Annotated in this window: 122 protein-coding genes, 1 other RNA gene and 2 pseudogenes (2 of these 125 running past the window's edge); 61 read left to right on the top strand and 64 right to left on the bottom strand. The window is 48.0% G+C overall.

All coding sequences use genetic code 11. The annotated features are described in order from the left end of the window. An RNA gene (gene ffs / locus AB9H23_RS00770) (signal recognition particle sRNA) lies at positions 1-101 on the bottom strand; it reaches 215 nt to the left of the window's first position. Positions 102-265: 164 nt separating this feature from the next. Between ffs and AB9H23_RS00765 the strand changes: the two genes are divergently transcribed. Further along, positions 266-1,222 (top strand): anion permease, encoded by a 957-nt coding sequence (locus AB9H23_RS00765; RefSeq protein ID WP_370004975.1) that lies wholly within the window; start codon positions 266-268, stop codon positions 1,220-1,222. 3 nt (positions 1,223-1,225) lie between these two features. Here AB9H23_RS00765 and AB9H23_RS00760 read toward each other — a convergent pair whose 3' ends face one another. From AB9H23_RS00760 to hdrC, 7 genes are read right to left on the bottom strand one after another with little or no spacing between them, the layout of a single operon-like run. Further along, the gene (locus AB9H23_RS00760; RefSeq protein WP_321212126.1) at positions 1,226-1,594 is read right to left on the bottom strand and encodes a CBS domain-containing protein; all 369 of its coding nucleotides are present in this window, start codon (positions 1,592-1,594) and stop codon (positions 1,226-1,228) included. Positions 1,595-1,613: 19 nt separating this feature from the next. Beyond that, positions 1,614-2,534: a 2-phosphoglycerate kinase gene (locus tag AB9H23_RS00755; protein ID WP_048176423.1), complete on the bottom strand. Its 921-nt coding sequence runs from the start codon at positions 2,532-2,534 to the stop codon at positions 1,614-1,616. Positions 2,535-2,586: 52 nt separating this feature from the next. Continuing rightward, the gene (locus tag AB9H23_RS00750; RefSeq protein ID WP_370004973.1) at positions 2,587-3,258 is read right to left on the bottom strand and encodes a metallophosphoesterase; all 672 of its coding nucleotides are present in this window, start codon (positions 3,256-3,258) and stop codon (positions 2,587-2,589) included. An 18-nt stretch (positions 3,259-3,276) separates the two neighbouring features. After that, a complete protein-coding gene (locus tag AB9H23_RS00745) occupies positions 3,277-3,801 on the bottom strand; it encodes a DUF2096 domain-containing protein (protein WP_048176420.1) in 525 nt (174 codons plus the stop codon). Further along, the gene (locus AB9H23_RS00740; protein ID WP_013295278.1) at positions 3,798-4,064 is read right to left on the bottom strand and encodes a DUF749 domain-containing protein; all 267 of its coding nucleotides are present in this window, start codon (positions 4,062-4,064) and stop codon (positions 3,798-3,800) included. The genes AB9H23_RS00745 and AB9H23_RS00740 overlap by 4 nt, the downstream gene beginning before the upstream one ends. 58 nt (positions 4,065-4,122) lie before the next feature. Then, entirely contained in the window at positions 4,123-5,031 is a 909-nt protein-coding gene (gene hdrB, locus AB9H23_RS00735) for a CoB--CoM heterodisulfide reductase subunit B (protein WP_048176418.1), read from the bottom strand. A gap of 12 nt (positions 5,032-5,043) precedes the next feature. Then, positions 5,044-5,997, bottom strand: coding sequence for a CoB--CoM heterodisulfide reductase subunit C (hdrC, locus tag AB9H23_RS00730; protein WP_370004970.1), 954 nt, complete (start codon positions 5,995-5,997; stop codon positions 5,044-5,046). A 227-nt stretch (positions 5,998-6,224) separates the two neighbouring features. Between hdrC and AB9H23_RS00725 the strand changes: the two genes are divergently transcribed. Continuing rightward, positions 6,225-6,962 carry an archaeosine tRNA-ribosyltransferase gene (locus AB9H23_RS00725; protein WP_321211647.1) on the top strand — a complete coding sequence of 246 codons (738 nt, stop codon included), beginning with the start codon at positions 6,225-6,227 and terminating at the stop codon, positions 6,960-6,962. Here the strand turns inward: AB9H23_RS00725 and AB9H23_RS00720 are convergent. Beyond that, a complete protein-coding gene (locus tag AB9H23_RS00720; protein WP_369798279.1) occupies positions 6,956-7,030 on the bottom strand; it encodes a hypothetical protein in 75 nt (24 codons plus the stop codon). The genes AB9H23_RS00725 and AB9H23_RS00720 overlap by 7 nt on opposite strands. 62 nt (positions 7,031-7,092) lie before the next feature. Then, positions 7,093-7,470, bottom strand: a pseudogene (locus AB9H23_RS00715) (class I SAM-dependent methyltransferase); the annotation flags it as partial. A gap of 298 nt (positions 7,471-7,768) precedes the next feature. On the opposite strand from AB9H23_RS00715, the gene AB9H23_RS00710 reads away from it, so the two are divergent. Beyond that, positions 7,769-7,966 (top strand): hypothetical protein, encoded by a 198-nt coding sequence (locus AB9H23_RS00710; RefSeq protein WP_013295273.1) that lies wholly within the window; start codon positions 7,769-7,771, stop codon positions 7,964-7,966. Here the strand turns inward: AB9H23_RS00710 and dph5 are convergent, their stop codons facing one another. Next, positions 7,967-8,761 carry a diphthine synthase gene (gene dph5, locus AB9H23_RS00705; protein WP_370004967.1) on the bottom strand — a complete coding sequence of 265 codons (795 nt, stop codon included), beginning with the start codon at positions 8,759-8,761 and terminating at the stop codon, positions 7,967-7,969. It abuts the gene before it with no gap. A gap of 87 nt (positions 8,762-8,848) precedes the next feature. Here dph5 and AB9H23_RS00700 point away from each other — a divergent pair, with 87 nt between their 5' ends. After that, a complete protein-coding gene (locus AB9H23_RS00700) occupies positions 8,849-9,865 on the top strand; it encodes a class I SAM-dependent methyltransferase family protein (protein WP_321211645.1) in 1,017 nt (338 codons plus the stop codon). 44 nt (positions 9,866-9,909) lie between these two features. On the opposite strand, the gene mtnA is transcribed toward AB9H23_RS00700, so the two are convergent. From mtnA to AB9H23_RS00645, 11 genes are read right to left on the bottom strand one after another with little or no spacing between them, the layout of a single operon-like run. Continuing rightward, positions 9,910-10,839, bottom strand: coding sequence for an S-methyl-5-thioribose-1-phosphate isomerase (gene mtnA / locus AB9H23_RS00695; protein WP_321211644.1), 930 nt, complete (start codon positions 10,837-10,839; stop codon positions 9,910-9,912). 16 nt (positions 10,840-10,855) lie between these two features. After that, positions 10,856-11,722: a FeMo cofactor biosynthesis protein NifB gene (gene nifB, locus AB9H23_RS00690; protein ID WP_048176406.1), complete on the bottom strand. Its 867-nt coding sequence runs from the start codon at positions 11,720-11,722 to the stop codon at positions 10,856-10,858. Positions 11,723-11,726: 4 nt separating this feature from the next. Continuing rightward, positions 11,727-12,284 carry a methanogenesis marker 17 protein gene (locus tag AB9H23_RS00685; protein WP_052457437.1) on the bottom strand — a complete coding sequence of 186 codons (558 nt, stop codon included), beginning with the start codon at positions 12,282-12,284 and terminating at the stop codon, positions 11,727-11,729. A 1-nt stretch (position 12,285) separates the two neighbouring features. Further along, positions 12,286-13,524, bottom strand: coding sequence for a methanogenesis marker 15 protein (locus AB9H23_RS00680; RefSeq protein WP_048176404.1), 1,239 nt, complete (start codon positions 13,522-13,524; stop codon positions 12,286-12,288). Further along, a complete protein-coding gene (locus AB9H23_RS00675) occupies positions 13,517-13,963 on the bottom strand; it encodes a methanogenesis marker 5 protein (protein WP_048176402.1) in 447 nt (148 codons plus the stop codon). The genes AB9H23_RS00680 and AB9H23_RS00675 overlap by 8 nt, the downstream gene beginning before the upstream one ends. Further along, a complete protein-coding gene (locus tag AB9H23_RS00670; RefSeq protein ID WP_048176400.1) occupies positions 13,960-14,331 on the bottom strand; it encodes a DUF2111 domain-containing protein in 372 nt (123 codons plus the stop codon). Before AB9H23_RS00670 ends, AB9H23_RS00675 begins: the two co-directional genes overlap by 4 nt. 11 nt (positions 14,332-14,342) lie before the next feature. Then, positions 14,343-14,789, bottom strand: coding sequence for a methanogenesis marker 6 protein (locus AB9H23_RS00665; protein ID WP_147671080.1), 447 nt, complete (start codon positions 14,787-14,789; stop codon positions 14,343-14,345). Next, positions 14,764-16,305, bottom strand: coding sequence for a methanogenesis marker 3 protein (locus AB9H23_RS00660; RefSeq protein WP_370004962.1), 1,542 nt, complete (start codon positions 16,303-16,305; stop codon positions 14,764-14,766). Before AB9H23_RS00660 ends, AB9H23_RS00665 begins: the two co-directional genes overlap by 26 nt. A gap of 10 nt (positions 16,306-16,315) precedes the next feature. Beyond that, positions 16,316-17,302, bottom strand: a complete 987-nt coding sequence (locus AB9H23_RS00655) for a methanogenesis marker 2 protein (protein ID WP_048176395.1) — start codon at positions 17,300-17,302, stop codon at positions 16,316-16,318. 22 nt (positions 17,303-17,324) lie between these two features. Continuing rightward, positions 17,325-18,446 carry a DUF2117 family protein gene (locus tag AB9H23_RS00650; protein ID WP_321211641.1) on the bottom strand — a complete coding sequence of 374 codons (1,122 nt, stop codon included), beginning with the start codon at positions 18,444-18,446 and terminating at the stop codon, positions 17,325-17,327. A gap of 31 nt (positions 18,447-18,477) precedes the next feature. Then, entirely contained in the window at positions 18,478-18,975 is a 498-nt protein-coding gene (locus AB9H23_RS00645; RefSeq protein WP_048176392.1) for a type II toxin-antitoxin system VapC family toxin, read from the bottom strand. 572 nt (positions 18,976-19,547) lie between these two features. Between AB9H23_RS00645 and AB9H23_RS00640 the strand changes: the two genes are divergently transcribed. Then, a complete protein-coding gene (locus tag AB9H23_RS00640; RefSeq protein ID WP_321211640.1) occupies positions 19,548-20,078 on the top strand; it encodes a MogA/MoaB family molybdenum cofactor biosynthesis protein in 531 nt (176 codons plus the stop codon). A 273-nt stretch (positions 20,079-20,351) separates the two neighbouring features. On the opposite strand, the gene pyrE is transcribed toward AB9H23_RS00640, so the two are convergent. Genes pyrE through AB9H23_RS00625 form a run of 3 tightly spaced genes read right to left on the bottom strand, consistent with a single transcriptional unit; the run spans position 20,352 to position 21,264 of the window. Beyond that, positions 20,352-20,897, bottom strand: coding sequence for an orotate phosphoribosyltransferase (gene pyrE / locus AB9H23_RS00635; RefSeq protein WP_321211639.1), 546 nt, complete (start codon positions 20,895-20,897; stop codon positions 20,352-20,354). Then, positions 20,858-21,016, bottom strand: coding sequence for an orotate phosphoribosyltransferase (locus tag AB9H23_RS00630; protein WP_370004958.1), 159 nt, complete (start codon positions 21,014-21,016; stop codon positions 20,858-20,860). Before AB9H23_RS00630 ends, pyrE begins: the two co-directional genes overlap by 40 nt. A 14-nt stretch (positions 21,017-21,030) precedes the next feature. Next, positions 21,031-21,264: a PRC-barrel domain-containing protein gene (locus AB9H23_RS00625; protein WP_013295256.1), complete on the bottom strand. Its 234-nt coding sequence runs from the start codon at positions 21,262-21,264 to the stop codon at positions 21,031-21,033. 148 nt (positions 21,265-21,412) lie between these two features. On the opposite strand from AB9H23_RS00625, the gene AB9H23_RS00620 reads away from it, so the two are divergent. Beyond that, the gene (locus AB9H23_RS00620; RefSeq protein ID WP_370004956.1) at positions 21,413-23,308 is read left to right on the top strand and encodes a YhgE/Pip domain-containing protein; all 1,896 of its coding nucleotides are present in this window, start codon (positions 21,413-21,415) and stop codon (positions 23,306-23,308) included. 259 nt (positions 23,309-23,567) lie between these two features. Here AB9H23_RS00620 and AB9H23_RS00615 read toward each other — a convergent pair whose 3' ends face one another. The 4 genes from AB9H23_RS00615 to AB9H23_RS00600 all read right to left on the bottom strand — a co-directional run bounded on the left by AB9H23_RS00615 (position 23,568) and on the right by AB9H23_RS00600 (position 27,543). Beyond that, positions 23,568-23,759 carry a symporter small accessory protein gene (locus AB9H23_RS00615; RefSeq protein ID WP_370004954.1) on the bottom strand — a complete coding sequence of 64 codons (192 nt, stop codon included), beginning with the start codon at positions 23,757-23,759 and terminating at the stop codon, positions 23,568-23,570. A 15-nt stretch (positions 23,760-23,774) separates the two neighbouring features. After that, positions 23,775-25,355 carry a sodium:solute symporter gene (locus tag AB9H23_RS00610; RefSeq protein ID WP_370004952.1) on the bottom strand — a complete coding sequence of 527 codons (1,581 nt, stop codon included), beginning with the start codon at positions 25,353-25,355 and terminating at the stop codon, positions 23,775-23,777. 300 nt (positions 25,356-25,655) lie between these two features. Next, the gene (locus AB9H23_RS00605) at positions 25,656-25,847 is read right to left on the bottom strand and encodes a symporter small accessory protein (RefSeq protein WP_013295254.1); all 192 of its coding nucleotides are present in this window, start codon (positions 25,845-25,847) and stop codon (positions 25,656-25,658) included. A 115-nt stretch (positions 25,848-25,962) separates the two neighbouring features. After that, positions 25,963-27,543, bottom strand: a complete 1,581-nt coding sequence (locus tag AB9H23_RS00600; RefSeq protein WP_321211634.1) for a sodium:solute symporter family protein — start codon at positions 27,541-27,543, stop codon at positions 25,963-25,965. A gap of 113 nt (positions 27,544-27,656) precedes the next feature. Between AB9H23_RS00600 and AB9H23_RS00595 the strand changes: the two genes are divergently transcribed. Continuing rightward, a complete protein-coding gene (locus AB9H23_RS00595; protein ID WP_321211633.1) occupies positions 27,657-28,958 on the top strand; it encodes a phenylacetate--CoA ligase in 1,302 nt (433 codons plus the stop codon). 14 nt (positions 28,959-28,972) lie between these two features. Next, entirely contained in the window at positions 28,973-29,404 is a 432-nt protein-coding gene (locus AB9H23_RS00590; RefSeq protein WP_013295251.1) for an ACT domain-containing protein, read from the top strand. A 70-nt stretch (positions 29,405-29,474) separates the two neighbouring features. Here AB9H23_RS00590 and AB9H23_RS00585 read toward each other — a convergent pair whose 3' ends face one another. Continuing rightward, a complete protein-coding gene (locus AB9H23_RS00585) occupies positions 29,475-30,065 on the bottom strand; it encodes an indolepyruvate oxidoreductase subunit beta (RefSeq protein WP_321211632.1) in 591 nt (196 codons plus the stop codon). After that, positions 30,062-31,918, bottom strand: coding sequence for an indolepyruvate ferredoxin oxidoreductase subunit alpha (iorA, locus tag AB9H23_RS00580; protein ID WP_321211631.1), 1,857 nt, complete (start codon positions 31,916-31,918; stop codon positions 30,062-30,064). Before iorA ends, AB9H23_RS00585 begins: the two co-directional genes overlap by 4 nt. 218 nt (positions 31,919-32,136) lie before the next feature. Between iorA and tfrB the strand changes: the two genes are divergently transcribed. The 5 genes from tfrB to glyS all read left to right on the top strand — a co-directional run bounded on the left by tfrB (position 32,137) and on the right by glyS (position 37,826). Further along, positions 32,137-33,606: a fumarate reductase (CoM/CoB) subunit TfrB gene (tfrB, locus tag AB9H23_RS00575; protein ID WP_321211630.1), complete on the top strand. Its 1,470-nt coding sequence runs from the start codon at positions 32,137-32,139 to the stop codon at positions 33,604-33,606. An 11-nt stretch (positions 33,607-33,617) separates the two neighbouring features. Then, positions 33,618-34,340 (top strand): TrmJ/YjtD family RNA methyltransferase, encoded by a 723-nt coding sequence (locus AB9H23_RS00570; protein WP_321211629.1) that lies wholly within the window; start codon positions 33,618-33,620, stop codon positions 34,338-34,340. 63 nt (positions 34,341-34,403) lie between these two features. Next, complete coding sequence (locus AB9H23_RS00565) at positions 34,404-35,444, top strand: DUF1512 family protein (protein ID WP_370004947.1); 1,041 nt, start codon at positions 34,404-34,406, stop codon at positions 35,442-35,444. 78 nt (positions 35,445-35,522) lie between these two features. Further along, complete coding sequence (gene dcd, locus AB9H23_RS00560; protein WP_321211627.1) at positions 35,523-36,116, top strand: dCTP deaminase; 594 nt, start codon at positions 35,523-35,525, stop codon at positions 36,114-36,116. A gap of 18 nt (positions 36,117-36,134) precedes the next feature. Continuing rightward, entirely contained in the window at positions 36,135-37,826 is a 1,692-nt protein-coding gene (gene glyS, locus AB9H23_RS00555; RefSeq protein WP_321212125.1) for a glycine--tRNA ligase, read from the top strand. A gap of 2 nt (positions 37,827-37,828) precedes the next feature. Here the strand turns inward: glyS and AB9H23_RS00550 are convergent, their stop codons facing one another. Further along, positions 37,829-38,716, bottom strand: coding sequence for a helix-turn-helix transcriptional regulator (locus tag AB9H23_RS00550; protein ID WP_370004945.1), 888 nt, complete (start codon positions 38,714-38,716; stop codon positions 37,829-37,831). A 10-nt stretch (positions 38,717-38,726) separates the two neighbouring features. Then, on the bottom strand, positions 38,727-39,575 hold the full coding sequence (locus tag AB9H23_RS00545; protein WP_321212124.1) for a winged helix-turn-helix domain-containing protein: 849 nt from the start codon (positions 39,573-39,575) through the stop codon (positions 38,727-38,729). Between the two features lie 144 nt (positions 39,576-39,719). On the opposite strand from AB9H23_RS00545, the gene AB9H23_RS00540 reads away from it, so the two are divergent. After that, positions 39,720-40,430 carry a TatD family hydrolase gene (locus AB9H23_RS00540; RefSeq protein ID WP_370004944.1) on the top strand — a complete coding sequence of 237 codons (711 nt, stop codon included), beginning with the start codon at positions 39,720-39,722 and terminating at the stop codon, positions 40,428-40,430. On the opposite strand, the gene AB9H23_RS00535 is transcribed toward AB9H23_RS00540, so the two are convergent. From AB9H23_RS00535 to AB9H23_RS00515, 5 genes are all read right to left on the bottom strand, one after another. Beyond that, the gene (locus tag AB9H23_RS00535) at positions 40,427-41,260 is read right to left on the bottom strand and encodes a carbohydrate kinase family protein (RefSeq protein WP_370005877.1); all 834 of its coding nucleotides are present in this window, start codon (positions 41,258-41,260) and stop codon (positions 40,427-40,429) included. The two genes, AB9H23_RS00540 and AB9H23_RS00535, sit on opposite strands and share 4 nt — an antisense overlap. A 21-nt stretch (positions 41,261-41,281) precedes the next feature. After that, positions 41,282-42,061, bottom strand: a complete 780-nt coding sequence (locus AB9H23_RS00530; protein WP_048176372.1) for a septum site-determining protein MinD — start codon at positions 42,059-42,061, stop codon at positions 41,282-41,284. Between the two features lie 71 nt (positions 42,062-42,132). Next, positions 42,133-43,230: a DUF2226 domain-containing protein gene (locus tag AB9H23_RS00525; RefSeq protein ID WP_321211624.1), complete on the bottom strand. Its 1,098-nt coding sequence runs from the start codon at positions 43,228-43,230 to the stop codon at positions 42,133-42,135. 7 nt (positions 43,231-43,237) lie between these two features. Further along, a complete protein-coding gene (locus tag AB9H23_RS00520; RefSeq protein ID WP_013295235.1) occupies positions 43,238-43,597 on the bottom strand; it encodes a cell division protein SepF in 360 nt (119 codons plus the stop codon). Then, positions 43,598-44,650, bottom strand: a complete 1,053-nt coding sequence (locus AB9H23_RS00515) for a DUF1611 domain-containing protein (RefSeq protein WP_321211623.1) — start codon at positions 44,648-44,650, stop codon at positions 43,598-43,600. A gap of 128 nt (positions 44,651-44,778) precedes the next feature. Between AB9H23_RS00515 and AB9H23_RS00510 the strand changes: the two genes are divergently transcribed. The 3 genes from AB9H23_RS00510 (at position 44,779) to AB9H23_RS00500 (ending at position 46,810) form a co-directional block, all read left to right on the top strand. Next, on the top strand, positions 44,779-45,126 hold the full coding sequence (locus AB9H23_RS00510) for a roadblock/LC7 domain-containing protein (RefSeq protein WP_010877438.1): 348 nt from the start codon (positions 44,779-44,781) through the stop codon (positions 45,124-45,126). Positions 45,127-45,154: 28 nt separating this feature from the next. Beyond that, positions 45,155-46,114, top strand: coding sequence for a 3H domain-containing protein (locus AB9H23_RS00505; RefSeq protein ID WP_370004943.1), 960 nt, complete (start codon positions 45,155-45,157; stop codon positions 46,112-46,114). Positions 46,115-46,219: 105 nt separating this feature from the next. After that, the gene (locus tag AB9H23_RS00500) at positions 46,220-46,810 is read left to right on the top strand and encodes a ZPR1 zinc finger domain-containing protein (protein WP_370004942.1); all 591 of its coding nucleotides are present in this window, start codon (positions 46,220-46,222) and stop codon (positions 46,808-46,810) included. On the opposite strand, the gene AB9H23_RS00495 is transcribed toward AB9H23_RS00500, so the two are convergent. Then, complete coding sequence (locus AB9H23_RS00495) at positions 46,807-47,196, bottom strand: hypothetical protein (RefSeq protein ID WP_013295231.1); 390 nt, start codon at positions 47,194-47,196, stop codon at positions 46,807-46,809. The genes AB9H23_RS00500 and AB9H23_RS00495 overlap by 4 nt on opposite strands. Positions 47,197-47,336: 140 nt before the next feature. Further along, positions 47,337-48,176 (bottom strand): carboxylating nicotinate-nucleotide diphosphorylase, encoded by an 840-nt coding sequence (nadC, locus tag AB9H23_RS00490; protein ID WP_370004941.1) that lies wholly within the window; start codon positions 48,174-48,176, stop codon positions 47,337-47,339. Positions 48,177-48,277: 101 nt separating this feature from the next. Between nadC and rnz the strand changes: the two genes are divergently transcribed. From rnz to nadA, 6 genes are all read left to right on the top strand, one after another. After that, positions 48,278-49,198, top strand: coding sequence for a ribonuclease Z (gene rnz, locus AB9H23_RS00485; protein WP_370004940.1), 921 nt, complete (start codon positions 48,278-48,280; stop codon positions 49,196-49,198). Continuing rightward, complete coding sequence (locus AB9H23_RS00480) at positions 49,176-49,940, top strand: mechanosensitive ion channel family protein (protein WP_321211618.1); 765 nt, start codon at positions 49,176-49,178, stop codon at positions 49,938-49,940. The genes rnz and AB9H23_RS00480 overlap by 23 nt, the downstream gene beginning before the upstream one ends. Then, on the top strand, positions 49,937-50,341 hold the full coding sequence (locus AB9H23_RS00475) for a sortase domain-bontaining protein (RefSeq protein ID WP_370004939.1): 405 nt from the start codon (positions 49,937-49,939) through the stop codon (positions 50,339-50,341). The genes AB9H23_RS00480 and AB9H23_RS00475 overlap by 4 nt, the downstream gene beginning before the upstream one ends. Before the next feature lie 20 nt (positions 50,342-50,361). Then, a complete protein-coding gene (locus AB9H23_RS00470) occupies positions 50,362-50,544 on the top strand; it encodes a hypothetical protein (protein WP_370004938.1) in 183 nt (60 codons plus the stop codon). Further along, the gene (locus AB9H23_RS00465) at positions 50,541-51,740 is read left to right on the top strand and encodes a roadblock/LC7 domain-containing protein (protein WP_370004937.1); all 1,200 of its coding nucleotides are present in this window, start codon (positions 50,541-50,543) and stop codon (positions 51,738-51,740) included. Before AB9H23_RS00470 ends, AB9H23_RS00465 begins: the two co-directional genes overlap by 4 nt. Before the next feature lie 136 nt (positions 51,741-51,876). Then, a complete protein-coding gene (gene nadA, locus AB9H23_RS00460) occupies positions 51,877-52,794 on the top strand; it encodes a quinolinate synthase (protein ID WP_321211615.1) in 918 nt (305 codons plus the stop codon). A gap of 44 nt (positions 52,795-52,838) precedes the next feature. Here nadA and AB9H23_RS00455 read toward each other — a convergent pair whose 3' ends face one another. Then, positions 52,839-53,939 carry a DUF362 domain-containing protein gene (locus AB9H23_RS00455; RefSeq protein ID WP_370004936.1) on the bottom strand — a complete coding sequence of 367 codons (1,101 nt, stop codon included), beginning with the start codon at positions 53,937-53,939 and terminating at the stop codon, positions 52,839-52,841. Positions 53,940-54,045: 106 nt separating this feature from the next. Here AB9H23_RS00455 and AB9H23_RS00450 point away from each other — a divergent pair, with 106 nt between their 5' ends. Further along, a complete protein-coding gene (locus AB9H23_RS00450; RefSeq protein WP_321211613.1) occupies positions 54,046-54,453 on the top strand; it encodes a ferritin-like domain-containing protein in 408 nt (135 codons plus the stop codon). A gap of 131 nt (positions 54,454-54,584) precedes the next feature. Here AB9H23_RS00450 and AB9H23_RS00445 read toward each other — a convergent pair whose 3' ends face one another. The 5 genes from AB9H23_RS00445 to AB9H23_RS00425 all read right to left on the bottom strand — a co-directional run bounded on the left by AB9H23_RS00445 (position 54,585) and on the right by AB9H23_RS00425 (position 56,866). After that, positions 54,585-55,025 carry an HIT family protein gene (locus tag AB9H23_RS00445; RefSeq protein WP_321211612.1) on the bottom strand — a complete coding sequence of 147 codons (441 nt, stop codon included), beginning with the start codon at positions 55,023-55,025 and terminating at the stop codon, positions 54,585-54,587. 79 nt (positions 55,026-55,104) lie between these two features. Beyond that, positions 55,105-55,287 carry a hypothetical protein gene (locus AB9H23_RS00440; protein WP_321211611.1) on the bottom strand — a complete coding sequence of 61 codons (183 nt, stop codon included), beginning with the start codon at positions 55,285-55,287 and terminating at the stop codon, positions 55,105-55,107. Positions 55,288-55,352: 65 nt separating this feature from the next. Beyond that, positions 55,353-55,625 (bottom strand): DUF5750 family protein, encoded by a 273-nt coding sequence (locus AB9H23_RS00435; RefSeq protein WP_321212122.1) that lies wholly within the window; start codon positions 55,623-55,625, stop codon positions 55,353-55,355. A 22-nt stretch (positions 55,626-55,647) separates the two neighbouring features. Beyond that, positions 55,648-56,610 (bottom strand): alpha/beta fold hydrolase, encoded by a 963-nt coding sequence (locus AB9H23_RS00430; RefSeq protein WP_321211610.1) that lies wholly within the window; start codon positions 56,608-56,610, stop codon positions 55,648-55,650. Positions 56,611-56,635: 25 nt separating this feature from the next. After that, a complete protein-coding gene (locus AB9H23_RS00425) occupies positions 56,636-56,866 on the bottom strand; it encodes a ferredoxin (RefSeq protein ID WP_321211609.1) in 231 nt (76 codons plus the stop codon). A gap of 108 nt (positions 56,867-56,974) precedes the next feature. Between AB9H23_RS00425 and AB9H23_RS00420 the strand changes: the two genes are divergently transcribed. After that, on the top strand, positions 56,975-57,301 hold the full coding sequence (locus AB9H23_RS00420) for a hypothetical protein (protein WP_321211608.1): 327 nt from the start codon (positions 56,975-56,977) through the stop codon (positions 57,299-57,301). 39 nt (positions 57,302-57,340) lie between these two features. Here AB9H23_RS00420 and AB9H23_RS00415 read toward each other — a convergent pair whose 3' ends face one another. Beyond that, positions 57,341-58,735, bottom strand: coding sequence for a M48 family metalloprotease (locus AB9H23_RS00415; RefSeq protein ID WP_321211607.1), 1,395 nt, complete (start codon positions 58,733-58,735; stop codon positions 57,341-57,343). A gap of 145 nt (positions 58,736-58,880) precedes the next feature. Between AB9H23_RS00415 and nucS the strand changes: the two genes are divergently transcribed. Then, positions 58,881-59,633, top strand: a complete 753-nt coding sequence (nucS, locus tag AB9H23_RS00410) for an endonuclease NucS (protein WP_321211606.1) — start codon at positions 58,881-58,883, stop codon at positions 59,631-59,633. A 608-nt stretch (positions 59,634-60,241) separates the two neighbouring features. Here the strand turns inward: nucS and AB9H23_RS00405 are convergent. Genes AB9H23_RS00405 through AB9H23_RS00395 form a run of 3 tightly spaced genes read right to left on the bottom strand, consistent with a single transcriptional unit; the run spans position 60,242 to position 63,208 of the window. Continuing rightward, positions 60,242-61,351 (bottom strand): VWA domain-containing protein, encoded by a 1,110-nt coding sequence (locus AB9H23_RS00405; RefSeq protein WP_321211604.1) that lies wholly within the window; start codon positions 61,349-61,351, stop codon positions 60,242-60,244. A gap of 28 nt (positions 61,352-61,379) precedes the next feature. After that, positions 61,380-62,237: a MoxR family ATPase gene (locus AB9H23_RS00400; RefSeq protein WP_321211603.1), complete on the bottom strand. Its 858-nt coding sequence runs from the start codon at positions 62,235-62,237 to the stop codon at positions 61,380-61,382. A gap of 53 nt (positions 62,238-62,290) precedes the next feature. Beyond that, positions 62,291-63,208, bottom strand: a complete 918-nt coding sequence (locus tag AB9H23_RS00395) for a S1C family serine protease (RefSeq protein WP_370004935.1) — start codon at positions 63,206-63,208, stop codon at positions 62,291-62,293. A 247-nt stretch (positions 63,209-63,455) separates the two neighbouring features. Here AB9H23_RS00395 and AB9H23_RS00390 point away from each other — a divergent pair, with 247 nt between their 5' ends. Genes AB9H23_RS00390 through cruF form a run of 3 tightly spaced genes read left to right on the top strand, consistent with a single transcriptional unit; the run spans position 63,456 to position 65,600 of the window. Further along, positions 63,456-64,007, top strand: coding sequence for a manganese efflux pump MntP family protein (locus AB9H23_RS00390; RefSeq protein WP_321211602.1), 552 nt, complete (start codon positions 63,456-63,458; stop codon positions 64,005-64,007). Positions 64,008-64,066: 59 nt separating this feature from the next. Next, positions 64,067-64,873, top strand: a complete 807-nt coding sequence (locus AB9H23_RS00385) for a carbon-nitrogen hydrolase family protein (protein WP_370004934.1) — start codon at positions 64,067-64,069, stop codon at positions 64,871-64,873. Then, positions 64,866-65,600 (top strand): bisanhydrobacterioruberin hydratase CruF, encoded by a 735-nt coding sequence (gene cruF, locus AB9H23_RS00380; RefSeq protein WP_048176697.1) that lies wholly within the window; start codon positions 64,866-64,868, stop codon positions 65,598-65,600. Before AB9H23_RS00385 ends, cruF begins: the two co-directional genes overlap by 8 nt. 48 nt (positions 65,601-65,648) lie before the next feature. Here the strand turns inward: cruF and AB9H23_RS00375 are convergent, their stop codons facing one another. From AB9H23_RS00375 to AB9H23_RS00360, 4 genes and pseudogenes are all read right to left on the bottom strand, one after another. After that, positions 65,649-66,533 (bottom strand): prenyltransferase, encoded by an 885-nt coding sequence (locus tag AB9H23_RS00375; protein ID WP_048176696.1) that lies wholly within the window; start codon positions 66,531-66,533, stop codon positions 65,649-65,651. Positions 66,534-66,553: 20 nt separating this feature from the next. After that, positions 66,554-67,333, bottom strand: a pseudogene (locus AB9H23_RS00370) (phytoene/squalene synthase family protein). Between the two features lie 134 nt (positions 67,334-67,467). Beyond that, a complete protein-coding gene (locus tag AB9H23_RS00365; protein WP_370004933.1) occupies positions 67,468-68,943 on the bottom strand; it encodes a phytoene desaturase family protein in 1,476 nt (491 codons plus the stop codon). A gap of 202 nt (positions 68,944-69,145) precedes the next feature. After that, on the bottom strand, positions 69,146-69,694 hold the full coding sequence (locus tag AB9H23_RS00360) for a HEAT repeat domain-containing protein (RefSeq protein ID WP_370004932.1): 549 nt from the start codon (positions 69,692-69,694) through the stop codon (positions 69,146-69,148). 115 nt (positions 69,695-69,809) lie between these two features. Between AB9H23_RS00360 and AB9H23_RS00355 the strand changes: the two genes are divergently transcribed. From AB9H23_RS00355 to AB9H23_RS00345, 3 genes are read left to right on the top strand one after another with little or no spacing between them, the layout of a single operon-like run. Further along, the gene (locus AB9H23_RS00355) at positions 69,810-70,757 is read left to right on the top strand and encodes a prenyltransferase (RefSeq protein WP_370004931.1); all 948 of its coding nucleotides are present in this window, start codon (positions 69,810-69,812) and stop codon (positions 70,755-70,757) included. After that, the gene (locus tag AB9H23_RS00350) at positions 70,754-71,500 is read left to right on the top strand and encodes a metallophosphoesterase (protein WP_370004930.1); all 747 of its coding nucleotides are present in this window, start codon (positions 70,754-70,756) and stop codon (positions 71,498-71,500) included. The genes AB9H23_RS00355 and AB9H23_RS00350 overlap by 4 nt, the downstream gene beginning before the upstream one ends. Before the next feature lie 5 nt (positions 71,501-71,505). Further along, positions 71,506-74,091: an ATP-dependent helicase gene (locus tag AB9H23_RS00345; protein ID WP_370004929.1), complete on the top strand. Its 2,586-nt coding sequence runs from the start codon at positions 71,506-71,508 to the stop codon at positions 74,089-74,091. 252 nt (positions 74,092-74,343) lie between these two features. On the opposite strand, the gene AB9H23_RS00340 is transcribed toward AB9H23_RS00345, so the two are convergent. Continuing rightward, a complete protein-coding gene (locus AB9H23_RS00340) occupies positions 74,344-75,018 on the bottom strand; it encodes a class I SAM-dependent methyltransferase (protein ID WP_013295199.1) in 675 nt (224 codons plus the stop codon). A 472-nt stretch (positions 75,019-75,490) separates the two neighbouring features. Between AB9H23_RS00340 and AB9H23_RS00335 the strand changes: the two genes are divergently transcribed. Beyond that, positions 75,491-75,979: a flavodoxin family protein gene (locus AB9H23_RS00335; protein ID WP_370004928.1), complete on the top strand. Its 489-nt coding sequence runs from the start codon at positions 75,491-75,493 to the stop codon at positions 75,977-75,979. 65 nt (positions 75,980-76,044) lie between these two features. Here AB9H23_RS00335 and tsaA read toward each other — a convergent pair whose 3' ends face one another. Genes tsaA through AB9H23_RS00320 form a run of 3 tightly spaced genes read right to left on the bottom strand, consistent with a single transcriptional unit; the run spans position 76,045 to position 77,493 of the window. Beyond that, positions 76,045-76,449 (bottom strand): tRNA (N6-threonylcarbamoyladenosine(37)-N6)-methyltransferase TrmO, encoded by a 405-nt coding sequence (gene tsaA, locus AB9H23_RS00330; RefSeq protein WP_370004927.1) that lies wholly within the window; start codon positions 76,447-76,449, stop codon positions 76,045-76,047. A gap of 27 nt (positions 76,450-76,476) precedes the next feature. Next, positions 76,477-77,130 (bottom strand): cyclase family protein, encoded by a 654-nt coding sequence (locus AB9H23_RS00325; RefSeq protein WP_370004926.1) that lies wholly within the window; start codon positions 77,128-77,130, stop codon positions 76,477-76,479. Between the two features lie 15 nt (positions 77,131-77,145). Further along, the gene (locus AB9H23_RS00320) at positions 77,146-77,493 is read right to left on the bottom strand and encodes a metalloregulator ArsR/SmtB family transcription factor (RefSeq protein WP_013295195.1); all 348 of its coding nucleotides are present in this window, start codon (positions 77,491-77,493) and stop codon (positions 77,146-77,148) included. 81 nt (positions 77,494-77,574) lie between these two features. On the opposite strand from AB9H23_RS00320, the gene AB9H23_RS00315 reads away from it, so the two are divergent. The 6 genes from AB9H23_RS00315 (at position 77,575) to rfbB (ending at position 81,992) form a co-directional block, all read left to right on the top strand. Continuing rightward, positions 77,575-77,799, top strand: a complete 225-nt coding sequence (locus AB9H23_RS00315) for a hypothetical protein (protein ID WP_013295194.1) — start codon at positions 77,575-77,577, stop codon at positions 77,797-77,799. Continuing rightward, a complete protein-coding gene (locus AB9H23_RS00310) occupies positions 77,783-78,499 on the top strand; it encodes an HAD family hydrolase (RefSeq protein ID WP_238523388.1) in 717 nt (238 codons plus the stop codon). The genes AB9H23_RS00315 and AB9H23_RS00310 overlap by 17 nt, the downstream gene beginning before the upstream one ends. Continuing rightward, positions 78,500-79,354 carry a dTDP-4-dehydrorhamnose reductase gene (rfbD, locus tag AB9H23_RS00305; protein WP_370004925.1) on the top strand — a complete coding sequence of 285 codons (855 nt, stop codon included), beginning with the start codon at positions 78,500-78,502 and terminating at the stop codon, positions 79,352-79,354. It abuts the gene before it with no gap. Continuing rightward, positions 79,351-80,229 carry a glucose-1-phosphate thymidylyltransferase RfbA gene (gene rfbA / locus AB9H23_RS00300; RefSeq protein WP_370004924.1) on the top strand — a complete coding sequence of 293 codons (879 nt, stop codon included), beginning with the start codon at positions 79,351-79,353 and terminating at the stop codon, positions 80,227-80,229. The genes rfbD and rfbA overlap by 4 nt, the downstream gene beginning before the upstream one ends. 184 nt (positions 80,230-80,413) lie before the next feature. Beyond that, complete coding sequence (gene rfbC, locus AB9H23_RS00295; RefSeq protein WP_013295190.1) at positions 80,414-80,971, top strand: dTDP-4-dehydrorhamnose 3,5-epimerase; 558 nt, start codon at positions 80,414-80,416, stop codon at positions 80,969-80,971. A gap of 10 nt (positions 80,972-80,981) precedes the next feature. Next, positions 80,982-81,992: a dTDP-glucose 4,6-dehydratase gene (gene rfbB, locus AB9H23_RS00290; protein WP_013295189.1), complete on the top strand. Its 1,011-nt coding sequence runs from the start codon at positions 80,982-80,984 to the stop codon at positions 81,990-81,992. Here rfbB and AB9H23_RS00285 read toward each other — a convergent pair. After that, entirely contained in the window at positions 81,989-82,330 is a 342-nt protein-coding gene (locus AB9H23_RS00285) for a hypothetical protein (protein ID WP_013295188.1), read from the bottom strand. The genes rfbB and AB9H23_RS00285 overlap by 4 nt on opposite strands. 74 nt (positions 82,331-82,404) lie before the next feature. On the opposite strand from AB9H23_RS00285, the gene AB9H23_RS00280 reads away from it, so the two are divergent. The 3 genes from AB9H23_RS00280 (at position 82,405) to AB9H23_RS00270 (ending at position 85,825) form a co-directional block, all read left to right on the top strand. Further along, positions 82,405-82,989, top strand: a complete 585-nt coding sequence (locus tag AB9H23_RS00280; protein ID WP_370004923.1) for a TetR/AcrR family transcriptional regulator — start codon at positions 82,405-82,407, stop codon at positions 82,987-82,989. Between the two features lie 82 nt (positions 82,990-83,071). After that, positions 83,072-84,436 carry a radical SAM protein gene (locus tag AB9H23_RS00275; RefSeq protein WP_370004922.1) on the top strand — a complete coding sequence of 455 codons (1,365 nt, stop codon included), beginning with the start codon at positions 83,072-83,074 and terminating at the stop codon, positions 84,434-84,436. Next, positions 84,437-85,825 (top strand): radical SAM protein, encoded by a 1,389-nt coding sequence (locus AB9H23_RS00270; RefSeq protein ID WP_370004921.1) that lies wholly within the window; start codon positions 84,437-84,439, stop codon positions 85,823-85,825. It begins immediately after the preceding gene. 6 nt (positions 85,826-85,831) lie between these two features. On the opposite strand, the gene AB9H23_RS00265 is transcribed toward AB9H23_RS00270, so the two are convergent. Both AB9H23_RS00265 and AB9H23_RS00260 read right to left on the bottom strand, forming a co-directional pair. Next, positions 85,832-86,662, bottom strand: coding sequence for a hypothetical protein (locus AB9H23_RS00265; RefSeq protein ID WP_370004920.1), 831 nt, complete (start codon positions 86,660-86,662; stop codon positions 85,832-85,834). Next, positions 86,662-87,219 carry a YIP1 family protein gene (locus tag AB9H23_RS00260; RefSeq protein WP_370004919.1) on the bottom strand — a complete coding sequence of 186 codons (558 nt, stop codon included), beginning with the start codon at positions 87,217-87,219 and terminating at the stop codon, positions 86,662-86,664. The genes AB9H23_RS00265 and AB9H23_RS00260 overlap by 1 nt, the downstream gene beginning before the upstream one ends. Positions 87,220-87,667: 448 nt before the next feature. Between AB9H23_RS00260 and AB9H23_RS00255 the strand changes: the two genes are divergently transcribed. Continuing rightward, complete coding sequence (locus tag AB9H23_RS00255) at positions 87,668-88,393, top strand: ion transporter (protein WP_321211576.1); 726 nt, start codon at positions 87,668-87,670, stop codon at positions 88,391-88,393. Positions 88,394-88,479: 86 nt separating this feature from the next. Then, positions 88,480-89,175, top strand: coding sequence for a hypothetical protein (locus tag AB9H23_RS00250; protein ID WP_321211574.1), 696 nt, complete (start codon positions 88,480-88,482; stop codon positions 89,173-89,175). Positions 89,176-89,179: 4 nt separating this feature from the next. Here the strand turns inward: AB9H23_RS00250 and AB9H23_RS00245 are convergent, their stop codons facing one another. Then, positions 89,180-90,625 (bottom strand): cryptochrome/photolyase family protein, encoded by a 1,446-nt coding sequence (locus AB9H23_RS00245; RefSeq protein ID WP_370004918.1) that lies wholly within the window; start codon positions 90,623-90,625, stop codon positions 89,180-89,182. A 95-nt stretch (positions 90,626-90,720) separates the two neighbouring features. Between AB9H23_RS00245 and AB9H23_RS00240 the strand changes: the two genes are divergently transcribed. The 4 genes from AB9H23_RS00240 (at position 90,721) to AB9H23_RS00225 (ending at position 92,983) form a co-directional block, all read left to right on the top strand. Further along, positions 90,721-91,077, top strand: coding sequence for a DUF5518 domain-containing protein (locus AB9H23_RS00240; protein ID WP_370004917.1), 357 nt, complete (start codon positions 90,721-90,723; stop codon positions 91,075-91,077). Between the two features lie 77 nt (positions 91,078-91,154). Then, positions 91,155-91,499 carry a hypothetical protein gene (locus AB9H23_RS00235; RefSeq protein ID WP_370004916.1) on the top strand — a complete coding sequence of 115 codons (345 nt, stop codon included), beginning with the start codon at positions 91,155-91,157 and terminating at the stop codon, positions 91,497-91,499. Positions 91,500-91,824: 325 nt separating this feature from the next. After that, positions 91,825-92,343: a metallophosphoesterase gene (locus AB9H23_RS00230; RefSeq protein WP_370005874.1), complete on the top strand. Its 519-nt coding sequence runs from the start codon at positions 91,825-91,827 to the stop codon at positions 92,341-92,343. Positions 92,344-92,347: 4 nt separating this feature from the next. Continuing rightward, positions 92,348-92,983, top strand: coding sequence for an RlmE family RNA methyltransferase (locus AB9H23_RS00225; protein WP_370004915.1), 636 nt, complete (start codon positions 92,348-92,350; stop codon positions 92,981-92,983). A 43-nt stretch (positions 92,984-93,026) separates the two neighbouring features. On the opposite strand, the gene AB9H23_RS00220 is transcribed toward AB9H23_RS00225, so the two are convergent. Beyond that, on the bottom strand, positions 93,027-93,461 hold the full coding sequence (locus tag AB9H23_RS00220) for a hypothetical protein (protein WP_370004914.1): 435 nt from the start codon (positions 93,459-93,461) through the stop codon (positions 93,027-93,029). Between the two features lie 111 nt (positions 93,462-93,572). Between AB9H23_RS00220 and mcm the strand changes: the two genes are divergently transcribed. From mcm to AB9H23_RS00195, 5 genes are read left to right on the top strand one after another with little or no spacing between them, the layout of a single operon-like run. Then, entirely contained in the window at positions 93,573-95,570 is a 1,998-nt protein-coding gene (gene mcm, locus AB9H23_RS00215) for a minichromosome maintenance protein MCM (protein ID WP_370005871.1), read from the top strand. A gap of 37 nt (positions 95,571-95,607) precedes the next feature. Beyond that, positions 95,608-96,015, top strand: a complete 408-nt coding sequence (locus AB9H23_RS00210) for a translation initiation factor IF-2 subunit beta (RefSeq protein ID WP_013295174.1) — start codon at positions 95,608-95,610, stop codon at positions 96,013-96,015. 26 nt (positions 96,016-96,041) lie between these two features. After that, positions 96,042-97,094, top strand: a complete 1,053-nt coding sequence (locus AB9H23_RS00205; RefSeq protein ID WP_370004913.1) for a 60S ribosomal export protein NMD3 — start codon at positions 96,042-96,044, stop codon at positions 97,092-97,094. Between the two features lie 4 nt (positions 97,095-97,098). Then, positions 97,099-98,058 (top strand): tyrosine--tRNA ligase, encoded by a 960-nt coding sequence (locus AB9H23_RS00200; RefSeq protein ID WP_370004912.1) that lies wholly within the window; start codon positions 97,099-97,101, stop codon positions 98,056-98,058. Then, the gene (locus AB9H23_RS00195) at positions 98,059-98,268 is read left to right on the top strand and encodes a hypothetical protein (RefSeq protein ID WP_013295171.1); all 210 of its coding nucleotides are present in this window, start codon (positions 98,059-98,061) and stop codon (positions 98,266-98,268) included. Positions 98,269-98,284: 16 nt separating this feature from the next. Here AB9H23_RS00195 and tmk read toward each other — a convergent pair whose 3' ends face one another. After that, positions 98,285-98,869, bottom strand: a complete 585-nt coding sequence (gene tmk, locus AB9H23_RS00190; RefSeq protein ID WP_370004911.1) for a dTMP kinase — start codon at positions 98,867-98,869, stop codon at positions 98,285-98,287. 130 nt (positions 98,870-98,999) lie between these two features. On the opposite strand from tmk, the gene AB9H23_RS00185 reads away from it, so the two are divergent. The 8 genes from AB9H23_RS00185 to AB9H23_RS00150 all read left to right on the top strand — a co-directional run. After that, positions 99,000-100,325 (top strand): GAF domain-containing protein, encoded by a 1,326-nt coding sequence (locus AB9H23_RS00185; protein WP_370004910.1) that lies wholly within the window; start codon positions 99,000-99,002, stop codon positions 100,323-100,325. A gap of 29 nt (positions 100,326-100,354) precedes the next feature. Further along, positions 100,355-102,751 carry a DUF3656 domain-containing protein gene (locus AB9H23_RS00180; RefSeq protein WP_370004909.1) on the top strand — a complete coding sequence of 799 codons (2,397 nt, stop codon included), beginning with the start codon at positions 100,355-100,357 and terminating at the stop codon, positions 102,749-102,751. Positions 102,752-102,834: 83 nt separating this feature from the next. After that, positions 102,835-104,763 carry a helix-hairpin-helix domain-containing protein gene (locus AB9H23_RS00175; RefSeq protein WP_370004908.1) on the top strand — a complete coding sequence of 643 codons (1,929 nt, stop codon included), beginning with the start codon at positions 102,835-102,837 and terminating at the stop codon, positions 104,761-104,763. A 24-nt stretch (positions 104,764-104,787) separates the two neighbouring features. Beyond that, complete coding sequence (locus AB9H23_RS00170) at positions 104,788-105,855, top strand: hypothetical protein (RefSeq protein WP_370004907.1); 1,068 nt, start codon at positions 104,788-104,790, stop codon at positions 105,853-105,855. Then, complete coding sequence (gene otsB / locus AB9H23_RS00165; protein WP_321211560.1) at positions 105,848-106,642, top strand: trehalose-phosphatase; 795 nt, start codon at positions 105,848-105,850, stop codon at positions 106,640-106,642. Before AB9H23_RS00170 ends, otsB begins: the two co-directional genes overlap by 8 nt. Before the next feature lie 116 nt (positions 106,643-106,758). Then, entirely contained in the window at positions 106,759-107,913 is a 1,155-nt protein-coding gene (locus tag AB9H23_RS00160; RefSeq protein WP_321211559.1) for an NDP-sugar synthase, read from the top strand. Positions 107,914-107,918: 5 nt separating this feature from the next. Further along, positions 107,919-109,220, top strand: a complete 1,302-nt coding sequence (locus AB9H23_RS00155; RefSeq protein ID WP_321211558.1) for a phosphomannomutase — start codon at positions 107,919-107,921, stop codon at positions 109,218-109,220. A 16-nt stretch (positions 109,221-109,236) separates the two neighbouring features. Further along, positions 109,237-110,000, top strand: partial view of a trehalose-6-phosphate synthase gene (locus AB9H23_RS00150; protein WP_321211557.1) — the 5' portion only. Its footprint extends 700 nt past the window's final position; the window shows 764 of its 1,464 coding nt (coding positions 1-764); its start codon is at positions 109,237-109,239; its stop codon lies off the right edge, out of view.

Here is a 110,000-nt window from a genome sequence, read left to right as displayed (position 1 = left end):
GGGCCGATAAACAGTCGATCAGCCGTCCCCTGAACTTCGACCGCGCCGTATAGGGGATTTGCGCTTACAGAGGACCCCTAACCCTCCGGTCTAGCCCATTGTATCCATTATACTAAGTAGTATTTTAATGTTTCTATGGACATATCATTGCCCTGGCTCCCTTTAATGAGATGCTATCGTCATTACATTTATACAGGGCGCGGAGTGCACTGGTAAACTAATTAAGGTAACATTCCATATTAATTCCATGGATGCGCTGATAGCAATGAGTCTCATTCTGAGCCTCTACATGGCCTTCAACATTGCTGCAAACGATATAGGTAACTCTGTGGGTACTGCTGTTGGGAGTGGTTCTCTCAGGATGAAAAAGGCCCTCTTGCTGGGGGGATTTTTTGTATCAGTTGGGGCGCTGTTCCTTGGTGGGAGCGTCATAAAAACAATAAGTGAAGGAATAATCCCCCAGGGGCTCCTTAGCCCCAGAACAGCCCTTGTTATAACATTAACATCATCAATCTGGATAACCTTCACCATCATAAAAAAGATACCCATTTCAGGTTCCGATGCCATTGTAAGTTCAGTTATTGGTGCCGGAATAGCAAGCATCGGCATTCAGAACATGAGAACAGACGTTGTTGGCTTCATAGTTTTAAGCTGGATTATGTCACCGGTTGCAGGTTTTCTCACAGGATTTGTAATCTACAGATCCATCAGAAGGGTTTTAATAAAACCGCTTCAGGGTATGGGTATGAGGGACAGGCTCGAAAAGGTATTTTCATATCTACAGATACTGAGTTCCTCGTTTTCAGCCCTTAACCTTGGGGCTGTTGATATAGCAGTTGCAACGGGTGTTATATTTGCGACGGGTTATGATGGCGGGTACTGGATCAGAATACTGGGGGCTCTTGGGCTTGCCTCAGGAATTCTGCTGGCTGGCAGCAGGGTGACAGAAACAATTGGAAGAAGAATAACAGACCTCACACCAAGCAGGGGCTTTGCAGCCCAGCTATCAGCGGCACTTATCGTTTACCTCTTTCTGGGTTATGGTATGCCTGTATCGCCAACACAGACCCTTGTTGGATCGGTGATAGGTGTTGGGATTGCACATGGGACATCAACAGTCGAGTATGACGTGATAAGGCACATAGCATACACCTGGATAGTTACGATACCCACATGCATCATCCTATCAGCTGCAATTTATACTATCACAGGCTTTATATGAACATTAAAGGCTTTTGAGGGCCCTTATAATGTCCCCATCCGCAATTATCCCCACCATCTCACCATCGGACATGACAACAAGCTGATTTATTATTCCCTCATCCGATGAGTAGTCATTCATCTTCTCAATGGCGTCAGCAAGTGTCTCATCAGGGGCCACCGTGGCAACATCCCTCACCATGACCTCCCCGACTGTTGTGCCAAGTTCATAGTTGTCAAGTATCAGGTTGTGACCAAGGTCTGAGGCGGTTACGATTCCAACAAGTTTACCCTCCTCAAGGACAGGGAGAGCACTTATCCTGTGCTTCATCAGTTTCTCAAATGCAAAAACCACATCTTCAGATGGTTCAACTGTTATAACATTCGTTGTCATTACATCCTTAACCTTAACTTCATTCAGTTTTTTCAGCACCTTTCTCTCCTCCCTTAACACTGGTTTTTGTCAGTGATTTTATAATTGAGTCTATCGTGGTTACAACATCTATATTCTCAATAACAGGCACATTGTGTTTCTTTGCCTGGCTCTCAATGTATCTGTGGATTCTTCTTATTGCCCAGAAGTAACTTATATACCTTTTAAGTGGTCTTCTGGCCCACATCTGTCTGCAACGTGAATAGAACCTCCCCTTATGGACGTTCTCATCTGAAACCGTGAGGACAAACATTGCAACATTTTCCTTGTTTATGAGGTCATCCCTTATAAATCCGGGGACTATATGCACGCCCTCAATCACTATGCTTATACCCTCTGTGAGGGCCCTCTCAATTACAGCCTCCACGCCGATGCTCACAGTGTCCACGTGATCCCTGAATCCAATGAGAACCTCGTCAAGTTCTGGTGGTGGGGGTATTCTGAGGGACTGGTACGCTGTGTAGCTTGATTCATAGATGGACGGGAGAAGTTCCCTGGAGACTATTTTACGCATTACCTCCCTTATCATGTCGGTGCTTATCATGTTCCTTATGCCAAGGCGGTTTGCAACCTCAAAGGCAATTGAAGATGTTCCAACCCCGGAGGCCCCCCCTATGAGTATTATCAGGGGTTCCTTGCACTGCCTTATTCGTCTCCAGAGCATGTACTTCTCTGCTACCTCAGGATCCTCCCTTTTCAGGTGCTCTGAGACCACATCAACGAGTTCCTCTATTGTTATGACATCGACCTTATTCTTTTTAAGGTGAGCCTCAATTCTGGAAGCAAATGTGTATGCCTTGTTAGGGTCCATCTCTGCCCTGGTCAGTGAACGTGCCAGAACGCCCTTGGAGAAGGGCTCCGTGTATTTTTTTCCGCTTACTTCTCCCTGAACCATGATCATGGTCTCACCTCAAAAAGAACTTGTCATAATCTGAAATCCAGTTTTTATATATTTAACTGGACCTGAGATTTAAAATTTCAGCAGTTATGGATCCATCATCTTCAATTTCAATGAGGGCTGCTCTGCCATCTGAAAGCTGTCCCGGGTTGACCACGATGGTTTCACCTATACGGTCCACTCCCGGGGACTCGTGGATGTGGCCACAGATGTTCAGGCAGGGCTGGTGTCTTTCTATAACATCCCTCACACCCCTGCTTCCAACATTGTCCCCGGATGGAATTCTATCAAGTGATGTTCCATGTGGTGGTGCATGGGTTACAAGAATAAGAACATCTCCTTCACCAGACCTTTCCATGAGGTCGTCCAGTTCCGCTTTTATCTCATCCTCCTCCAGTTCAAGGGGTGTGTTGAATGGTGTTGGGTTTGAACCCCCGAGGCCGCATATGGCAATATCCTTGATGTTAATGGATCTTCCATGTATATTCACGGCCTTTGAGTTTTCTATTTTAGCCACAGCCCCATGGGGATCGCAGTTCCCTGGTACGGCAACAACAGGGATGTTGTGGGATGCCAGGTCATTGAGGAGCTCCTCAACGAGTTCCGCCGGCCCGAAGTGTGTTATGTCACCTGCCACAACAATGAGGTCAACGCGGTTATCCATTATAAACCTGTGAAGTTCAGGTATGTTTGAACCATGAAGATCACTTACAGCGAGGATTTTCATGAAAAATCACACTCCATATTATTCCCTGAAGAAGGAGCCTATTTCCTTTAAACCCTTTTTTATGTCCTCTGAATCGCCATAAACGGCTATAAGATCGTCTTCTTCAAATTCAATTATAAGGCTGTGGGTTTCGGCAATATCCTGAACCCTGTCCTCGGCTATTGGTTCCTTAAGGTGCACCCTTGCAGCTGCAAATCCCGGTGGGGCTCCGACAATAAACCTTGACTTTGTTTCGGGGGGTTTGTGGACCTCCTCACCCCTTGAGGCCCTCTTTAATTTTTCAATCCATTCGTCAGGGTAATCAGGGGCAACTGACTCTGCAAGTTCAAGGAGTTTCTCCTGGATTGAGTTGAGCATGTCGTTTATTCTCTTAAGCTCCCTGATCATCTCAGGGTTCTCTGTATCTGATTTATAGAAGTTGATTGATGTCCTCACAAGCCTTATGTCCTCTGTAATTTCCACTGGGACATCAACATCCTTCTTTCGAAGGTCTGTCAGGAGTTCAACAAGCACGAACCATGTCTGTTCAACAGGGAGTGTCATAGATGTCCTTCCAGAATTTTTAGGGTTGTGTGGTTTATCTTTGCACCCGCTTCTTCAAGTTCCTTTCGGATCTCCTCAACGTTACTGTAGGAGCTGAGAATGAGCACATGGTTGCTCTGTGTGCCCTGGATGGATAGTATGGCCACCTCGTCGTCATCGGATAATTCCTTCTTCTCAAGGCCTGCCTTGTAGTCCACAAAGGGTTTGAATTCTTCTGGAAGATCCTTCAAAGTAAATATTCCCTTTAAAGTAGCTATAAACAAAAAAACACCTCACTTTTGGGATTTTGAATCCCTGGAAAAAAATAATTAATTTGTGGTCTTAACCGCTTCCAGGTGCAAGGCGGTCGAGTTCCTCGAGCTTTTCAAGGCACTCGTCGACGCATACCTGGTGGGCGTCAACCACAAGGTCCTCTTTTGGAAGACCCATTGCAAGTCCAAGTAGCTGTGCGAGGTGAAGTACCGGTATGTTGAATTCCTCGCCGAACTTGTCCTTTATCTCCATCTGACCAACGTCAAACTGGAGGTGGCAGAATGGGCAGACGTTTACTATTGCGTCAACACCGGCTTCCTTCATGTTTGTGAGTTTTTCCCTTGTGAAGTCGAGTGCAACGTCCAGGTCCCTTGATCTCACTCCACCACCGGCACCGCAGCACATCATCTTGTCCTTGTATTCAACTGATTTCGCACCGGTTACCTCAACAATTTCATCCAGTATCGTTGGCCTTTCAGGGTTGTCTATGTTTATCTCGTCGCTTGGTTTGAGGAAGTGGCATCCGTAGTGCACTGCAACATTGAGGTTGAGGGGCTTCTCAACTATTTCGGCAAGTTTGTCCAGACCAACCTCGTTGTAGAGGACCTCAGCAAAGTGTCTGACGTTGATTTCTCCCTTGTATTCCCTTCCGGCTTCTTTGAGGATTTCATTGATTTTTGCCTTCATCTCCTCGTCTTCCTTGAGGAGGTGGTTTGTCTCGAAGAGTGAACCGAAGCATCCGTTACATTCGGTCATGATGTCTGCGCCCATGTCCTCGGCGATTGTTATGTTCCTTGCTGCTATTGCGGCCCATGTTGTTTTATCGAATGAACCGAATACTCCTGGTGCTGGACAGCAGGATGCCCCTTCCATGTCCTTCAGTTCGATTCCAAGTTTATCGAATAGAACCCTTGTTGCCTTTTCAATTCCAGGGTACCTGTTGTTCATGATACATCCTAAAAAGTATGCGATTTCCATTTGCATGCCTCCTTATTCAAGTTCACCTGTTTCCCAGTTGTAGCCTATTAACTGGTCAAAGCCTGTTGCCTTGATGATTTTCTGAACCTCTTCAAGTGCTTCAGGGAACTGGTGTGTTGTTGGTGGTAGTTCTCCAAGGCCAACAGCCTTTCGAAGCTCCATTGTTGCGTCGTTGATTGGTACTCCGTGACCTGTTTTTATAACGAATGATCCAACTGCCTTGTGTGCTGGTGCCATGAATCCTGCTTTGGCTGCTTCGTTCCTTGCAAGTTTCACAACATCCACGATTCTGACCTTACGTGGGCACCTTTCCTGGCAGGAGTAACATGTTGTACACATCCAGAGGGTTGGATCTGAGATTATTTCATCCTTTAATCCAACATTTGCCTTCCTTATTATCTGTCTTACCCTGTAAGGGGTTCTTCTTCCAGATGGGCAGGATCCTGTGCATGTACCGCACTGGAAACAGTATTCCAGACTGTCACCGCCTGCGGCCTTTATTTTTTCAGAGAACTCCTTGTCAATATTACCCTTTCTGATTATGTTTTCCTCTCTCTGCAGTAGGGTCATTATATCACTCCTTTCGCTTTTATCCTCTTCCTCCTCTGATTCTTCTTCAGAATCAGAATCCTCCGAAGAGTCTTCATCCTCAACTACCTCCTCATCCTCATGGGAGGTTTCGGCAGGTTCTTCAGATTCATCCTCCTCAACATCTGCAGTTTCGGGTTCTTCAGCTGATGCTTCCTCAGAGGCCACCTCAGGTTCTTCGACCTTTTGAGTTTCCTCTGGTTTTTCTGTTTCTGCAGATATGGAGGGTTCATCTGAAGGTTTTTCTTGAGGTTGAGGTTTTTCTTCCTGTTTGGTGGACTCTGCTGGGGTCTCTGTTTTCTCTGGCTCCTCTGTTTTACTGTCCTCTTCCTTCTTCTCACCCATCAACATTTCTTTTAGGCGTTTTAGAACTGACATTGTTTTCACACCCTGAAAGATCCCTGGTTAGCAAACCTCAGATTTTTCTTATTAGACTGTGATTTTTATGGGTATATAAAGATTCCTAAAATTTGCCGATGTGTAACCTTTAAGGTGACACCTGAGGATCGTATCCCAGGATACCGGTAAGTGACAGACTGCACCCTGAGCAAGACTGCAATGGTTAAGTAATCCCTGACCCAATTAAGTAACAGACGGTGTAAGCAATGAGCAAGACTGAATATCAGATAAAATTACATGACGGACCCGCAAGGCTGGGTCTTCTCGGAGATTCTGAAACTCCCCTGCTTGTTAGATATGAAAAGATGGATATCGCCCCATATGAAACAATCCCGCACAATGTACCCCGGGAAATCGCAGAGTGGGGTGTCACTGAAACCCTGGAGATGGCCTCTGAATCTGATGCAGAATACGCATTCATACATGGATCCCGCTATACTGACCTCAGAGTAAGATGCGCCCTTGAACTTGAGGAGATTGGTTTCAGGAAACTCATAGTGGCAAATATGGATGAACTGCTCCAGAGACCCATGGAGATGGTTCGGATTCTGACTGAAATACGTGAGGCCATAAAACCTGAGACCATGCTGTGTTCAACATTCTCCCCCCCGGCCTTCATCCCCCTCCTCGCGTATATGGGTGTGGATGTGTTCTCAGACGCCGCTGCAGAGTTCTATGGTATGATCAACGTTTTATTCACTGAGACCCATACCTATCCCCTGGACACCTACAGGATCTGCAGTTACAGTACAGATGAACTGATTGAAAGGAACAGGCTGACACTTGATCTGGTGCTGCGGGAGGTCCGTGAACACATAAAGAACGGTACACTGAGAAACCTCGTCGAGGAGCGTGCCGCCTCTTCGCCCCAGAACATGTCTGCACTCAGAGTACTGGACCATGAAATGCAGGAATTCCTCCAGAAGTACACCCCCCTCTACTGATAGGGGGTTTTCAGTGACGCGGCACCGCTATTATAATATAATGGTAGGTTCCTGCATCCCCCACAGATTCCACAACGAACCCATGGTCTTCAAGGATCTCCGTGACCTCATCCTCCGACAGCCTTAACTCCATGTGCGGTCCAGGGGTTCCCTCTACCTTTTTAAAATCAACCACCACCAGCCTTCCACTCCTGCTGAGGAGTCTTTTGACCTCGGCCATCAGTGGTTCAACCTCGCCGTTGACCACTATCCCATGGAAAACGTTGGCCATGAAGTAAATGTCAACTGTTCTATCAGGAACCGGCAGTCTATGGGTTATATCTGCAACCAGGGGTAGTATGTTACTCCTTCTGCATATTCTGGACCTCAGGATCGCAACCGATTCTGGGTATACATCAACCGCGATGACCCTTCCCTCATCACCAACAGCAGATGCTGCTTCAAGTGAAATAAAGCCATCACCACAGCCAGCATCAAGAAAAGTGTCCCCTGCCTTCAGTGGAAGCATCTCAATGAGCTTTTTAGCATCTATGAGGTCCCTTGTCGATTTACCCCCATCGACATGGATTTTACGGGCCATGTTAACACCATGCTGTATCTCTTTTTTATATGATAAAAATTTTCACGATCTCCCTGGTGGATCTTAACCCTTGATTTTGCAGGTCATTACAGTGCTTTAACCAACACATGATCAAACTGGATCGCCAATGAAGAGCATCATTACAGTGCTTTAAAAAGTGATGTTCAGATCCCTGAGGGCATTTATAAATAGGTGCCCGGAGAGAATTATTAAATGGTGTCTTAATATGATAGAAAAGATGGAGCTCACCATGACAAATGGCACGGTACACCACTTCAAGAGGGGGGAGTTTGGGGTGGAAAATATAAAGGTTGATAAGGAGAAGTGCTTTATACTGGTGAGCTTCTCTGAGAGGGAGTTCGGTAAAAGGGAGATAATAATACCCCTGCAGAACGTTGAAAAGTGCGAATACCTCCTAAGGTAATCAGATTATCATAGCCTCCACAATGGAACGGGGCGCACCTGCAACCTCAACAAGGTACTCGGCCTCGATGAAGTGGAGTCCGGCCGGGACAACAAGACAGTGAAGTGGATCCCCAAAGTCCTCCTTAAGAAGTGAGGATATTGCATCGGCCCTCACAAGGGGCCTTTCAGAGCCGGCCCTTGCAATCACAACAGCCAGGGTTTTTTCATTGATTGTGTCATCACCAAGTTTCTCTGATGCCCTCAGCAGGTATTCAAGGCCCTCATTTGCAGTCATGTACCTCCTTTTATGGGCCTCTATATCCAGGAGCACCAGTGAATGGGAATCCCTCTCAAGGTTATCCTTTATATTAACGTAGGGGGATGTTGGGAAGTAATTTTCTGATGTGAAGGGTACTGTGATTATCCTCCCGAACTTGTAGGCCTGCAGCCCTGCAAGGCCCGGTGCAGCGGATATTATGGATGATGCATGAATGACCCTTGTCTCTATGCCCCTCCTCCTTGCGTCCAGGATCAGTTCCGTATGGGTGGTCGCAATGAGGGGGTCCCCCGGGACAAGGAGTGCCACATCGGATTTTTCTGCCTCAAGAAGTGGTACCCTTTCCTCCTCAATTTCCTCTCTGCGCAGTATATCTATATCTTTACCGGTTAACTCCTCAATTGCAGATAAACTGGCACCCTGAAGGATTGCGGTGTAAAATTCAGCGTAAACCCTGCTGCAGGCCTTTAAGGCCTTCAGACCCTTAACTGATATATCATTTTCATCGTAAAGTCCAAGTCCAATTATGTAAAGCATCTCACACCCTCTCATAAATCATAACGTTATATAATGTTTCAGAAAAACCAGTATATAAGTGGCTTAAACTTTAACAGGAAGTTCACCATGAAGGGTTTAAAGGTTCCAAAGAAAAAGGCCAATGACATAATCAGGATTTTAACTGAGAGGTCTCTCCTTAACAGGGATTACAGGATAAAGAGGAATGAAAGCCATGTTTACATACCGGTGATCGACACCGGGGTTGCAGGGGAATTTGATGATGTTGAGGTCATCGATGATGTTTTTGAGAGAAGTAAACGCTCCCCGAGAAGTTTTACTGATATGCTGAAATCCAGGATCCCCGAGGACGTGCTTGCATCCATCAGACGGTCCTTTGATATAATAGGGGATATCGTTATCCTTGAAATACCCGAGGAGCTCCATGACTACAGGCATGCAATAGGTGAGGCCGCCCTTAAATTCACGGGGCGGAGTGCCGTGTACATGAAGAGGAGTGGGGTGAAGGGTGTTACAAGGACCAGGGACCTTGAACTCATCTCAGGTTCTCCTGTATCTGAAACCGTCCATAGGGAGTACGGGAGCCGTATAAAGGTTGATATAAGGAGTGTGTACTTCAGCCCCCGCCTTGCCAATGAGAGGGAAATCGTTGCCAGGCAGGTGAAGGAGGGGGAGGTTGTCCTTGACATGTTTGCAGGTGCCGGGCCCTTTGCAGTTGCAGTTGCAAGGCATGGGAAGGCATCCAGGATATACGCTGTTGACATAAACCCCGCTGCCGTCGGTTACATCAGAGAAAATGCCCACCTGAACCGTGCAGAGGATATCATAGTCCCTGTTGAGGGTGATGTGAGGGAGTTCCTGAAGGATAAGGAGTGCTTTGTAGACCATGTGATCATGAATCTCCCGGGAACTGCCTGCGAATTTCTTGATGACGCCATCCGGGCAGTCAGGGATGGGGGCATCATACACTACTATGAGTTTTCAAGGGACTTCGAAACCCCTGTGAAACGCCTGAGGGACGCCGCGGCACCATTCAAAGTGGAGATCCTGGATAGGAGAAGGGTGAAGTCAAGGAGTCCAGGTGTATGGCATATCGGTATCGACGCAAGAATAAAAAAGAGGTGAGATCAGACGCAGTAAGAACACGCCAACCAACCTAAGAGCTGAAATCACAATGGATCCACTATACCCTCCTCTGTTATGATGCCGTCTATAAGATCAGAGGGTACTATGTCAAATGCAGGGTTGATGACCCCGGTATTTTCCGGGGCTATTCTGCAGCCGCCATAATAGAGGACCTCTTCGGGACTCCTCTCCTCTATCTCAACATCATAAATTGAATTTTCCCTGTCAAAGGTGCTGAGGGGCGCTGCAACGTAAAATGGTACATTGAACCGTTTTGCTGAGAGTGCAACCATGAGTGACCCTATCTTGTTTGCCACGCCGCCCTCTGCCACACGGTCAGCGCCTATTATAACCTTATCTATCATTCCCCTCTGCATGAGGTACCCTGCTGCAACGTCCGCTATCAGTTTAACAGGTATGCCCTCCTGCTGCATCTCCCAGACACTCAAACGGGCGCCCTGTCCCACTGGCCTTGTCTCATCACATATAACAGTCACATTCTTTCCCTGATCCCTGGCGGCCCTCACAACACCCAGGGCCGTGCCATAGTCAACACAGGCAAGGGCGCCTGCATTGCAGTGGGTTAAGATTGTATCTCCATCATGGATTATGCTGGCCCCGTGAGCCCCTATGGCCCTGTTGGTCTCCATATCCTCCCTGTAGATCTTCAGGGCCTCGTCAAGTGGGGACCCGGATTTCATTACACGGTCCACTGCCCAGAAAAGGTTCACTGCGGTTGGCCTTGACGACTTTATCTCCTCTGCAGCTCTTTCAGCATCCTCGCCTGCAAGGTCTGCCAGGGCGACTCCAAACGCTGCTGTTACCCCAATGGCCGGGGCGCCCCTTACAACCATGTTTTTTATTGCGTATATGACGTCCCGGTAGTTTTCACACTGAAAGTACTCCAGTGAATCGGGAAGTTTTCTCTGGTCTATAAGGATGAGCCGGTTGTCCTTCCATTCCAGTGTCTTCATGGTTATCACGGGATTTTCAGTAGTGGCTCGCTGGTGTCATGTCAAGGTGCTTGTCGGCGCCCTTTTTGCCTGGAATGCCGTAGGCGTCTGCCCTGCACTGTGTGCATGCCCTGAACACGGGTATTATCTTTTCAACCTCGTTCCTGACCCTCTCGATCTCCTCACAGGTTGGCCGTGGGTAGTCCTTCATCTCACCCATCGGTATGAGTGGTATAACGTTCATGAGGGAGGCTCCCCTCTTTTTAACCTCCCTTGCAATGTCGACTATGTGTTCATCGTTGAGGCCGGGTATGAGTACACTGTTGACCTTAACAATGATACCCTTCTCTGCAAGTTTCTCTATACCCTCAAGCTGGTTCCTTGAGAGAACCTCGAAGGCCTCCCTTCCATGGTAGACCTTATCCTTGTAGATAACAAAGGAGTATATCTTCTCACCTATGTCAGGGTCAATGGCGTTCACGGTTACTGTGACTGTGTTAACACCAATTTCTGCCAGTTCATCAGCCTTATCTGGAAGGAGCAGGCCATTGGTGCTGAGGCATTTTAGGAGGTCCGGGAACTTCTTGCTGGCCTTTTTGAAGAACTCGAAGGTCTCCTCATTTGCAAGGGCATCGCCGGGTCCTGCGACCCCTATTACACTTATGGGCATCTCGTTCTTAACCTTCTCAACGTGCTTTACTGCATCCTCGGCTGTCATGATCCTTGCAGTGACCCCTGGCCGGTTTTCGCATTCACTGATATCCCTTGTGCAGAACTTGCAGTGAATATTGCAGCGGGGTGCGATGGGCAGGTGGATCCTTCCAACCCTGTCGTGCAGTTTCTCATTGAAGCAAGGGTGAGCCTTTGTTATGTGGGCAAAGCGTGTCTGTCTCTGGTCAGGCATGTTTTCACCTCATATCGTCTATTATCTCCCTGGCCTTTAAAATCCATTCATCCCTGAGCACCTCATCGGTACATACAAGGGCTATTATGTTATCCTCTGAAAGGTCCCTTATAACCCGGAATCCCTCTGGTATTATACGGAATATTGCATCGTAGACCCTCTTCCTCAGGTTCATTGAGGGGTCGTGGACCGTCATTCCGCTGATATCAGAGATGGGGTCCTCCACCACCACCTCAAATCGGGATGGCTGCCGTACCCTTCCACGTCCCTGTGTCTCCCAGAGCCTTTCAAGTAGCTGTGGAAGGTACGTCTCGTCCCTTATCCTCAGGTGGACTGCTCCGGTGGCCTTATCAACCTCCATCTCAGCCATGTCCTCAAGGTAAATCGGCTCAGAGGTCCTCTGTGTCTTAACCACTATGATGAAGACCGGCTCCCTGGGATCAACCCATATCCTCAGGTCATCAACTGCCCTTGCAAGCTGGAGATCCTGGAGAACCTGGCGGGCTATTATCTCATAGACCTCTGCACCCCTAGGGTCGTAGCACTCAACATTTATCCCCATTTTAACCCTCACTGATGTCTTTCATTCCAGAAACAAGGAGGGCCGCTCCAACTGCGCCTATGTGCTGTGAATATGGGGGTACGATGACATCGATACCACCCAAGATATCACTTACCGCCTTAACAAGGCCCTCTATAAGGGATGTTCCACCCACCTGTATGAGGGGTTCCCTCACATCTATCTCCTGGAGCTGCTGCTCATATACCTGTTCGGCCACCGAGTGGCATGCCGCGGCTGCTGCATCCTCCCTTGAAACTCCCGCTGCAAGTGCGGTTACAAGGTCCTGTATACCAAAGACTATGCAGTAACTGTTGAGCATCGCCTTCCGGTAGTCCCCCTTCATTGCCAGGCTTCCAAGTTCATCTATCTCCACTCCAAGCCTCCTGGCTGTTATCTCCAGGAAACGTCCTGATGCACCGGCGCAGATACCCCCCATGGTGAAGTTGTCGGGTATGCCATCGTTGACGGTTATGACCTTGTTGTCCATACCACCTATATCCAGGACCGTTGCCTCCCCCTTCTGGTGGTCTGCAAGGAACACTGCACCCTTGGAGTTCACACTGAGCTCCTCCTGTATGAGGTCGGCCCCGTAATGTTTCCCTATGGTTAACCTGCCGTAACCTGTAACTCCTATCCCATCCAGGTCCTTCAGCGTGTAACCTGTACCTGCGAGGGCCTCCTCTATGCCCTTCTCTGCGGAGCCAAGGACATCTGTTGTGGGAAGCCATCCTGTTCCTATAACCTCGTTATCCTCCATCAGCACTACCTTGGTGGTTGTTGAACCTGAATCGATTCCAAGGGTTAGGCCCTCCTGTTTCTCCCTTGCAAGTATGCTTTTCCTTGCCACTATTGTTGAGAGCGCCTCCATACGTATGAACAGTTCATCGGCCTTTGTTCTCTCTGTGAATGAGTAGGTTACAACAGGAAGCCTTGTGTTCTGCTGTATGAACCTCCTTATCTCGTTCCTTACAAGGGCCCCCTCTGCACACCTGAAGCAGGTTGCTATGAAAACCGCGTCGGCATCTGTTTTGCCCTCAACGATTGACATTGCCCTTGCTATCATGAGTTTTATGCTTGAACTGGCACAGTTGAACCCAAATTTTTCATAGGCCTCGTCTATGTAGTCAAGGTCCGCCTCGGGGATCACTATTTCGGCCCCAAAAGTCCTCGCTGCCTTTTCAATTTCCTTCTGAACACCGCTGTAGTCGGTTCCACATGAAATCTGGGCTATTTTAACCATTTTGAGCCTCCAGTTCGTCCAGGAATTTGTTTATCCTGTTAACCACATCTATTGTCTCTTCCCTTGTTGTGGGGTATTTCAGTTCAAGTGTGGGTATGCCCTTCTTCCTGAGCTGGAATACGCAGAGTTCATTGGTCCTTGCGCATCCTATGCATCCAAAACCAAAGGGGGCTTCCTCCATTATTATGGCGGCATCCGCCTCCTCTATGAGGGGCCCTAGGATTGCCATTCTCCCCCTTACACCTGAGGGAACCTCTATTGCCGCGTACTTCAGGCCCCTTATCGGGTCCTCCTCGGTTATGTTGAAGGGTGGTGAATCGATTTCAGGGTCTGTAACCTTCTCCCTGATTTCTTTCTGGATTACAAGGGGTTCATGTCCCCTTCTTTCAACAAGATCTGCAAGTATAAGTGAATTTGGTGGAAATATCGCTATCTTCAATAGAATTCCCCCCTGTCTCCCTCCTGGGGTCTTCTGGCTATTTCAACCATGTCTGTGAAGAGGCCCTTTGTGGCATCAACGATTCCCACCGCACAGAGTACCTCGCCATTCTCCTTCAGGGGTACCACGACCACGGGTATTCCCTTGTAGGGTCCCCTCTCAGGTGTCTCCCTTGCTATCTCACCTGATTCAAGGACCTTTTCAAGTACGGGTCCTGTGTAGCTGTCATCGATCACCTTGCCGTCCTCTATTCGAAGACCCTTTGCTTCCCGGCTCCTTATTGTGAGGGGAAGACGACTTACAAGTTCATGTATACACATTCCAAGTTCCTTGAGTTCCTCTCCAGTGGATGATGAAGTTATTTTCATTTCAATCAGCCCTATGTTTTCTGTCTGGATTTCAGACTCCTCTCAACTACATCGCGGAATTCATCAACAGAAACCTTCTCCTTTTTTTCGGGTTCGGCCTTCTGGGGCCTTTCAAGGGCCTCGCCCACATATCCGAGTAGTTTGAATTCCTTTTCAAGCTGATGGTAACCCTCCCTTGCTGCTCCTCTGTGTCCTCTGCATCTCCGGGGGTCCCCAGGTGGGAACCCCCTCTCCTTTGTGAATATGTTGGCCGGGTCCAGGCTGCGTATTTTTCTGACAGCCTCCATCACAGTCTCTGTGTCCCCATGCACCAGCGCACCGTAACATGTTGATTTTATGGTCAGTGGCAGTCCAAGGAGGTGGAGCCTCTGGACAAGTTCCGATGAGCTCAGCCTTGATGACGGCCCAAGTATTATCATTCTTGTTGATTCCTCATGATTTTTTTCTTTCCCGGACATACACCGTGTCCCCCTCTTTGAATTTTTCAACATTCTCAAGGCCCTCTGTGATTCTGCCTATTATGTTGGTGCCGTTGAATGGTTCCCCTGTTGGGCCGTATTCATCGTTGTCCTCGAGTCTAACACCAACCATACCTATGTGTCTCCTTGACATGTTTGTTATGCCAATGCTGCCCTTTTTAACGCAGTTTGCAGGTGTTTTCTCCGGTACAAGGCCCTTTGCCAGGGATCTGTCACCCTCAAACATCACCACCTTCATGCCTGGGAAGGCGAAGTGTACCTTGAGGGATCCGATGGGTGTGTCGATGAGGCCTGTGAGTCTGCGGAAGTACCATGAGGACCTTGGCGCACCAGGGTCCAGTTCAACCTCCAGGATTTTATCGGCCTCTATGCCCACTGTTCTGACCCTTCCCTCCTTGAGTATGTCCATGGTGTAGGGTGGGTCCTGGGCCACAACGATTGCATCGTCAACCATTATGCCGTCCCGTATCTGCTCGACACCGTACCCTTTAAGGTATTCCTCTGCTTCCTTCTGGGTCATGGAGACTGTCATTATCCTGCCGGGTTCGCACTCCACCGTGATGTGGTCCCCTTCCCCTGCTATATCCACCAGTTCCATTCCATCTGTAACGTTTCCTATGAGGTTGTGGGATGGTGTTGAAACCCTGTCCTCCCTGTATATGTAAACCCTTCCAGCGCCCCTTCCAGTGTTCCTAAGGGTCACTGTGCCCCTGTTTCTCTTTGCTATTTTTTCGGGATCCTTTTTTATTCCCTGAAGGGAGTAGAAACCTATGAATGAGTTGGCCTCATAGTCAACCCTCAGTTTCCCCTCCTCCACCATTGTGAAGAAGTGTTCAACAGACTGGGGGGACTCGTGGGATGGTTTTACCTTAACGTAGGTGAATATCTGGTTTCCATCCTCAAGTGGTGTTTCAAGGTCTGTCACTGCGGCGCTCTCAACTATGCTTTTTCTCTCAACAACTGGTTCCACTGACCTTATCACGTCACGGTCTGTCAGTCGCTCAATGGTTCTTCCGCCGCCGGTTACCCTTGCAAAAACACCCCTGTTCTCAGCTGGGGCGCCGTATACTGATGAATGGGGGTCCCTGGAGATTATTATATGGGTTGAATCCGGGCTGAACCCTGAGAGGCTCATTATAACCTCATTCTCGTCGTAGAAGAATTCCTTCCTTGACGGCTCCAGTTCTGTTTTCAGGGGTCCCATTGAAATCTCGGATGGGGTTGTCCACCTTATACGGAGGTTTTCAAGGTTGCTGTAGACCTCCCTCCATGTCTCAACGATTTCAGGTGCTTCCTCAGGGAGCAGTTCAATCAGGATGCTTCCTGCTGTTGTTTTGATCCGGTATGTATCAATTGTCCTTTCAAGTTCCCTTGTGCCGCTTATGAGGCCCACAAGGGCGCCTTCCACATAGGGGGCCCCTGTAGCATCGATGGCATCCCTCACTGTGGCCCCCTCCGGGAGTTCAACATCCAGTCCATTAACCTTAACAAACATCAGATCTCCCTCATATTTTTTCTTCTATCACACCTGTTATGATGTCCCTTTCAAAGTCAAAGAGGACCCTTTCATCATTATCATGGACTAAGTGGAGTTTTCTTTCGGATACTATCTCCCCTGCGTCTGATGCGGTTATTCCGGCAGACTCGAGTAGTTCAATACATTCAGCAACATTTTCTGGGCGTGCCGTCAGCACAAAACCTGAGCCAGGGTACATTCGAAGCCAGTCCTCCCACCTAACTGATCTGTTACGTGGTATTGATTCCAGTTCCACCCATGCACCCACATCCGATGCCTCAAGTAGCATCCCCAGTGTTCCAAGTGTCCCCGGGTTGCTTATATCCTTACCTGCAGTTACCAGCTTTCTCTCTGCGATGATGGACATTACCTCAATCTGGAACTGCACCTCCTCAGGTGTTTTATGGGTGGTTGTGTCCCAGTTCAGGGGAAATGAGGGGTGTGGCCTTCCATCGAGGTCTATGCCCACTATAACCCTGTCGCCGGGTTCTGCGTCACAGCTTGTTATGAGAGCATCCTCAGATGCTATACCTGCAATTGAAACATCAAGTGCGTCGTAGGGTGTGTCAGGGTGCACGTGGCCCCCTACCATTGGGACACCGAACTTCTCTGCCCCCTCCCTTATACCCTCCATCACACTGTAACAGGTCTCCCGTGAGTTAATTGAGAGAACATTGACCATGCCCACGGGTTTGCCGCCCATGGCTGCAATATCGTTAACATTAACAAGCACAGAACAGTAACCGGCCCAGTGGGGGTCAGCCTCCATCAGACGCCCCCATATTCCATCTGCTGCCAGTAAAAGAAGTTTTCCGTCTCCGATCCTGATGGCCGATGCGTCATCACCGTAACCGAGATGTGTTTTCCCCGAGACACTGAATGCATCATTAAGAATAGAAACTATATTTCTTATTGGCCGTTTTCTTGTTACACCCTCAAAATTTTTAAGGGAATGGATGATATCATCTAAATCCAATTCCACACCTCTTTTTATCGGTTTAGGTGTATCTCACGGTGTAGCTTGCACCTATATTATCTATAATCTGTAGTAAATCCCTTTTAAAAGTTTCCAAATCATGGGTTTCAATGGTGTTTTTACCCCTGAAGAGCTCCCTGTGGATTCTTTCACCAACTATATCGTCCCATCCCCCATCAAACTCTATTATGATCGAATCTGCGCATTTGAAGCCCTTCTTAACCACCCTATCTATATCACCGTCTGTTATCCCTATTATGGGAACATCGAATCTGTAGAGTATATCTGCAGCCACGAGCGTTGTGTCATCTCCAACCGTGACAACAAGATCAGAGTCATGGAGAGTGTATATGTCCTCTGCTGCGTGGTTTAAGAACGAAACCCGGTACTTCTTTTTATTATTTTCCCTTACCTTCACCTTTCTGGGTTTTACCTCCGAGCGGCGGAGAAGTCCTGTCTTCACGACCGCGTCCTTGAGGTTAACCCTTCCAAGCTTTTCAACTCCGTGTTCCTTTATCCTTCCCCCTATTATCTCACTGATCACGCCGTCCTCTGCAACAAGGGTGACATCGTCTGAAGTTGAGACCCCCACTACTATACCATTTACGAATATGTTCTCATTCTCTGAGACACCCACGAGCCTCCGGTACTCCCTTCTGTCAGGTTTCTGTTCACCGCATGGTTCTCCATGGAAGATCTCCCTGCATACCTCCTCTGGATCCACCATTTCGAGTTCAAGTTCACGTGCCAGTTTCTCTGCGAATGGCTCGGCCTCCCTCTTCCATGCCACAACACTTCCATCGGGTTCGCCCGGTCTTTCTATCTGAACAACTGGCGGTTTTTTTTCTGATCTCTGGAAAACCTTGTATCCAAATCCGTGCCCTGTGATACGGGATTTTCCGTAGTTCATAAGGACAACAATGTCAACTCCCTCATCTGCAAAGAGGTCAACCGATTCACTTGGGAGTCTCTTCTCTGATATGTCTATAACATCCTCAAGGTGGGCGTCATAGACCGCGGTCCGCCCCATTGTGCCCCCGAGTCTTGCCCTGACCTCCCCATATTTTTTTAGAAAATCTATGAGTTTTGCTGCGTATCCTGAATCAACTATCTGCGGTCCGTGGACAACCACGCCTATCCTCATAAGATCACCTGAGCTTCCTGCAAGATCCCCTCTAACGGCGGGATCTGTATCTTTTCTTCTTTATCTCTGAGCCACATATCTCACATTCCCCAAACTGGTAGTCCTGAGGGTACACCCTCCTGCATCCAGTGCATATCTTCCTCCACTGATAGGTCTCCTTTATACCTGATGTGAGGACACTGCTGAAATCTATTCCAAGAATTCTGAGGGTGTTCTGTATTGTATAGTCATCGGTGATTACAGTTACCCCTCCCCTCTTTTTGAGTGAAACGGCAAGTCCTATAACCTCCCTGTCTGTACTGGACAGTCTCATGGCATCCCCTGATCTGCTGGTGACCTCATCCACCTCCCTCATGCTCTCAGGGTCAGGTTCCATTATTCTGAGTCTGCCATCACTGAGTGCCCTCTCAAGGACCATGGCCGATTTGAAGTCCCTTATCTCATCTGTTACAGACTTCACTGTGTAGTTTTCAGTGCCCTCAGGTATGTATCCGTTTATGAATGCAGATGCATCAAGAACCCTCTTCATTAAGACCACGTATTAATCAGGGATTATAATATAATAAGTTTCCATTTTTCAGTTTGGTGAAGCATGGTAATAAATTTACCCTCGCATGGGGAAGTGGCGGGTTGGGGCTTTTCCTGCGGAAGAACCTCAGATACACCCCATCAACCGACCATGCAGATAATCGGGCAGGTGTAAAAAAGTATTACCATGAAGTTCTGTAAAGTAAATTAAAACAGCTATTTTCATGTTTAGATGGTTTAAAAACCCTTAAATGCGCTTAAAGGTCCTTGAGAACGGTTGAACCAATCTAACGAAAACTTTATAAATAGTGGTGTTAATATATAGTAAACGGGTAGGGTCCAGGACTTTTAAACTTATTCTGGTCTTTTAAATTGGAATTGAAACCGCCTCCAATCCAATATCAAACCCTACCCAGACCAAACCGCCATAAATTTTTATTACTTTTCTCTCCTTGTCAGAAACGTGGATATACTCACTTTCGCTTACAGAAAAACCAAAAGACTTATAAATTGCACCCACAATAAATAGCATGTTACATCCACAATTTATTATTAAGATACCGGTTGATTGATATGAAAAGTTCCAGCATGGAGGAGCACAGGAGATTGGCTCCAGAGGACATAATCTGCGGTGTCATCACCCTCAGTGATTCAAAATATGAGGAATTCAGAAAAACCGGTGAAATACCTGAAGGTGACCTATCAGGCAGAAAACTCATGGAGGCACTGTCTGAAAGTTACTCTGTTAAGGAATACAGGATAATACCCGATGACAGACATGAACTTCTATCTGCAGTTGATGATATGATAGATAAGGGTGCTGACGTTATATTTACCACCGGTGGCACAGGAATCGGAAGTAGAGACATAACAGTGGAGACCCTAAGGGGTATCTTTGAAAAGGAACTGGATGGTTTCGGTGAGATATTCAGGTACCTCTCATTTAAAAAGCTGGGAGCAGGGGCGATACTCAGCAGGGCAACGGCGGGTGTATACAGAAAAACACTGATATTTGCACTTCCAGGGTCACCGAACGCGGTGGAACTTGGGATTGAAATTGCTGTCCCTGAACTAGGTCACCTTGTTAAGCACCTAAGGGAATAAACATGCTTTTTTTTTAAAGATGCTTCGAGAATTCTGCATCATTTTGAGTGCCCTATCATGAGACAATCGTTGGATAATTAACTGTGAAAGCAGGTTTTCTCAAATTATATGATCCCCTGAAATTAGAAGCTCAAAAAAATTAACTGTGAAAGCAGATTTTCTCAAATTATATGATCCCCTGAAATTAGAAGCTCAAAAAAATTAACTGTGAAAGCAGATTTTCTCAAATTATATGATCCCCTGAAATTAGAAGCTCAAAAAAAGATTAATTAATCAGTGATCATTCCTGAAATCAGAGACCGATATCAGCGGTATGAGTTCAATACCCCTTTTTTTGAATTCATCAACCGCCCCCTCCTCACGGTCAACCACAACAAATGTTTTCTCAACCACCCCTCCATTTTCCTGGATCGCCCTCACAGCCCTCAGAAGTGATCCTCCACTTGTTGTGACGTCCTCCACAACAGCGACCCTTTCACCGGTGTTCAGTTCACCCTCAATGAGTTTTGATGTTCCATAACCCTTCTTTTCCTTTCTTATCATGAGGAGGGGCTTTCTGGAGTAAAGGGACACTGCGGTAGCAATGGGGACCGCGCCCAGGGCAGGGCCCGCAATCCTGTCTGCACCCTCCACCTCACCCTTTATGAGCCTCGCTATCACATCAAGGACCTCAGGGTCGGTTATAGCTCGCTTGATATCAACGTAATAATCACTTTCTCTGCCTGATGAGAGGACAAACTTACCCCTCTGAATGACATTTCTCTCTGAAAGAAGTTTTATTAGTGTCTCTCTGAGTTTCTCCTGATCTTTGACCTGCATAATTTACAGACCCCCAGTTCGGCGCTGTAACAACCTGAACATACCATTGATCCGCATAGCCTGCAGGTGTGGAGAAAGTCCGCCCTGCCACAGAGGCTGCAGATCCCCTTAAGCTGCAAGGACCTTCACCCTGTTATTCCTCGCCGCCCCTTAGGAGTATCTTGTCCCCTATCTTTTTAACCATCTCGTAGGGAACTATTGTCTCGCCTTTTGATAGCCCAAGACCCTCTGATATTCCACCCTTTCCAAGAACAAGTGCCTCTATTGTCTGGGATTCTATGTCAACCTCAACGTCCTTTACCTTGCCTATCACCGTTGCGGAACTGTCAAGAACCTCTTTACCGATTATTTCTTCAACTATCCTCATGGTACCACCATTCAGTCACTGTATTATTATTGTTCTCATGGGTATTTAAAATTTTAAATGCGCTGAACCAAAACCTTTTTATATAATGAAATTCATTATCTTCTTTTTCTTACATGAATATACTTTATTCTCTGGAGGCATAAAACCAATGAAAAAAGCCCTGGAAATATTCTGGAATGACATCAAGACCGTTAAAAACAGTCCTGTGGTGCTATTCGTCATTGCAGTGATTATCTGTATCCCAGCACTGTACGCAGTTTTCAACATACAGGCAACCCTCGACCCATACTCAAAGACATCCAACATCAAGGTTGCGGTGGTCAATGAGGACAGGGGAGTGAATTTTGAGGGTGAAAAGCTCAATGTGGGTGCAGAATTCGTGGATGAACTCAGAAATAACAGAAACTTCGACTGGCAGTTCGTTGATCGTTCAGAAGCCATGAATGGACTCAGGGAGGGGGACTACTACGCCGTACTCATAATACCAGGAAACTTCAGCTCAGACCTCCTGTCCATCAAGAACGGCACCCCCAGGCAGGCCAGCATCGAGTACATAGTGAATGACAAGCTGAACCCTGTGGCTCCACGAATAACGAACGCAGGGGCAGATGCACTTCAGGCAAAGATAAACAGTGAAGTCGTTAAGACCATTGACGGGATAATATTCGGTAAGATAAGCAGTGCCGGTGAACTGGCAAGGGCAAACAGGGATGATATCCTCAGGACAAAGAAATTCATCAGCGAACTAAATGCAAACCTTGGTAAAATCGATGAAACCCTCAGCACAGCAAATTCAGATCTCGAAAAGGGGCAGAACATCTGGTCAGGGCTGAAGAGTGATTTGCCAGAAATTCAGGAAAACGCAAACTTTGTGAAGGAGAAATACAGTCTACTGGAGAGTTACATTGGAAAAGACCCTGCTAAAGCCCTATCAACAGTCCAGTCCATGGAGTCCCATCTCTCAGAGGCCATTACCTCAATGAAATACCTGAAGGCTGTTCTTGCCAGTTTATATTCCGCCACCGGGGATCCTAAGTTAAAAACAGCGATGGACCAGATAGACGCCAATATCCAGAAGGCCAACTCAGTTCTGGGCATACTTGAGGGTATAGAGACAGACCTCAAAACAAAGGGGACCACAGAACGCCTCGTGAAGCTCAGAGAATCCCTAAACAAAATGGACAGTGCACTGAACAACCTCATGGATAACAGGGCACAGATAGATGCTGCCATGAGGGATGCGTCATCAAAACTGGGCATCGCAAACTCAAAGTGGCCAGTTATGCGGTCAGCGATTCAGGACGCCCACAGAAAGCTTGGTATGATCAGTGAGGATGACCTCAACAGCCTTGTGAAACTGGCTGACATTGATCCTTCCGCTGTGAGGGAATACTTCAGAAGCCCTGTGAAGATGGAGAAGGAGCACATCTACCCTGTGAAGAATTACGGATCCGCGCTTGCACCATTCTACATACCAATATCCCTCTGGATAGGAGGTATTATCGCAGTTGCAATGATAAGCATGAGGGTGAAGTACGGTGAATACAGCAGCATACAGGTGTACTTTGGAAGGATGGGGCTCTTCCTCATAATAGCCATCTGTCAGGCCCTTGTTGTTGCAGCCGGAGCCCTGCTCCTCCAGGTGCAGATAACAGGGACGTTGCTGTTTCTGCTGACAGCCATCTACGTGAGCATCTGTTCCATGCTCATAATCTATTCCCTCACATCTGCCCTGGGGAACGCAGGAAAGGCCCTTTCAATAATAATCCTTGTGCTTCAGATCACAGGTACAGGGGGCATATTCCCTGTTGAACTCCTGCCACCATTTTTCCAGACAATCCACCCGTACCTCCCGCTCACCTACGCTGTGGGTGCTCTGAGGGAGGTGGTCGCTGGTGTGATCTGGAGTATCTACTGGAAGAACATGGCACTTCTTGCCCTCTTCCCCGTGGTGACCTTCCTTATCACGGTACTTGTAAAGGAAAAAATGGATAAAAGGGCCCACTGGATGGAGAGCAAACTAGAAGAAAGCGGTCTTTTCTAATTAAACTTTTTTATTTTTATTTTGCCATATAGGCCTGATCACTGATTATTAACAGAATTAAAGTTGTTCTGAGAAATATCGTTCATATTCTGTGAATGATTTCGAAATTCTTAAAAGAATTAAAAGGAGTTTTTAAGAGAATTTACTGAACATATCCCGAGGATTTCAGAATTTTTAACAGAAAAGCTGTCTTTAAGAGATACTGCGCAAACCATGACAATGATTTCAAAATAATGGCCGAATAAATAAAATATGGGGCCTAGAGGCCCAGTTCATCCTCTTCCATCTTCCTTTCTTCCTCTTCCCACTGGAGCTCCTCCATTATCTGCTCCTCCTCATCCTCACCGCCACAGTTCCAGTTCACAATACCATAAAGGACACAGAAAACCGTCACAAGGATGCAGAGGAGATAAGCACTCCAGACCCAAGGATCAGGTATACCAAGCACCATCACAGAACCTCCACATCAGACTCCCTCAAAACACCTCTCAACATGCTCACGGGACGGTGGCTCAGTAAGAAGACTCACAACAACCATGAAGATCGCCGAGACAGGCACCCCAATCAGTATCGGGTCAACAACAGGCCAGGGCATCGAAGAAACAACAGGACCCCCAAATAGGGCATTAGCAACCCCCAGGGCCTCCGCAGTCTTCTTATACTCAAACAGAAGCCATAAAAGGCTCACGATGGCACCTGAAACCATACCTGCAATCGCGCCCTCACGGGTGGCCCTCCTCCAGAAAATAGCCGCAGCATAAACCGACAGGAAGGAAGCAGCGCAAATACCAAAGAATAGAGCCGTCCCCTGCGCAATTATACTCCCAGGAAGCACGTAACCCAGAACAACCGCAATCAGAACCGCAATGATAATACCGCCCCTTGCTATGAGCACCGAACTATCACCCTTTTTATTCCTCAGAGTCTCATACACATCCCTTCCTATGGCTGTACCCTGCACATGGAACTGAGAACTCAGTGTGGACATTGCAGCAGAGAGCAGGGTCAGCATGAAGAGGTAGGAGAACCACTCAGGCATGGCAGAATTGATAAAGACAGGTATTATCTTATCCGCATTCCCGCCAGCAGCCTGGAGGGCAATTACACCTGCCTTTTTGAAGAAGTAAACATTTGAAAGGGCCCCCACAACAAATGAGCTCCAGGTCATCATGAATATGAAAAGTGCGCCTATCAGAACACCCCTGTTGAGCTCCCTGTTGGACCTCACCATCATGAACCTCACTATTAGCTGTGGCTGAGCAAGGACACCCACACCCACACCAAGGATAAGGGTTGAAAGGAGGGTCCACCAGTAGGGGCTGCCATAAACAGGCATGCTGGTCCAGCCAGTTGCACCCAGAGCCCTGGCCTTGGCAGGCACCAGATGAGAAATGCTGGTGAGGGCCTGATGAGCATCCACCACACCACCAAGAATGTAATAGGTTGACACAACCAGGAAAATCATACCCAGGAACATTATGGTACCCTGAAGGGCATCAGTATACATCACACCACGTATACCACCCAGGACGACATAAACAGCAACAATAACAGCCATCAATATAAGGGCCAGACTGAAACTTATATTTATTGTTGTCTCCAGGAACCTTGCGGCCCCGATAAGGACCACCGATGCGTAGAGTGGCATTCCCAGGAATATTATGGCCCCCCCAAATGACTGGAGGAACCTGCTATTGAACCTCCTCCCCAGGAACTCCGGGAAGGTGAGTGCAGACATGTTATGACCCATCTTCCTCGTGCGCTTACCAAAGAACACAAAGGCAATGAAAATACCCACAAGTATGTTGAGAAACACCAGCCAGAGTATACCCATCCCAAACACACCGGCCATGCCACCAAAACCCACAATCGCCGCCGTACTTATAAACGTGGCACCATAACTCATGGCCATAATGTAAGGATGGGTCTTCCTACCGGCCACCATGTAGTCCTCAGATGTCTCCGTCCTCCTCCAGGCCACATAACCAACATAGCCCACAAGAAGGAAGTAGACGAGAACAACGATACCCAGTACCAGAAAATCCATTCAACATCCTCCTTAAGCTTATCGATTTATAATTAATAATAATGACAATTAGGATATAAGTCTTTACAAAGGGAAAATTTAGAATGGTCAGATAGAAAGGGATCAATGGAGGATTTATGCTGTACTATAAAGACAGCCGTAGAATGCAACATCAGAGGATATTAAAATTAAATTATTAAGGTTTATCAGCATATGATAGACAAATAGTTCACAATAAAAGATAAGCATGATAAGAACTTATTCTAAATGATACATGAAAAAGCACCATCAGATTTAACTAAAATCAATAAAAGAGGGGGCCTAGAGGCCCAGTTCATCCTCTTCCATCTTTTTCTCTTCTTCCTCCCACTGGAGCTCCTCCATTATCTGCTCCTCCTCATCCTCACCGCCACGGTTCCAGTTCACAATACCATAAAGGACACAGAAAACCGTCACAAGGATGCAGAGGAGGTAAGCACTCCAGACCCAGGGATCAGGTATACCAAGCACCATCACAGAACCTCCACATCAGAGTCTCCAGAAACTTCCTGCAAAGAAACCATCACAGAACCTCCACATCAGAGTCTCCAGAAACTTCCTGCAAAGAAACCATCAGAGAACCTCCACATCAGACTCCCTCAAAACACCTCTCAACATGCTCACGGGACGGTGGCTCCGTAAGAAGACTCACAACAACCAGGAAGATCGCCGAGACAGGCACCCCAATCAGTATCGGGTCAACAACAGGCCAGGGCATCGAAGAAATAACAGGACCTCCAAAAATGGCCTTGGCAATCCCAAGAGCCTCTGCAGTCTTCTTATACTCGAAAAGAAGCCATAAAAGGCTCACAATGGCACCTGAAACCATACCTGCAATCGCGCCCTCACGGGTGGCCCTCCTCCAGAAAATAGCCGCAGCATAAACTGATAGGAAGGAAGCAGCGCAAATACCAAAGAATAGAGCCGTCCCCTGCGCAATTATACTCCCTGGCAGCAGGTAGCCCAGAACAACCGCAATCAGAACCGCAATGATAATACCGCCCCTTGCTATGAGGACTGACCTTTCGCCCTTTCTGTTTCTTATGGTCTCATACACATCCCTTCCTATGGCTGTACCCTGCACATGGAACTGTGCGCTGAGTGTGGACATTGCAGCAGAGAGCAGGGTCAGCATGAAGATATATGAGAACCACTCAGGCATGGCAGAATTGATGAAAACAGGTATTATCTTATCCGCATTCCCCCCAGCAGCCTGGAGGGCAATTACACCTGCCTTTTTGAAGAAGTAAACGTTTGAAAGGGCCCCAACCACATAGGCGCTCCAGGTCATCACGAATATGAAGAGTGCGCCTATCAGAACACCCCTGTTGAGCTCCCTGTTGGACCTCACCGTCATGAACCTCACTATTAGCTGTGGCTGAGCAAGGACACCCACACCCACACCGAGTATTATGGTTGACAGGAGGGTCCACCAGTAGGGGCTGCCATAAACAGGCATGCTGGTCCAGCCAGTTGCACCCAGAGCCCTGGCCTTGGCAGGCACCAGATGAGAAATGCTGGTGAGGGCCTGATGAGCATCCACCACACCACCAAGAATGTAATAGGTTGACACAACCAGGAAAATCATACCCAGGAACATTATGGTACCCTGAAGGGCATCAGTATACATCACACCACGTATACCACCCAGGACGACATAAACAGCAACAATAACAGCCATCAGGATGAGGGCTATGTTGAAGTTAAGACCAAGGATAGTTTCAATAAATCTTGCGGCCCCTATAAGGACCACTGATGCGTAGAGTGGCATTCCCAGGAATATTATGGCCCCCCCAAATGACTGGAGGAACCTGCTATTGAACCTCCTCCCCAGGAACTCCGGGAAGGTGAGTGCAGACATGTTATGACCCATCTTCCTCGTGCGCTTACCAAAGAACACAAAGGCAATGAAAATACCCACAAGTATGTTGAGAAACACCAGCCAGAGTATACCCATCCCAAACACACCGGCCATGCCACCAAAACCCACAATCGCCGCCGTACTTATAAACGTGGCGCCGTAACTCATGGCCATGATGTAAGGATGGGTCTTCCTACCGGCCACCATGTAGTCCTCTGAGGTCTCCGTCCTCCTCCAGGCCACATAACCAACATAGCCCACAAGAAGGAAGTAGACGAGAACAACGATACCCAGTACCAGAAAATCCATTCAACATCCTCCTTACGTTCATCAGTTACAATTTATAATTAACGATAATGATAATTAACATATAAGTCTTTACAGAAAGAAAACTGAGAGAATCACATTCAAAGGAGATCAAAATGATATGGAACCCTGAAGCAGAATGCATGAGTCAGGAAGAAAAACAGGAATTACAGCTCAGGAGACTGCAGGAGACAGTTAAAAGAGCTTATGAGAACGTTCCCTACTACAACAAACGTTTAAACGATTTAGAGGTGTTTCCAGAGGACATAGAAACACTGGATGATATAGAGAAGCTGCCATTCACCACAAAGAATGACCTCAGGGACGCATACCCCTTCGGGATGTTTGCAGTGCCAGATGAGGATATAGTGGAGGTCCACACATCATCAGGGACCACCGGTAAGCCAGTTGTTTCCGGTTACACCAGGAGGGACCTTGAAATATGGTCGGAGGTCATGGCGAGATCCCTGACCATGGGGATGGCAACAAAAAAGGACCGTATACAGAACTGCTATGGCTACGGGCTTTTCACAGGTGGCCTTGGTGTTCACTACGGGGCCCAGAAGATCGGGGCGACCGTCATCCCAATCTCAGCGGGTAACACCAAGAGGCAGATCGAGATAATGCAGGACTTCGGGACCACAATAATAACATGCACACCCTCCTATGCACTCTACCTTGCAGAGGTCCTTGAAAAGGAGGGCGTCGATATTGAAAGTCTGAACCTCAAATCAGGCATATTCGGTGCCGAGATGTGGACTGAAGAAATGAGAAATGCCATAGAGGAAAGGCTGGGCCTCACCGCCCTCAACATCTATGGCCTCACAGAGATAATAGGCCCAGGAGTCGCCCAGGAGTGTACCGAGAAGAACGGCCTCCACATCTTTGAGGATCACTTCTACCCGGAGATAATAGACCCGAAAACAGAAGAGAAACTCCCCTATGGCAGGAAGGGGGAGCTGGTACTCACAACACTCACAAGGGAGGGTATGCCAATCCTCAGGTTCAGGACAAAGGACATAACAGCCCTCAGGAACGATGAATGCGGATGCGGCCGTACCCTTGTGAGAATGGACAGGATAACAGGTAGAAGCGACGACATGCTCAAGATCAGGGGTGTCATTGTCTTCCCATCACAGATCGAAAGGGCCCTCCTCAAGATAAAGGGTCTTGAACCACACTACCAGATAGTGGTCACAAGGCCCGAGTTTCTGGATGAGCTTGAGGTCCAGGTTGAAGCGTCCCCCAAACTCTTCTCCGATGAGGTTAAACATGTGGAAGAGGCCAGAAAGATGATAGAGAAGCATATACACAGTGAAATAGGTCTGCGTGTTAACGTCACACTTGTGGAACCGGGAAGCCTTCCAAGAAGTGAGGGTAAAGCCATAAGGGTAATAGATAAGAGGAAATTTGACTAATGGAGGTGCCTTAAATGAAACTGAAGCAGATATCAGTCTTTCTTGAAAACAGGAAGGGCAGGCTGAAAAATGCCATTCACGCCCTTTCAGAGGAGGGTGTGAACATAAGGGCCCTTTCCATTGCGGACACATCCGAATTTGGGATACTGAGGATGATAGTTTCGGACCCTGAAGCTGCAAGGAAAGCCCTTGAGAAGAAGAACTTCGTGGTAAGGGTCAACGATGTTATAGCCGTTGAGGTACCTGATGAACCTGGAGGACTTGACGGTATACTGGGTGTGCTCACAGAAAGGGATATAAACGTGGAATACATCTACGCCTTCGTTGAGAAAAAGGGGGAAAAGGCAGTTGTTGTTATAAGGACAGAGGATGTTGATGAGGGTATAAGGGCACTTGAGGATGCTGGAATCCCCGTACTTTCATCTGAGGATATCTACATCCTCTAAACCCTTAACCATCAGTCACCATCAACGACCACACATCCGAGGATATCCACACCATCTAAATCCTTTAAAGTCACTCACAATTAACGGCTTCAAACCCCTCATGGAATGCCCTCAGGTTCACTTCCATCAACTTTGGGGGCAGGTTATTCTTCATGGACTCTATAAGTGTCTCTTTACCCAGTGGAAACCCAGTGGTGGCCGTTGCGGCGCCCAGCATAACCATGTTGAGTGATAGTATGTGACCTGCCTCCACAGCGATTTTCTCCCCATTGAAGCTCCTTACACTACCTGCATTCTCCTCAAGAGTTTTAATTATCTCTTCAAGTGGAGGATAGGGGTGTGGGCTTTTTATCAGGTTGAATGGTGGTATCTTTGATGTATTCACAATTACACAGGCGTCTTCGGACATTTTGGGAAGTGCCCTCAGGGCCTCAAGGGGTTCGAAGGCTATTACAAGGTCAGCCACACCCTGGGGTATGATGGAACCCCTCACATCACCGAACCTTATCTCTGTTGAGACAGCACCACCCCTCTGGGCCATCCCATGGATCTCACTCATGACAACATTCATTCCCTCATTCATGGCGGCCTCACCGATTATAACGGATGTCTTTATTATCCCCTGGCCGCCAACACCACACACATAAATGTTGTAGCTCATCTTTTTCCCTCCGGTTTTATGGCTCCTGCTGGACATATCTGGAGGCATATGGTACATCCCCTGCAGTAGAGAGGATCTATGAAGACCCTTCCATCCTCCTCAACCATCGCTGGACAGGCAAGTTCATTGAGGCATTCAAGACAGAGGTCACATTTCTCCTCATCAACCCTCACCGGTCTTCCGCGGACAGCGCCCTCAGATAGCATGCAGGGGTATCTGGATATAACCACGGCCACAGATTCGTGCTGAAGGGCCCTTCTGATGGTTTCAGAGGATCTCCTTATGTTCATTGGGTTAACGGTCTCCACAAATTCAACACCACAGGCCCTGGCGATATCCTCTATGGATATGGCTGGGGCCTCCTCCCCCATCCCATCAACCGGGAGCCCCGGGTGTGGCTGTCCACCGGTCATTGCGGTTGTCCTGTTATCCAGTATAACCAGAACGAATCTCTGCCTGTTGTGGACAGCATTTATGAGTGGCGGTATACCTGCATGGAAAAAGGTGGAATCCCCTATGAAGGAAACTATCCTCTGGGATGTTGCAGCCGAAAACCCGCAGGCGGTACCCACACTGGACCCCATGCTGAGGAGGTAATCTGCCGCAGAGTAGGGGGGCTCTATGCCGAGAGTGTAGCACCCGATATCGGTGGGGAATATGAGATCCTCCCCCCCAATACCGAGTTCAGAGGCGGCCCTCCTCACCGAATAGTACATGGCCCTGTGGGGACACCCCGGGCAGAGTGCAGGGGGTCTTTCAGGTAAATCAGGCGCTTTTATTCCCTTTTCATGGATTTTGATTCCTGTGAGTCCTGAAATTGCCCTTCTCACTATGTCCTCACTGTACTCATACATCTCAGGGAGTGTGCCGTCCAGTTTTCCATGGACCCCCACATCAAGGCCCTCAGAGGCTGCAACTGCAAGGACCTCCCTCTCCATTACTGGATCCACCTCCTCAACAACAAGCACCCTTTCAAGTCCAGAGAGAAAGTCGGCTACAAGTCCCGCAGGGAATGGGTAGGTGAATCCCAGTTTCAGGACCGGGACATCAAGTCCGAGTGTCTGGAGTGCATCGTATACATAGTTGAAGGCCCCTCCAGATGCAATTATTCCCAGATCCGATTCAGAGTCCTCATTGAGTACCCTGTTCAGTTCTGAGGTGTCTGCAACCCTCTTAAGTTTCTTCATCTTCTCAACAAGTTCACTGCGCATCACCCTTGCGGTTGCAGGTACAGGTACAAACTGCTCTGGATTCTTCCTGAAAAATCCATTCACAGGTTCTTTCCTTCTCTCGCCAGCCTCCACAACTCCCCTCATGTGTGAGACCCTGGTTGTGGTCCTTAAGAGTACCGGTATCCTGTATTCCTCAGAGAGTTCAAAGGCATGATTCATGTATTCAAGGATCTCCTGTGGATTTGAGGGTTCGAGGAGTGGAACCCATGCAAGGCGTGCGTAGTGCCTGTTATCCTGTTCATTCTGTGATGAAAACATCGAGGGGTCATCGGCAGATAGGACAACCATCCCTGCCCTCACACCGGTGTATGCTACACTCATGAATGAGTCTGATGCAACATTCAACCCCACATGCTTCATGAATGTGAATGAGCGGACTCCTGATGCGGCGGCGGCTGCTGCGACTTCAAGTGCCACCTTCTCATTTATCGAGAACTCAAAGTAGATCCCTGCCCTCTGTGCAATCTTTGATAGGACATTCCCTATCTCTGATGATGGTGTTCCAGGGTAGGTGCTTGCTACACCAACCCCCGACTCTATCGCAGCCCTCACCGCTGCCTCGTTACCAAGTAAGAATAATCTATCGCCCCTTCCGGCGTCAAGGATATCATCCAGTTCCATGAAATCACCTCGGAGTAATAATTTAAGTACTCTGCTGTGGATGGCCTGCAAGGCGATACATCCTGTCAGTACACATAGCAACCGTACTCAGAATACATATATTAACATTTTATAAAAAATTTATCAGTTGGAATCACAAACCTTAATATGGACCATGAACAATTAGGATTCAGTTAATTCTAAATAATTTCTTCACATGATTCGGTGCGGAGATAAAAATGATAAATGTTAAGGTTTTAAGGTTTGAACCAGGTGTAGATGAGAAACCACATCTTGAAAGTTATGATATACCTTCAAAGGAAAAAATGAAGGTTCTTGATGCCCTTCAGCTTATAAATAAAATGTATAATGCCAATATTGCCTTCAGAAGCTCATGCAGGGCAGGGCAGTGCGGTTCATGTGCTGTTAAGATGAACGGGGAGGTTGTCCTGGCATGCAGGGCCGAGGTGGAGGATGGTGCCGTTATTGAGCCGGTGGACCTCCCGGTTATAAAGGACCTCATGGTTGACAGAAGCGAAATAGAGGATAAGGTGAGGGCCATGGGCCTCTACCTCCAGTCAGAAGCCAGGGGCATCCAGAGGATCAGACCAGAGGACTACCAGGACACCAAGAAACTGAGGGGATGCATAGAGTGTTTCTCCTGCATAAGTTCATGCCCCGTTATAAAGGAGAGCACAGAGTATGCGGGACCCTACTTCATGAGGTACATATCAAAATTTGCCTTCGACCCCCGTGATGAGGCCGAAAGAGCCGCTGGGGGTGTGGAGGAAGGACTTTACTGCTGTACCACCTGCGGTAAATGTGCCGAGGTATGCCCCAAGGAACTCAATGTACCAGGGGATGCAATTGAAAAACTGAGGGCCATGGCATGCAGAGAGGGCGCAGGACCCCTCGATGCCCACAAAAAGATTAAAAAACTCATTTCAGAGACTGGTAGATCCGTTGACCGAATAAAAGAGGGTTTCATTGAATCAGTGGGGAGGAAACCAGGTTCAAGGATAGGGTTCTTCACAGGCTGCCTGGTCGACTACAGGATGCCTGAGGTTGGAATGGCACTTCTGAGGGTGCTGAGAGAACACGGCTTTGAAGTTGATGTACCTGATGGTCAGGTGTGCTGTGGATCACCCATGATAAGGACAGGGCAGCTCGATATTGTTGAGGATCTTGTTGAGAGAAACAGGAGGGCCCTTGAAGGGTATGACACCATAATAACAGTCTGTGCTGGCTGCGGAGCCACCCTCAAGAAGGACTATCCCCGTTATGGCGTTAAACTGAACGTACTTGACATCAGCCAATTCCTGGCGGATCGGATTGACGACATTAAAATGAAGCCGGTCAACATGAGGGTGACCTACCATGACCCCTGCCACCTTCTGAGGGGCCAGGGCGTTAAACTGGAACCAAGGAAGATACTTAACAGCATCCCGGGCCTTGAATTTGTTGAAATGGAAAAACAGGGGCAGTGCTGTGGATCAGGTGGGGGTGTGAAATCCGGTAAACCTGAGATAGCCGAAAGCCTGGGAAAGAAGAAGGCTGAGATGATACGCAAACTCAATGTTGACGCCGTGATAACAATATGCCCCTTCTGCCAGCTCCATATCAAGGATTCCCTTGAGAAAGAGGGTCTTGGGGACGTGAAGGTTATGAACATCCTTGAACTCCTCGACATGGCCTATTCTGATGACTGAGGGGGCTGGATATGGAAGTTTACGAGCTCCTCTCCAGAAACATTGGAGTCGTCTTTGTGGAACCTGAAACCCCTGGGAATGTGGGTTTCCTTGCGAGGGCCATGAAAAACTTCGGCCTTCAAAATCTCATCCTCATAAACCCCTGCAGCCTTGAGGATGAGGCCTATTACCAGGCAATGCATGCCAGGGACCTTGTTGAGGATGCCATCATCTACCAGACCCTTGACGAGATGATGGAAAACCTTGAACCTGACTTTCTTGTTGGGACAACCGGTGTGCCTGGAGGGAGCTACAACGTTGACAGAATACCCCTGAGACCATCCCAGCTCGCATCAGCCATCAACCCCATCTCAAGGACCTTCATCCTCTTTGGGCGTGAGGGTGACGGGCTCTCAAACAGGGAGCTCAGCCTATGCGACATGGTGGTGAGTATCCCCACAGATAGGGAATACCCCATAATGAATATAACCCACGCTGCCGCAATAATATTTTATGAGATATTCAAAAAAAGAGATTTTGACTGCGAAGGACTTGAGGAGGCCTCAGGAGTTGAAAAAAAACTTCTCGTGGATGAGATGGATGAGATACTGTCGATGATTGACCTTCCCCCACACAAGGAGAGGGTTGCCTCGAGGGTGTTCAGGAATATGACCGGGAGGGCCTTCATAACAGCAAGGGAGGCCCATACACTTAAGGGTGTCCTCCGGAGAATAAAAAACAGGATAAAAGAATAAGGTTCAGGAGGTCTTGGTCTGTTTTTCGGTTTACTGGATATGGTGGGTATCATTATCTTCATCGTGCTCATCATTTTCCTGCCTGTTATAATCAGGATGAGGATGTTCTCTGCGGTTGATGGTGCCATCAGGGAACTGGATGATATGGAGAAGAAAGCCAGAAAGATAATAATTGACCTCAGCGGCATCACAGATGAGGGGCTCCTGGAGGACTACCTGGAGTTCTTCATAGTACCCCCCTCAGATATTGATCCATCAGGACTTGCAGATAAATTCAGGAGGCTCCTGGAGATGGGAGACCTCCGTATCAGGGAGATGGTTGAAGAACTTTCCCCGGATGCGGACAGTGAAAAAAAGGCTAACATAATAATGTGCATAAAGGTGACGGCAGGTATCAGAGGTATCCTCAAATTTCTGAGGCATAACCTTGAACTGTCGAGGAAGACAGGAAACCTTCAGATCCTGGTTGCCCTTCAGATGAACCTTGAGCTGATCATGAGGACCGCCAGGGCATACCTGGATGGCTGCAGTGCAATCTCATCATCCCTACCCCTGGGTGACGGTGCCGGCCCCCTCACAGCAGGGATGTTAATAGATGAAGAGGACAGTAAAAAACACCTCCATGAAATGGTCTATGTAAGGAAAAGATTCATGGATAAGGATATTGGTATTCTGAAGCCACATGGCCCTGGTTCAAGGCTTGGAATGGTGGTGAAGGCCCTTGAGGAGATCCTCAGTGAGGATGAGTTCGACGAGGTTATAATGGTGGATGCTGCCGCTAAAATGGAGGGTGAAAAAACAGGTACAGTGGCTGAGGGGGTCGGGGTGGCCATAGGTGGCCCTGGGGTTGAAAAGTGGTTCATGGAGAACATGATACTTGAACACAGAACCCACGCCATCATAATAAAGATGTCCCCTGAGGAGGCGATGTCCCATATGACGAGGGAAATACTTGACGCCTGCAGCGTCGCCCGCTCAAGGATAGAGGATATAATATCCAGGTCAGATGCAGATTCAATTCTCATAATAGGTGTGGGTAACAGCAGCGGCATCCCTGACGCCGTTGAAAAGCCAGGGGAGATCCAGGTGAAGGAACAAGAATGATCCTGAGAATAAAGAGGAGATGCTTTGGCGAGAGCAAGGTGAAAGAAAAATACCCCAAAATAAAGAGGAGATGTTCTAATGGCAATACTCAGCGACCGTGACATAAAGAGGTACCTTGAGGAGGGACTGATAACCATAGACCCCCTTGATGACCCTGAAAGGCAGATACAGCCATCATCAGTTGACCTTAGAATAGGCGATGAATTCAGGGGATTCAGGGTTATAAGAAAACCCTGCATAGACCCCAAGGACCCCGCGGATATAGAGTCCTACATGGAGACCTTTCATGTCAAGGAGGGTCCATTCATAATACATCCAGGTGAATTTGCCCTTGCAACAACCTATGAATACATAGGGCTCCCAGATAACCTTGTTGCAAGGGTTGAGGGCCGTTCATCCATCGGGAGGCTCGGCATAACCATGCATGTAACTGCAGGATACGTGGACCCTGGCTTCCATGGGAGGATAACCCTTGAGATATCCAACATAGGTAAGATGCCGGTGGCCCTCTATCCGGGCCAGAGGGTCTGCCAGATAGTCTTCGAGACAATGACAAGTCCTGCGGAGAAACCGTATGGTCACCCATCACGTGACAGCAAATACATCGGCCAGACAAGGCCCCAGACAAGCAGGATAAAGGATGATTATGAAATAAGAACCTCAAGGATCTGATGAAAAGGAGTGATCATGTTGAATCATGAAAAGACAATGACCATTGCAAGGAAGAGAGGTTTCCTGTGGTCTTCATTTGAGATCTACTCAGGTGTGGCAGGTTTCGTGGATTACGGACCACTTGGAGCAACACTCAAGAACAAGGTAATGAACAGGTGGCGTGAATTCTATGTGGTCAGGGAGGGCTTCTATGAAATAGAGTCCCCCACCATAATGCCAGAGGAGGCCCTCAAGGCATCAGGACACGTTGACCACTTCAACGACCCAATGACCCAGTGCAAGGAGTGCATGGATGTCTACAGGGCCGACCACATAATTGAGGATGCAACAGGAAGGGATGTTGAGGGCCTCGAGAACCAGGAGCTTACAGAGATCATATCAGATGAGGCTATAAGGTGCCCGAGGTGTGGTGGACACCTGACCCATGTATGGAGCTACAACCTCATGTTCCAGACCCTGATAGGGGCTAAAGGCAAAAAAACAGGGTACCTCAGACCTGAAACTGCCCAGGGGATATTCATACCCTTCAAGAGGCTTCTGAGGTTCTTCAGAAACCGCCTGCCATTCGGCGTTGTTCAGCTGGGCAAATCATACCGCAATGAGATATCACCCAGGCAGGGTGTTATAAGGCTCCGTGAGTTCACACAGGCAGAGGCAGAGATATTCGTCAACCCTGAAGACAAGTCACACCCGGATTTTGATACTGTTAAAGGGGATAAACTCAGATTATATTCTGCAGATGACCAGCTTGATGGTTCAGAGCCCTCTGAGATGACCGCGGCTGAAGCGGTTGAAAAGGGGGTTGTATCAAGTGAAATACTGACATACCACCTCTGCCTTGCAAAGAGGTTCCTCACAGATATAGGCATACCCGAGGATGCCCTGAGGTTCAGGCAGCACCTTCCCTCTGAAATGGCCCACTATGCAATTGACTGCTGGGACGTTGAGGCATTCACAGATTCCTATGGCTGGATAGAGATTATAGGGATAGCCGACAGGACAGATTATGATCTAAAATCCCACAGCCAGTACAGCGGCGAGGACCTGAGGGTTTTCATAGAATACGAGAAACCAAGGAAGATCAAAAGGCGCGCTGTTAAACCTGACATGGGCAGACTCGGGCCAAGGTTCCGCAAGGACGCTGCGAGGATAGCCCAGGTCCTCAGTGAAACTGAAGCTGATGAAGTGGAAAAAGCACTCAGGGACGAGGGCAAATTCATCCTTGACGGTGAATTCGAAATACTGCCAGATGATGTCACCTTTGAGGATGTGGAGGAGGTTGTGACGGGTGAAAAGGTCTATCCACATGTCATAGAGCCGTCATTCGGTATAGACAGAATAATCTACACCCTTCTCCTCCATTCCCTTGTGGATGAGGATGATAGGACCTACTTCCGACTCCCACCCCATGTTGCGCCGGTGGAGGTCAACGTCTTCCCCCTCGTAAACAAGAAAGAAATGGTTGAGGTTGCCCTTGACATAAAAAGAAAGCTCAGAAAATCAGGGTTCATAGCTGAATTTGACTCCTCAGGGACCATAGGGAGAAGATATGCCCGTTCAGATGAGATAGGGGTTCCATTTGCGGTTACGGTGGACCATGAAACCCTTGAGGATGGAACAGTGACCCTCAGGAGCAGGGATGACTGCAGCCAGATAAGGTTGAATATTGAGGAACTGGATTCAAGGTTAGAGGAATTTATAAAATCCTGAAACTACTCCTCAAGAGGAAGAGGGGTCTCCCTGACGCTGCCCAGAGATTCGCTGTCCAGCACCGATGAGAGGCTCCAGTGGTAATCAAATAGCCTGTTCCCCCACTGGAGAATCTCCTCCCCATGACCCATCAGGATTTCCGTTTTTGATGAATCAAACCCATCCCTTTTAAAGAGGCTCATTGAGAAAAATGTGTCAGATATCAGGTATGAGATCTCCTGGTTCTCAGGGAGAACCCCAATTTTCAGTAAATCTGAATCCATGAGTTCATGGAGGTTCATTAAACCAGACTCCCCAAGAAAAACGTGATATGTATCAGGTGTCAGTATGAGCTCCACCCTTCCGCCAGTTTCAACGAACCCTGCTATTGATTCTGTGTGCCTGGGAAGGCAGCATGAAAGCATTGCCCTGAGGTGTGTGGCGTTATCCAGCATCTCAAGGTAGGTTGTGTATGGTCTCTGGAGGTCATCTGATGTTGCCTCAACAATGTAGGCGTCCCTGAAGACGTTTATATCCATGAGGAACTGCGCGGGAATTGATCCAATTGAATGTCTGTTCCAGAATTCCCTGTGAAGCCTCACAGCATCCATTGAGTTCATAAATTTTGATAGGGTGATTCCCATAAGCCTTCCCTTTGACGTTAATCTGCATGTGTCTGAGGACCTCTCCACCAGCCTCCTTTCCTCCAGCTCCATGAGTGCATGTGTGGTGGCTGAATTTGAGGTCCTTATGATGTCCCTGATCTCAGAAACCCTTTTTTCTCCGCCCATAAGATTGAGTATTACTCCTGATCGCACCCGGGACCCCGCTATAAATCTGATCTCAGCAAGCAAATCATGAATGTCATCTGAAAACCCTGAAAGTGGGTTAAAATCACTGTTAAGTTCCATTCTCTGCCCCCTACATTGATAACATTATTCCAGTCAGGTTTCTGATGCCAAGCTTTTCAGATCTCCCCCTGTAATGTTCATAGAGGCGGAAGCCCCACTCAATGGCTCTCCTGTCAGTACTCATGATATCCCGGTTCTGGTCATAAAATCCTCTGCTATCAAAAAGACCCAGTGAGAGGAACCTGTCGGTCACCGTGAACGCAACCTTCAATTGACCTGGGAATCGGAGAACCTTAAGGTTTCTGTTCTTAATTGCTGTCTTGAGGAGCCCGAAACTTGCATTTAAAACCATCTCCCGTATCACCCCATCTGTGAGGACAAGTTCAACATGAACCCCTCTTTCCAGGAGCCCCTCATAGATATCAACAAGGTCCCTGTGAGAGATGGGGGATACACCATAAACCTCCTCAGAATCCAATATAAGTTTTCTGTAGGTGTTGTGGGGCCTGTATATATCCTCAGGTGCTGACTTGATGAGTTCAGAATTTATGATCCAGTCAATATCCTCAATGAGGTACTCAGGAATCCCGCTGATATCATGATTCAGCCACATTTCATCAAATCCATTTATAACCCTCACAGAGTTCATTAATTTCAGTGCTGAGAGGGTTTTGAGGGTTGCCTCTGATGTGAGGCTGTAAGAGTCCCCCCTCCTGGTGATGGACCCCTCCTCAAGAAGTAATCTTATGTTACTGTAAAGTGCTGGAAGGCTCACCTTAACCTCCCCTTTAATCTCATCAAATGTTTTCGGTGACCTGAGAAGCGAAACCATTATCCTGAACCTTATGCTGGATTTGAGGATGAACTGAAGATCCTCATAGAGATATTCGTATACGTCAGTGAGCCTCTCTTCGTACATCAAACAGCCTCCTTATGTTTTTATATTCATCAGATTTTAAATATTTTATTGAGCAATTTACAGTTGTAGTGGTTTAAAGGAGGATTTGAACTGATAGATAGCCATATACATGCGGACACGAGACCCTTTGAAGATTTTGAACTTATGGCTGTGAGTGGTATAGAGGGGGCCATTACCTGTGCCCATGACCCGATGGAGATGACATCATCGGATGTTGTCATGGCGCATTTCAGGAGGCTGCTAACAGTGGACCCTGAGAGGGCCGCCCGCAACGGGTTAAAACTCTATACAGCACTGGGAATACACCCACGGGCAATACCCCGCGACCCTGAAAGGGTGATTGAAAAACTCCCAGATCTCCTCAAAAATCCGTCTGTGGTTGCTGTTGGTGAAGTGGGTCTTGACTCCGGTTCAGAAATTGAAAAGGATGTCTTTAAATCCCAGCTGAAAGTGGCTGAGGAACTTGGTTACCCTGTGATTGTCCACACTCCAAGGAGAGGAAAGGCCGATGTTACCCCCCAGATAATGGATGTAATCGATGGTACAATCGATGAGTCCATGGTGGTGGTGGAACATGTTAACATGGAGGTTCTCCCGGAGCTTGTGGAAACCGAGTGCATGCTGGGACTGACTGTGCAGCCTGAAAAGCTCACGCCAGAGGAAGCCGTTGAAATTCTGCGTGAATATGGAACAGAAAGGTTTGTACTTAACAGTGACATGAGCTCAGCGCCATCTGATCCCCTTTCAGTTCCAAGAACGGTTCAGAGAATGAAGATGGAGGGTTTCAGCCGCAGTGACATAAGGCGGGTTTCTGATGGAAACATAAGGGATCTCCTTAAAATCAGCCCAATCTAAAATGCGCCAATCCTTGAAATCACCCTGCATGCCACCCTGTGACCGTTTCTCAGGCACTCAGCTGGCTCTGAACCTCTGAGCCACATTGACATGAAACCCGCTGCAAAGGCGTCCCCTGCCCCGGTGGTATCCACCGCATCTTCAGCCTCAATTTCCAGGACCTCTGAGTGGTCCTCTGAAAAGAAGGATGCACCCTCAGATCCATGAGTTACAACAACGTTCCCAACCCCAGCCCCGAGAAGTCTTTCAATCCCTGACCTCCTGGAGCCAGTTAGCATCTCAAGCTCACCATCATTCAGGAATATTATGGTGGTTCTCTCAAGAACACCTGAAAGCCTTTCAATGCCATACGATGCCAGGAGTGTGCCTGGGCTGAAGGATACGTTCCTGATACCTGAAACCGCGCTGGCAACCTCAATGTAGCAGCCGCTGAGATGAACTGCATCTGCGGCCATTATATATTCTGATTCTGCCTCACCAATCTTTAGACTGGCGTTTGCACCCATGTAGGAATAAATGGACCTCCTTCCAGTATCATCCACTGATATGAAGGCCATACCAGTTTTTTCAGCCTGCCTTGATATGCAGGATGTATCAACGCCCCCGGATTCCAGAAGGGATGTTATCATGTCCCCGTAAACATCCCTGCCCACTGAAGACACAACTCCGGCCTTAAATCCAAGGTGGGAGATCCAGACGGCAAAGTTGAACGCAGAACCCCCTGGAACGACATTTAAATCTTCTATGTTCATCTCAGAGTCCGGTTCAACGAATCTGGGCACCCGAAAAATAAAATCCATGTTGCAGGTTCCAACACTGACAACACTCATCAAAATAAATCACCGGGGTGATCACCTTCGCCCCATCAAACCGCTTATGAGTTTGGCGATAACACCCTGCTTGTCTGGTTCTATTGGCTGGTATTCCTCACCGATGAGGTCCGCTGCAAGTTTCATCAGGGAATTGCTTGCAGGTGACTTTGGATTCTTAATGACTATGGGCTCACCAAAGGCTGCTGCCCTGCTCACCTCGGGATCATCAGGTATCACCGCAATAACAGGAACCTCAAGTATTGTCTCAACCTCCTCAACACTCAGGAAGGTTTTATCGTACTGCTCACGGTTTATGACAACACCTATTATGTTGATGCCAAGTTTACTTGCTACGATCTTTGTTTTGAGGGCGTCACTTATTGATGGCACTTCGGGTGTTGTGACAAGAAGAAGTTCATCTGCAGCTGCAAGTGCGGCAACAGCGTCCTTCTCAAGGCCTGCAGGAGCATCTATAAGGAGTATATCAGTATCCTCTATGAGGTATGCAAGGGCATCCTCAAGGCGGTCAAGTTTAACGTTTCTGAGCCCCTCAAGTGATATGCCAGCAGGTACCACCCTCACGCCATTGGGACCCTCATAAACCGCGTCCTCAATTGAAGCGTTACCTGCGAGAACATCATGAAGTGTGACGGATTTTCCCTCCATCCCCAGGATGAGTTCAAGGTTTGCCATTGCTATATCAGCGTCAAGCACAACAACCCTTTCACCATAGGTTGAGAGGGCAACACCCAGGTTAGCAGTGATGGTTGTCTTCCCCACACCTCCCTTACCTGATGCGACTGTAATCACTCTTGTCATTCCAATACCTCCACATAGATAATAACAGTTATCCTAATATAAATATTGATGTCCGGTACAGCAAAAGAATGTCACCGCACCTCAATACTCACCTCAAACTTATCCACTATCTCAGGAAAATCCCTGAAGGTTTTCCTGAGTTCCATCTCAACAATATCCATTATATGAAACTTGAGGTTTTCCTCCTCCTTTGAGTCCCCTATAATCCTTGAGAAGATACCCTTACCCTCATGTTCAACCATTATCTTGATCCTTCCACTGAGGTCGTATGTGTTGTCAAGGAAAACGATAACCTCGGCACCCTTTATACGGGGTATTCCAAGTATAGACATTTTTATTTTATTCATAAGGGTCAGTTCAACCCTTTCAGGATCGATATCTGTGATTGCGCCACCTTTATATGTTTCAAGGACCTTTTCGACCTCCTCTTCACCTATATCCCTGAGGCCATATTTTTTCATCAGCTCGTCTCTGCTGAGGGGTTTGGAGTCAGTCACATCCATGGATTCTGAAGCTTCATTCTCAAGTTCCTCTTCCTTTCTGGTGTCGGCATCAGTCGATTCATTAGCAGCGGGAATTTCAGGGGACTCTTCAGTCTCTGAAGTTTGGGGTTCCTGAGTAACTTCCCCTGTAACCTCGACTTGAGGCTTTGATTGGGTTTCAGTTGATTCTGCATCTTCACCTTCCAGAGCACCTGTGAATTCAGTATCTTCAATGTCAGGGGAAGCACCAACGGCTATTTCAGACGTTTCAGGCATCTTTTCATCTGTTATGGGCTGCCTGTAGCTTGCCTCCTTTGGATTGAAGTAGTCTTCCTCTTCCACCGCTTGAGGCTCGATTACCCTCTCATCTCTTTGCTCTATTGTATAAATTCTGTTTATATCCATGAGGTAATCCAGCTGTGATCTTTTAAGATCAAAGAGTTCTATGAGGGTATCTGTTTTATCTGCCACTTCCATTATCCTTTCAAGAGCTTCCTCCTTCATGTATCGGTCGTATGATGCTGCAACGTGTACCCCATCCCTGAATAGAATGTAGCCCTCATCGGATGCGTGGGTAATCCTTATGAATCCATTGTATTCATCTGATGCAAGTTTTTCAAGAAGTTCACTGAAATCTATCTCATCACCATAGGAAATCTTGGATGGCTTGGTTATAGGAAGCTCCATATGTCCACTACCCCTTTCTGATGAGTTTAATTTCCCGTGGAGTTATTATCACCACATTTTTCTCCTTATTGCAGAGGAGTATCGCCTCTGCACCATGATTCTCTCTGAGATCCTTTATGCGTTCCCCCACTGTCTTGAAATCCGATGGATTATCTCTCTGAATCTCGGTGAGATCAAGTATAACCGGATTCTTCTCATCGGTCACCTGGGAGAGGGCATCGTCCACATCCCCAATGGATTTTGCCTTCAGGAGAATGATCTCATAGAAGGAGTGCTCCGGCACTATTATGGTTTCTGTCTCCTCAGGTTCCTTAACTTCCTCATCAAGTCCCACACTTTTCTTCAGCATTTCGAGAATGTCCCTCAACTAAATCTCCCCTATGTGCTCCATGATCACATCCATTAATCTTGAAGCCCCCCCATTCTTAACATCAACAACAGGAAGCCCAAAGCGTGCTTCATACCTTTCTATTATTGATCTGTCATTCATGTTTCTTAAATTTAAGGAAATCCCTATAACCCTCGTTGGCTCGATTGCCTCTATGGCCCTTATCTCCTCCTTTATCCCCCTTGGTTTTCTGTAGGGGTGGTTTGGCCTGTGACAGAGCACCGTAACGTCGGGCATCGCTCCTATAAGTATTGATGCCGATAAACCCCTTGGGTGTGGGTTTTTCCTTTCAGTGAGGCTTGACTGGCCCTCTATGAATATTATATCCGGATCCTTCTCCTCCTCAAGGTACTTCACCGAACCCATAACCGCCGCTGCAACATCCATAACAGAGAGGCTACCTGCCCGGAAATTTATATCAACCGGCTGTTCAAGACCCATCTCATCGGTTGAGATAACTCCCGCCTCAAGGCCCCTTTCCTTTGCCTCCTTTCCCAGGAGCCTTGTGGTTGTACGTTTGCCGCACTCCTGTGAGGTGCCCCCAACAAATACCACAGGTGCCCTGTGCCTGTATTTTATCTTGGGGAGTACCTCTGTGCAGCGTGGGGGTGCAACCCCGAATATTTTCCTTACGTTGTCAAGGCGGGGGCTTATCTCCTTGATTGTTACATTCATCTGCTCTGCAAATTTTATGAGGGAAGTGTTATCTGCCAGTGGGAGTGATCTGAATGAGGTCACAACATTTTTACCCTCATTTATCGCCTGGACAGCATACTTGAGGGCGGTGCCCTCTGCACCTATGGGGAGCATTATTGCAACACTTCTTGCATCGGTCTCATGTATAAGCTTAAGGAGGCTTGATGATACCTTAAATCCACAGAAGTCCTTTCCATGCTTTCTGGGGTCATCGTCAACAAATCCTACAGGTTCGACTCCCTCAAAATTTGCAAATTTTTCTCCTCCACCACCACATCCAATGATTATAAACGGATTCAGCTCCCTCAGTTCCTCGACAGAAGATAATATGTGCAAATAATCACTCCTTTAATACTTGCTGGAATCAAATAGAAACTGTTAATTAGTTAGTCATACTCATTTAATTAATAAATGCTTAAAGCATATATATTTTGGGTAGAATACTCTGTTTATGGAGGCATAGTATGATAGCAAGAATACTTAAAGATTTAGGTAGGATCAATGGGGTAAATGGTTCCCTTGTTGTGGGTAAGGATGGTCTTGTAATCGAAAGTGAGGTTCCATCCGACATAGACGGGGAACTGGTCGCTGCAATGGCTTCAGCAGTTTTCGGTACTGCAGAAAGGTCCGCCGAGGAAATAAAGCATGAGCCCCTTGAACAGGTTATGATTGAGGGTACCAGGGGTAAGACCCTCATGATAGACGCCGGGGAGGGAATACTTGTACTGATAACCGATGTTGATATAAATCTTGGTCTTATTCGTATCGAGATGAGGAGAAGTGCCGAACGCGTTAAGGATCTCCTTACATAACCTCTATTTTAATTATGGGGCGTGAAAATTGAGAAAACCCTATGTGATACTTATAGGAAGTGCTTCAGGGATTGGAAAGTCCACCGTTGCATCGGAACTTGCCAGGGAGTTAAACATAAAGCACCTTATAGAAACAGATTTCATAAGGGAGATCGTAAGGGGCATAATCGGGCCAGATTATGCTCCCGCGCTCCATAAGTCCTCATTTGATGCCTACACCACACTGAGAGATAAAGAGCGCTTCCGTAACAACAACATTGAATCACTTATATGTGCGGGTTTTGAGGAGCACGCCTCATTCGTTATTCCTGCAGTTGAGAAGGTTATTGAAAGGGCTGTTGCTGACTCTGATGATGTGACCATAGAGGGCGTCCACCTCCTTCCTGGCCTCCTGGACATTGAGAAATTTGAGGAAAATGCATCAATTCATTTTTTTGTCCTGTCTGCCGAGGAGAATGTCCATAAGGAGCGTTTCGTTAAGAGGGCCATGGAGGTAAAGAGGGGTGGAAAACACCTTGAATACTTCCGTGAGAACCGTGTCATACATGACTACCTTGTAAGAAAGGCAAGGGAGCATGACGTGCCGGTGATCAACAACGACGACATAAGGTGCACCATCAAAAGGATGCTGTCATTCATAAGGGAAAACTGCGCCGAGGTAACGCTTCAGCACCCTGTTGAACGCCTCGGTGAGGTTATAGACATCATCATTAAGAGACATGGCGGAAGAATCGTTGACGTATCCTATCCAATACCTGGATTTTCACAGCCACTCAAACGTGAGGTCAACGTATACGATCCAGTTGAGGCTGAAAGGTTTCTCAAGCGGTTAAATGAAAGTCCAAAACGAAAAAGAGATCTTGAAAGGCTTTACACGCTTTCAGATAATATCCACAGCCACAGGATATGTGCACCGGATCCCGAAAGTCTTCAGGCAATACTGGATGAACTTGAGGAAAAGGGACTTATCTACCGGGAAGAGAACTGAACATCAGGACTTATCTACCAGGAAGAGAACTGAATATCACAGTGTAAATTTGATGATCCATTCACTTAATTTGCGTTCTGTAATCAGGAGTACAGGGGTGACAGATTGAACCAGCAGAATATGAAGATCGACTGCCCAGTCTGCAGTGGAGAGAAGTGTATGACCGCCATCAGTAGGGTTGAGAAGATCCCCTACTTCGGTGAGATAATGGAATCCGTACTCATCTGCAGCAGGTGTGGCTACAGAAGCACAGATATAATCTGCCTTGAGCAGAAGGAACCATCAAGGTACACAATCGAGGTGGGTGACAAAACACTCAACGCAAGGGTCGTTAAGTCCCAGTCAGCAACCATAAGGATACCTGAACTCGGACTCAAAGTTGAACCTGGCCCCAGGTCAACAGGTTACATCTCCAACATTGAGGGTGTTGTTGAGAGATTTGAAACCGCCGTTAAAACAGCCATCAACCTCTTTGAGGAGGATGAATCAAAGGAAAAGGTCTCAGAGATCCTTGAAATGCTCCGTGAAGTTCGCGGGGGAAAAAGGAATGTCACAGTTATAATTGAGGATCCATTCGGGCAGAGTTTTGTTGGCCACCCCAGTGCTGTGAGGGAAAAGCTCTCAGATGAAGAAATAAAGTCCCTCAAGACGGGATTTTTGGTTTTTGAGTCAGATAAGATTGATGAGGAGGATTAGTCCTCATCAACATCCCTTAGTTTGAGTGTGCGTTTTATATCCATACCCATTGCATCACAGTCGGCCTTTATTGCCTCAAGGTGTGCCAGGAGGCGTTCCTTTTCCTGATTTATCCTTTCAATGTTCTTGTAGGGATATATGCACTCCTTGAGCATCTCGTATTCCACTGTGGCATAGGGGTACTGGTTAAGCTGCTGGCATACCTTCTCAAGGATTTCTCCGAGGAACTTATTCATCTCAACCTTGACCCTTTCACGTATCATCTTGTCACTGTCAAGGTGCTGTTTCATGAGCCTGACAACCTCTGCCTTGGCAAAGGGTAATTCCTCGGTTTCCTCTTCAGCTTCCATATCAGCATTGTTATTCTGAATCTCTTCATTCTCCATAGGTTTCTACCTCCATGTGACTATATCAGGCTCAAGGTATATAAATGTATTCCATATAATCAAAGAAACACCGAATATAACAATAGAAAATATAGGCCCTCTTTAATTAAATTAAGTGTTCTGATTACCAGAATTAAAGGTCATTTCAGTTCCCTTATCTCAAGGCTGAGGTCAACTGGATGGGCGGATGTGGTTATAAACCCCATTGATATCACATCAACTCCAGTGGAAGCATATTTATCTACATTTTCAGGTTTTATACCCCCTGATGCCTCAACAATCACCCTGTCCCGGAGTCCGGCACTTTCAAGTTCTTCCAGTGCTTTCCTGACGTCCACGGGGTTCATATTATCAAGCAGGATGATGTCGGCCCCTGCATCTGCTGCAAGTACAGCGTCACCTGGCCTTTCAACCTCAACCTCAACCTTCTTTGTGAAACTCACATGTTCCTTAACCCGCCTCACCGCGTCCCCCACACTTCCAGCGATTGCTATGTGGTTGTCCTTGATCATTGCACAGTCATCAAGCCTGAAGCGATGGGTGTCCCCACCACCAATTTTAACTGCCTGCTTTTCAAACCACTGCAGTCCAGGAGTTGTCTTCCTGGTGGCGGCTATCCTCACATCAGGGTTCACTGCCCTCACCCGCTCCAGCATGCTTCGTGTGAGGGTGGCTATGCCGCTCATTCTCATCATGAGGTTCAGCATTGTCCTCTCGATCTTTAGGATATCTGAAGCTTCCCCCTCAAGGATTATAACCCTTTCACCGGCTTTAACCGGATCACCATCCATTTTCAGACTTTCTATTTCGATTCCGAATTCTGCGGCTATGAGCCATGCCACATCCACACCTGCAATTATGCCATCCTCTCCGGCTATGACATCCGCCAATGCCACTGTGCCCCTTTCAACAATTGCCTCTGTTGTTATATCCTCAAATCCCACGTCTGCCCTGATCATTTCCCTGAGAATGTCAATCATGAAGATCCCCTAAATTAATATAAAGGGAAGAATTATAAATTTTATGTCCATGAAGCAGAATCTCCAGCAGATATCCTCCAAGAACCTGAAAGAGTGATATGATGGAAGTTACATTTCTGGGTACATCATCAGCTGTCCCCTCAAAGAACAGGAACCACACATCAATAGCACTTCGAATCCCCGGTGAGGTATTCCTGTTTGACTGTGGTGAGGGGACCCAGAGACAGATGGCCCTTGCAGGAATCAGCCCCATGAAGGTTACAAGGATTTTCATAACACATCTACACGGGGACCATATCCTTGGGATACCCGGAATGATACAGTCAATGGGCTTCAGGGGGCGCCAGGAGCCCCTTGAAATATATGGGCCCCCAGGAATCCATGAACTCCACGAATCCATCATGAAGCTGGGCTACTTCACGCTCGATTTTGATATCCATGTGCATGAGGTTAAGGGCGGCACCGTCCTTGAGGAGGAAGACTACCGTATTACCTCGGCACCTGCCTCCCATTCGGTATTCAACCTCGCCTACTGTTTTGAGGAGAAGAAGAGGCCGAGGTTCCTCAGGGAGAAGGCAATTGAACTTGGACTCAAACCGGGTCCTGCCTTTGGAAAGCTGCACAGGGGCATGCCTGTGAGGGCTGGTGACAGGATCATAAAACCAGAGGAGGTCCTTGGAAGCCCACGGCGGGGTGTGAAGATATGCTACTCAGGGGACACCCGCCCCTGTGAGTCCGTTATAGATCTTGCCCGTGAAGCGGACCTTCTGATACACGAGTCAACCTTTGAGGCTGGAAGTGAGGATAAGGCGGCTGAAAGTGGGCATTCCACTGCAAGGGAAGCCGCGGAGGTTGCTGCATCTGCCTGCGTCAGGAGACTGATACTCACACATCTTAGCACCAGATACAAGCGGACCGAGGTTATTCTGAACGCCGCAAGGGAGGTTTTCCCTGAAACCTATGTTGCAGATGACCTCATGACCGTGGAGGTGAAGGCTGATGATTCCGGTTCCAGCGCCTGAAACCATCCTCATCATAATAGTCACGGTGATGGTCGCTGTTCTACTTGTTAAGTGGGCCTCCTATTTCCTCAAGAGGTCCACCAGAAAATGGGACCTGGACCTTACACTCATACAGGTCCTCAATGACATAATAAAATACAGCATATACATCATAGCCCTTAGCATAGTTCTGAGGGAACTTGGAATAGACGTAACCGCCATAACCGTGAGTCTGGGTATAGCGGGTGTCTCGGTGGGTTTTGCATCCAGGGACATCATATCCAACTTCATCTCCGGGATGTTCATACTGGCTGATAAGAGTTTCAGGGTTGGTGACACCATTGAGGTTGCCGGGCAGAAGGGTAAGGTTAAAAGGGTTGGTTTCAGGACAACAACAATAAAAACCCCTGACGCCAAAATAGTAACGGTGCCCAACTCAACCTTCTCCAAAACAGCCTACGTCAATTACAGTGCAGAGGAAAGTAGGAGGGTTGAACTCAGGGTCAACCTTGACTACAATGTTGATATTGAAAAGTTTGAATCTGAAGTTAAGGATGTTCTCATGGGAGTTCCAGGTATACTGAAGGACCCTGAGCCCGGGCTCATTGTCCTTGAATTTACAGATACCGGGATAAAGGCAAAGGTGACAGCCTGGGTCCCTGATCCAAAAAAGGTAACGAAATACCGTTACGTGATTGCGTCTCATGTGAAAAAGGTCCTTGAAGGTTATTCTAAACAGGATCAAATGCAGGGTTTTGAATGAGAAGAAACAGCATCTACGCAGCAATCATATGCCTTTTCTTCGTATCGATTACCTCAGGCATTATTATAAAGGCCTTTGAGGATTACCAGGCCCTGGAAAGGTCACGGGTTCACCTTGAAAATTACAGAAATGCCCCCAGAGAACTTTTTGACCCTCTCCCTTCAGACCCCAACACAGTTGCAGGCTCAAGCGGACCGGTAATTGGAAAGCTCATAATACCCTCAATAGGCGTCAGGTGCTGGATAAGGGAGGACACCGTGAATGCCTATGAATCGGTCTACCACTACCCTGAAAGTGTTATGCCAGGGTCTGCAGGCGACTGTGGGATCCTGGGGCATAGAACCACCTATTCGGGACCATTCAGGAGGATAGGTGCCCTAAGGAGGGGGATAGGGTTATAATAGAGGACCATCTCTCCTCAATGCGCTACGTATATGTGGTGACATCCAATGGTGATGATATAAGATGGGACTATAAGGTCAATCCCGTGCGATTCGCCCAGGGTGGGGAGGCCAGGCTCATGCTCATAACGTGTTATCCTCCAGGCAAGAAGAAGGCTGCCTGGATAACACACTGCAAACTTGTGCGTAAAGAGAACATGTGAGTGGGGGTTTTAGAATACTTGAAGAGATAGTTGGTGAAATCCTGGAAGGTGAAGGTGTTGAGGGGGTAATCGTAACTGACAGTTCAGGCAGCATCCTCTACAGCAGGGGAGCCTCCAGCGGAAACCTTGGATCCATGACCAGTGTAATGGCAGATGCTTCAGGTAAACTCCTCAAAAGGGCGGGGCAGGGAGACTATCAGTCTGCTGTTATTGAGTTTCCCGGCGGCAAGATGGTCCTGCTCAACGATGACCTTCATCTTCTTGTGCTTGCTGATAAAAGGTCAAACCTTGGCAAGGTGATGCTCCTTGCAAGAAGGGTTATGGAGAGACTTTCAGACCCTGAAATACTCCAAGAGCTGGAATATGTCAAGGAGGAATCATCAGCTGCAGGGATTAAATCAACCATGGAGCCTGAAGCAGGTATCACCCCTCAATCCAAAGGTTCTGAAGCAAGTATCACTTCCGAATCTGCAGGTTCAGACGTCAGTGGGATCCCTGAGGGTGATGAAATCAATGTTACGATTGCAGAACAGAAAGCTGAAGCCACTGGGCAGGAACAGGAACCTGTGCCTGAGACCAGCACCGATGTTTTGCGTGAACAGCGGGAAATACTCAAAAAACCTGAAATTGAAAAACCAGAGCCGCTGGAAGAGAAAATAGAAAAACCCGTGGTGGAAGACAAATTTAAAGGGTCCCTGCAGTCACAAGCCATCCCGGAGGTGAGGCCACCACTATCCCTCCCGGAACTCAAATCCATTGATGTCCCATCTGACCCCGAAGCCCAAAAGGAAACAGTACTTCTTATCTATGAGCATATCCTCCTTGCGATGTCAATCGGGGCCAGTAAAATTATGGGTGTAGCCCCAGCAGGAGGTATGCTCCGCAAATCCCTTCCACGCGACGAATGTCCAATAACCCTTGATGGGGTTGGTGTCCTCAGCAATGCATCAGTTGACTTCAAAAAATTGAGGGAAAACATCTCAGCTGCAAGATACGGCCTTGAGGAAATAAAGAGGGACATGGAAATAATAATCACATCAATAACAGAGAATTACGGGCGTGTTATGGGATATGGTGCATTCAGGGGCATGATAAGGCCAGAGTTTACAGCCATCTACAGGGCCTACAGGGATGCCATGGATGAACTTGGGATAACAGAAACCATCCACCCAGAGTTAAGGCAGATATGGGATTAAAGGATCCCAGAGTTCCAGAATAAAGGATGATTTCAGTTAAGGTGCCTGTTTTATGGAAATATTTATAAAACATTAACCCCTATAGATAGATTGCCTTAATTCTTGATTCTATCATAATTTTTCAGTAGGGACGCTTATGTTAAATCAGCTGCAAAGGGATATTCTGAACTTGAAGAAGGAGAAAAATGCTATCATACTTGCCCATAACTATCAGAAAAGGGAGATACAGGAAATTGCAGACTTTAAAGGGGACTCACTTGAACTCTGCATGAAGGCAAGTGAAATACATGATAGGGATATTGTTGTTTTCTGTGGCGTGGACTTCATGGCCGAGACAGCCTACATCCTCAACCCTGATAAGAAGATCCTGATACCCGACAGGGGTGCGGAGTGTCCCATGGCACACATGCTAAGTGCAGAGGACGTCAGGAAGGCCAGGAAAAGATACCCTGACGCTGCAGTTGTTTTATACGTTAACACCCTTGCAGAGGCAAAGGCAGAGGCGGATATCCTCTGCACATCTGCAAATGCCGTTAAGGTTGTTGAAAGTCTGGAGGAGGACCTCATACTCTTCGGTCCCGACAGAAACCTTGCATGGTATGTTCAGCAGCACACCGACAAGAGGATAATCCCCATCCCAGAGAACGGCTACTGCTATGTCCATAAGATGTTCACTGTCGCCGATGTGATGGCAAAGAGGGAGGAGTACCCCGACGCTGAACTACTCATACACCCTGAATGTGACCCTGAAGTTCAGGAACTGGCGGACCACATCCTGAGCACCGGTGGAATGTTACGTAGGGTTCTTGAGTCAGAGAGGAATCGCTTCATAATCGGTACAGAGGTTGACATGAAAACACGTATTGACCTTGAATCGGACAAGGAAACAATTCCCCTCCTCGCAGAGGCCATATGTGAGAACATGAAACTGCACACCCTTGAGAAGGTTAAAAATTCACTGGTCAATGAAGAATTCACTGTAACGGTTCCTGATGAGGTGGCTGAAAGGGCCAGGAGGGCTGTTGAGAGGATGATAGAGGTATCCCGTCAGTAACACCCAAACTTCACTCCTTATTCAGTCCCCTCCCTGTGCACTTATTATGGTATTTCAATCAGCCTGTAATCACGCACCCCTATACCGAGTTTCTCTGCATATACCAGCTGGTGGGTTCCATCAACGTCACCCCACACACCCCTGAACTTATCCCCACCGGTCTCATGGTTTTCCTCGAGCATTGACCCTCTGATTCCCTCCTCCTGATTCACAAGGTGGTAACTTGCTGTGTCCACTGCAACTGGATCCTCTGATGCCAGTATCCCTATGTCGGGAACTATGTTTCTGTCACTCCAGGGTACACAGTCACAGTCAGGGGTTATATCCATGAGGAAGTTCAGGTAGAATATCCTGTCAATGGTGGATGTTACCCCGAGGGCGTATTCCATCATCCGTTCAATGAACTCAGGTATGTCCCTCTCCCAGTCAAGGTCAAATACGCCGCTGGGACAGGTGTCAAGGCAGTTCATGCAGGCAATGCACCTATCGTATTCTATCATGACGCCATCATGGAGGGTCATGGCATCCACGGGACATTCAGAGATGCACTCCCCGCATTCAGTGCATTCTCCCCTCACCACGGGTTTTGCGCATTCGTGCTGTTCAATCTTTCCCTGGATGGTGGCGCATCCCATGGCAAGGTTCTTGAGGGCCCCTCCAAAGCCGCTCATCCCGTGACCCTTGAAGTGTGATATGACAACCATTGCCGATGCCTCGGCAATGTCACCCGCGATTTTAACCTCACTGAAGTGCCTTCCCTTCACAGGCACAGTTACCTCATTGTTTCCATGGAGCCCATCTGCAATTATAAGGGGTGCCCCGGCAACAGAATAGTCAAAGCCATTGAGTATGGCTGTTTCAATGTGATCAACCGAATTGTGCCTTGAACCATAGTAGAGGGTGTTGGTATCTGTGAGGAAAGGGGATGCCCCGCTCTCCCTTATCCTTTCAATGACGTGGCGCACCAGAACAGGGCTCACATAGGAGTCGTTGCCCCGTTCACCAAAGTGCACCTTAACAGCCACGATGTCATCCCCAGAGAAGGGTTCGCCAAAGGCCGCGTCAAATATCCTCTGTATCTTCATACCCCTGTTCTCGTTCCTGGACCTTGCCCTGAAATCTGAAAAATAAACCTCCGCTGGCATCCAATCACCATTACTCTATTTATTCCAGAGGGTATATGGACTTTTTCTAACGGTGAGAACCACTTATATATCCAGATGGACAGACATCACGTTGAGGTGGATTTTTATGGACAGTGAAAGGATAATAGAACTCCTGAATATCGACTTTCGCCATGAACTTGAGGCGACCATGATGTACACCTACAACGCATTTGTTATAGAGGACTGTGACCTCAGCAGGCTAACTGAAGGAATCGCGGCAGATGAGATGAGGCACATGTGGTGGCTCGCGGACCTCATAACAAAGAGAGGCGGCAGACCCTCCATGGAGATCGGCGAAGTGGATTACCTTGGTGAAGATATAATTGAGGGCCTTGAAAGGCAGATCCAGAAGGAAACAGAGGGTATTGAGGAGTACGAGAGGCAGATAGAGATAATTGACGATGATGAGGTCACCGGAGTTTTAAGGCATATAATTGATGAGGAAAAGAGGCACCGTAAGGAGTTCAGGGAGCGACTGGAACGTCTTCGATAAAAGCCGGTATGTTTACTCCACGCAGATCAAAAAATAAATTCTTTTAATCTTAAACCTTTATCCAAGGCATTATTTCAAATCATGATCCAGCTTCTCTACCCAGGCCTTCTGTATCCATTCCCACAATGATTCTACCTTTTTATCCAGGCCAGCATTTTATTCCTTATTTCCTGGAGAGTCTCCTCTGAGACATTCCTTGGGGGCCTTGGCCTCATGTAACCGAAGAAGGGGTCATCGAATATCTCCCCATTCACTACCACCTCATTTCTGTAGCGGGGGATGAAGTGCCAGTGCAGTTGTGGTGGAGGGGTGTTTTCACGGTAGAAGGAGTTAAGAAGGACGCCCCAGTTGAACATGGCGGCACCGAATGCCTTTCTCACTGCATTTTCAAGTTCAGATATTATAAGGAGCATTTCATCCCATTCATCCTTCTTTAGGTTTCCAAGAAACTCCTCCCTCCTTTTGAGGGCCACTACACAAGTTCCAAGGTTGCTCTGGTTTGGTGCGAGAAACACAGCCCACCTCTTTCTCTCATAGAGGTATTTGCCAAACCTGTAGTCATCAAATTTCACTCCGAAGCCCCCCACCAGTTATAAAGGAGAGAAGTTCCAGTGCTATGGACTCAGCCACATCCTCCGCCGGTTCATCCTCTCATGGTTCGAGAATCCTGAATGATGCCTCAACGGTTATATTTCTGCCATCTGCACGAAATGAGTAGTCTCTGAATCTTCTTTCAAGTTCATCCAGAATTTCTAAGAGTCCATGTCCTGGAATACGTAGTTCCAGGACCACCCTCCATTTATCACCGGATTTTTCGATTTTTTTAACTTCCACAGAAGGCTCCGAATGCATGTCCCCCTATCTCCACCTTAACCAGAAACTCATGTTACTAAATGACTTCAGTCCTCAAGGACACTGGAGAGGAACACAGCCATCTCAATTTCCTCCCTTGCAATGAAGTCGTCCATGCGCACCTTTGCCTCCTCTGAACCAAAGGGGAAGTACTCCGGCGCATAGAAAACTGTTATCAGAAGGTCTCCGTTATCCTCCTCTGTGTCCTCCTCAAGTCTCTCCATGAGTTTCCTTCTGACATCATCATCAATGTCTGAAACCCTGTAGAGTACATAGTTCATGCATTTATCCTCACTGAAGCCAAAATCCTCAACCTTCACCTGCAAATAAACACCTTCCTTCTTATTCACTATCACCTTTAATAAATGAAGCTATGAGTTCACCATATTTACCTATCTCATTTACTCCCAGATGTCCGCATTCAGAATCAAATAGAATCAACTCGGAGCCAGGTATGAGTTCGGCCATGGGGATCGTGTCAAGTTCCGGTGGGAAGTACTGGTCCTGGTTCACCCCGAATATGAGGGTCCTTGCCCTTATCCTGCCGAGCTTACCCTCCAGGTCATGGTTCATGGCGGCCCTGTTCCTCCACAGCACATCATGGGGGTCCATGAGTTCCCCCTCTGACCCCATATCCCTCATTGCTGACTCCAGCTCATGATTTTCAAGGCCACTGTAGTATTCCCTTGAGAGTCCATAGAGGTACATGAGCATGGATGAGAGTGACAGAGCCCTTCTGGGTTTTCTGCCGGCGGCAAAATCAGGGTCTGACTCAATGAGGTGGTTCATGTAACTGAAGAGTGCATAGTTAACTCCCCGTGTTCTCCAGGAGGTTACAAGGGGCATGAGGAATTCCATCTCATCAGGGTACTCTGCAGCCCACTGGAGGGCCTGAAATCCCCCCATTGATGTCCCTAGGACTCCCCTGACCTTTTTTATGCCAAATTTCTCATTGAGAAACTGTCTCTGGAAGTTCACCATGTCGAGTACTGTGTAGGAAGGAAATTCATCTCCAAGTGATGTTGTGGATGGGGAAGCCGAACCCGGAGACCCCAGTGAGCTCATTGATATTATAAAGAACCCTTCAAGGGCGCCTCCAGGTGCTGTGAGGTCAGCTATCCTTTTAACTGAAGAAAAGTCCCCACTCCACCCATGTATATAGACGACAGCATTATCTATCTCACCCTCATCATTCAGGGAGGGTTCTCCGATGGTCTTGTATTCAACCCTTACATCGCTGAGTTTTTCTCCTGATTCAAATCTGAATTCAGCAAGATTGAAGTATGATGGTTTGCCTTCCTCCATTTTACTGCTCCTTAATCAACCAATACTATGTGATCTCCTCACCATTCCTGTAAAGCTTTATGCACATGACAGGACAGTTGGCTGCCGCCTTTTCGCTGCATGCTGGGTCATCAAATTCCTTAACCTGGAGGTCAGATATTTCAACACCCACCAGGGATGAAATACCGTCATCCGCGAATTCAAAGAGTTCCGGGCAGTTTTCAATACAGTTTCCGCATGATATACACATGGTCCTATCGAGTTCAAGCCTGTACATGTTGTCACCCTGAAAATCAGAACTGTTTTATTGTATGGCGAAATTGATAAAAATAGTTAGTGATTGAATGGAGGGTTTCAGATTATCAGAAAGGGTGAAGCACGGGAAATGCAGGATAAACTCATAATCATCTACAAGGGCCTCCAGCAGAGAAGGTCATTTAAAAAATTCTTTGGGGAGGACCTTAAAAGAAACGATTTCCTTGACAGCCTCGCCAGTAAAAGGGGAATAGATGACCTCTTAAGGGAGGCCATAATTGAACTTGCGAAGGCCACACGTGAAGACCATGATTACAGTGAAGATGAGTACAGGGACCTCTTTGATTACCTTGTAAACCGTGAACCCGTTGAATCCATATGCATGAGGTATGGTATCCAGGGCCCCGATGAGATAAAACTTGATGATGTTGCAAAGGTCCTCTCGAGGTTTGAATGAAATCAGATGCTGGAGTTTTTCTGAGATAACCAACATGACCTAAAAGAACTGCCTTATAGAGTCCCTGAATCCCCTTACCACATCAACAGCTGATCTGATGAGGGGACTTTTCACGTTCTCATAATCCCTCAGAGTTTCAAGCCGCTTTATCCTGAAGTATATGGGGGGGTGGGGGTCCCAGGCCGTCCACCCGGATATCCTCTGGGAGCCTGACTTCTCAAGTGCCAGTTTCTGGTAACCTATTTTCCTGAGGGCCCTCGCAAGGACCTCAGGTTTTCCTATAACCATTGCAGAGAGGAGGTCAGCCCTTGCCTCAAAGAACTTGGCCACAAAGAATATTATACCCATTGCAATGATTATATAGAGAAGCGGGGAAACCAGCACAACCGGCAGTAATACCGTGAGTCTCATTACGAACTCGGCAGACACTATGCTGAAGAGTATTATGGGGTCCCGCCCAACAAGATGCCCCATTTCATGCCCTATAACCGCAAGCACCTCCTCGTCAGTCAACTGAACCAGTAGCCCCGTTGTTACAAGTACCAGGCCTCTTCGGGGGCTTGGGCCCGTTGCAGCGGCGTTTGCTATCATGGTGTTTGAGAGAACAATCCTGGGTACCGGTATCCCGAATGCCCCGGCAGCATCTTCAATTATTGAGTAAAGGTTAACGGTCCTTGACCTCTCATAGAGTGGATTGCACCTGAAGCCATACCTTTCAAGGACTCCCCGTGCATCTTCACATGTGGGGGGCCTCTTATCTGCAAGGGAAAGCCTGTAAATTTCACGTTTGATTTTCAGGATCGCTTCATTACCCATTTTATCTATGAAGAATTTGAATTCGTCTTCAGGGAGCTGGAACTGGATTATGTGCACGCTGGGGTTTTCTGGGGTTATAACCCATTCACCCATCCTGGCGTATATGCGGTCTGAGAGGAGTATTATACCGAGCTGCATGAGGAGGATCGCTATAACTGCATAGAATCCCAGGATGATGAATAGGATTATGTTGACACCAAAGAAGAGCACATAGACGAGGAGCATGCTGCTTCCGAATATGCCCTTTGATGCCATTCCCCTCCCCGTAGGGGGTCTTTCAGGGATTATATCCTCCCCCTCCACCCAGGCAAAGTACACGGTGTGCTGCCTCATCATATCCTCAAATGCCTGGATGGATGTGAATATGTCCTCATATATTGCCTCTGCCCATTCCCCGAGTTCCGCAGGGTATTCTAGGATCAGTTTGAGGTTTTCACCGGCGATTATCTCACCATATATTATCCCCTCATCCCTCCACGCCCTGAAAACAAGCCTCAGGCCATCTCTTCTTATTTCATTGAAGTCGCCGGGCATGAGATAGTAGCGCCGGATGAACTCAAGGAGATCCCCATAATATGCCGGTGCAAGCTCGGTTCCTATAACAAATTCCTTTATCATGTACAACCAACTTTCATTTCTCTTGTGTGGCACTGCCTCGCAGAGTATATATAACTTCAGCATTGATATTAAACCTTACAGCCAGATGAACAGAAATTACACCTCTCTAAGGTCAGAACTGTGAAAAATTGGGCCGCTGATAAACATGAAGTGCAGGGTATCTGAAAATCCATCCAGAACTGAAGCGTACCAGCTGCTAGAGGAGGGTATAAGGAAGCGCGCTCTTATAGTGATACTTGCCTGCTGCAGTGCATCCTATGAGGGGCGTGCCAGGAGCAGCCTTGGTGCCGGTGAGAGGCTCATCGTTATAAAACCGGATGGAACATTCATGGTCCACCAGGACCGGAAGGTGGACCCTGTTAACTGGCAGCCCCCCAGATCAAGGTGCAGGGTCTACATGAAGCGTGGAAGCCTCTTTCTTGAAAGTATCCGGAGGTCCCCTGAGGAGCGCCTTGAGGTTGAACTCCATGAGGTACACCTCATCTCCTTCTACCTTCCAAGGGATATGCATGAGCTCACCGTATCAGGCCATGAAAGCGACATGGGGGACATGATCATGATGCACCCCCACCTCATCGAGCCTGGCTTCAGACCCGTTTCCAGGGAATATGCCACCAGCTCCGGTTTCATTGATATTCTGGGTAAGGATGAGAATGGTTCGCTCATGATAATTGAACTTAAAAGCAGAAAGGCTGGTGTGAGTGCTGTTAAACAGCTCAGAAGATATGTGGATGAATTCAGGGATGACCAGGTGGGTGTGAGGGGCATTCTGGTGGCCCCATCAATAACCCATGATGCCCTGGAGATGCTGGAGGATGAGGGGCTGGAGTTCAGGGAGATCGAGCCCCCCAGGGAACTTAAATCAAACAGGGGGGTTACACTGGATAACTTCCTCTGAATCTCTGCATCCATTAAACTAACCCTATCAGCTGCTTAAAGTTCCGGTTTCATTATTAAATGTTTAAAATATTCATTGCCTCAACACCAATTTTGATGCAATGAAGATCATGGAAGTCTGGTTTTAAAATGAAACCGGATTTGAATACCTAATTTTCAAAGGCTCGGCAATATTAAATACTCTGAATCCCATATTAATACTATGACTCTAGGGGGGTTGAAATGATCGAAGTGGAAGGGATGATGAGCGAAGAGAGTCCAGTACTGATAACCTTCGATGGTAAATTTCTTGAATTTTCAGGTCTGGAATGAAATTCAAACACGAAAAATATCCCATAAAGTGGATCAAAAAAACTCTAAATAAGAGATGAAGGAAAATCCCGAACTTTGAATTACACCATGAATTTTTTTAGCTCCTGCTGGCTTTTTCCCCTTTGAAAGTGGCGGTGAAAATCTCCAGAACTCGTGGATGCAGTTAACAGAGCAGCTGGCGCATTTTAAAAACTGGACAGCTGATACGTAAAGAGAGGGTCACCCTTATCCTGAAGTAAGGTAAAAGGATAAAGGTTTAAGAGCATTTTTATATCCTCTTAAAAACAGTTATGCCCATCAGAGACCCTCTATAACCTCTGCCAGCTGCCTTAAGGTCCTGACCTCCTTCACAGCTGCACCGGAATCCCTGTAAATTGAAACACAGCTGTCAACAACGTCCCACTTCTTTTTTGGTTCAGGGTTCAGTATGAGGACCTTCCTTGCCTTCTCAGACATTTCAGCCACCAGTTCAGCGCTTTCAGGGACCCCATCCTTCCTTGGCCCTGCCCAGTCCCTGCAGTCTGAGAGAATAACTATACAGGACTTTCCTGTGAAATTAACATTTTCAAGAAAGTCGCTGAAGGCTGTGTACATGTTTGATGTCCCATGGAGCATGAGGTTCCTTATCCTGGACTCCCTGAGGTTCCTGAAGGCATCGTAGAGGTCATCCTCATCAAGGATGTGGGTCGTTTCAATGATCCTGCTGTCGAAGTCAAAGAAACGTGACCTGTAGAATGTCTTCTGGGCCGCGTAAACTATGCAGAAGAACCAGTTGCTTATCCAGTCACAGGAACCACTCACATCACTCAGGAATATGTGCTGGCTCTTTCTCTCCCTTGGCTCTGACCTCATGAGCTCAATTATTGTGCCCCCGTGCTTCATGTTTTTCCTTATGCTCCGCCTTATATCGGGTCGCATCTTCTTTGAACGGCGGAGCCTCCTGGATCTTCTATTGGCAATTTTCATTCCCAGTCTGCGGCAGAGATCAAATATCTCAGGGTCGAACGTATTGAGGGTGGACATATCCCTGTCAAGGATCTGGCTCTCATCAGTTCTGGAGTCAAAGATATCCAGGATTTCAGGTTGGATTTCCGCTAAATCCTCAATATTGATGCCCTCTGTGACTTCACCTAGGGTATGTTCCTCTGAAGACCTGATCCTCTCAACCTTCCCTGAACCGGATGATTCATCACTTTCTTCATCCACAACCCCGAAAACTTCATTGTATGCGTCCATGAAAGCTTCAGAGTGCCTCATGTCCTTAACATAAACTGAAAAGAGAGCATCCCTGAGTTCAGGTCTATTTTTGAATATTTTATAGGCTGAAAATGCGTCTTTAGTGCTCCTTATGCTAACGGGAAGTCCCTTATCCCTTAAAATGTTTGAAAGAAGAATTATTTTCTCCATGAAACATGTGCTCCAGTTTCACTGGCTGTTAACTTTCATCAAGGGATTCCACAAGACCCCGGACCTTGCCCTCGTCTGCCCTGTTTTTTATAACCACACCCAGGGTCTCCTCAGCCGTTTCCCTGTCAATGTGTTCCTTTCCAAGGGCCATGAGGGTCCGGAGCCAGTCAACCGTTGCCCTTATTGAGGGCTTCTTTATGACACCCAGTTCCCTTATCCGGTTTATGAACATGACTGTCTCCTGAACAAGAGTGGCAGGTGCAGAGGGGACGTGTGCCCTTACAATCTCCATTTCACGTTCAGGGTCAGGGTAGTCGATGTGGATGTAGAGGCACCTGTCCCTTGTCTCATCCAGCAGGTTTCGCTGGGAGTTGGATGTGAGGAAGACCAGTATATCATTTCTGAGGTCAAAGGTTCCGAGGTCATTGACTGTTATCTGTTTTTCTCCAAGTGCCTGAAGCAGGAAACTCTCAACCTCCTCATCGGCCTTATCTATTTCATCTATGAGGAGGACTGATGGTTTCCCATTGATGAATGCTGACATTAGGGGTCTCTTTATGAAGTACTCCTCGCTGAAGACGTCCTCCGGGGATCCGCTGATCCGGGACCTTTCAAGGCTCAGAAGCTGCTTCTGGTAGTTCCATTCCCCGACTATCTGTTCGAATGTTATGCCCTCATAGCACTGTATCCTAAAGAATTCCCTTCCCAGGGCCTCGGCTGCCTTTCTGGCCAGCATTGTCTTTCCTGTACCCGGGGGGCCCTCCACAAGGATGGGCTTTCCAAGTTCCAGCGCCAGGAAGAGTGTTATCAGGATCTCCCTGTCTGGTACGTAGCCCACCCCCCTCAGTGATGAGTCAATCTCATCCAGTTTTTCTGATGGTTTCATCTTACCACGGATAACCTATGGTTCTGTGCACCCATAAAAATTTTGGTGGGGAGTCACTGGAGCTCTGAGGGCCTTACCTGGACTTTACAGACCTCTGATCCCCTTATCACATCCACTTGGCATTCCACGTCGATCTTTTCCTCACCGAGTATCCTGTGGATGTCGTCAACTGTCTCCACCGGCTCATCATCGATTGCCACTATCACATCACCCCTCATTATTCCAGCGTCCCTTGCCGGGCCATCCTGGAGTGATGCTATCATCACGCCCCTCTCTGAGTTTAAGCCGAGTTTTTCCCTGAGTTCATCCCTGATGAGTATGTTCTGGCATGAAACTCCCATGTGGGCCCTCCTTATTTTGCCGTCCTTTATGAGTTTATCCGCAACCTCCCTGACTGTGTTTGATGGTATGGCGAAGCAGAGCCCCTGGGCTGGCCTTATGAGTGCTGTGTTTATTCCGAGTACCCTCCCCCGGTAGTCCACCAGTGGCCCGCCGGAGTTTCCAGGGTTGAGTGCCGCGTCGGTCTGTATGACCCCATCAACGAGTCTCCCTGTCATTGTCCTGAGGGATCTTCCTGTGGCACTCACCACCCCTGCTGTGACAGTGAACTGGAAGCCAAAGGGGTTGCCTATGGCAAGGGCGAGCTGACCAACCCTCACCCTGCTGGAGTCTGCGAATTCAGGTACCTGGAGTTCTGTTTCAGGTTCAATTTTTATGACTGCAATGTCAGTGTGGGGGTCATCACCCACAACCTCCGCTGTGTGGTGCTCCCCTGTGTGGAGGTTCACGTCTATCCTCTCTGCCCCGTGGATGACGTGGCTGTTGGTTATTATATGGCCTTTCTCTGTATAGATGACCCCTGAGCCCCCGCCTGCTGCTCTGATTCCTGATTTTGACTGTGTTGTTACCCTGACAACCGAGGGGCTCACCGCCGCGGAGGCATCCATGACGGCCCTTGAATATGCATCCATTATTTCTGATTCTTCTAACTCATTTTCCTCAAATTCATGATTTATGCTTTTATTTCTGGCTTTAAACATTTTCAAATTTCCTGAAATTTTTTAAACCCATATTAAAATCTTTTTAGGTGTTTTTCAGAACCCAAGAAATTTAGTTAACTTAAGTTATTAAAATGGTAGTATATAAACTTTTTGCATCTGCAGATGATTTTATAAGTAGCTTGTGAGAGAATTATATGGTTACTCAATGGTGATACCCATGGATCTTCTATCGATGGTTTTCGTTGGAATTGGCCTGGGAATGGACACATTCAGCATATCAGTGAGCCGGGGCCTTGTGAGCCATGAATCAGGAATCAACTACGCCCTCATAACTGCATTCTCATTCGGTGCATTCCAGGCGTTCATGCCCATCCTAGGATGGATATCCGGCCTTGAAATCCAGAGCATCGTATCAACCTTTGCGCCCTGGGTTGCATTTACACTCCTCCTTCTCATCGGGCTGAAAATGATATACGAGAGCACCATGCTTGAGGAGGAGGAATTCAAATTCAGTTACCGTGAACTCCTTCTGCTCTCGGTTGCAACCAGCATAGACGCCTTTGCTGTGGGTGTCAGCTTTGCACTCCTTAACATATCCATATGGCTGCCCATAATAATCATAGGAATCATCACATTCTTCCTCTCCCTTGGAGGGAGCTACCTTGGAGAGAAGATAGGTCACATATTTGAAAACCGTATAGAGGCGCTGGGTGGTGTCATCCTCATCCTCATTGGTTTAAGGATACTCCTGGAGAATAACGTCCTCTGAGGACCATGCTCACTGATATTAATTGGGGGGTGCCCGGTCTGAGGGTTGGAATCTGTCAGATGCAGGTAAATGAGAGAAAGGAAGAAAACATCAAAAAGGCCTCTGAGATGATAAGGGAAGCGTGCAGAGGGGGTGCTGAACTTGTGGTTCTTCCTGAGATGTTCACATGCCCCTACGACTCTGAACTCTTCCCTGAATATGCGGAAGATGAGAATGGAAAGACCATAACCACAATGAAATCCCTTGCAGTGGAACTGGGTATCCATCTGGTTGCAGGTTCAATTCCCGAGCGGACCCCGGAGGGGATATACAACACCTCCTTCATCATTGATGATGGTGGTGAAGTCGTGGCGAGGCACAGGAAGGTTCACCTCTTTGATATAGACGTGGAGGGTGAGATAACCTTCAGGGAATCCGACACTCTTATTGCGGGTAGCTCTGTGACCGTTACTGAAACAGGTTCTGCTGTGATCGGTGTTGGTATATGCTATGACATGCGCTTCCCTGAACTCTCAAGGATGATGGCCCTGGGGGGTGCGGAGGTTCTCATATTTCCCGGGGCATTCAACATGACAACCGGTCCAGCCCACTGGAAGCTCCTTGTGCGGTCGAGGGCCCTTGACAACCAGTGCTACTGTGTCGCAGTGTCCCCTGCAAGAAATCCCCGGGCATCCTATGTTGCATACGGTCACTCACTTGTCGCCGACCCATGGGGTTCGGTTATGGTTGATGCGGGTAGCTCAGAATGTGTTCTAACAGCCAACCTGAATATGGAAATGGTGGAGAAAGTGAGAAGGGAGCTTCCACTTCTAAGGAATCGGAGACCAGATGTTTACAGGTGGAGGGAGGGAGCTGATCATGAATAGACCCTCCAGGAAATCCATCATCATACTCCTTGTGGGTATCATCCTTGCGTTCTCATCATACTTTGTAGCCAACGTGGATATAGGGGGTTATTCCGCGGTATCGGTTGTTTTCATCATATCCATGGCCCTCCCATCATTTATTTCGGTGATAAGGGACCTCAGGGGTCGTGGTGTTATTCTGATACTTGTTCTGGGGGCCTATGCAATTCTGATCGAAACTTTGGCCATAGTAACGGGTTTTCCCTACTCGGAGTTCCACTACACCGGACTCATTGGACTGAAGATACTTGGACACACACCCTTCACGGTCCCATTCGCCTGGCTACCCCTCTTCCTTGGGTCGGCCTATCTTGCAAAGGAATCTGTTGGTGGGAAAGTGAAATTTCTGGGCCTCTCAACCCTCCTTGTGGGCCTCACAGATGTGGTGATTGACCCTGCAGCCGTGGCCCTCAACTTCTGGATCTGGAGTAATCCAGGAATATTCTATGGTGTGCCCCTGCAGAACTTCGCTGGATGGGTGCTCTCAGGTTTCATTGCATCCCTTATTCTGCTTGTGGTTCTGGGTGATTCTACGAAGGAAATGAAATCAGGGACCATCTCCAGCCTCTACCTGATAATGTGCTTCTGGACAGCGGCCTGCCTATTCCTTGGACTTGAGATCCCCTTCATAACCGGTTTAATCCTCCTGGCACTCATACTCATTAAAACAAAGGCAAACCTGTGGTAGGATCCGGAATAGTTAAATCCAGAAAACTACAGCAAAAAACCTTCAAGATCAAATCCAGTGAAAGATCTTGTGGTTTATGAGCGCAAGGAAGAGCAGACCCCCAAGGGCTGTGTTGACGTAGGGCAGGTACCAGTAAACCCTCTCTATCCTTATTCTTTCGAAAAAAAGTACAGAAAGGGGAAATGCAGGATACGCGAATACCAGAAAGCTTAGAGGATGTAGATCTGTAAGATAGACAGTGATGAAAGATAATATCAGCCAGAAGGCTGCTGAAAGTGCAAGTGCCGCCCTTTCACCCATAAATACTGGTGTTGTGTTGATCCCTGCCCTCCTATCATACTCTGTGTCAGGTACGGCAGAGAATATGTGCATGGCAGCGATGTGGCAGTAGCCTGCAAGGAGGATTATGGGTTCAGGTAGGCTCCCTGATGCGAGACTGTAGGCAAATACACCGGGCATTATGTAGAGGTAATTGGATGAAAAATCCAGGAAGGGCCTCTCCTTGAATCTGAGTGGGGGTGCACTGTAGAAATAGGATAGGAATAAAAATCCGATGAAAAGAATGGCCTCCTGTGGTTTCTGTGAAAACATGAGCGCGACGCTGATACCTGTAACTGCAAGCAGTGAATTTCTGAGTTTCCTCCTCTCACTCTGCATCAGCATGTGCTCCCTTGAACCCTTCTTGGGGTTGAGTCTGTCTGTATCCTCATCCCAGTAGTCGTTGACACCGTAGATGAACACGTTAGCCGGGAAAAAGAAGTAGATGAGGTAGATGTAATAGGCTGGTGAGAGAAAATCAGTGAACCCCTTCGCTGCAAGGGTGTACCCAATTACATACGTCCCCCCGGTGTATATCCAGAACCTGAATCGGGATATGCCGACCAGAAAGCCCGTGTAATCTTTTATGGAATTAAAAAGGGATCCTGGGGTCATCTGAGACATTTGAAGGTCCCCTAAATACTCCCCTCATTAACGGCTGCCCTGGGTCTGATGAGCCTCAGCATGTTCAGGAGGGCCCCTGAGACCACCCTGCCCCTTGAGGGCTTCACCTTCCTCCGGTAGACTATGAGGGGGTCCCTTTCAATTATCCTGGACGTCCAGAGGTACATGTCGGCGGCGGTCTTTATGGGTACCAGGTAGCGGTAGGGGATGTACCTGTAACCCTCCTCTGCCCTCCTCTGCCAGTCCCTGTAAATATCAATCTGAGCCCTGAGGAAGGACCTGAAATTATCCTCCCTTCCCCTTATTTCACTTAAATCCAGTGACTCCAGATCAAATCTTTCAAGTTCAGTCAGCGGGAAGTAGAGCCTTCCAAGTTCAACATCCTCTGCTATGTCCCTTATGAAGTTGACGTACTGCATGGCCCTCCCCAGGTAGCGGGCGTGGGGGTATGAATCCGTGTCAAGGCCCATGATGGATGCCATGAAGAGGCCCACAACCTCAGATGAACCCAGGAGGTACTCCTCAAGGTCAGCCATTGTCCTGTAGGATGATACAGTTATATCCATCTCCATTGATCTTAGAAAGGCCTCTGTCTACTCTTTATTGAAAGATTTCCTGGCTGAAAGTTCCGCGAATGAATCAACAACCACGTCCCCTGTTTTTTCGCCTGATGATGCAGCCCGGTAGCGTTCAACAAAGTCGTAGAACCCCTCGGTATCCTGGGGTATTCTATCAACATAGTCATCCGCCTTTCTCAGGAAACTGTAGAGTATGAAAACGTCCCTCCTCACCTTCGGTGGGAAGAAGAGGGTGCTGTAGAAGTATGTTTTGCTTCCCCTTTTGAATATTGAATAGATTTTTTCATCAATCAAGAGCCTATCACCCATATAACCTTTTAAAGTTGCTTTGCATGGAGGATTCTGGACTATTCACCCATTTCTTCCAGTATTTCTCTGCAGACAATCTGGGAGGATATGAGTGTCATAGGCACCCCTATACCCGGATGGGTGTACTGTCCAGTGTAGTAAAGGTTTTTGACCTTCTTGCTTTTATGTGCCGGTCTCCAGAGGGCGGTCTGCCTGAGGGTATGGGATAGGCCAAGTGCTGTCCCCCTGTATGCATTGTAGCGTTCCCTGAAGTCATTTATGGCGAATATGCGCTTCACCACCACATGGCCCCTTATCCTCATACCGGTTTTCCCCTCAAGGTCATCCATGACCCTGCTGTAGAGACCCTCCCTCAGCTCATGGTTATCCTCCATACCCGGTGCCAGGGGGACCAGTATGAATAGGGTGTCTGATCCCTCAGGAGCAGCTGTTTTATCCGTCCTTGAGGGAACATTAACATAGTATGATGGCCTCTCAGGCCAGGATGCCTTTTCAGGGTCAAAGACCTGCTGGAACTTGTCTGCCCAGTCCCTCTCAAGGAAGAGGTTATGGTGGTCAAGGGCGTCTACTGTGCGGTCAACACCAACGTAGGCCACAAAGGCTGATGGTGCCAGTACCCTTGAATTCCAGTAGTTCTCATCATAGGTCCTGTGGTTGGCATCAACGAGTTCAAGTTCACTGTGGGGGTAATCTGCATTCACAAGAACTGCATCGGCATCGTGGATGTTCCTGTCGGTTACAACAGAGGTTGCCATCTTATCTGTAACCTCTATCCTCTTAACCTCCTCATTGAAATGGAATTCAGCCCCGTTCTCAAGTGCGAGTTCATATATGGACTCTGCAACCCTCCTTATGCCTCCCTCAGGGTAGAAAACCCCCAGTGTCATGTCAATGTGGGACATGATATGGTACATGGAGGGTGTATCCTGCGGTGCGCTTCCAAGGAATCCTATGGAGTACTGGAGTATCTTTCTTGCCTCATCACTCTCAAAACGTTTGTTAACAAAGTGCTCAAGGGATTCGAGTATGTTGAGTCTTATCCCCTGAAGAAGGAGTTTGCCATTGAGGAAGTCAAGGATGGAACGGTAGTCCCTGTAGAGCATCTCCTTTACAACAGAATCATAGAGTTCACCTGCTGAATGGAGGTATTCCCTGAGCTTCTCGCCCCCGTTTTCCTCGAAGCTGTCAAAGAGTTCATAGTTCCTTTCGATATCTGATGAGACATCTACAACCTTATCATCATCAAAAAATACCCTGTATGCAGGGTCAAGCTGTTTCAGGGAGTAGAAATCCTCAGGTTTCCTCCTGAACTCTGCAAAGAAGTTCTCAAATATGTCGGGCATGAGGTACCATGATGGGCCCATATCAAAGGTAAACCCCCCCTCACTGTAGACGCTTGCACGTCCACCTGGACCCTCATTTTTTTCAATAACAGTTACATCCATCCCATCCCTTGCAAGAAGCGCTGCTGCAGATAGACCTCCAAATCCAGCCCCCACGATCACTATCCTCATGAAACCACCGGCCCAAATATTGTATATAGTTATATAATGACACTCAAAAAATATAAAGGTTCATGAGGACTGCAATCAACAAAATATTACTGAATTGAGTGATTGATGAACACTTCACCCAATGAAAACTGCTCAGGGCCCCGTCAACCTCATCCCCGGGGAGTGGTGATTGATGAACACTTCACCCGATGAAAACCCGGGGCTATGACTGGATCTTTTTAAGTGATTTGTTGGCGGCCTTCTTGAAGTCCTTATCCCCCTTTCTTCTGGCCTTCTTGATTGGTTCTATGGCCCTTGGATCCCCCAGGTCACCAAGGGACCTTACAGCGGCAAGTTTAACACCCCAGTCCTCATCCTCAAGGGCGCCTATGAGTGGTTCCACGGCCCTCCTATCACCCAGTTCCCCAAGGGACCTTGCAGCGAATTTCCTCACCCCCCAGTCCTCATCCTCAAGGGCCTCAATGAAGTGATCCACAACTCCCGGATCCCCTATCTTCTTGAGGGCAAATGTGGCGTATCTCCTGACCTCCCCCTCTGCAGTGTCCATTATTTCAATGAGCCTTTCAAGGGACATTTTTCCAAATTCTGCAAGTTTTTCTGCGGCCTTAAATCTAACAGGGTGACTTTCATCCTCCAGAAGCCCTATAAGTATTTCAACAGATTCCTCTGATGGCTCAAGTTCATCCATTGCCTTCAGCTTTTCCTCTGAATCCATGAGGTCAATCCTATCCTTCAAAGTACTATCAGCCATGAGAATCACCCGATAAATTCACCTGATTGATTCAGTGATAATAAAGCGTGATGATAATCTTTTATTCCACAGCCGATATAAATGTTAATGGGCCCAATTCCCAGCTGGTAGGAGGATGTGGATGCATAAACTGGACGTCATGAAAAAAAACTCCTGGTGGTATTTCCTGTCTGAGGTTATCAAACTGGGTAGACTTCCATTTCTCGGGGCTGGCCTGATCCTCTATGCCACAGGGGCCGTTCTTGCAGGTATAGGGAAGGCACCAGCCCCAGCCCAGTTCATCATGGGATATGCGATCGTGCTGCCGGCCCATCTTTCTGTATCCTACAGCAACGACTACTATGACTTTGAACTGGACAACCCTGAGGCTGCAACAGCATATACCGGGGGAAGCGGGGTTCTCCAGAGACACCCTGAACTCAGAGGCTTTGCCTGGAAGTTCGCCGTCCTTCTCATATCAGTATCCCTGACACTTGCAGTTATCTACACCATCATCTACCGTAACCCTGCAGTTCTTCTCCTTGCAGTTGCCGGTAATCTGCTTGGATGGTTTTACAGTGCCCCACCAGCCAGACTATCATACAGGGGTTTTGGGGAGGTTGCAACAGCCCTGACAGGCTTCATATTCCCTGCCATGGGTTACTCTGTAATCATGGGCGTGATTGATACCTCTTTAATCCTCTTCTCCATCCCCATAATGCTTTTGCAGCTTGTTTTCATCATAAACGTTGAGATACCTGACCTCCGGGAGGACCTGCTGGGGGGCAAGATGACGTTTCCTGTCAGGATGGGTGTCAGAGCATCCAGAAGGGTTATGGCCTTAAGTGCGGCTGCTGCAACGGTTGCACTGGGGCTTCTTGAATTCTCCCTCCATTTTGATCCCGGGATCAGTTTCCCGCTGATTGCTCTGCTTTCACTCACAGTCACAGTTCCCTGCATCTATTATTACCTCCATGGCCCAGATGAAGTCAATGCAAGGGGATCTGAGGTTGTGATGAATTCACTGATAGCCTTCGGGGTCCTTGACCTCCTCTACCTCATCAGTGTCCTGGTGATGCAATGAACACGGTTAAACTGGTGGATGGACTGGAAATATGTGACCTGTCACTTCTCATTGAGGATTCAATGATAATAGCCGACCTCCACCTGGGGTACGAACAGTACCTCACCAGTGAGGGGGTGATGGTCCCGGGGTTCCAGTTCAGAAAGATAGTTGAGCGGATAGAATCCATAAGGGACGCATCGGGTGCCTCGGGTATCATCATAAATGGTGACCTCAAGCATGAATTCGGGAGGGTGAGCCATCAGGAGAACCGGGAAATCATGCGGATCATGGACTACCTCCAGGAAAACTTCAGGGAGATAACAGTGATCAGGGGTAACCATGACCCCATCATACCTCACATGTCCAGTATATCGGGTATTGCAATCCATGAAACCATGAAGGTGGCGGGTTTCCTCCTGACACATGGTCATGTGATACCTGAAAAACTTGACGCTGAAAACATCATCATAGGCCACGAACACCCCTGCGTGGGTCTCAGAAGCGGTGAAAGGGTTGAAAAGATCAAATGTTTCCTCCTGGGGCCCTTCAGGGATATGAATCTCGTTGTCATGCCATCCTTCAATTTCATAACCGAGGGCTCTGACATCCTCCATGAGGCTGTACTATCCCCCTTCCTCAGGGAGGCTGAACTTGAGGAATTCCATGTCTATGGTGTTGAGGACTTTGAGGTTTTCGATTTCGGGACGGTGGGTGCCCTCATGGAGTTCACCTCATCCACAGGATTCAGTGGTGGGTGGTGAGGACCATGATAGTCAGGCAGAAGAAGAAGTACTCAAGCAGCAGGATACATTCTGTCCTCCACCCGTGGGTCAGTGAATGGTTCAAGAGAACCTTTGATGACTTCACAGAGGCCCAGAAGTATGCAATAATGGATATACACATGGGGAGGAACGTCCTTGTATCGTCACCAACAGGTTCAGGTAAGACACTCACCGCGTTTCTTTCCATAATCAGTGAACTCACCACACTCGCGGATAGGGGTGAACTTGAGGACAGCGTCTACTGCATATACATTTCACCCCTTAAGGCCCTTGATAATGACATAGAAAGGAACCTTGAGGAACCCCTCCAGGGTATAAGGGAGATTGCAGGAGAGGATGGGAGGGACCTTGAGATAAGGAAGGCTGTACGAACCGGTGACACCACCAGCTATGAGCGCTCCAGGATGCTTAAAAATCCGCCTCACATCCTTATAACGACCCCCGAGACGCTCTCAATACTTCTTGTGGCCCCGAAGTTCCGTGAAAAGCTTTCAACTGTGCGCTATGTTATCGTGGATGAAATACACTCCCTTGCAGATAATAAGAGGGGTGTTCATCTTTCACTGAGCCTTGAGAGGCTGCAGCACCTTGTCGGTAACTTCACAAGGATCGGTTTATCTGCAACGGTGCATCCACTTGAGCGTGTTGCAAGATTCCTGGTGGGTTACAGTTATGGTAATGAAAGGGACTGCATCATAGTTGACGTCAGCTACCTGAAGGAGCTTGACATTGAACTCATCTGCCCGGTTGATGATATCGTGGCCGCTGACCCTGATGAAATCGGTAATGCCCTCTACGACATCCTCCACGACCTCATAATGGAACACCGGACAACCCTAATCTTCACCAACACGCGGAGCGGGACCGAGAGTGTGGTTTACAACCTGAAAAGTCGCTTCCCTGAGAGTTACACCGATGAAAACATCATGGCACACCACTCATCACTTTCAAGGGAGATAAGGCTTGAAACAGAGGAGAAACTCAAGAGGGGTGAGCTGAAGGCGGTTGTATCGTCAACGTCCCTTGAACTCGGGATAGACATCGGGTACATTGATCTGGTGGTTCTTCTGAGTTCACCAAAATCTGTTTCAAGGGCACTCCAGCGTATCGGAAGAAGCGGGCATCAGCTTCATGAGAAATCAAAGGGACGGATAGTTGTCGTGGACAGGGATGACCTTGTTGAGTGTTCACTCATACTCAAGAACGCCGTTGAGGGTAAAATAGATTCCATAAGGGTACCCGAGAACTGCCTGGATGTCCTGGCCCAGCACATATACGGGATGGCCATTGAGAACCCGTGGGACATTGACCATGCCCTTGAGGTTATAAGGAACAGCTACTGCTACAGGAACCTCAAAAGGGAGGATTACCTCTCTGTGCTCAGCTACCTTGCAGGGGAGTATGCTGAGCTTGAGGAAAGGTACGTCTATGCCAAGATCTGGGTTGACCACGACAAGAACATGTTCGGGAGGAGGGGTAAACTTGCCAGGATGCTCTACTCCACCAACATAGGGACCATACCCGATAGGAGCGCTGCGGTTGTTAAGTGCAATGGAAAGGTTGTGGGGAGGATAGAGGAGGACTTCATGGAGAAGCTAAGGAAGGGTGACACCTTTGTTCTCGGCGGGAAGATCTACAGATTCAACTATGCAAGGGGTATGACCGTCAATGTCAGCCCGGCCTCAGGGCCCCCCAACATTCCATCATGGTTCTCAGAGCAGCTGCCCCTTTCCTTTGACCTTGCAGTTGACATACAGCGATTCAGGGACATTATGGATGGTAAGTTCCAGTACGGGCGTTCAAAGGAAGAGATAACAGAGTTCATAATGGACTACCTCCACCTGGATGAGAGGGCCGCAAGTTCAATCTACGAGTATTTCCGTGAACAGTATCTCTACGCGGCAATACCCAGCATCAGGAGGATGCTTGTTGAGTACTACACTGGCTTCGGGGGCAGAAAATTCATAGTCTTCCACAGCCTCTTTGGAAGGAGGGTTAACGACGCCCTATCAAGGGCTGTTGCCTATGTCATAGCAAGGCGTTACCGGCGGGACGTTATGATATCTGTATCTGACAATGGATTCTATCTGAGTTCAGAGGGAAAGATGGGTGGTCTCGAGTCATTCATGGAACTTGAACCTGAGAACCTCAGGGAGATACTTAAGAAGGCCCTTGACAGGACAGAAACCCTTGCAAGCAGGTTCAGGCACTGCGCTGGCCGTGCCCTCATGATACTCCGCAGGTACAGGGGGGAGGAGAAGTCGGTTGGCAGGCAGCAGGTGAGGGGTAAGATACTCCTTAAATTTGTGAGTGAACTGGATGACAGGTTCCCCATACTCGAGGAGGCCCGCAGGGAGGTTATGGAGGACTACATGGACATCGAGAATGCCATCAGGGTCCTTGAATGGATCCGTGATGGTGAGATGGAGATCAAGCAGGTTGACACGAGGATACCCTCCCCATTTGCCTTTAACCTGGTTGCCCAGGGTTACCTGGATGTTCTCAAGTATGAGGACCGGATAGAATTCATCAGGAGGATGCATCAGGCTATATTAGATGAGATCAGATGATCTTCCAACGCAGAAAGAACAGAAAACTGATATCATCTTTTCTTCAAGGATGAAATCAGGTAATCATAAGTTATGAAAAAGGACCAGAAGCTGGTGTCATATTCCCTTAAGAACAAGCAAAGTCATGAAAAAGAACCAGAAGCTGGTGTCATATTCCCTTAAGAACAAGCAAAGTCATGAAAAAGAACCAGAAGCTGGTGTCATATTCCCTTAAGAACAAGCAAAGTCATGAAAAAGAACCAGAAACTGGTGTCATATTCCCTTAAGAACAAGCATCATGTTACCTCCCCTCCTGAACTCATAGTCCACCGAGACCGTGAATGCATCAAATTCATCTCTTTTATCCTCCAGTATGCCTTCTGCATAATCTGAGAGTTTTCCGTTCTCCTTGACAATCGGGTATATCCTCACCTCTGAGCTGACGCGTATCATCTCAGAAATGGCCCTTTCATGAAATTCCCTGTCAAGCCTGTGGTCATATATGAAGAGGAGATGGGATGAGAGAAGGAGATCAAACTCATCATCATCAAAGGGTAAATCCCTGAGGTCCCCCCTCACGTAAAGTTCAGGGTGTTCTCTGTAGCTTTCCTCAAAACACCCGCAGGCATTCAGGCGTTTTTCAAGCATCTCCTCAGGTGAAGAGTAGAACCTCCACACGAAATGGTTCCTGATCCTCTTAAGGGCATCTGTGAGTGCCATGAGGTGCTCCCTGCACATATTCCCAAGAGTATCTGCCTCCTCACCATACATGATGTCACAGGCCCTCACATCAAGGCCCCTCTTCGCCATGATTGGTGTGAATGAGCTGGCACCCGCTGGACAGTCAAGTATTCGCAACCCCTTAAGTTCGTTTATCCTGAGATCAAACATCTTCATGTATTCCTGGCATGTGCGGGCGGTGAAGAGGGGTCCCTCTATAACCTGCATAATGTCACCTGTCTATAGTTGTGTTGTATGTGATACTTTAGCATGCACCAGGGTGAAGAGGACCTGTGTGTAGACCTCCATCACTAATCTTTATGTGATGCCTTAGCTTGCAAACCATCCCACACAACCGAAATATTTATATACTAGAATTCTAACATATAGGTTTGTGTGTCTCATACACACATCACCCCCTTAAATTATTGCTTTCAACTTCCGGGATATTTTGTTCTGTTGAAAGCACCAAAAAATCAGCTTCCAGAGATAAAAAACGAAAAAGCACCTCCCCGTTTTTTCACTCCTAACAACCCCCCTTTAAATCTCTGGAAGCTACCCCCCATACTAAGGCAAGCAGATGATTCTGATTTTGAGAGTTCCTCCATGATATTCATGACTCCATTATCACCAGGTTCTTATAACCTCTGAGTATCACAAAGAGAACAGTATTTATGCGTCCATCAACATATCAGTAACCATGAGGGCACTTGTGGTATATTATTCAAGAACCGGGCGTACCAGGGATGTGGCATCTCAGATCGCCAGGGAACTCAAATGTGACATCGAGGAGATAAGGGACACCCAGAAGCGAACCGGTATCATAGGGTTTTTAAAATCAGGTTACCAGGCTGCGAGGGGCAAGGACACCGTACTTGAACCCTATGAAAGGGACCCCTCAGACTATGATCTTGTGATAGTTGGTACACCTGTCTGGGCAGGTAATCCATCGGTACCGGTGGGCACCTACCTCAGGGAAAACGCATCAAAGATAAAGAATGCTGCCTTCTTCTGTACATATGGTGGAAGCGGTGCAGAGGGAACATTCAGGCGTATGAGCGAGACCATAGGAAAGGAACCCATCCAGACAGTCGCCATAACCGAGAGGGAGATAAAGGAGAATACCTGTGACTGCAAGATAGAACCCTTTGTAAGGGACGTTGAAGCAGCATTCAGAACTGAGGAATAGTCCGGATCTTAAGCATCTTCCTCAATAACTGCCTGCTAATTGCAGTGAAAAGGCTTTCTGACCTTTCAGTCCCCGGGTGAATCGATATCCTCATGGTATGGCTTTATATCGATAACAGGTGAGCCATCCAGTGCATCAAGGCCCCTCACCCTGAGGAAATCACCTGACTCCAGCAGCTCCACCAGGCACAGCCCTATCGGGTTGGGCCTTGCAGGGGCCCTTGTTGAAAAAACACCCCTCTTCTTCTTTTTACCCCGCGGAACAACCTTAAGAACATCCCTTTCAGCCAGGTGCTGCCAGTAGAGAACAAAGAGGTACCTGAAAAGTTCAACTCCCTCCAGGGCGTCACGGTACTCCGGGAAGATGTGAATCTCGCTCTCCTCCATTGAGAGCCTCCCCTGGTGAGGTGCCTCCCCCCTCCCCATGAATGGGGATCTCACAAATCCAACAGGCCTTATCTTTATCTCCACAGATACCCTCCACAGATCCCTGAATAATTAAACCTTAAATTCCGCTATAACGGTACATGGTGCACTGTCAACCCCCTCAATGGTCCACGGAACCACAAAAACCCTCTCAATAACCTCCGGAGCACTCATCAGTTTCATATCCTCCAGGATGAGAACTGGCTCCCCATAATCAGGGTCCTCAGTGAAGGCCATTATGTGGGCCGTCTCGCCCTCAGATGGGTGTTCTGGATTTGATATTGATATGCAGTCCACCCCTATGGCCCTGATACCCCTGAAGTTCCTCCTTATGTTATCAATAAGTTCAGGGGTTATCCAGGGGTTATCCTGCAGGTAGGTGTCCCCACCCCTCACTGACTCGAAGCCCGTCCTTATGAGGAGGAGGTCGCAGTCGGGAATCTCAATGTCACCGCTCCCTATGGGGTCCCCTGGCCCCACATCAACGTCCACAGTGCAGACGTCATTGAATACAAGTTCTTCAATACTGTATTCACTTATCCTCTTTCCGCCCTCAATGAAATGGGCCGGGGCATCTACATGGGTCCCGGCATGGTTGGATGTGATGATGGTGTGGGTCTCATACCCATCCACAGGTATCATGTTCCTGATTGATATCCTCACATCGTCAAGTGCCGGGTGAACCGGTGAACCATCCTCCAGTGGATGCGAAAGAAGTTCATACATGGTATATCTCCTGTACTAAGGACATTTGCTCCTGCAGTTTTCTATAATATCCGCCACGCCCCTATCGGTGAGGTGGTAGCGTGCCATCTTACCATCCCTTTCATAGTCAACGATTCCCGCACTTCTCAGAATTCTGAGCTGGTGAGAAACCGCTGACTGGGTCATTTCAAGGAGGGATGCGAGTTCACAGACACACAGTGAATCCACGGTGAGTGCCTCGATTATCCTGAGCCTTGTGGGCTCGGATAATATTTTGAAGAGGTCACAGAGTCCTTTTATTTCATCGTCGTCAGGCATCGACTCCCTCACCATGAGCACCCGGGCCTCATTGGCATCATCGATTTCACAGACATCACTCTTCATAGAATAATTTATAGATGAAACTGCAGATAATAATAACGTCACCATGATGGTGAAGCAGGATTAAAGAACGGGTAAAGAACCATGGCAGTGGACTGGATAAGAATAATGGACATCCTGGGGGCTGAACACACCTACGCCACAGGTCCCCGTGGAAATGCAATTGACATACGGGTCAGTGAGAGGAAGATAACCGTCACCTACCTCAGGAATGGCAACCCTGCCCAGAGGGTCTTTCTGAAATCAAACATAGTTTACTATGAGTACAGCTCCGAACACCTCAGGAAAAAGTATGAGAGGCAGGTCTAAGATGAACACCATCATATTCGATATTGATAAAACGCTGCTTGTGGGATCCCACTGTCACTTCTACTCCTTCAGGCAGGCGTTCAGGGAACTTTTCAATGCTGATGTTGAAATAGACATCGAAAGAATCCAGGGGATGACCGATAAGGAGATAATATTCCAGACAGCATGGAAGTACGGTCTTGAAATCAGCGATGGGGACTTTGTGAGGATAGTGGATAGGATTTCCTATAACTACCGCCTGAACCTTGAGAGGGATAACATAAGAGCCCTGCATGGTGCAGAAATTATCCTTAAAAGGCTCAGTGAAGCCGGAACACCCCTCGGAGTTGTGACCGGAAACATTGAGCCTGTTGCATGGTTGAAGCTCAGAGAGGCCTCATTTGATGGATACTTCAACTTCGGGGGCTTTGGCAACGAGGGGTGCAGCAGGGCCTCGATACTGAGGCTTGCCCTTGAAAGGGCCTCCTCAATTTACGGGCGGCTACGGCGGGAAAATGTTATAACCGTAGGTGACACTCCACGGGATATTGAAGCCGGGAGGGAACTTGGCTTGAGGACCGTGGGGGTTGCCACAGGGGACTTCACGGTTGATGAACTGGAGGCAGCAGGTGCCGACCACGTCCTTGAGTGTCTCGGTGACGTTGATGCCTTCCTTGAGATAACAGGTTATGGTACTGCAGTGAGCGTTATGGGTGATTGAATGAAGGTTCTTGTAACCGGGGCCTCGGGTATGCTTGGAAGTGACCTCATTGATGTCCTGAAAGAAAGACATGAGGTTTTAACGTCAGGAGACCTTGACATCCGGGACCTTGAGGGTGTCATGGAACTTGCAGCCAAAAAGCGTCCGGATACCATCATACATGCAGCTGCATTCACAGACGTTGACTGTGCCGAATCGGAGCGTGAAACAGCCTATCAGGTGAACGTTCTCGGGACCCGGAACGTTGCTGCCGCTGCATCACAGACAGGCGCCAGTCTGGTTTACATATCCACCGATTATGTTTTTAATGGTAAGAAGGGTGAAGAATACTTTGAATTTGATGAACCGGATCCTATGAACTTTTACGGGAAAACCAAGTACCTGGGTGAACTTGCTGTGCGTGATCTGACAGATAAATTCTACATAGTAAGGACCTCCTGGCTATTTGGGAGGAACGGGAGAAACTTTGTAAGTACCATGGTGGAACTCGCAGAGAGGGGTCATGAGATAAGTGTTGTTGATGACCAGTATGGATCCCCAACATACACCCGTGACCTTGCAGGTGCAATCGGGAAGCTTATTGAAAGGCCCGCATATGGTGTTTATCATATAACAAACTCTGGCCACTGCTCATGGTATGATTTTGCCAGGGAGATATTCCATGCGCTGCAGATGGGTGTTAAGTTGAAACCTGTAAGGAGCCATGAATTCCCGAGACCCGCCCGCAGACCATCATTCTCTGTCCTCAAAAATTATAACTGGATCATGGAGGGCTTTAAGCCCCTCAGAAGCTACAGGGAAGCCCTTAAGGATTACCTTGAGGAAATGAAATCAATTAATGGAGGTGGACCATGAAGGGCATAGTGCTTGCAGGGGGTTCAGGAACCCGCCTCTACCCCATAACAAGGGCTGTTTCAAAGCAGCTTCTCCCGATATATGATAAGCCAATGATATATTATCCCCTATCTGTGCTGATGCTCGCGGGTATAAGGGATATCCTCGTGATATCAACCCCAAGGGATCTTCCACTCTACAGGGACCTCCTGGGGGACGGGTCACAGTTCGGTGTCAGGTTCTCCTATGAGGTGCAGGAGGAACCCCGCGGTATTGCCGATGCATTCCTTGTGGGAAGGGAGTTCATTGGAGATTCCAGGGTTGCCCTGGTGCTGGGTGATAACGTATTCTACGGGCACAGGTTCAGCGAAATACTCCAGAGGGCTGCGTCCATCAGGGAGGGTGCTGTCATATTCGGTTACTATGTAAAGGACCCGCGACCCTTCGGTGTTGTTGAGTTCGACGGGGAAGGAAGGGTTATATCAATAGAAGAAAAACCTGAAAGACCCAGATCCAACTACGTGGTTCCGGGCCTATACTTCTATGACAACCAGGTGGTTGAAATTGCCAGCAGGATAGAGCCATCAGAGAGGGGGGAGCTTGAGATAACATCCGTCAACGAGGAGTACCTGAAGATGAAGAAGCTCCGTGTGGAGCTCATGGGCCGTGGGATGGCCTGGCTTGACACCGGTACCCATGACGGCCTTCTGGAGGCAAGCAGTTTCATAGAGACCATACAGAAGAGGCAGGGATTCTACATCGCATGCCTTGAGGAGATAGCATACAACAATGGATGGATCACAAGGGATGATCTCCTTGAAATGGCAGAAAAACTTGAGAAGACAGAATACGGCAGATACCTCAGAGACCTTGCGGAGGGAAACTTCCATGGGTAACTCCAAGAAGACAGAATACGGCAGATACCTCAGAGACCTTGCGGAGGGAAACTTCCATGGGTAACTCCAAGAAGACAGAATACGGCAGATACCTCAGAGACCTTGCGGAGGGAAACTTCCATGGGTAACTCCAAGAAGACAGAATACGGCAGATACCTCAGAGACCTTGCGGAGGGAAACTTCCATGGGTAACTTCAGATTCCAGAGAACCAGGCTTGATGGTGCAATCATCATAGAACCGGAGGTCTACGGAGATGAACGTGGATACTTCATGGAGACCTTCAACCAGGCACTATTCAGGGACCATGGCCTTGATATCACATTTGTCCAGGACAACGAATCCATGTCCCGCAGGGGCGTCCTCAGGGGCCTTCACTTCCAGCTGAAGAGGCCCCAGGGAAAACTCATCAGGGCTGTGAAGGGTGAAATCTTTGATGTTGCAGTGGACCTTCGCAGGGACTCAGAGACTTACGGTGAATGGGTGGGTGTTCACCTTTCAGAGGAGAACAGGAGGGAATTCTTCATTCCCGAGGGATTTGCACACGGATTTCTGGCCCTCGCAGATGAGTGCATAGTTAACTACAAGTGCACAGAACTCTACCTCCCTGAATACGACTCTGGCATACCCTGGGACGACCCTGACATCGGTATAGAGTGGCCCCTGGAGCTGGTGGATGAACTCATAATTTCAGATAAGGACATGAACTGGAAGCCCCTCCGTGAAAGACCAGTTTACCTCTGAGGAGATTTAGATGGAAAGAATTCTAGTAACCGGTGGAGCCGGCTTCATAGGTAGCAACTTCATAAGGTACATGCTTGAGAACCACAGCTATGAGATAATCAACCTTGACGCTCTCACATACTGTGGAAACCTTGAAAACCTCGCCGGAGTGGAGGATGACCCACGGTACATATTTGTTAAGGGCAGCATAACTGATAAGGAACTTGTTAACGACCTCATAGCAGAATCCGATGTTGTTGTGAACTTCGCGGCAGAATCCCATGTCGACCGGAGTATTGAGGACCCGGGCATATTCATAAGGACAAATGTCATGGGCACTCAGACGCTCCTGGAGGCCTCTAGGAGGCAGGGTGTTGAGAGGTTCATACAGATCTCAACGGATGAGGTTTACGGCTCCACAGAGGAGGGCTATTTCACCGAAGAGACCCCGCTGGCACCAAACAGCCCCTACTCTGCCAGCAAGGCCTCTGCAGACCTCATAGCCAGGGCATACAACCGTACCTATGGTTTGCCGGTTAACATAACACGCTGCTCCAACAACTATGGACCCTACCAGTTCCCTGAGAAGCTAATACCCCTCATGATAACGAATGCCCTTGAGGATAAACCCCTCCCTGTCTACGGTGACGGCATGAATGTGAGGGACTGGATACATGTCCGGGACCACTGCAGGGCAATTGACCTCGTTCTGCACGGTGGACGTGCAGGTGAGGTCTACAATATAGGGAGTAACAGTGAGAGGAGGAATATAGAGATCGTTGAGCTCATACTCAGGGAGCTTGGCAAGGATGAATCCCTCATAAGGTTCGTTGAGGACCGCCCTGGCCATGACAGGAGATATGCAATCGATGCAAGTAAGATAAGGAGTGAACTTGGCTGGAAGCCCTGTTACTCCTTTGAGGAGGGTATCAGGGAGACCATAAAATGGTACATTGATAACAGAGAATGGTGGGAGAATATAAAAAGCGGAGAGTACCTGAGATACTATGAGCGAATGTACGACGAGAGGCTGCGGGATTAACTGTCCCTTTTTTCATTAGAGATGAGATTCCTGGTCTCTTCCAGGTTAATCTCTATGAATTTCCTGCTTGATGGATCTGAAAGTATTTTTAGCTGCTCTTTTCCTGTTTTCCTGTGGGCTTCCCCAAGTATATCCTGGATATCAGAGACATCCATTTCAAGTATGGCCCTCAACCTCTCCCTGTCATATTCTGAAAGCTGTGAATAGCCATCTATTATCTGTGATCTGAATTTTGATGCCAGGTTTATCTCTTTCCGAACCCAGCGTCTTAGTAGGAATGATGGTACCCTTGTGAAGAGTTCCAGTGATTCAATAACATCCTTCTCGGTTATTCTCATGGTACTATCTGTGGCGATAATGTTTATATAACACTAACCCCATAATGTTAGTAAGTACTTACATAAGTGGTATCATGGTATCCGCAGAGAAGAGGATAACCGAAGCCGCAAGGGAACTGTTCATAAAAAGGGGATACAGGGGTACAACAACCCGTGAAATTGCATCCCGGGCCGGTGTAAGTGAAGTAACGGTCTTCAGAAAATTTGGATCCAAGAAAAACCTTCTCAAAAGGATAATGGATGAGAGCAGCGAAAGGATATCAGGGGTCCTTGAAGTCCTCAGGAGAGATGGTGACCCGCGTGATGTGCTGAAGGAAGTCATCCAGAAACTGATCATGGTCATGGTCCAGGAGAAGATCGACCTTCTCTTTTTGATGATGGTTGAAAGGGAACTTGAAGAACACGGTTTTGATGGGTGGGAAATCCATGATTCAACTGCCAGATTGATATACGATTCAATTGAGCATTATCTCAGGGATAAGATCAGTGAGGGCTCCATAAGGGTCGTGGATCCGGGGACCGCTGCAGAGATGATAATCAGTTACATCTCCCATGCAAGCCTCAGTTCACACTTCCGCGGACATGAAACACCAGCAGCGGAGAGTTTCATAGACATATTATGGAGGGGTATAGAAGGAGGTGGTATGATTAAGGAATAGTTCCAGACGAGACCTCAGGGACCTTATAGGCACATTCAGAAGGGTCTCTGAAAACCCCGCTTCAAGGGTTCTTCTGAAACATATGATGGGGGAGTGCCGGAGGGATGGATCTCCAAGGATAGAGAACGCCCTTAGACACTACCTCCATGACGAAGAATGCTGCTTCGAGTGCAGGCTACTATCCAGCATCATTGGCCTCATATTGAGCAGTGGAGCAGATGCCTTTGGCGTGAATGAAGAGGATCTGAGGGAACAGATGCATGATCCGCACTGGATGAGGGGCCTCATCAGCGTCCTCAAGGGGATCGGGTTATTCGGTGTTAACAGACCATTCATACCCGGAGCCCCCTTCCAGGTGGTATGGAACATTACAGGGCGTTGCAACCTCAAATGCAAACACTGCTACGAATACAACAGTCAGAGGCCACATGAACTGGAAGCCCAGGAGGGCCTCAGGGTCATAGACATACTTACAGATGCAGGCGTAACATCCCTTGCCCTTTCAGGTGGAGAGCCAAGCATGCACCCCGCCATAATGGACTACATATCCAGGTCCCATGAGAACGGCATGTACACCGCCATGGCAACCAATGGGTACATCTTCAGGGACAGGGACGTCTGCAGGAAATTCGTCGATGCGGGCCTGCAGTTTGTACAGATAAGTATCGATTCCATGAAGCCAGAGGTCCATGACAGATTCCGGGGTGTTGATGGCTCATGGGAGAGGGCATGTGAGGCCGTTAAAAACTTCTCAGAGTATGACATCTTTGTGGAGGTTGCAACCACCGTGACCTCAGAGAACTTCATGCACCTTTCTGAAATGGCTGAATTCTTCCATAAGCTGGGCGCAGACTGGTTCATGCTCTACAATTTCATCCCCGCGGGTCGGGGAAAAGAGAACCCTGAACTGGACATAGGCCCCCCGGAAAGGTACAGGGTCCTCTGTGAAGCCTACCACAGCAACCTCCATGGTAAAATCCAGGTCCTCTCAACAGCACCACAGTTCGCACCCATCGCAGCAGGCCTCAGCAAGGATAAGAGGATGATACCCACCCACTTCTATAACCCCGAATACACAGATGAGACCCTCCATCTTGCCGAATTTATAGGTGGATGTGGCGCTGGAAGATTCTACCTGAGCATCGAACCGGACGGCGACATCTATCCCTGCGTATTCTTCCCGCACCTGGATGACCTCTGTGTGGGCAACATCCTAGAAGATGACTTTGAAGAGTTATGGAAGACCAGCAGGGTACTAAGGAACCTCAGGGATAGGGATAAACTCTCAGACCACTGCGGATCATGCAAATCCAGATACATCTGTGGCGGCTGCAGGGCACGTGCCCTCTCCTATCTGGGGGACATCCATTCGCCGGACCCTGGCTGTGTGAACAACATTGGAGAATGGCGAAGAATTTCTGGAGAAAAACAAACCGGTGGTGTTTAATTGGACGTTGTACTCATAAACCCCGAGGACAGGACAGCGGTTAAGAATAAACTGGGCTTTGTTCTGCCACCCCTCAATCTGATGTACCTTGGAGCCGCCCTTGAAAGGGCATCCTTCACTGTTCAGATAATCGATGATGATCTCCGGAGAATGGGAGCTGAAGGGGTTGCCAGAATAGTTGAAGGAATTAACCCCCTCATTGTGGGGATAACAGCAACCACTGCAACAATAAGAACATCCCTTGAGTACATAAGGGCGATAAAAAATCGATTACCTGACGTCCTGACGGTTATAGGGGGCCCACACCCCACATTTCTCCCTGTGGATACACTCCAGGAATGCAGGGACCTTGATGTTGTTGTCATGGGTGAGGGAGAGGCCACCATCATTGATCTTGCAGAGACCTATGAAAAGGGAGGCCCCGGGTCCCTTGATGATGTTGCAGGCATCACCTACCGTGAGGGTGACAGGATACGGACAAACAGGGCCCGGCCCCTCATAGAGGACCTTGATGAGATACCCTTCCCCGCGAGGCACCTTGTACCATTCAGGGATTATGAAACCTCCAGTCAGGATGCCGGTGGAATGATAACCAGCCGTGGCTGTGTCTACCCCTGCAGGTACTGCTCATCATCCCTCATAATGGGTAAGAAGTTCAGGTTCAGGAGCCCTGAGAACGTTGTCGATGAGGTTGAGGAGCTCGTGGATGTCTACGGCCTCCATGATATAGCATTCCTCGACGACACCTTCATGCTCCACCGGCGCCGGGCCAGGGAGATCGCTGAGGAGATCCAGAGGAGAAACATTGATGTGAGTTTTGTCACATCCTCAAGGGTGGACATGGTCCAGGAATCCCTTCTCAGGGACCTCAGGGCCGCGGGGATGAGAACAATATATTATGGTGTTGAATCCGGGTGTCAGCGCGTCCTTGATATGATGAAGAAGGGCATAACTGTTAAGCAGGCTGAAGATGCTGTGAGGGCTGCCAGGAAGGCTGGGGTGGAGGTAATAACCTCCTTCATCCTCGGGTATCCAGGTGAGAAACCCTCAGAGATGGACCGGACCATAGACTTTTCGATAAAACTTGACCCGGACTACAGCCAGTACTCCATACTTACACCATTCCCGGGAACCCCCCTCTACGCGGAGCTCAGGAGGCAGGGACTCATCGAGGATGACTGGGAAAATTACACCGTCATAAAGCCCGTTATCAAATACGAGAAGCTTGGTCTGAGCCGTGAACTCATCCAGAAAAAGCTTGTGAAGGCCTACCTCAGGTTCTACTCAAGGCCCTCCTATCTCCTGAGGCATAGTTACATGATACGCGTATTCCTTGAAACACTGTATAGGACATACATCGAGCCTAAAATTCCCTTCAAAAAAAATTAAGATGATTTATTGTGGTGTTACCGGCATCCTGAAGACACCCACGTTGATTCCGCCGAGTCCGACGCTGTTCATCATCTGAAGTCCGCCGGCTGATTTCCCATAGGATGGGCTTTCAATTTCAAGGTAACCGGTTGAATTTCTTATGACCCTGAATCCCTCTGGTTGGAATCCAACAGCCCCATAGTCCACTGATCCTGTGACCCTGATGGCGTATGCCGGAAACAGGGCTATTGATGTTCCCCCAACCGTAACCTGAGTGCTCATATTACCTTTGGGCCTCACACCCTGACCGAGGTCCGCTATGTAGAATCCTCCGGTATTCACATTGAATGATGCGTTCCTGAAGCTTGTGTTTCCCAGGAGAACGGTTCCGCCGCCGGCGTACTGGATGGTTGAATTGATGCTGTCGATCCTTGAGTTATTTGCAAGGACCAGTGTAACCCCTCCAACCTTGCTCCTCATGGTTATATTGTACTGGTACCTGTTTGATAGGAGTATCCTTGCACCGCCTTTATCCATCTTAATGTTGAGATTCAGGGTATCCCCCTCAACGGTATAGTTAACCTCTGGTTTTTCATCGCCAGGGTCAGTCTCTGTCTCGACCATGTAAACGCTATCTGCATTATCTGTGAATCCAATATAAGTCCCGCTTGTATTGGATTCCATGTTAACATTCACGTACTTAACGCCCGAGACATCTGCAGAGTTCAGAGTGAAATTTTCAACAATGGCAGCATCATCCTGAGTCCCGGGTAGAAGCGAGGCTGCTGATGCCACGATGAACCCAGCAATCAGCACTATGAGGATTATAGCCCCTGCAATGTCGGTTCTGTCCATTACAATACCCCCACAAGCATCACAAGAAGTGCTATTACAATGGCTGGAAGTGCAAATACTGATAGAAATGCCCTCCCATAACCCATTTCATGTTCAGCGGCCACTGCAGCGGCGGCAATCATTATCGTCCAGATGTACATCACCACAAACAGCATTGATGATGTGAAGAATGTCCCGAGAAGTGTCATTGTTAGGAGGGCGAATATTCCCACCACAAAGGGTGCCGCTGCGAACCCCATCATCTTCAGGGTGCCTGCGAATGTCCCCTTACCCTCAAATACCACAGCAGCAATTATATGGGATATGAGAGCCCATATTATCAGTTTTATGAAGGATACAATAAGGACAGCCACTGCAAATAGCACGGGAACCATTATACCGGCGCCTGTTGCAGCCGAGATTACCCCTCCCAGCATGTAGCCAAGAAATGCTGATAGGAACACGTAGAGGTAAAGGCCCTGGTTTTCAACCCCCCTGTCTTTCGCCCTGCTTAGGGCCTTCTCAGGTGATGCCAGAACCCCCACAAGGTCCCTGGAAAAGTTCATTATCCTGTTCAAACCGTTAACCTCCCCTTTAATTGTGAAAAGAATCCAGAAACGATATCATGTCTGATTTGATAGAATGCATCCAAATTCCCTAAACCACTAAAAAGGTGCCAGATTCTGCAATCACCCCCTAGATAATAACAATTACTATATTTCCATCCATTCTATAAAAAATTGCGGGTTTCATCTGGGAACCGTATCCATCGTCTTTCTGGTGTGATATCAGATTTATTTCTTGCTTGATTCTACAGACCTGTCCAGAAGCCCCAGGAATTTCATGAAATGACTTTAATGCGGACCCTATGTTCGCAATAGTATCCTATAACGAAGTCATGTACTTCCATGACTTATGGCTGTTATGTGGATTAACAGATTACATGAAAACACCGCAGTTAGTGTGGAACCTGTGCACTGCAAAGTATTTATGATGCCAGAAGACCAACTCTATAATGTGGTCCCCATGGAGTATGGAGAACTCATCAGGATCAAGGAACTCACTCTTCTAATACTCATAATCCTTGACATAGTGCTCTTAAGTTACATATCCTTCTACCCCTCAAATCCTGGGACCGTGAATGCCATCAACCAGTTTGACCTTTTCCTCTGCATCATACTCTTCCTGGAATTCTCCATCAACCTCAAAAGGGCCGATGACAGGAAAAGATTCCTAAGGGAGAACTGGATGGATATAGTGGCCTTCATGCCTGTGGATTTCTTCAGGGCCTTCAGATTCATAAGGATCATAAGGGTTGTGAAGGTCCTCGCCCTCTTCAGGAAGTACCTCAAGAAGTTCTTCACATTCCTTGTGGACACTCACCTTGACCAGGCACTGGGGATACTCCTCTTTGCAATAGTGGGGGGCACACTCTTCTTTTATATGATGGAATCAGGGGTCAACAGATCCCTCCACGGGCCGCTGGACTCCCTGTGGTACAGCATCACAACCACAATCGTGGGCGAGGTTGTTATCCCCCCAACAACACTCTACGGGAAGGCCATAACCAGCATGCTTATGCTTGTGGGGGTCACCTTCGTGGGTTTCCTCACAGCCTCCCTGGCCTCCTGGTTCGTTAAAAACCCTGAAGAAGAAAAGGAGATCCATGACAGAATAGAAAACATAGAAAAAAGTATAGAGGATCTTAAAAGGGAGATCAGGGAAATAAAGGACCTGCTGCAGGAGAAATGATGCAACTCTATTCTGAATATACACCGTTACTTTTATACAGAATGGGTCCTTAGCATAAATAAATAGATAAATCAAATGAGGATAACATGGCAAGATCATCCTATATAATCGTTGCAGCCATTCTCATATTTGGAGCATACCTCTACGGTGTAACTGCCCTGAGCCCTGTGGAGCCTGTTGGGCGTCTGGGTTTCGTAAAACTGGCAAACCCTGATATGTACCCCGGACACCCCCAGTCAAAGGTGCTTGCAGAGTACGCGGCCCAGAGGGGGTCCAAGTGTGCCCTTGTGGTCCACTACGCAGGGAGCTCAAACTACAGACACTACAGGGAGGGCAACGTCACCATAATAGAACTCGCATACATCAGTTCAGAGTACAGGACAGATATAGACTGGACCGAGGTCCTCGAATCCTTCATATTTGGAGTGCCTGATGGCAAATACCGTTACAGGGCCGATGGATACGAATTCGACACCCTAGATGAGGCCATGGACTACGTTGAAAGGCTGGCTGCCGAGAAAGGCCAGGAGGGCCCCATGCCCATGGTCTTCCATGGGACCGTCCGGGAGGGTAACGTATTCGTAAACCCCGGCTGTGGCTTCCCCCTCTACGTGCAGATAGCCTGGAAGCAGTACGGGAGACTGGGAGCCTACTATTACATCATAAAGGGCCTTGTCCACCCCTACCTCAACAATCCCTACACTGCATATGAGCTAACCCATGCATCTGACCTTCAGAGGCTCTACAACTCAGGTGCCCTGGACTACACAGGCTATGAGTAACCTATCAGGGGTCTCTGAGTTCCTCTAAAAATCTCCTTTTAACCCTCTGGAAGTCCTCAAGTTTTTCATCTGTCAGGTACCTGTAGAGGAGCCTCATGCGGGGATTTTCAGCTATATAAGTTCTCTTATCACTTAAGAATGTCCAGAAGAGGGAGTCCCAGACCCTGCACCAGTCACCCCTTGCATGGTCACTCATCCTCAGGATGTAGTTCGATGATGATATGTAGGGCTTGGTTGCCATGAGGCCCCCGTCAGCGTACTGGCTCATGCCATAGACATTAGGGACCATCACCCAGTCATAGGAGTCTATGAACATCTCCATGAACCAGCGATAAACCTCATCAGGGTCCGTGCCAAGGAGGAGCATGAGATTACCTATGACCATGAGGCGCTCGATGTGGTGGGTGTATCCACAGGTTAAAACCCTCCTTACTGCGTTATCATAGGGCTCAAGACCTGTTCTGCCATGGTAAAGTTTATCTGTCAGTCTTTCACTGTGGTTAAAGAAGTTCCTGGTCCTCTGATATGATCCCCTAAGGATGTAAACTGCCCTTATGAACTCCCTCCAGCCCATGACCTGCCTCACAAATCCCTCAACAGAATTGAGGGGGGCATCTGCAGACAGCGCTGCTTTCAGAACCTCCATGGGTGTTAGGAGGCAGATGTTGAGTGAGGAAGAGAGTACAGAGTGGAAGAGGAACGTCTCATCACGGGATATGAAGTCCTGGTAGCTTCCAAAGTTCCTGAGCCTTTTTTCTGTGAAATCCCCCAAAAATATCCGGGCCTCCCTGTGGGTTGTGGGGTAGTTGAAGTGTTCCATGGAGCCCGGGTTATCAGGAAAGCGCTCAGCCACGTAAATCCTGGCCTCACGCACATAACTGTTTTCAGGCAGTTCTATGGGCCTGGGAATATTCATTCCCCGCGGCAGCCTCCTCCTGTTTTCCCTATCAAATGTCCATTTACCGCCCTTGGGCTTGGAGTTTTCCATGAGAATGGAGAGCCTCTTCCTCTCCCTTATGTAGAATGATGTGAGAAAGAACCTGCCATCCCTGAAGTAACTGTTCATGAGCCTCCTTCTGAAGATGAATGGCCCCTCAATCTCAACGAGTTCTGTACCTGTTTCACTGCAGAGCCGCCTCAATCTCCTCTCAAGTTCATGGTCAAGGAGTTCCATTGTGTAGACCCTCTCATATCCCTCAAGGTGGTCCCTGAGGTACCCCATGTCAGGGTCCGGCGTGTAATCTATGTAGCTGACATTCAGGCCCCTTGATTTCAGGTGGTCATAATAGTAGCGCATGGATGCCCTGTGCAGCAGGAGTTTGTTCTTGTGGAACCTCAACCTGAATACAGGGTCTCCGAAGAAGAGCTGGTCCTCCACCACAATGAAGTCTGATGTTTTCTCTGCAGCAGGATGATTCTCCATGAGGTGATGTGGGAAGACAACTGCCATAGATTCCCCTGGCATGTATAATAATTATGTCAGGAGGTGTCTATAAATCTAAAAGTTTTTTAGGATGGCGTGACATAAACTGTTATGGTGTTTATATGGTTAAGTGGGGAGCTGTCATTACTGGATTCATACTTGCGGTTGTTTTTCCGATCATCCTTAGCCCGTTTATTGACCAGGCCTCTGTCCTTGGCTTGTTCCTTGCGGGTTTTGTTGTTGGCCTCATGGCGAGGGAAGGTGCCCCTGGTGGGTTCTGGAATGCCACTGTTGCCGGTGCCTTTGGCGGTATAGTCCTCGCGATTCTCTTAACAATCTTTGGTGCTGTCCTTGGAGGATTTGGGGGGTTATTCCTCGGGGCATTCGCAGGTATATTGCTTGTGTTGGTACTCCTCTTTGTTTCAATGATCTTCATGGGTATCGGTGGTGCCATAGGGGGTTTCCTTGCCGGTGACTGATTATTAATTTTTTATCCCACTTGATAATAATAAAACTTTAAATATTATGATATTCTTCTTATTAAAAGGTGATAGATATGTATGATGTCGGAGACCTTGTGGCTGAAAGACCATCCCTTGGTACCATGACAGATATAAAACTGTTCAGGATACTGAGGTTCATGCCCTACTCCATCATAGGGGATGGGGCCAACGGTATCCTTTACAAGAGCGGTAAGGACCTTGGAAGAAGCATAGGGCTGAAAAACGCTGATGAAGCCGTGAAATTCCTCCATGATAACCGGGTCGGTGAACTGGAGATTCTTGAAGAGAACCCCTACCGCCTTAGGGTTGATGAGTGTCTCAGCTGCGCCGGACTTCCTGCTTCAGGTAAGGCCCTCTGTCACTTTGAGGGGGGCCTCCTTGCAGGAATACTCGAATGAGCGGGAGACCGGTTGACCTCCGTGAGGTCAGGTGCTGGGGCCTCGGTGACCGTACCTGTGAATTTGAGGAGTTTGTGCGATAACCACCACCCCCTTATTTTTTCTCATAATACCTTCGGGTCTCGGTACAGGTCAGAAATACAGACACCACTGGAACCATAGGGCAGCCCAACAGGGTACAGTTTATTCCCGACCCAGATACAGATCCACCAGAAAACTTATTTTAAAAATAAAAAAGATATAGGACTGTGTAATCTTATTGCTTACCCGGATGATATCAACCAAGAATCCATCCCAGAACATCTACCCCATAAGGAGAGTGAGAATGCTAATAGGTGTTATATCAGATACGCACATCCCTGACAGGGCAGCTGAACTCCCTGAGGCAGTATTTGAGGCCTTCAGGGACGTTGAACTTATACTCCACGCCGGTGACCTGACCTCACCGGATGTTCTGAGTGACCTTGAAACCCTTGCACCTGTTGAGTGCGTTCAGGGAAACATGGACCGTCGATATGGCATAGACAACCCCAGATCAAGGGTATTTGAGATCGGAGCATACAGGGTGGGTCTCATACATGGGGAGGTCTACCCCCGTGGCGATACCCAGCAGCTGAGGTACCTTGGGCTTGAGCTGGGTGCAGATGTCCTCATAAGTGGACATACACATCAGCCCTTCATAACCGAACTTGAGGACATGCTCCTCCTCAACCCTGGAAGCCCTACAGTGCCCCGCCTAACAGATCCAAGCGTCATGATCCTTGAAATCGACGGTGAAAAACTTGATGCCAGGATCATCAGGACAGGGGCGCCTGTCTGCAGATCACTGAACTTCAGGAGGTGACCCCATGGGAAAACGATGGCAGGCTGAAAGGAAAAGGGACCACTACTACAAAAGTGCCAAGAGGGAGAACTACCGCTCAAGGGCATCCTACAAGTTACTGCAGCTCAACAACCGCTACAAACTGATAAGGAAGGGTGACAGGGTCCTTGACCTTGGGGCCGCCCCAGGGGGATGGTCACAGGTCGCCCTTGAGAAGGTAGGTGAGGAGGGACTTGTGGTTGCAGTTGACCTCCAGAGGATAAAGGGTTTCCCCGCCGAGAACTTCAGGGCCATAATGGGGGACTTCACAGACCCTGCGATAAAGGAGAGGATAATTGAGGAGCTTGGTGGAAGGGCAGATGTGATTATATCAGATGCTGCCCCATCCCTTTCAGGTATAAGGGACATTGACCATCTCCGCTCGGTGGATCTCGTTGAAAATGTCCTTGATATAGCATACAGGGTCCTTGAAAGGAAGGGAAACATCCTGATCAAGGCATTCCAGGGCCCTGAACTCGATAAAGTCATAAAGGAAATGAAGAAGGATTTCTGGAAACTCAAAACAACAAAACCAGCCTCATCAAGAAAGGCAAGCGCAGAGATGTACATTGTAGGGCGGGACTTCAAGGGTAGAAGGAAATGGGAGAGGATCATCCATTAGGTCGATGGGAACTTCAAGGAAAAATAAATGGTAGAGAACCTCATCACATGAGTGCCCTCAGATCATTCAGGGCCTGTGAGGCAACCTGAAGCTGATACCTGGCTGTTTTTATGCGATCATCAACCTCAGATTTTGGTTTGTTTGTCTCCAGGGCACTTTTAACATCATCAATCGCTGATTTGGCCTTCACAAGTTCTATCTCAGCATTCAGGTACGTCTTTGTCAGGTTATCGTTGTTCCTCTGGTAGACCTCCTTTTTAACCGAGTCATACTGGACCTTCAGTGACGAGTAATCGCTCTGGAGCTTTGCGAGTTCATCGTACTCAGCACCCTTCTCCACACTCCCAGATATGGCATCAGATACCGCATCGACGCCTATATATGCAAATATCAGTATGGTCCCTGCTATGAGAAGCACTCCCAGAATTGATATGGTCATTGATGTTACCTTAAAGAGGTTTATCCTTGATCTCTTCATGATCTCACCTTACATTCAGTGACTGTGAAAAAAATCTTCATGTTCATACACTTAGGGCTAGGTCACTCACTCAATTAAGGTTTTATAATGTCGTTATAATATACTTTCATGATGAAAACCGTGGATAAGAGCAAGACACTCACAAAATTCGAAGAATTCTTTTCACTCAAGGAGTACAAGGACAGGGTATTTGAGTCCATAGAGAAGTATCCCAACGTCAGATCCATTGAAGTCGACTACCTTGACCTTGAAATGTTCGACCCCGACCTTGCAGACCTTCTAATTGAAAAACCAGACGATGTGATAAGGGCCGCCCAGAAGGCCATAAGGAACATTGATCCCCTGAGGAAGAACGTGGACCTCAACATAAGGTTCAGTGGGGTCAGCAACGTCATACCCCTCCGGGAGCTCCGGAGTAAATTCATAGGTAAATTCGTTGCAGTTGACGGTATTGTTAGGAAGACTGATGAGATAAGACCCAGGATAGTTAAGGCCGTCTTTGAGTGCAGGGGCTGCATGAGGCTCCACGAGGTCAGTCAGTCCACAAATATGATCACAGAGCCATCACTCTGCTCAGAGTGTGGTGGCAGGTCCTTCAGGCTCCTGCAGGACGAATCAGAGTTCCTGGACACCCAGACACTGAAACTCCAGGAGCCACTCGAGAATCTCTCAGGTGGTGAGCAGCCCCGCCAGATAACCGTCGTCCTTGAGGATGACCTGGTTGACACCCTCACGCCAGGGGACATCGTGAGGGTCACAGGTACACTGAGGACAGTCCGCGATGAGAGGACCAGGCGGTTCAAGAACTTCATATATGGAAACTACACCGAGTTCCTTGAACAGGAGTTTGAGGAGCTCCAGATAAGTGAGGAGGACGAGGAAAAGATAAGGGAACTTGCAGCTGACCCCAACATATACGAGAAGATCATAAGGTCCACCGCACCATCAATACATGGTTACCGTGAGGTAAAGGAGGCCATAGCCCTTCAGTTATTCGGTGGGACCGGGAAGGAGCTCGATGATAAGACCCGTCTCCGTGGGGACATACACATCCTCATAGTCGGGGACCCGGGTATAGGTAAGTCCCAGATGCTCAAGTACGTGTCAAAGCTGGCCCCCCGTGGGATATACACAAGCGGTAAGGGTACCTCAGGGGTTGGGCTCACAGCTGCGGCTGTGAGGGATGAATTCGGTGGATGGTCCCTTGAGGCCGGTGCCCTTGTCCTTGGGGATAAGGGTAACGTCTGTGTGGATGAACTGGATAAGATGCGTGATGAGGACCGTTCAGCCATCCACGAGGCACTGGAGCAGCAGACCATAAGCATAGCCAAGGCAGGTATAATGGCAACCCTCAACTCAAGGTGCTCTGTCCTGGCGGCCGCAAACCCAAAATTCGGGAGATTCGACAGTTACAAATCAATTGCAGAACAGATAGATCTTCCATCGACCATACTGTCACGTTTCGACCTGATATTCGTTGTGGAGGATAAACCTGATGAGGAGAAGGATAGGGAACTTGCAAGGCACATCCTGAAAACACATAAGGAGGACCACACCCCCTTTGAAATAGATCCAGAACTGCTGAGGAAGTACATAGCCTATGCAAGGAAGAATGTGAGACCCGTACTGACAGATGAGGCGATGCAGGTCCTTGAGGACTTCTACGTATCAATGAGGGCCAGCGCAGCCGATGAGGACTCGCCTGTCCCCATAACAGCAAGGCAGCTGGAGGCCCTTGTGCGACTCTCAGAGGCCAGTGCAAAGATAAAACTCAAGGAACACGTGGAGGCAGAGGACGCCAGGAAGGCCATAAAGCTGTCCCAGGCATGCCTGAAACAGGTGGGGTACGACCCTGAGACAGGTAAGATAGACATCGACAAGGTTGAGGGGAGAACACCCAAATCCGAGAGGGACAAGTTCCGCCTTCTACTTGAACTCATAAAGGAATACGAGGAGGACTACGGTGGCAGGGCTCCCACCAATATTCTTATAACTGAGATGATGGATAGATATAACGTGAGTGAGGAAAAAGTTGAGGAACTGATAAGGATCCTCAAGGACAAGGGTGCAATATTTGAACCCGCCAGGGGATACCTTAAGGTGGTCTGAATTTTCCATTACACACTTTTTACCGGAGGTATAGATTATGGATGATTACGAAAAATTACTTGAAAGGGCCATAGAGCAGCTGCCCCCAGAGGTATTTGAAACAAAACGTTTCGAGGTTCCAAAGGCGTACTCAGTTATACAGGGAAACAGGACATTCATACAGAACTTCAGGGAGGTCGCAGATGCCCTCAACAGGGACCCCCAGCACCTTCTTAAATTCCTTCTGAGGGAACTGGGTACCGCAGGTAACCTTGAGGGTGGAAGGGCCATACTCCAGGGTAAATTCACCCACTTTCTCATAAACGAGAGGATAGAGGACTACGTCAACAAATTCGTCATATGCCACGAATGCAACAGACCCGATACAAGGATAATCAGGGAGGGGCGGATATCCCTTCTCAAGTGCGAGGCATGCGGTGCCAAGGCGCCCCTCAAAAATGTCTAGAGAATATAGAGGAGCAGCTATAGAAAATGTTCTGTGTCAGATGCGGTAATTCTGATTCTGAATTATATGATGGACTATGCAGGGACTGTTTCCTTGAGGACTACACCATCCTCAGCATTCCCTCCAGAATAGAGGTTTATGTGTGCAGCCACTGCCATGCGAAGCTGATAAGTGGCCAGTGGGTGGATGAGGGCCTCCCTGAGGAGGAAATAGTATACAGGGCCCTTGAGGAGAATATCAGCTGGGAAACCCCTGTTGAAAACCCTGAAATCGAACTGGAAATAATACAGCAGAGGGGCACCATCTACCAGTGCCTGGTGGAGGTGGATGCTGAGGTCCTTGGAAGGATGGTGAGCCAGGAGTACGGGGTGGAGGTCCGCCTCACAAACACTGCCTGCCCGGCCTGCAGCAAACAGGCATCAGGCTACTACGAGGCTGTGATACAGTTAAGGGCCGATGGAAGGGAACTGGATGAATCAGAAATAGAAAGGGCTGACCTCACAGTTAAAAGGACCCTCCTGAAGCTCTCAAGGAGGGATAAGCTGGCATACCTCCCCCAGAGGGTTGAGGTGAAGGAAGGGGTCGACTACTACATAGGATCCCATAAATCCGCCAGAAAGGTTGTAAGCGCCCTGAGGGAGGAACTCGGCGGTATTGCCAGTGAGTCACCACGGCTAATGGGGCAGGATAGGTCAAGCGGTAAGGGACTCTACAGGACATGGATATCACTCAGACTCCCTGATTTCAGAAGAGGAGACTTCCTCCTGCACCAGGACCGCATGCTCACGGTCCTCGACCTCAGAAAGCGTGGTGTGGCTGTGAAGGACCTTGAGACCCGTGACGTGAAGAACATACTCTGGGGAGAATACGAAAATATTGACCTCGTTGCGAGGGCCGGTGATGTTAAGACAACCACAGTGACTGCAAGATCCCCTGGAAGGATACAGGTGCTTCACCCTGAAACATTTGAACCCGTGGACCTTGAAGCTGACAGTTACACATCAAAACTTGAGATAGGAGAACAGGTTCCTGTTATAGAAATTAAGAAGAGACTCTACATCATTGAGGCGGAGGAATGATCTGATGGATGATACGCTCAACACCATAACCCGTGATGTTCTTGAGGTCATAACACCCGATGAACTGCTGGATGTCCTTAAGAAGGATGAACCTGTTGTCTACACAGGCTATGAGCCCTCAGGTAAGGTTCATCTGGGACACGCCATAACCATAAGGAAACTGAGGGAAATGCAGGATGCCGGCTTCAGGGTCAAGATACTCCTTGCCGACTACCATGCATACCTCAATGGTAAGGGCAGCATGGAGAGGATAAGGGAGATGGCCGATTACAACAGAAAATGCTTCCTGGCACTTGGACTCTCCCCTGATAGGACCGAGTTCATCCTGGGTTCATCCTTCCAGACGCAGCCAGAGTACACAGATCTGGTATACAGAATGGCCCTCATAACAACACTCCTTCGGGCCAGGAGGAGCATGGCCCAGATAACAAGGGAATCAGAGGACCACAAGGTTGCAGAGGTTATCTACCCCCTCATGCAGGTCATCGACATGGTCTACCTTGATGTGGATGTGGCTCTGGGGGGAATGGAGCAGCGAAAGATACATATGCTGGCACGTGAGAACCTCCCAAGGCTCGGTTTCGATGCACCGGTATGCATACACACCCCACTGCTCCACGGCACCGACGGTTCAGAGAAGATGTCCTCCAGCAAGGGTAACTTCATTGCAGTGGACGACTCCCCCGATGAGATAAGGGAAAAGGTGAAGGGGAGTTACTGTCCCATGGGGGACCTGGAGGGTAACCCCATCATCGAAATCGTGAAGTACTTTATAATGCCAGAATATGGCAGGATGACCATAAGGCGCCCAGAGAAATTCGGGGGCGACCTTGAACTGGACCTTGACGAACTCCTCAATACCTACTCCAGCGGCGACCTTCACCCGCTGGATCTAAAGAATGCGGTCTCAGATTACCTTATTGACATGCTGGGACCTGTAAGAGACTACATGGAAGGTGTTTAGATGCTGTACGACATGAGACTTCCGCCAGGCATAACACACACAACAATGGCTGAGATAATTGATGAATACGAGGTTGAACTGATACAGACAGACGATGGGCCCGTCTTGAGGGGTGAGCTGGAGGAACTTGAAAGGGCAAGGGAACGTATCCTTGAGTCCATCAGAAAGAGGATAGAGGAACTCGAGAATCCAGGGTCCCAGGAAAAATAAATGCATCCCCCCGAATCTATCTTATTCCATCAGGGCATATTCCAAGGTGGGGGGCGATTATCCTCCTTATATCCCTCTGGATGATGTTGAGCCCCCTTGCTGCATCAACAATGTAAAATTCATTTTTATCGGCGAGTTCAAGGTACCTCTCCCTGACACATGAAAGAAATGAGGGGTCCTCGAATTCATCGGTACCGCCACATCTCTCCATTGCCAGTTCAACATCAAGGTCAAGGAGTATGACTATATCAGGTTGTGGTGCAAACCTGTTTATCTCAGAAACCCATTCAGCGGGTTCCTGGTAAACCATGCTGGAATAGTAGCACCTGTCACTCACCACAACACTTCCACTCCACTCCCCCTCAATTTTACTTCTGAGAGTCAGGCGGTCCGCTGCAAAGAGTAGTGCCAGTATCCTCTGCCCATCGGGGGTCCTGGCATCGGGACTGGAAAGCATCTCCCTTATTAGGCCCCCTATCCTGGATTCTGTTGGTTCCCTAACAGTAAAGACCCTGTATCCGTTTTCCCTGAGCCACTCCGCGGTGAGGACGGAATGTGTCGTCTTACCTGACCCATCAATTCCCTCAAAGCATATGTACATAGAGATTAATCTATCGGCGAAGGTAAAATATCTTCCCCTATGGGTTGAAATCATGACACGAAATCATAACATAACTTTATAACGCTTTAGATACAGAATTATAGTATTAATTTTATTATAGAGGTGGAACATGTCAAAAGCCAAGGTCATGGTGGTTGAGGATGAGAGCATAGTTGCCATTGATATAAGCCAGCGCCTTGAATCCCTGGGTTACCAGGTTACAGCCACAGTTTCCACCGGTGAAAAGGCCGTTGAAATGGCTGAAAAAACAAGGCCAGACATCATACTGATGGATATTGTCCTCAAGGGGGACATGGATGGTATAGAGGCTGCCGGGGAGATAACCAAAAGGATGAAGGTTCCCATAATCTACATAACCGCCTATTCCGACGAGGAAACCCTCAAAAGGGCCAAGATAACAGGGCCCTTTGGATACATAATAAAGCCCTTCGAGGACCGGGAACTCCACAGCGTCATAGAGGTCGCACTCCACAAACACCAGCTGGAGAGGAGGCTTGCAGAGAACGATGAACTCTTCAGGGCCATACTCTCATCAATAAGGGATATACTGTTCACTGCCGACAGCGATGAAAGGCTAACCATGATATCACCCGGGCCGCTTGCAGAATACGGCCTTGATGCAGATGAAGTTCAGGGCGAAAAGGTCAGCGAGGTCTTCGGGGACAGGATTCACAGCGAAATGATTGAAAGGGCGCTCAATGGGGAAACCGTTAGCTATGAGTGGGTCTGGAAGCCCAAGGATAAATTTCATTTTGAAACAACCCTATCACCGCTCCGTGACTTTGAGGGCAATATAAATGGGGTTGTGGGTGTCCACAGGGACGTCACCGAAAAGGAACTTGCAAGAAGGGCGCTTGAAAGGGAGACAACAATAAACAAAAGCCTTGCAGAGATATCAAAGAAACTCCTATCCCCACTTTCACTCGAAGAGATATCGGAGAGCATAATTGAAAGGGCAAAAAAACTTACAGGCAGCAGATACTGCATGGCGGGCTTCTTTGAATCAGATGGCGGCCTGAGGAATTACTTCCCCTCAAAGGAGGTTGGGGAGGAATGTCATCCGGACGCCGAATCCACTGAGATGGGTGGTCTCTGGAACCTTGTGCTCAGGAAAAGGGAACCGGTTCTCGTAAATGACCCCTCCTCACACCCTGAATCCACTGGGGTCCCTGAGGGTCACATTGAAATAAAGAACTTCCTGGCATGCCCCGCTCTACTCAACGATGAACTTGTGGGAATACTCGCAGTTTCAGGGAAGGATGGGGACTACGATGAAAGGGATCTTGAGGTAATGGAGCGCCTTGCAGATATATATGCAATCGCGATTCACAGAAAAATTGAAGAGGACCGTGTCAGGGCCAGTGAGGAGAAGAACAGGGCCCTTGTACAGAAGTTCCTCAAGATAGTTACCGAGGTCCTTGAGGAGATAAAATAAATCCTTATTCTGTTTGGAGGTAACAGTACTTGGAAATCCCGGAACTCCTTGCACCTGCAGGTTCACCTGATTCCTTCAGGGTCGCCATCAATGCGGGGGCCGATGCCGTCTACCTCTCAGGTAAGGACTTCGGTGCACGGCACTATGCAGAGAACTTCGGCCTCCAGGAAATTCGGGAGGCAGTGGAATACGCCCACCTGCATGACAGAAATGTGTATGTAACTGTCAATACCCTCCTAATGGACTCTGAACTTTCAGATGTTGCTGAATACCTCCAGGAGCTCTCCAGTGCAGGTGCAGACGCTGTGATCATACAGGATCCGGCGCTCCTGGTTCTGAGGGATGAGTTATCCCTTGACATCCCATTCCATGCCTCAACCCAGATGACCATACACAACAGGGCGGGGATAAGATGGGCTGAGAAGATGGGCCTTGAGAGGGTTATACTTGCAAGGGAGCTCTCCATTGATGAGGTCAGGGCCCTGGCGGCTGAATCAGACGTGGAGCTTGAGGTTTTCATACATGGAGCGCTGTGCTACAGTTACTCTGGCCAGTGCCTTCTATCCTCATTTATAGGTGGTAGAAGCGGCAACAGGGGCCGGTGCGCCCAGCCATGCAGGAAGAGGTATGAACTCCTTCAGTTAAAACCCTCAAAGAGGAGGATGCCACTAAGGGAGGAGTACCTCCTATCCACGAGGGACATTTCAGCCTACATGCACCTCAGGGAACTGGTTGAAGCCGGAGTCCGATCCCTGAAGATAGAGGGGCGGATGAGGTCCCCTGAATACGTTGCCACAACAGTGAGCGTCTACAGAAGGGCCCTTGATGAGATAAAGAGGGGTGGGTGGAAGCCATCACAGGAGGAGTTTGAAAAGCTAAGGCTGACCTTCAACAGGACACTCACCGGAGGACACCTCTTCAGGGAGGACTTCATGGGACGGGAATACCCTGCTGACAGGGGCCTCCCGGTGGGCTATGTTGAGAAGTACGCAGGTGGCAGGGCCCATATAAGGATAACCTCCCGTATAAAACCAGAAGCGGGTGATGGACTCTTCTTCCAGGGAACAGGTAGAGGAATGTATGTCCATGACCACAGATATGATGGCAGCTTACTCTCCATTCCTTCAGGACCTGTAAAAGAGGGTACACGGGTTTACCTTACAGGGCGGAAGAGCCTCCAGAAATTCACTGAAAAACTTAAAAGATCATCTCCAGGAAAGTGCTGGGATATTGAACTGAAATTCACTGCAGATAAAGAGGGAATGGTTTATCTAACCGCAGAATGGATGATGAATGGGCTGAGGCTCAGGGAATCGGTTGAAACACAGTTTGAGAGGGCCCTCAAAAGGCCCCTCAATGAGGATACAATAAAGGATCACCTGCTGAGGGCCGGAGATAAACCATTCAGACTTACCTTAACCGAATTCAGGTACCCTGGGGGGCTATTTTACCCCATCAGCCGCCTCAACGCCCTCAGAAGGGAACTTCTGATGAGGGTCGAAAGAAGGATACTCAGAGAGAGAAGACCCCACCATCACCATCCAATGCTTGAATTTGATCACCCTGCCAGGAGACTTCCAGAGGAGCCCTGTATATCCGTCTATGTTGAGGACCTCAAGGCAATGAAATCTGCCCTGAGGGCCGGTGCAGGTAGGGTTTACCTGGAACCCCAGGTTCATGGTGACTTCAGGAGCTGTGACGGTGACGACATCATCGGTGTTCTGGAGAGGGCCTCTGAGGTTTCATCCAGATACGGTGCTGAAACTGTATGGAAGTGGCCTGACATAACCCATGACTGGCTCTTTGAAAGGCTCCTTGAAATTGAAGGGGACCTCTCCATGGACCTCATGGTGGGTGGTTACGGTATCCCTGACCTGATAAACTGTGATGTGAAGGTGTATGGATCACCCGCCCTCAACATTTTCAACAGCCGATCAGCGGCCCTCCTATCAGGCAAGTTCCACATACTGACCCTCTCACCTGAACTATCCTGGAAGGACCTTCAGAGGATTCAGGTACCATCTGAAATAATCGTCCATGGGAACCTCACCGCAATGGTGACCCGGGACAACCTCTGGAAACTTGCACCCCCTGACTTCGATACATCCACCGGTTCCAGGTGGGGTATCATGGATAGGAGGGGTGACGTCTTTCCCATAAATCAGCTCCTTGGCTGTGAAACGGTAATCATGAATTCAAGGGAGACCTGCCTCATTGACTTTTTACCCTCCCTTCTTGATGCAGGCTTCAGGAACTTCTCCATCGACTGCCGTATTCAATCCCCCAGGAGGACAGGTTTACTTGTTGAATCATATGTGAGTGCCCTTGAATCACCCGAAAGGATCCCTGATATCAAGGAGCGCATTGTAATGGAAAGTCCCTCAGGGGTAACGGCATCACACTTCAGGAGGGGTCTTGCAGAATAATGGTATTCTTGCCGATGCCCACCTGAATACTTTCCATGTGCACTCTGAATTCATATATATTCCAGTAACTCCACATAGTGGGCATGATGAAGTCCATCAATTCTGTCGGGGAAGCCCTCACAGATGTCAGCGGGATAGGGGAAAAGCTGGCGCAGAAGATAATAGACGAACTCGGGGGAGAAAAGGGGCTTTTAAAGGCGGTTGAAAACCTTGAAATTGACAGGATCGCATCAATTGAAGGTATAAGTCAGCGCAAGGCCATCGAAATAACCAGTGAGCTCCTGGGAAATCCTGTTCCATCCTTCCTGAAAACTGAAAGGGCGTTTCAGATTTACCAGGAAATAGTTGAGACCATCAGTTCATATGCCCATACCGACTATGCCCGTAACCGGCTAATGCTTCTCCACCCCTCAACAGATACTGATGCCATTAGGAGCCATATTGTAATGGTCATGGAATCAAAGAAAATGGTCTCTGAACTTCCTGTTGAAGATTTAAGGGATCTCCTGAAAAAAATTAAAAGGCCTGAAAACCCCCAGCCCCCATTCAATCCATCAAGGGCCATACTGGTGGAGACAAGAGAGGACTATGATCACATGATAGACATGGGCCTCAACCGTTACCATCCAGTGATAATGAACCCTGAACAGGGCGAACTCGATGAATACGAACTGATAATCTATGTCTACTCCGAGGGAATGATTGACCTGGAGGACACATTCAACACGGTAATGGTCACAGCAGATTCAGAAAGACATGAGATTGTGCCGGAGGATGTCCTTGGATATTTCAGGGCAAACATTGACCTCCTGCGTGGCGCCCTTGAAATCAAACGGATTCTCGGTATGGAAACCTGTCTTGATGAGGTCGTAGCAATAATGGAGGATCTGGGTAGCCTTGAAGATGAAGAAGTTGACATTGGTGAGGCCGTGAACTCTGTGAAGGCATGGGCTGATTCAGAATTAAGGGACCTCATAAAGGATATCGATCTTAAAGGCGAGGAGGTCCTGGCCCTCCTCAATCAGGGTATGACCGGTAAACTGGAGAGAATATTCGATGATGTCCTCAAAAAGGCCTGTGAGATGATAAAGAGAAAGACAGGCGTTGAGTTCGATCCCTTCATAAAATCGTACCCCCTCAAGATCGATCAGCGGGAACTTGAAAGGGTTAAACGTCTTGAATCAGCATCAAGAAATATAAGGAGGTTTGAAAGGAGGGTCAATGCGGCATCAAGGCTCAGTGAACTCAGAGAAGCTGTTGAAAATGAAATAAGGGAGCTGATGGAATTTGACTACCGCTTCGCCCTTGGCCTCTTCGCCCATGATTACGGGCTCGTTGAACCGGAATTCGGTGATGAGATCATCCTCAGGGGGGCACTGCACCTCAACCTGGTTGGATCAGAAAAACCGCAGCGAATTGACTATGAACTGGGTAACCCTGATAATGTTGTGCTCCTCACCGGTGCCAACAGTGGTGGAAAAACAACCCTTCTTGAGACACTTGCCCAGGTGACAATGATGGCCCAGATGGGGCTTCCGGTATGTGCACTTGAGGCCAGGATAAGGCCAGTTGAGGAGATTCACTTCATCTCAAAGAAGAGGTCCCTGGATGCCGGTGCCTTCGAGTCATTCATAAGGACCTTCACCCCTGTGACAATGAGTGGAAGCTCAAAGCTCATACTTCTCGATGAACTTGAGGCAATAACCGAACTTGATGCCGCAGTGAAGATCATAGCAACCTTCATAGAATTCATAATGGAATCTGAATCCATTGCAGTTATTGTGACCCACATGGCCCGTGAAATACTCAAGTACGTGGATGTGCGGGTTGATGGTATCGAGGCAAGGGGGCTTGATGAGAACTATAATCTCATTGTGGATAGAACACCCAGGATAAACTATCTTGCAAGGAGCACCCCTGAGCTGATCATAAGGATGATATATGAGAAATCAGGTGATGATGAGAGGATGGTTTACCGCAGGATACTTGAAAAGTTTCAGAAAAACGGATAAATCTGAATAATTATATCATTTACCATGATAACCCATCTCAAGGACCGTCTCCTGGATCTTAAAAGAGAGCAGAAGGACATCTATGAAATATTCAACCGCATATACGATGTTGAATGTGCTGAAGGACACCTTAAGGTGAGTGAAAGCCTCAAAGAGAGGTTTGGAATAAAATTTATTGAATCCGCTGAAAATCAAAGGATAATAAGCACATACAACCGCTGGACGGGTGAAGGATCACTTTTTAATTCCATGCGCCTTAAAAAGCCTGCCATGGATACTGAACCCGCCAGAAAGGTTCTTGATGAACTTATCGAGGATAAAAAGAGGTGTGACTTCTGCAAACCAGAACTGTACACACCTGAAGATGAATTCGGACGTGTTGTGGGAAGGCACTCCATTACAGCATCAAACATAGCCAAGTATGATGCATGGAGCGGCCTTCTGATATTCAGAAAACATGACCCCCTTGACTTCACCCTGGAGGAATTCTCAGATTACCTCATAACAGCCTCAGAATGGTTTAAAATGGCAGAGAAATCCTCAGGATTTCATTTTCCATTCCTGGTATGGAACTGCCTCCCACGGGCAGGGGCATCCCAGATCCACGGCCACATGCAGCTTCTCCTGGGCAGGAGACCCTATGCAAGGATTGCATTCCTTGATGATGTCTCCAGGAGATACAGAAAACGTTATGGTTCATCATACCATGATGATGTCTTCTCAGTCCACCAGGCCCTTGGACTTGGTGTTGAATCAGGAGAAGCATGTGTATATGCAAGTATAACCCCCCTGAAGGAAAAGGAGATCATCATAACATTTAAAACAGATGCCGCCAGGGATTCTGATCTCCAGAATCACCTCTTCAAGATATTAAGGTGCCTGATAGATGAATGTGGCGTCTACAGCTTCAACATGTCCATGCACCCATTTAATGCAGAAATGGAGATCCCTGGCATCATAAGAATCATAGACCGTGGAAACATTGCATCAGCATCGTCTGATATGGGCGGTATGGAACTCTTTGGAAGTTCAGTCATCGGAAGCGACCCCTACATCATATTCAACAGAATTAAAGGTGCCCTTGATGCCTGAGTATTTATTTGATTTTCTTCATGAACTCGAATACCTGAAGAATCCCGGCAGGACAGCTATAATCACTGATATCGACGGTACAATAAGTGAAATAGCACCAACACCCTCTGAAGCCCGCGTAGATGAAGAGATGAGGGAAGTTCTCAGGAAAATCTCAAAACGCTACAGTGTACTTGCCTTCATAAGTGGAAGGCCTGTGAATGAGGCACTCAGGATGGTGGGGGTCCCTGAGGCAATATATGTTGGAAACCATGGCCTTGAGTATATCATAAATGGGAGGTATGATCGCTTCAGAGAGGTTGAGGAGTACATTCCCATCATCAGAAAATGTGCCCTTGAGCTCAAGGAGAAATCCCCCGATGAGAATATCATATTTGAGGATAAGGGTATCTGCTATTCCATACATTACAGGCAGTGCACTGACCCTGAACTGACAGAGAAAAGGATAATGGATACCCTCAGAGGGATGCCTGAATCCCGGGGAATACGTGTGGATCACGGGAGAATGCTCGTTGAGCTCAAACCCCCAGTGGAGTACAATAAGGGCCTCATAGTCCGGAAAATCATAGAGGAATCAGACGTATCATCTGCAGTGTACCTTGGAGACGACGTCACCGATGCCGATGCCTTCAGGGAACTCAGAAAACTAGAATCTGAGAGAAAAATCAAAACTGCATCTGTAATTGTGATCTCAAAGGAGATACCCGATGAAATAAAGGATTCAGCCTCCTTTTATGTGTCAGGGGTCCCCGAGGTCCTCAAATTTCTTAAGTGGCTCTTAAAATAGGTTTATTTCTCCATACCTTATCTTTTTAAGTGAATCTTAAAATAAGTTTATTTATTCATAACATATTATATACTGGCTGAAAATACTTATTAGATGAGGGCAACATAATATTATCCATGACATCTGTGGTTGTCATGGCGGGGGGTAAGGGTACAAGGATAAGACCTTTAACATTTTCAAGACCCAAACCACTTGTACCTGTTGCAAATAGACCCATACTGGATTATATAATTCAGAGGGTCATTGATTCTTGTTACAGTAAGATTATAATGACGCTGGGGTATCTCGAGGACCAGATAAGTTCATATGTCTCATCAAGGTATCCTGACCTTGACTTCAGGTTTTCATCCGAGAAGAAGCTCCTTGGAACCGCAGGGGGTGTTAGGGCGGCGGCCAGTGATATTGATGAAACCTTTATCGTCCTCAGTGGAGATGTGCTCTTTAACCTTGACCTCCAGCAAATGGTCAGTTTCCACAGAAAGAAGGATGCACTTGTTACCGTGGCCCTCACACCAGTTGATGACCCTTCACATTACGGCATAGCGGTTCTCGATGATGATGGGAGAATAACACGTTTTCATGAGAAACCCCGTCCAGAGGAGGTCTTCAGCAAAATCGCAAATGCAGGCATATACGTCATGGAACCTGAGATCTTCGATTACATACCTGAAGGAAACTCTGACTTTTCAGCTGACATCTTTCCTGTTTTGATAGAGGAGAACAGGGAGGTATATGGATTCGTTTTCAGTGGTTACTGGAATGATGCGGGTAAACCAGATACATTCCTTAAGGCCAACCATGACGCCCTCAATGGTCAGATAACACCCCAGCCTGAAGGTGAACTTTTAAATGAGGTTCCAGGTCGATTTGGAGACATATGGGTGGGTCAGGATGTGGTTATAGGTGAGGGGGTTCGTATAGCTGGACCTGTGGTTATAGGTGATGGTGCAGAGATAGATGATGGTGCATTCGTAGGCAGGGAAACCGTGATTGGACCCGGAGTTTATGTGGGAAGTGACAGCTTCGTGAGGGGTTCTGTTATTTTTGATGGTAGCAGAATTGAGGAAGGCTCCCAGCTTGTAAACTGTGTTATTGATGAATTCTGCGATATCAGGGAGAACTGCATCGTTGAAAGGTGTGCCATTATAGGCCGTGGTGCCCTTCTGGAACCATCAACCATTATCAGGTCCCACTGCAGCGTCAGCAACAACCTCAGGATACTCTCAGGTTCCCTGCTTGACTCAGATTATCCCATCGTGGCTGAACAGTGATTCCAATGGCAAGGTACGTCCAGGATATAAGGGGCTCTGTTAACCGGGACATAGACTGCTCGTTTGCCCTCAACCTTGGGATGTTGATAGGTGACTACGTAAGCTGTAGGCGTGTCTTGATAGGTAGAGACGCGCATACACCGTCTCAGATGATAAAGAGAGCCATAGGAACCGGGTTGATGGCTGCTGGAGTGGATGTTATTGATTTTGGTGTTGCAACGGTCCCTGTTATACATCATCATATGGAGCGGTTTGACAGTCATCTGATGATAAATGTCTCGCGCTCCCCACTCAGAGCAGATGAAATAAACATAAAACTCCTCAGCAATCATGAAATTCCACTTGAACAACGCCCCACAGTTTATGCAGACTGGAATCAACTTGGAAAGCTTCGATATGTCAATAACTATCTTGACTCCTATATCAAATCAATACTTGAATTCATATCCCCCTCTGTAGGAAACCATGAATTTATGGTGGTCCTGGGGTACGACGAGGGGTCCCCATGGAACATTGAGGCAGATATACTCAACCGGCTCAACTGTCAGACCATAAACATAACATTCAGAGGGTCGCTATTTGGTAAAAACTTTCCCCTTGCGAATGCCTCCAGCATATCCATGATAGCAGATGTTGTGAAGGCAACCGGCGCAGATATGGGTGTCATACTGGATAACGATAGGGACACCATCTTCTTCATAGATGAGAGGGGTGAACTCATAAGGGACCAGACCATACTATCGATTTTCGCAGACCATTACCTGAAATCCTCTGATGGTCCCATTGTGTCCTCGGTGGTTGCATCAAAGGCGCTGGAGAATGTCACCGGAGGACGTCTTATAAGGACATCAGTAAATGATGTCCTCAACAGGGTTTACACAGAGAATGCTGTTTTTGGTGGTGATGAACCTGGAATGTACATATTCCCCGAATTCCAGCACTGCTATGATGCCACCTTCGCACTCTTGAAGATGCTGGAGATCATGGCAGATAGGAACATGACACTCCACAACCTTGCATCCGGAATGGAGAGGTACAGCAGGGTTGAATTCAGCATGGAGTGTCCCAACGAATTCAAGGACAGTTTAATTGAAAAGCTTGCTGAACACTTCAGTGGCAAAAAAATTGAACTTATAGATGGTATAAGGGTTGAAGAACCATCAGGAGTCGTCCTCATAAGGCCCTCAAGATTTGAACCGCTTATAAGGGTCTATATTGAATCAGAATCCTCTGAGGTAACTCAGAAGAAATCACGCCATATAATGAACCTTCTAAAAAGTAAGATGAGTGATCTTTATGGTGAGTGAACTTCAGGAACGCAGCATGAAGTTTCTTGAAGATAAAAACCCTGTTATCGTATCCAACAGGGGGCCGGTGGAATTTTTCAGAAAAGATGGAAAAATTGTTATGAAGAGAGGTGCTGGCGGTCTTGTTTCGACCCTGCTGCCTGTGGTTGAAAAGTTCAGCGGTGTCTGGGTCTCCAGCGCCATGACCGCTGAGGACGCTGAGGTGGCAGCAGGTTACCCTGAAAACAGGGTCCCCCTCCCTGAGGATGATCCAAGGTTCACGGTTTCCTTTGTTATAGTGGACCGTAAAAGGTATGAATCATACTACAGTGTCATAAGCAACCCGCTTCTCTGGTTCGTCCAGCACTACATGTGGAACACTCCCTACTCCCCTGAAATCGATGATAAAATCTATACTGCCTGGGATGAGGGTTATGTCCATGTTAACAGAAAATTTGCAGAGAAAGTTGTATCTGAAATTGAAAGAAATGAAAAGAATCCTCTGATTATGTTACAGGACTATCACCTCTACTTATGTCCTGGTTTCATAAAGAAGAAGGTTGGTGATGTCTTTCTGAGCCAGTTCATACATATCCCCTGGCCACAGAGGGATTATTTCAAAATACTCCCTGAAAAGATGAGGGAGAGTATAATAAATGGGCTTCTTTCAAATACTGTTCTCGGATTCCATATCAAGAGATACTGTTCCAACTTCATGGAATGCTGCGGGGATCTAGGCTACGATGTGGATGCTGAGAATGGAGTGGTGCTGAATGGGGATGAAAAAACAGTTGTGCGAAA

Origin of the sequence: Methanothermobacter sp. KEPCO 2, assembly GCF_041228365.1 — an archaeon.
In the GTDB taxonomy this organism is placed as follows: domain Archaea; phylum Methanobacteriota; class Methanobacteria; order Methanobacteriales; family Methanothermobacteraceae; genus Methanothermobacter; species Methanothermobacter marburgensis.
Note: the sequence above shows the minus strand (reverse complement) of the source record. Positions and strands in the feature narration are given on the sequence as shown.

Excerpts from the sequence above, each read along its gene's own strand:
- AB9H23_RS00765 (WP_370004975.1), top strand. The coding sequence starts at position 266 with ATGAGTCTCATTCTGAGCCTCTACATGGCCTTCAACATTGCTGCAAAC.
- AB9H23_RS00760 (WP_321212126.1), bottom strand. The coding sequence starts at position 1,594 with ATGACAACGAATGTTATAACAGTTGAACCATCTGAAGATGTGGTTTTT.
- AB9H23_RS00755 (WP_048176423.1), bottom strand. The coding sequence starts at position 2,534 with ATGATCATGGTTCAGGGAGAAGTAAGCGGAAAAAAATACACGGAGCCC.
- AB9H23_RS00750 (WP_370004973.1), bottom strand. The coding sequence starts at position 3,258 with ATGAAAATCCTCGCTGTAAGTGATCTTCATGGTTCAAACATACCTGAA.
- AB9H23_RS00745 (WP_048176420.1), bottom strand. The coding sequence starts at position 3,801 with ATGACACTCCCTGTTGAACAGACATGGTTCGTGCTTGTTGAACTCCTG.
- hdrB (WP_048176418.1), bottom strand. The coding sequence starts at position 5,031 with ATGGAAATCGCATACTTTTTAGGATGTATCATGAACAACAGGTACCCT.
- hdrC (WP_370004970.1), bottom strand. The coding sequence starts at position 5,997 with ATGTCAGTTCTAAAACGCCTAAAAGAAATGTTGATGGGTGAGAAGAAG.
- AB9H23_RS00725 (WP_321211647.1), top strand. The coding sequence starts at position 6,225 with ATGAGCAAGACTGAATATCAGATAAAATTACATGACGGACCCGCAAGG.
- AB9H23_RS00710 (WP_013295273.1), top strand. The coding sequence starts at position 7,769 with ATGATAGAAAAGATGGAGCTCACCATGACAAATGGCACGGTACACCAC.
- dph5 (WP_370004967.1), bottom strand. The coding sequence starts at position 8,761 with ATGCTTTACATAATTGGACTTGGACTTTACGATGAAAATGATATATCA.
- AB9H23_RS00700 (WP_321211645.1), top strand. The coding sequence starts at position 8,849 with ATGAAGGGTTTAAAGGTTCCAAAGAAAAAGGCCAATGACATAATCAGG.
- mtnA (WP_321211644.1), bottom strand. The coding sequence starts at position 10,839 with ATGAAGACACTGGAATGGAAGGACAACCGGCTCATCCTTATAGACCAG.
- nifB (WP_048176406.1), bottom strand. The coding sequence starts at position 11,722 with ATGCCTGACCAGAGACAGACACGCTTTGCCCACATAACAAAGGCTCAC.
- AB9H23_RS00685 (WP_052457437.1), bottom strand. The coding sequence starts at position 12,284 with ATGGGGATAAATGTTGAGTGCTACGACCCTAGGGGTGCAGAGGTCTAT.
- AB9H23_RS00680 (WP_048176404.1), bottom strand. The coding sequence starts at position 13,524 with ATGGTTAAAATAGCCCAGATTTCATGTGGAACCGACTACAGCGGTGTT.
- AB9H23_RS00670 (WP_048176400.1), bottom strand. The coding sequence starts at position 14,331 with ATGAAAATAACTTCATCATCCACTGGAGAGGAACTCAAGGAACTTGGA.
- AB9H23_RS00665 (WP_147671080.1), bottom strand. The coding sequence starts at position 14,789 with ATGTCCGGGAAAGAAAAAAATCATGAGGAATCAACAAGAATGATAATA.
- AB9H23_RS00660 (WP_370004962.1), bottom strand. The coding sequence starts at position 16,305 with ATGTTTGTTAAGGTTAATGGACTGGATGTTGAACTCCCGGAGGGGGCC.
- AB9H23_RS00650 (WP_321211641.1), bottom strand. The coding sequence starts at position 18,446 with ATGAGGATAGGCGTGGTTGTCCACGGACCGCAGATAGTTGATTCAGGA.
- AB9H23_RS00645 (WP_048176392.1), bottom strand. The coding sequence starts at position 18,975 with ATGAAGAGGGTTCTTGATGCATCTGCATTCATAAACGGATACATACCT.
- AB9H23_RS00640 (WP_321211640.1), top strand. The coding sequence starts at position 19,548 with ATGAAAAGTTCCAGCATGGAGGAGCACAGGAGATTGGCTCCAGAGGAC.
- pyrE (WP_321211639.1), bottom strand. The coding sequence starts at position 20,897 with ATGCAGGTCAAAGATCAGGAGAAACTCAGAGAGACACTAATAAAACTT.
- AB9H23_RS00625 (WP_013295256.1), bottom strand. The coding sequence starts at position 21,264 with ATGAGGATAGTTGAAGAAATAATCGGTAAAGAGGTTCTTGACAGTTCC.
- AB9H23_RS00620 (WP_370004956.1), top strand. The coding sequence starts at position 21,413 with ATGAAAAAAGCCCTGGAAATATTCTGGAATGACATCAAGACCGTTAAA.
- AB9H23_RS00615 (WP_370004954.1), bottom strand. The coding sequence starts at position 23,759 with ATGGTGCTTGGTATACCTGATCCTTGGGTCTGGAGTGCTTATCTCCTC.
- AB9H23_RS00610 (WP_370004952.1), bottom strand. The coding sequence starts at position 25,355 with ATGGATTTTCTGGTACTGGGTATCGTTGTTCTCGTCTACTTCCTTCTT.
- AB9H23_RS00605 (WP_013295254.1), bottom strand. The coding sequence starts at position 25,847 with ATGGTGCTTGGTATACCTGATCCCTGGGTCTGGAGTGCTTACCTCCTC.
- AB9H23_RS00600 (WP_321211634.1), bottom strand. The coding sequence starts at position 27,543 with ATGGATTTTCTGGTACTGGGTATCGTTGTTCTCGTCTACTTCCTTCTT.
- AB9H23_RS00595 (WP_321211633.1), top strand. The coding sequence starts at position 27,657 with ATGATATGGAACCCTGAAGCAGAATGCATGAGTCAGGAAGAAAAACAG.
- AB9H23_RS00590 (WP_013295251.1), top strand. The coding sequence starts at position 28,973 with ATGAAACTGAAGCAGATATCAGTCTTTCTTGAAAACAGGAAGGGCAGG.
- AB9H23_RS00585 (WP_321211632.1), bottom strand. The coding sequence starts at position 30,065 with ATGAGCTACAACATTTATGTGTGTGGTGTTGGCGGCCAGGGGATAATA.
- iorA (WP_321211631.1), bottom strand. The coding sequence starts at position 31,918 with ATGGAACTGGATGATATCCTTGACGCCGGAAGGGGCGATAGATTATTC.
- tfrB (WP_321211630.1), top strand. The coding sequence starts at position 32,137 with ATGATAAATGTTAAGGTTTTAAGGTTTGAACCAGGTGTAGATGAGAAA.
- AB9H23_RS00570 (WP_321211629.1), top strand. The coding sequence starts at position 33,618 with ATGGAAGTTTACGAGCTCCTCTCCAGAAACATTGGAGTCGTCTTTGTG.
- dcd (WP_321211627.1), top strand. The coding sequence starts at position 35,523 with ATGGCAATACTCAGCGACCGTGACATAAAGAGGTACCTTGAGGAGGGA.
- AB9H23_RS00550 (WP_370004945.1), bottom strand. The coding sequence starts at position 38,716 with ATGGAACTTAACAGTGATTTTAACCCACTTTCAGGGTTTTCAGATGAC.
- AB9H23_RS00545 (WP_321212124.1), bottom strand. The coding sequence starts at position 39,575 with ATGTACGAAGAGAGGCTCACTGACGTATACGAATATCTCTATGAGGAT.
- AB9H23_RS00540 (WP_370004944.1), top strand. The coding sequence starts at position 39,720 with ATGGCTGTGAGTGGTATAGAGGGGGCCATTACCTGTGCCCATGACCCG.
- AB9H23_RS00535 (WP_370005877.1), bottom strand. The coding sequence starts at position 41,260 with ATGAGTGTTGTCAGTGTTGGAACCTGCAACATGGATTTTATTTTTCGG.
- AB9H23_RS00530 (WP_048176372.1), bottom strand. The coding sequence starts at position 42,061 with ATGACAAGAGTGATTACAGTCGCATCAGGTAAGGGAGGTGTGGGGAAG.
- AB9H23_RS00525 (WP_321211624.1), bottom strand. The coding sequence starts at position 43,230 with ATGGAGCTTCCTATAACCAAGCCATCCAAGATTTCCTATGGTGATGAG.
- AB9H23_RS00510 (WP_010877438.1), top strand. The coding sequence starts at position 44,779 with ATGATAGCAAGAATACTTAAAGATTTAGGTAGGATCAATGGGGTAAAT.
- AB9H23_RS00495 (WP_013295231.1), bottom strand. The coding sequence starts at position 47,196 with ATGGAGAATGAAGAGATTCAGAATAACAATGCTGATATGGAAGCTGAA.
- nadC (WP_370004941.1), bottom strand. The coding sequence starts at position 48,176 with ATGATTGACATTCTCAGGGAAATGATCAGGGCAGACGTGGGATTTGAG.
- rnz (WP_370004940.1), top strand. The coding sequence starts at position 48,278 with ATGGAAGTTACATTTCTGGGTACATCATCAGCTGTCCCCTCAAAGAAC.
- AB9H23_RS00480 (WP_321211618.1), top strand. The coding sequence starts at position 49,176 with ATGATTCCGGTTCCAGCGCCTGAAACCATCCTCATCATAATAGTCACG.
- AB9H23_RS00475 (WP_370004939.1), top strand. The coding sequence starts at position 49,937 with ATGAGAAGAAACAGCATCTACGCAGCAATCATATGCCTTTTCTTCGTA.
- AB9H23_RS00470 (WP_370004938.1), top strand. The coding sequence starts at position 50,362 with ATGCGCTACGTATATGTGGTGACATCCAATGGTGATGATATAAGATGG.
- nadA (WP_321211615.1), top strand. The coding sequence starts at position 51,877 with ATGTTAAATCAGCTGCAAAGGGATATTCTGAACTTGAAGAAGGAGAAA.
- AB9H23_RS00455 (WP_370004936.1), bottom strand. The coding sequence starts at position 53,939 with ATGCCAGCGGAGGTTTATTTTTCAGATTTCAGGGCAAGGTCCAGGAAC.
- AB9H23_RS00450 (WP_321211613.1), top strand. The coding sequence starts at position 54,046 with ATGGACAGTGAAAGGATAATAGAACTCCTGAATATCGACTTTCGCCAT.
- AB9H23_RS00430 (WP_321211610.1), bottom strand. The coding sequence starts at position 56,610 with ATGGAGGAAGGCAAACCATCATACTTCAATCTTGCTGAATTCAGATTT.
- AB9H23_RS00425 (WP_321211609.1), bottom strand. The coding sequence starts at position 56,866 with ATGTACAGGCTTGAACTCGATAGGACCATGTGTATATCATGCGGAAAC.
- AB9H23_RS00420 (WP_321211608.1), top strand. The coding sequence starts at position 56,975 with ATGCAGGATAAACTCATAATCATCTACAAGGGCCTCCAGCAGAGAAGG.
- AB9H23_RS00415 (WP_321211607.1), bottom strand. The coding sequence starts at position 58,735 with ATGATAAAGGAATTTGTTATAGGAACCGAGCTTGCACCGGCATATTAT.
- nucS (WP_321211606.1), top strand. The coding sequence starts at position 58,881 with ATGAAGTGCAGGGTATCTGAAAATCCATCCAGAACTGAAGCGTACCAG.
- AB9H23_RS00405 (WP_321211604.1), bottom strand. The coding sequence starts at position 61,351 with ATGGAGAAAATAATTCTTCTTTCAAACATTTTAAGGGATAAGGGACTT.
- AB9H23_RS00400 (WP_321211603.1), bottom strand. The coding sequence starts at position 62,237 with ATGAAACCATCAGAAAAACTGGATGAGATTGACTCATCACTGAGGGGG.
- AB9H23_RS00395 (WP_370004935.1), bottom strand. The coding sequence starts at position 63,208 with ATGGATGCATATTCAAGGGCCGTCATGGATGCCTCCGCGGCGGTGAGC.
- AB9H23_RS00390 (WP_321211602.1), top strand. The coding sequence starts at position 63,456 with ATGGATCTTCTATCGATGGTTTTCGTTGGAATTGGCCTGGGAATGGAC.
- AB9H23_RS00385 (WP_370004934.1), top strand. The coding sequence starts at position 64,067 with ATGCAGGTAAATGAGAGAAAGGAAGAAAACATCAAAAAGGCCTCTGAG.
- cruF (WP_048176697.1), top strand. The coding sequence starts at position 64,866 with ATGAATAGACCCTCCAGGAAATCCATCATCATACTCCTTGTGGGTATC.
- AB9H23_RS00375 (WP_048176696.1), bottom strand. The coding sequence starts at position 66,533 with ATGACCCCAGGATCCCTTTTTAATTCCATAAAAGATTACACGGGCTTT.
- AB9H23_RS00365 (WP_370004933.1), bottom strand. The coding sequence starts at position 68,943 with ATGAGGATAGTGATCGTGGGGGCTGGATTTGGAGGTCTATCTGCAGCA.
- AB9H23_RS00360 (WP_370004932.1), bottom strand. The coding sequence starts at position 69,694 with ATGGCTGATAGTACTTTGAAGGATAGGATTGACCTCATGGATTCAGAG.
- AB9H23_RS00355 (WP_370004931.1), top strand. The coding sequence starts at position 69,810 with ATGTGGATGCATAAACTGGACGTCATGAAAAAAAACTCCTGGTGGTAT.
- AB9H23_RS00350 (WP_370004930.1), top strand. The coding sequence starts at position 70,754 with ATGAACACGGTTAAACTGGTGGATGGACTGGAAATATGTGACCTGTCA.
- AB9H23_RS00345 (WP_370004929.1), top strand. The coding sequence starts at position 71,506 with ATGATAGTCAGGCAGAAGAAGAAGTACTCAAGCAGCAGGATACATTCT.
- AB9H23_RS00340 (WP_013295199.1), bottom strand. The coding sequence starts at position 75,018 with ATGCAGGTTATAGAGGGACCCCTCTTCACCGCCCGCACATGCCAGGAA.
- AB9H23_RS00335 (WP_370004928.1), top strand. The coding sequence starts at position 75,491 with ATGAGGGCACTTGTGGTATATTATTCAAGAACCGGGCGTACCAGGGAT.
- AB9H23_RS00325 (WP_370004926.1), bottom strand. The coding sequence starts at position 77,130 with ATGTATGAACTTCTTTCGCATCCACTGGAGGATGGTTCACCGGTTCAC.
- AB9H23_RS00320 (WP_013295195.1), bottom strand. The coding sequence starts at position 77,493 with ATGAAGAGTGATGTCTGTGAAATCGATGATGCCAATGAGGCCCGGGTG.
- AB9H23_RS00315 (WP_013295194.1), top strand. The coding sequence starts at position 77,575 with ATGGCAGTGGACTGGATAAGAATAATGGACATCCTGGGGGCTGAACAC.
- AB9H23_RS00310 (WP_238523388.1), top strand. The coding sequence starts at position 77,783 with ATGAGAGGCAGGTCTAAGATGAACACCATCATATTCGATATTGATAAA.
- rfbD (WP_370004925.1), top strand. The coding sequence starts at position 78,500 with ATGAAGGTTCTTGTAACCGGGGCCTCGGGTATGCTTGGAAGTGACCTC.
- rfbA (WP_370004924.1), top strand. The coding sequence starts at position 79,351 with ATGAAGGGCATAGTGCTTGCAGGGGGTTCAGGAACCCGCCTCTACCCC.
- rfbC (WP_013295190.1), top strand. The coding sequence starts at position 80,414 with ATGGGTAACTTCAGATTCCAGAGAACCAGGCTTGATGGTGCAATCATC.
- rfbB (WP_013295189.1), top strand. The coding sequence starts at position 80,982 with ATGGAAAGAATTCTAGTAACCGGTGGAGCCGGCTTCATAGGTAGCAAC.
- AB9H23_RS00285 (WP_013295188.1), bottom strand. The coding sequence starts at position 82,330 with ATGAGAATAACCGAGAAGGATGTTATTGAATCACTGGAACTCTTCACA.
- AB9H23_RS00280 (WP_370004923.1), top strand. The coding sequence starts at position 82,405 with ATGGTATCCGCAGAGAAGAGGATAACCGAAGCCGCAAGGGAACTGTTC.
- AB9H23_RS00275 (WP_370004922.1), top strand. The coding sequence starts at position 83,072 with ATGATGGGGGAGTGCCGGAGGGATGGATCTCCAAGGATAGAGAACGCC.
- AB9H23_RS00265 (WP_370004920.1), bottom strand. The coding sequence starts at position 86,662 with ATGGACAGAACCGACATTGCAGGGGCTATAATCCTCATAGTGCTGATT.
- AB9H23_RS00255 (WP_321211576.1), top strand. The coding sequence starts at position 87,668 with ATGGAGTATGGAGAACTCATCAGGATCAAGGAACTCACTCTTCTAATA.
- AB9H23_RS00250 (WP_321211574.1), top strand. The coding sequence starts at position 88,480 with ATGGCAAGATCATCCTATATAATCGTTGCAGCCATTCTCATATTTGGA.
- AB9H23_RS00245 (WP_370004918.1), bottom strand. The coding sequence starts at position 90,625 with ATGGCAGTTGTCTTCCCACATCACCTCATGGAGAATCATCCTGCTGCA.
- AB9H23_RS00240 (WP_370004917.1), top strand. The coding sequence starts at position 90,721 with ATGGTTAAGTGGGGAGCTGTCATTACTGGATTCATACTTGCGGTTGTT.
- AB9H23_RS00235 (WP_370004916.1), top strand. The coding sequence starts at position 91,155 with ATGTATGATGTCGGAGACCTTGTGGCTGAAAGACCATCCCTTGGTACC.
- AB9H23_RS00230 (WP_370005874.1), top strand. The coding sequence starts at position 91,825 with ATGCTAATAGGTGTTATATCAGATACGCACATCCCTGACAGGGCAGCT.
- AB9H23_RS00225 (WP_370004915.1), top strand. The coding sequence starts at position 92,348 with ATGGGAAAACGATGGCAGGCTGAAAGGAAAAGGGACCACTACTACAAA.
- AB9H23_RS00220 (WP_370004914.1), bottom strand. The coding sequence starts at position 93,461 with ATGAAGAGATCAAGGATAAACCTCTTTAAGGTAACATCAATGACCATA.
- mcm (WP_370005871.1), top strand. The coding sequence starts at position 93,573 with ATGAAAACCGTGGATAAGAGCAAGACACTCACAAAATTCGAAGAATTC.
- AB9H23_RS00210 (WP_013295174.1), top strand. The coding sequence starts at position 95,608 with ATGGATGATTACGAAAAATTACTTGAAAGGGCCATAGAGCAGCTGCCC.
- AB9H23_RS00205 (WP_370004913.1), top strand. The coding sequence starts at position 96,042 with ATGTTCTGTGTCAGATGCGGTAATTCTGATTCTGAATTATATGATGGA.
- AB9H23_RS00200 (WP_370004912.1), top strand. The coding sequence starts at position 97,099 with ATGGATGATACGCTCAACACCATAACCCGTGATGTTCTTGAGGTCATA.
- AB9H23_RS00195 (WP_013295171.1), top strand. The coding sequence starts at position 98,059 with ATGCTGTACGACATGAGACTTCCGCCAGGCATAACACACACAACAATG.
- tmk (WP_370004911.1), bottom strand. The coding sequence starts at position 98,869 with ATGTACATATGCTTTGAGGGAATTGATGGGTCAGGTAAGACGACACAT.
- AB9H23_RS00185 (WP_370004910.1), top strand. The coding sequence starts at position 99,000 with ATGTCAAAAGCCAAGGTCATGGTGGTTGAGGATGAGAGCATAGTTGCC.
- AB9H23_RS00175 (WP_370004908.1), top strand. The coding sequence starts at position 102,835 with ATGATGAAGTCCATCAATTCTGTCGGGGAAGCCCTCACAGATGTCAGC.
- AB9H23_RS00170 (WP_370004907.1), top strand. The coding sequence starts at position 104,788 with ATGATAACCCATCTCAAGGACCGTCTCCTGGATCTTAAAAGAGAGCAG.
- otsB (WP_321211560.1), top strand. The coding sequence starts at position 105,848 with ATGCCTGAGTATTTATTTGATTTTCTTCATGAACTCGAATACCTGAAG.
- AB9H23_RS00160 (WP_321211559.1), top strand. The coding sequence starts at position 106,759 with ATGACATCTGTGGTTGTCATGGCGGGGGGTAAGGGTACAAGGATAAGA.
- AB9H23_RS00155 (WP_321211558.1), top strand. The coding sequence starts at position 107,919 with ATGGCAAGGTACGTCCAGGATATAAGGGGCTCTGTTAACCGGGACATA.